Genomic DNA, 114,088 nt, shown 5'->3' with positions numbered 1-114,088 from the left:
CTTCCGCCACCGGAGCTGCCGCATGGGCGGAAGCCGGTGGCGCCGACGGTTGCAACGGGATCGACGCGGGCGCGGCCGGCTTCGGCGGCACGGCGCCGGCGACCTTCGCGTCCTTGCGCTCCCTCGCCTCGGCGACCGGCACCAGCGGCGCGGCCGGCCGGCCGGGCTGATCGGCGCCGATGTCGATCACATAGTTGGCGTCTTCGCGAAACGAATGAATGCTGACGTCGCCGAGGGTGGAGAACGACACCACCGCGCCGTCGCCCTCGGTGCGCTGCTCGATGCCGGCGATGTTCTGCGGCGCGACGAGCTTGGCATCGGCGAGATCGAAGGTCAGCGGCTGGGAAAACACCAGCGACAGCTTCTTGTCCTCGAGCGCCGACGACACGCCGACGCCCGGCGGCAGCTCGAACACGAAGCGCACAAAGGTCGGCTGCACCGAGGCGCGCACCCGCACCGCCGGACGCTTCCTGGCTTCCTGCGCGAGCCTCTGCTGCTTGAGTAGCCGTTCGGCGGCCCGCGCGCGCTCGGCGAGTTCGCGCACGACGTCCTGCGGCAGCGGCGGCGGCAAACCCTTCCAGCTGTCAGGCAGCAGGTCGATGAAGAAGCGCTCGCCCGCCGCCATGGCATTGACCGTGACCCGCCGCGACAGTGCGAGACGGATCGCCATGCCGTCGGGATCGCGCCGCGCCATGCCGACATAGTCGGGCACCGCGTCGGCGATGCCGTCCACGGCGATGTCGACCGGACGCTTGAAACGGATGACCAGCACCGAACCGGCGGTGATCACCTCGGGTTCGGCATCGTCGTCGAGCTTGAGGATCAGCCGCGCATAACCGCCGGCGGCCGCGAACGACGCCTCGCCCCGCACCGGCAGGACCGGCGCCTGGGCTTCGGTCAGGGCCGGCGGCGCGGCTGTCGCCCCGGCCGGAACCAGCAGCACGGACACGACGCCGAGGCCGCACAGCGCACGCTCCCATGCGCGCGCCCGCGGCCCGTTCCGTCCGGCCTTCGTGTCAGCCCTGCCCACGTCCTGCGGCTCACCTGCACGGCCGCCACTGGCGGCCCTGTTTCGACGGGACCGACTCTAGAGGCCGCCATTTAAGGAGCTGTTAAGCAAGCCCGGGTGGCCCATGCGCCACGCCGCCTCAGTTGGCATCGGGCGGCGGGCGGCCTTCGATCTTGGGCAGGTCGTTGGCGGCGGCGGTCTTGTCGCCGCCGGCGCGGCGGGCGAGTTCGACGGTGAGGCGCTCGGCCGCCTCGGGCTGCATCAGGCCGACGATATCGGACAGCTTGCGCGGCGCGATCTGCGAGGCGACCTCGATCAGCACCGACATGTCGAGCCGGTCGAAGATCTTGGCCGCGTCCTTGGGCTTCATCGCCTCATACATGGTGACGATGCCCTTGAAGCGGGCGGCGTCGGCCTCGGTCTTCTGCTCCCTGGCGGCGCCGATGCGCGCCTCGACAGCCTTCATTTCCTCGACCTTGCCCTCGATGCGCTTCTCCGCCGCCTTCAGCAGGTTCTCGCGGATATCGATCTCCCGCGCGCGCGCCTCGAGCTCCTGGCGGCGCTCCTGCAGCCGCTCGAGGATGGCGCGCTCCGACGGCGACACGGTGCGGCTGTCGGGGGTGACCACCACCGGCTGGGGCATCGGCGTCTCGGCCGGCCTGGCCGCTTCCTTCGTCCCCTCCTTGGCGGCGGCCTTGGGCGCCTCCTTCGGCGCCTCGGCCTTGTCCTCCTTCTTCGCCGACACCGATCCGGTGATGTCGACGGGATCGATCGCCGGGCGCGAGGCCCGCCCGGTCGGGAAGTTCAGCATCTCCTGCGCCCACGACGTCCGCGCCGGCGCCGGCACCTCGCGATCACTGAAGATGTAGCCGCCGTCCAGCACCAGTCCCAGCGTCTTCAGCACGACGAGGCCAATGATCGCCGCCAGAACGAGGGGAATGACGCGGAAGTTGCGGGCTGACTTCATGCAGCGAGGCCTGCGGAGCGCTTGCGTTCAGCGAAGGCCTGGGCGGCGGCGACGATCGCCTGCGGCGAAGTCGGCGGCGCCGACGGCGCAGCGGCGGGCGCGCTCTGCGGCTCGCGCGGCTTGCCGGCGGACACGATCCGCGACAGGCGGCGCAGCAGGTCGTCGCCCTCGAGCAGGCGCTTGTCGAGCTCGGAGACGAGGTCGGACGAGGCTTCGAGGCGGCTGCCGAGGTTCTCGTTGCACTCGCGCACCGTGATCTTGAGGCCACCGATCGCACGCTCGGCGATCTCGGTCGCCGTGATCAGCTCGGCAATGGTCGCCTTGAGCGACTGCTCGTCGGCCTTGAGGCGCTTGAGACGGCTGTTGAGCAGCATGCAGTAGCCAATCGTCGCCACCAGCAGCATCGCCACAAGTGTCTCGATGATCATTCCCATGGAATGGTTCATTGTGCCTCCATCATCTTGGTCTGCTCATCGGCCTTCTCGAACATCGCGAGCGTCATGTGCGGCTTGCGCAGCGGCCGTGTGACGCGAATCGCGACACGATCGCCGACGCGCCCCATGCGCCCCTCGGTCAGCGTGACGTTGCCACAGCGCACCGACACCGCGGCATCGGCGCGGATGTGGAGCGGCAGGGTATCGCCGACCTTGAGCTGCATGAGCTGACGCAATGGAATCTCCGATTCGTAGAGTACAGCATCGACGGCAATCTGCGCGCGCGAGATCTCGGTGGCGAGGTGGCCTTCCCAGATCGGGTCGCGACCGAACTTCTCGCCCATGAACATCTGCAACAGAACGTCGCGGATCGGTTCGATGGTAGCGTAGGGCAGCAGCAGTTCTACGTTGCCGCCGCGGTCTTCCATGTCGACGCGCAGGCGCACCAGGATGGCGGCGTTGGCCGGCCGGCTGATGGCGGCGAAGCGCGGATTGGTCTCGAGACGATCGATGGTCAGCGTCACCGGCGACAGCGGCCGGAACGCCTGCTCGGCGTCCGCCAGCACCACCTCGACGAGGCGCTTGACGAGGTTGGTCTCGATCGTGGTGTAGGGCCGCCCCTCGATGCGCAGCGACGCGGTGCCGCGCCGGCCGCCCAGCAGGACGTCGATCATCGAGTAGATCAGGCTCGAATCGACGGTGGCGAGCCCGAAGTTCTCCCACTCCTCGGCCTTGAACACCGACAGCACCGCCGGCAGCGGAATCGAGTTCATATAGTCGCCGAACCGCACCGAGGTGATGCGGTCGAGCGAGACTTCGACGTTGTCGGAGGTGAAGTTGCGCAGCGATGTCGTCATCAGCCGGACGAGCCGGTCGAACACGATTTCGAGCATCGGCAGACGCTCGTAGGACACCATCGCCGAATCGATGATCGAGCGGATGCCGGAATTGTCGTCGAGATTGACCTCCCCGACGCTGAAGCCGAGCAGGTTGTCGATCTCTTCCTGCGAGAGCACCCGCTCGCCGGCGTTGGCCGACAGCCCGCGGCTGCTCTCGTCGACCATGGCGGCCCACTGCTCCGCCATCGCCTCCGTGAGTTCGTTCGCAGCCGCTTCCGCGGCAGCGGCTTCCGGATCCTCCGAATCCAGCGCCGCGCCCCATTCGGCGGCTAGTGCATCCTGATCGACATCGCCCGGCGCCACGACTTCCTAGCTCCGCTCTGTCACTGCACGACGATTTCTTTGAACAGCACGGCGTTGACCTGCGCCGGCTGGACGGCGGCGTTGACCCGCCGCGTCAGCTCTTCCTTGAGGCGGAACATGCCCGCCGAGCCGCTGAGATCGCTCGCCCGCAGCTCGCGCATGTAGGTCTGGAAGATGTCCTGCACCCGCGGCATCGCCGGCGTGATCTGCGCCACCACCGGCTGGTCCTTAACCTCGAGGGCGATCTTGACCTTGAGATACTGCACGCGCTCGCCCGGCAGGCTGGACAGGTTGACCAGCACCTCGGGCACGTCGACGAACACCGGCGGCTTCGGCGCCGGCGCTTCGGCGTGCTTCTCTTCGGCCTTCGGCCGCATGAACAGGAAATAGGACGCAGCGCCGCCGCTCAGCACGACGAACACCCCGACAACGGCGACGATGAGCTTGAACTTGCTCTTCGGCGTGGCGGAGCCTTCGCCGGCGCCATCCTCTGGTTGATCATCTGCCATCGCTGCCCCGCTCCTGTCCCGGGAGTGAGCTCGATGCTGCCGAACAGGCTGGAAATACGCGAAACAAAGGCCGCCGGCGCCCCAAGCGCCCTGACGACAACACTAGGTTTACAATGGTTAACAGAACCTTTCTTTCGCCCCGCAGCTAGGAAAATTCTGCCGGCAATTATGGTCAACAAGACCTTTCTTGCCGCCCGCGCGCACCCCCTTGCCGCGCTCAAGTCATTGCAGGGAAATACATTTCAGCTCTGGCACGAGTCTCGCTTTGAAATGGAGCGAGCCAAAGGTTTGGGAGAACCCGACAGCTCAGCGGAGCGGCGACACGGCCTTGGGAGGGTCGGGCGACGGTCCATCAAGGGGAGAACCAGCCGATGGAGAATACCCTCCTCATCGGATTGTCACGTCAGATGACGCTCGAGCGTCAGATCGACGTGATTTCGAACAACGTCGCGAATATGAACACCACCGGCTTCAAGGCCGACAATTCGCGATTCCAGGAATACATGATGCCGGTCGCCCGCGCCGACAACTTCGTCGGGCGCGACCGCCAGCTGAGCTATGTCCAGGACACGGCGTCCTGGCGCGACTATTCGGGCGGTCCGAACGAGCGCACCGACAATCCGCTCAATGTCGCCATCGACGGCAACGGCTTCCTCGCGGTGCAGACGCCCGCCGGCGAGCGCTACACGCGCAACGGCGAGCTGCAGATCAACGCGCAGGGGCAGCTCGTCACTGCGGACGGCAACCTCGTGCTCGGCACCGGCGGTCCGATCACCTTCCAGCCGACCGATCATGACATCGTCATCTCGGACACCGGTATCGTCACCGTGGTCGAGGGCGCCAACTCCAAGACCGATTCGATTCGCGGCAAGCTGCGCCTCGTCAACTTCGCCCAGATGGACCAGCTGCAGAAGGAAGGCACCAACCTCTACTCGGCGCCGAACGGCACGCCGGCCCAGGCCGATCCGACGTCGCGGATCCGGCAGGGCTACCTCGAACGCTCGAACGTCAACGCGGTGCGCGAGATGAGCCGTCTCGTCGAAGTGACGCGAACCTACCAGAACGTGTCCGCCATCCTGCAGCAACAGGGCGACCTTCGCAAAAGCTCGCTCGACAAACTCGCCGACGTTCCGAGCTGAGGACCCTGATCCATGCGCGCTCTTTTCACCGCCGCGACCGGAATGGCTGCCCAGGAACTCAGCGTCCAGGTCATTTCGAACAACATCGCCAACATGAACACCACCGCCTACAAGAAACAGCGGGCGGCGTTCCAGGACCTGATGTACGAGCACGTGCGCCGCATCGGCGCCCAGGCATCCGAACAGGGCACCATTCTTCCAGTCGGTGTCGACGTCGGCGGCGGCGTCAAGATCGTCGGCACGCCGCGCTCGATGGGCCAGGGCACGACACTGCCGACCGGCAACGACCTCGACATCGCGATCAGCGGCGAGGGCTTCTTCAAGATCCAGATGCCGGACGGCACCTTCACGTACACCCGCGACGGCACCTTCCAGCAGGACCAGACCGGCCGCATCGTCAACGCCCAGGGCAACCCGGTGCAGCCGACGATCACCATTCCGCAGAACTCGACCGGCCTCACCATCAACACCCAGGGCCAGGTCTCGGTGACGCCTGCCGGCACCACGACATCGACCGTGATCGGCACGATCGGCATCACCCGCTTCATCAACAAGGAAGGCCTGCTGCCGATCGGCAACAACAGCTACACCGACACGCCGGCTTCCGGCCAGCCGCAGGACGGCACCGCCGGCAACGATGGTGCGGGCACCATGCAGCAGGGCCGCCTCGAGCAATCCAACGTCGACGTGGTGACCGAGGTCTCGACCCTGATCTCTGCGCAGCGCGCCTACGAAATGAACGCCAAGGTGGTCAGCGCCGCCGACCAGATGCTGCAGTCCACCTCCGGCATGTTCCGCTAAGCCATGAGATCGCCCATGATCCTGCGCGCCCTTCTCGTCAGTGTCGCCCTGCTCGGCCCGAGCGCCGCGGCGCTCGCCCAATCCACCACTGCTGCCGCCGTGACCGCCAACGCGGCCACCGACGCCGCGACGCTGCCGGACGCGATCAGCGAGGCCGCCAGTTTGGAACGCATCGGCACGCCGGTGCTGCGCGCCAGCGTCTCGGTATCGAGCGACGTGGTGCGGATCGGCGACCTCGTCGACAACGCCGGCAGCGCGGCGCAGATTGCGGTCTACCGCGCGCCGGATCTCGGCACGACCGGGGCGCTGTCGACCGCCCAGGTGCTGGCGACGCTGCGCAACTACCAGGTGACCGGCGTCGATACCGGCGACCTGCAGGAAATCTCGGTCACGCGCCTCGCGCGCACACTGACCAGCCGGGAAATCGAGAAGCAGGTCGGCCGCGCGCTGGAACGCCGCAACGGCCTTGGCAACGCTGCCGATCTCACCATCACCTTCGACCGCGACCTGCGGACGCTGCAGCTGGACCCCACCAACACCGGCAGCATGCAGCCGATCGCGACCCGCTACGACGCCCGCAACGGCCGCTTCGACGTGTTGTTCGAGATCGCCAACGGCAACCTCGCTTCCCCGACCCGCCTGCGCTTCACCGGCACCGCGATCGAGACGATCGAAGCCGTGGTGCTGACGCGCGGCCTCGATCGCGGCGAGACGGTGCGTGCCTCCGATGTCGCCATCGAGCGCCGCCCCAAGGTCGAGGTCGGCAAGGATGGCCTGCGGCGCGAACAGGTGATCGGCATGCAGACCCGCAAGCCGATCCATTCCGGCCAGGTGGTGCGGATGGCCGACATCGCCAAGCCCGACCTCGTGCAGCGCGACCAGCCGGTGACGCTGATCTACCAGACCGACAGCCTCTACCTGACGATGCGCGCCAAGGCCGTCGACAGCGGCAGCGAGGGCGACTCCGTCTCCGTGCTCAACCCGCAGTCCAAGCGTGTCGTTCAGGGCGTGGTGACGGGTCCGGCCCAGGTCACCATCTCCGTCGCAACGCCGCGCGCCATTACCCTCTCCGCCGCCCTTCCGTCGAATAGCCCTGCCGTCAACGCCGAGTAATGTTCATGGTCACGTTTCCGTTCAGTCGTGTCGTTCTCGCCTTCAGCCTCATCGGCCTGTCCGGCCTCGCCGGCGGCTGCTCGGCGGTGGACCGCCTGTCGATGATCGGCGAGAAGCCGCCGCTGTCGGCGATCGACAACCCGACGGCCAAGGCCGGCTACAAGCCGGTACAGATGCCAATGCCGACACCGCAGCCGGTGTCGTACAATCCCAACTCGCTGTGGCGCACTGGCTCGCGGGCGTTCTTCAAGGACCAGCGCGCCGCGCAGGTCGGCGACATCCTGACCGTGACGGTGAACATCAACGACACCGCCAACATCGCCAACGAGACCCAGCGCAGCCGCACCAACAAGGAAGACAGCGGCACCACCGCCTTCCTCGGCTCGCAGTGGCTGACCGGCACCGCAGCCAAGGCGCTTCCCGGCCGGACGCTGACCGCGGATTCGACGTCGTCGAGCGACGGCAAGGGCTCGGTGGTGCGCCAGGAAGCACTGACCACCAACGTCGCCGCCGTGGTGACGCAGATCCTGCCGAACGGCAATCTCGTGGTCGAGGGCAAGCAGGAAATCCGCGTCAACTTCGAGGTGCGCGAACTGGTGGTTGCCGGCATCGTCCGCCCGGAGGACATCCAGAGCGACAACACCATCGACTCCAGCAAGATCGCCGAGGCCCGAATCGCCTATGGCGGCCGCGGCCAGATCACCGACGTGCAGCAGCCGCGCTATGGCCAGCAGGTGCTCGACGTCCTGCTGCCGTTCTGATCCGGCGATCCCCTCCCCGCCGCGCCCCTCTCCCCGGCGCGGCGCTCCCAGAGCTCCCACACTTTGCCGCGAACCTAGGCGCGGCAAAGTGAACGACGCGGCCTCCGGCATCTCCCCTGCCGGGGGCCGCGGCTTTTTGGGCCGGCCGCCGGCGCGGCCCATGCCGTGCGCAGCGGCGCGGCCGCCAGCCGCGGCGCGCTCGACGGCCGGCGCGGCGATGTGGTACCGAGCCCGGCAGCAAACGCCTCTCCAGGGACCCCTCATGGCCGACGCCCCGTTCGGAACGCACGCCCCGAATTCGGTACAGACGATGCTGCTCCGCGTCATCCAGGGCTCCCGGCTCAAGCGCGGCGCGTTCCGCCCGCTGATGTCGCGCCTGATCGGCCCCGCCCCGGTCGACACCACCTACCAGGGCGCGCGCTTCCGCCTGCATCACCACGACAGTGGCACCGAGCGCGGCGCGCTGTTCAATCCCCGATACAACATCGAGGAGCTCGACTTCCTGCGCCAGCACCTGCCCGCGGGCGGCGTGTTCGTCGATGTCGGCGCCAATGTCGGCACCTTCGCGGTCGTGCTCGCGCTTCATGTCGGCGCGAGCGGCCGCGTCATCGCGATCGAGCCGCACCCGACCGCGCGGGCGCGGCTGCGCTTCAACATCGGCGAACTGCCGTTCCGCAACGTCACGCTGGTCGAGGCTGCGGCGGGCGACATCGACGGCGAAGTCACCATCGGCACGCCGTCGACCAATCTCGGCGCCTCGCGCGTCGGGCAGGGCGACTTCAAGGTGCCGTCGCGGCGGCTCGCGGGCCTCCTCGCCGACAACGGCATCGACCATGTCGACGCGCTCAAGATCGACGTCGAGGGCTATGAGGACAAGGCTCTGGTGCCGTTCTTCCGCGACGCCCCGGCGACGCTGTGGCCGACCGCCGTCGCCATCGAACACCTCGAGCGCAACCTGTGGGCGCAGGACTGCATCGACGACATGGTGGCGCGGGGCTATGCCATCACCGGCAGGACGCGCAGCAACACCTTCCTGGTGCGGGGCGCCTGAAGGCGCCCGCCCCCCCAACGATCCACTCGCAAGCAGCAGAATTTCGGCGCCAGGCGCCATCGAACGGCCCCTGAAAACAAAAACGCGGCAGGGCATGGCGGCCCGCCGCGATCAGGCAAGATCGATTCGTTGTTGACCGCGACGCCTATTCGTCGCGGTACACCTTCTCGCGCTTCTCGTGGCGCTCCTGCGCTTCGATCGAGAGCGTCGCGATGGGACGGGCCTCAAGCCGCTTCAGCGAGATCGGCTCGCCGGTCTCCTCGCAGTAGCCGTAGGAACCATCCTCGATTCGCGCGAGTGCGGCATCGATCTTGGAGATCAGCTTGCGCTGCCGGTCGCGGGCCCGAAGTTCGATGGCACGATCGGTCTCGGAGGATGCGCGATCGGTGAGATCGGGATGGTTGACGTTCTCGTCCTGCAGCTGCTGCAGCGTCGTCTTGGCTTCCTTTAAAATTTCCTCCTTCCACGCGAGCAGCTTGGCGCGGAAGTATTCGCGCTGGCGCTCGTTCATGAAAGGCTCCTTCTCCGAGGGCTTGTAATTTTTCACTTTGTCCAACACCGATTGTCCTAATCCGTGCAAGGCCCCCCGGAAAAACCCGGCGGGCGGGCAGCTTATATAGCGGCGCGGTGTGACAGACAATATCGCCCCAAGGGGGTTATCCCCTTGAGGCTGTTGGTAGACCCGGAACTTGCGGAAAACAGGACCTGCCTCAGTAGCCGACCGTGAAGCGCTGGCGCTGATGGGCCGGCTTTTCGAGCTCGTCGGCCAGGGCAACCGCATAATCCTCGAACGAAATCCAGCTTTTGCCGTCCGCATCGGCCAGCAGCTGATCGGTGCCGAGGCGGAATTTGCCTGTCCGCTCGCCCGCCACGAACAGGGCGGAGGGCGAAATGAAGGTCCAGTTCAGGTCCTTTTCCTGGCGCAGCAGGTCGAGGAAATCGCCGCCCCGGGTGGCTTCGGCCTTGTAGGCGTCCGGAAAGCCGGGGGTGGTGACCAGACGGACGCCCGGGGCGACCTCGAGGCTGCCGGCGCCGCCGACCACGATATAGCGGGCGACCTTGGAGGCCTTGGCGGCGGCGATCAGCTTGTGGAGATCGCTCTGGGTGAAATGCACCGCGCTGATGGCCACGTCATGCCCGGCCAGCAGCGCCGTCAGGCCGGCCTCGTCCAACACATCGCCCTTCTTCGCGGTCAGGTTGGCGGCGGCCGGCACCTTCTCCGGGTTGCGCACGATGGCGGTGACCTGGTGCCCGCGGCGCAGCAGTTCTGCGGTGATGCGGGAACCGGCCTGGCCGGTGGCGCCGACGACAGCAATCTTCATGGAGGCGATCCTTTTGCTCAGAGGGTACTGGGGTTTGCAGCCACCGATTCCGGTGTTGGCCCGGAAATCGGTTTCTGATAGTGACCAGATAGCCAATGGAGCGTTGCTGGAAAAGAACGCACTTTGTTGGCACCAGATTACACAGGGGTAACCCGATGAAGGCCGGAAATGTCTACGCCGCCGAATGCCCGACCCGCCAGATCCTGGATCGGGTCGGCGACAAATGGGCGGTGCTGCTGCTCGGGCTGCTGATCGAAGGGCCGCGGCGGTTCAACGAACTGCGGCGGGCGGTCGGCGGCATCTCGCAGAAGATGCTGTCGCAGACGCTCAAGAGCCTGGAGCGCGATGGCCTGGTGCGCCGCCGCGCCATCGCCACGGTTCCAGTGACGGTGGAGTATTCGGTGACCCCGCTCGGCGCGACGCTGGCGGACGCGGTCGACCCGCTGCGCCATTGGGCTGAGAACAATCTCAAGGACGTCCAGGCTGCCCAGCGGCGCTACGATTCGCAGCTCAAGAGCGTGTCCCCCTGAAAGGATTGGGCTGCCCGCCTCAGACGGCGACCTGCCCCGCCTTGGCAAGCTCGACCTCGACCCGCAACTCGATTTCAGCCAGCACCGCATCGAGGCCGGGATCGCCGGAACTGTCCTTGAGGTCGGCCGCCGCCGTGCGCAGGCGCTGCACAGTGTGGGTGTCGAAGGTGCCCGAGAGCAGCGACATCTTCAGGTCGTCGAGCACGTCCAGCGCCGCGCGGCCGCGCTTCACCGAACGACGGCGGCGCTCGGTCGGGTCTTCCACCCCCTGCAACGCCAGCAGCGCGTCGATGCCGCCGACCGCCTTGGGCGCGCTGGCAGACCGCGTCTCGGTGGATTCGGAGGATTCCGGCAGCGAAAAGCCGCCCGCGCTGGTGCGCCGGGTGTTCGACGCCGGGGTGCCGAAGGTGGTCGCGCTGGGTCCGTAGATTCGCATCGTGCTGTCTCGCCGCTTGCTGCACCACGCAGCGCCCTGGTCGGTCGCGAACGGAATCTCGACAGCAGTGTCGCATCCCGACCTTAAGGGGATCCTGCCGGCAACCGTCGCCTTTTATGGTTAACGAAACGTAAACCGCCCGGCAAAAACTGCCGGTGACGGCAAGTTCGCCGCGGCTGCAGCGCCCGGCTGGCCGGTCGCGCCATACTTTTTCAAAACCAGATCAATGCCTTAGAAGATCAGCGCCGGTGGCACGGTTTTCGCTCCCATTGGATGTGGGCCGGACGTCATGGGAGTGGCGCCCGGGTCCAGGACGACCTCAGCGGGGAGCAGAGGATGACACGGGGTTTCCGGGTGGCCGGCGCGATGATTCTCGCGTGGCTGCTCATCAGTGCAGGGCCGGCCGGCGCGACGTCGCGGATCAAGGATCTCGCGAACATCGAGGGCGTGCGCCAGAACCAGCTCATCGGCTACGGCCTCGTGGTCGGCCTCAACGGCACCGGCGACACGCTGAACAACATCCCCTTCACCAAGCAGTCGCTGCAAGCGATGCTGGAACGTATGGGCGTCAACATCCGCGGCCAGACCATCCGCACCGGCAACGTCGCCGCCGTGATGGTGACCGCCAACCTGCCGCCGTTCGCGACCCAAGGCACCCGCATCGACGTCACCGTCTCCGCGCTCGGCGACGCCAAGAGCCTGCAGGGCGGCACCCTGCTCGTCACCCCGCTGCTCGGCGCCGACGGCAACGTCTATGCCGTCGGCCAGGGCTCGCTCGCCATCGGCGGCTTCCAGGCCGAAGGCGCCGCCGCCAGCATCACCCGTGGCGTGCCGACCGTCGGCCGCATCGCCAACGGCGCCATCATCGAGCGCGAGATCGAGTTCGCGCTCAATCGCATGCCGAACGTGCGCCTGGCGCTGCGCAACGCCGATTTCACCACCGCCAAGCGCATCGCCGCCGCGGTCAACGACTTCCTCGGCACCAAGACCGCCCAGCCGATCGATCCTTCGACCGTCGAGCTGTCGATCCCTTCCGAGTTCAAGGGCAATGTCGTGGCTCTGCTGACCGAGATCGAGCAGCTCCAGGTCGACCCCGACCTGCCGGCCAAGATCGTCATCGACGAGCGCTCCGGCATCATCGTGATGGGCCGCGACGTGCGCGTCGCCACCGTCGCCGTGGCGCAGGGCAACCTCACCGTGACGATCTCCGAGAGCCCGCAGGTCAGCCAGCCCAATCCGCTGTCGCGCGGCCGCACCGTAGTGACGCCCAACACCCGCGTCGGCGTCCAGGAAGACGGCAAGAAGCTCGCGCTGGTAAAGGACGGCGTGTCGCTGCAGCAGCTCGTCGACGGCCTCAACGGCCTCGGCATCGGCCCGCGCGACCTCATCAGCATCCTGCAGGCCATCAAGGCGGCCGGCGCCATCCAGGCCGATATCGAGGTGATGTGATGACCGGCATCGCGCGCAACAATCCCGCCGCCGACAGCGCCTTCGCCGAGGCGCTGAAGAAGGTGTCGCCGCAGGCCCAGGCCAAGGCGAAGAAGACCTCGCAGGACTTCGAGTCGGTGTTCCTCAACACGATGTTTTCGCAGATGACGTCGAGCGTCAAAGGCGAAGGCCCGTTCGGCGACACCGTCGGCACCGGCGCCTGGCGCTCGATGCTCACCGACCAGTACGCGCGCTCGTTCGTCAAGGCCGGCGGCATCGGCCTGTCGAACGACGTCTACCGCTCACTCATCTTGAAGCAGGCCGCCACCAGCGGCGCCACCGGAGCCTGACCCCATGCGCCAGCCCTCACCCGCCGCGCCCGCAGCCTCGACAGCCGCGCCGACCATCGCCACCCTCGCCGATGCCCGCAAGCTGTCCGACGGACTGATGGCGGCGATGACCAGCCTGCTCGACCTGATCGAGAAGGAAACGACACTGGTCCGCGCCGGCAAGATCCGCGAGGCGATGGCGCTGGAGATGCAGAAGAACGAGATGTCGCGGCATTATCTCGCGACGCTCGGCCACCTCAAGGGCGCGCAGGATTTCTTCGTCAAGTCCGCGCCCGACCTGCTGCAGGCCCTGCACCGCCACCACGACACCTTCCGCGCCATGCTGCAGGTCAATCTCACCGTACTCGCCACCGCGCACGCGGTGTCCGAAGGCATCATCCGCGGCGTCAACGGCGAAATGCAGAAGAAGTCGATGCCCCAGACCTACACCGCCGCCGGCGTGCGCACCGCGCCACACCCGCGCCACGCCGCGCCGCTCTCGGTCAGCCGCACGCTGTAGCAGACCGTGCCCGTTTAAAATCGCAGACTGCAGGCGACGCAGCGGTCGCACGATAAATTTCAGATAAAATTCGGCCCCAACTGCCGGCAGCCGCAGCGCGCCATGGAGTTCGCCAATGAACCGTCATGAACGCCGAGCAGCCGCCCGAAAATCCAAGATGACTTCGAGCGGAGCCAGCGTAGGCGCCTTGGCCACGCTCTACGAAACCGCTCTTCAACACGTGAAAGAAAGCCGGTACGGCCATGCTCAAATCTGCTGCAAGCAGATTCTTGAGCGAGACGCTGGACATGCGGGCTCCCTGCAGCTCATGGGCCTTATAGCCCTGCAGGCCAAACAGTACGATGCTGCCATCGAGTGGATCGGCAGTGCTAATCGGCAAGATCCCAAGTCAGAGTATCTCCTGACCCTCGGCATCGCTCTCGAACAGCAGGGGCTCCATGAGGAGGCGCTGAAGGCCCTTGTCAATGCAACGCGGCAACAACCGGACGTTCCCGAGTTATGGACGCGATTAGCCGACCTTCTCGTACGACTGCAAAGGCCAGATCAGGCGATACAAAGCTTCGAGCAGGCACTCAAACTGAACCCACAGTATTGGTATGCAGCACACAATTACGCATTGCTTTTGCTCAGGTTGGAGCGTTTTGAAGAAGCCCTGGTCAAATTGAACTTGTGTAATGAATTGCAACCCGATCACGCGCCGACCCTGCAGTCGCTAGCCAGCGCGCTGCACAGTCTCAACCAGTTCGAGGAAGCTCTGGGCGCCTCGAGGCGCGCTCAGGCACTGGACCCGACGAACGCCGATATAGCCAATAATGTCGGCATGACGTTGCTGCAGCTTGCGCGCTGCGAAGAGGCTCTCGACCAATTCAACTACGCACTCGCCGTGCGACCGAATTTCGTGAGCTCCATCCTCAACAAAGCTTCAGCACTGACCGAGCTTCAGCGCTTCGATGAAGCACTCAACGCATATCGTCTGGTCAAGGAAATTGATCCAGACAACGCGGAAGCCGACTGGAGCACAGCATTGATCCAGCTGCTGCATGGCAATCTGGCAGCCGGTTACGCAGGACGAGAAGCACGCTGGAAGCTTCCATCTATTCCAGCAACGGCGCGGTATCCCAGGTTTTCACAACCGATGTGGCGCGGAGACCGGAACATCGCAGGCAAAACTGTTCTGGTTTGCGCAGATGAAGGACTAGGAGATACAATCCAGTTCGTTCGCTACGTGCCCATGCTGGCAGCCTTGGGCGCTCGCGTCATTCTTCTGCCGCAGGAGCCGTTATTTCCACTGCTCGCCGAGTTGCCCGGCGTCTGGCAGTGCATCCCGAACCTCAAAGGGGGACTACCTGACTTCGATCTCCATTGCCCTATCATGAGTCTGCCTCTGGCCTTCGGGACCACTCTCGACACTATTCCGGCGTCCGCCTCATACCTGCCCCTCCCCAGCGATGCCCGCAGGCAGTTTTTTGAAAATCGAATCGGCCCTCGCGAACGGTTGCGGATCGGCTTGGTATGGTCGGGCAATTCCCAGCATAGAAACGATCATCAGCGGTCAATCCCGCTCCGCGCGCTCTCGCGCATCACCGTCGATGGCGCGACCTTCGTCAGCCTGCAGAAAGACTTGCGTGCTGACGACCGGGAGGCCCTGCGCGATCGAAGCGATATTGTCGACCTGACCGAGCATCTCCGCGATTTCAGCGACACCGCAGCATTGGCCGGTTGTCTCGACCTGGTGATCGCCGTCGACACCAGCGTCGCCCATCTTGCCGCAGCCATAGGGCGCCCCACCTGGATATTGTTGCCGGCCGTTCCAGACTGGCGCTGGCTGCTCGATCGAGATGACAGCCCCTGGTATCCGACAGTACGCCTGTTCCGGCAGGGCGCGACACGCGACTATGGAGATGTTCTCGATCACGTACGGAGCGAGCTGCAGATGCTAATCTGCACTGCTCCCGCAAGCTGAATGGGCGGCGAGTTCTGCCGCGCTCGAGCACGGCAATCGATCCCCCACCCATTCGACCACGCGCGGGCATGCAATGTCGTCGATGTCGGCACGTATCGAGCGACGCGATCGCGGCCGATCGTCAAAAGGGCATGACCATGTTCGCATCAATTTGAGAAAGATTTTGTTCGTTCGCAGGCATGATAAATTTACAGAGTACCGTTAGGTTGAAGTCTCGAGACCGCGCTCGAGGGCAGACGACAGCATCCATTTCAATTTGAATCGAAATGCCGCGCGCATCTGCACGCGGCATTGATGCTGTTTTCTAACGTCCTGTTGAGACGGCCTTCGTATGGTTGTCATCGGGACGGGTTGGGATTTGATACCGGGGAAGCCAGGAGGCTGCCATGGTCACAGATTTCAGCATCAAGCCGGTCGGGGCGCCGGTCGCATCGCCAGTCGTCAAGCCGCAACCGGACGCGGCGAAGCAGGCCGTGCCGACCGACCTGCCGCCGCCGAAGAGCACGACGGCTGCCGATGGCGCCAATGCCGCGCGCAACAACACCCAGCAGCCGGACACCAGCCATCTCTCGAGCCAGGTGATGATCGACCGTGCCGCCGGCGAGATCGTCTACCGCGTGGTCGACAACCGCACGAGCCTCGTGGTGCGTCAGTATCCGGAGGAAGCACGGCTGCGCGCCCGCGCCTATCTGCGCGCCGAGGACGAGGCCAAGCGCACCCATACGCGGGTGAGGCTCGATCAGACGGCGTAAGCCGTGCAAAGGAGATGCGAGGAATACTTCAGGTCTTGTCGGCGTAGGCGGTGTTGAGCACCGACGCGCCGGTGGCGGCGTTGGTGACCACCGACTTGATCTGGGCGTGGCCGGCGCGTGTCAGCATAAACTTGGTGTCGCCGACCCGGAAGCCGTTGTCCTTGATCAGGACGTCCTGGTACTTCACCTCGGCGCCGGCCTGGTACTTCACCTTGGCGCGATAGCCCTGCACATCCGAGATGTGGAACGAGAACTGCTCGCCGGTCGAGTATTTGCCCTTCCAGGAGCCTTCGTACAACGTCGCGTCGACGTTGACGTACTTGCCGCGCGACGGCGTCTGCACGTTGGCGTAGCTGCTGCGGAGGATGCTGAGAACGTCGGCCATGGCACGTATTCCTGCGCGCTCGCGGCCCCTCCTGGACCACGGCGCGGCACATTCAGGCGCGGCCGCTGAGGCCCGCGGCGATATTGCGATTGATGTCGATGAGCGACTGGAACTGATCGAGCTGCGGCGCGACCTGCAGCGCGGCCGAGTGGGTCATCACGAACACGCCGATATTGGCGATCTTCTGGCGCACGTCGAGCGGCTGCGGATTCTCGTCGCGCAGCGCCTCGCTGAGAAAGATCGACCAGAGCTTGCGGTTGAAGATCAGCGCGTCCATCACGCTGGCATCGGTGGGATCGGCGGACGCGACCGCGGCCTGCAGCTTGTTGGCGGCCTTGAGCAGAGCCTGGGCTTCGATGTCGCGGGGAGACGCAGTGGTATTGGCAACACGTGCATAAGCTTGAGCGCCATAGCTAGACATGCGTCACCTCAGCAACTCCTCTTCCCGCCTGATAAGCTTGCGGATTTCCTTTAGCGAACTGTAAAGAGAACCGCTTAAGATTAAATTACTCGCGTTTTCGATGACCGGCCTGTAGCTCGGCACCGCTTCAAGAAGATCTTTCACGAAGCTCATGTAGAGATCCTGATACTTCGGAATGTTCTTTTCCAGATACATCATCTGCACGCAGAGATAGAGGCGCTTCACCGGCGTGTTCGCCGTCTCTGCGGTGAGGATGTCCTTCTCGCGAAGAATTGGCGCCTCGCCCTCGATCAGGAATGTCGTCCGCGTCTCCGAATTAGTAATGACGCTTTCACCGATGATGATCCGCTCGAACGGCTTCAATTCCACTTTCAGCGCCATTGCTGTTCACCTCTCAGCGCACCGGCTGCACGCCGCGCCATATCCCTCGAATCGCCGCTCCGACGGCTCCGCGATCCGAGTGTAGAACTGCATCAAAATAAAGGCTTGATGCAAAAAACGGCAGCACTGCCGCGCCGCCCCATCAAACGAAAACGGCGAGGCCGAGCCTCGCCGTTTCGCAATCGCATCGCGCGACGAAACTAGCCGCTGCGCAGCAGCTGCAGCACGCTCTGCTGCGACTGGTTGGCCAGCGACAGCGCCGACACCGCGATCGACTGCCGCGTCGACAGCGCCTGGCTGTTGGCCGCTTCCGCGTTGGTGTCCGCAATGGTCAGGTTGGTCGAACCGGTCTGCAGCACGTTGATCAGGTTCTTGGAGAAGTCCTGGCGGATCTGCACGATCGACAGGTTCGAACCGAGCGCGGCCGCCTGGGTGCGCAGCGTGCTGCCGGCGTTGTTGAGCGCCGTCAGCACCTTGTTGGTGGCGTTGTTGTCGATGAAGTCGGTGCCCTGGGTCAACGCCGACAGTCCGAGGCCCGTCGGGGTGAAGTTGACGCCGGCAATGCTCAGCGTCGACTTGCCGGTCTCGTTGAACACCAGCTTGAGGGTGTCGCCACCGAGCAGGTTGACGCCGTTGTAGGACGCATCCGCCGACGTGGTGGTGATCTGGTTGATGATGTTGTTGTACTGCGCGATCAGCTGCGCGCGCGTGCCCTGCACGGTCGGATCGGCGACGGCGGCGGGTGCCACGAGGCCGGTGAACGGCTGAGCGCCGGTGGCGGCGCTCCCGCTGATCGCGCCGATGGTCGACGACGCCGCGTCGCTGGTGGTGGTGATGCCGATCTTGCCGGTCGAATCGATCGAGGCCTGCAGGTTGTTGGCCGCGAGCGCCGCATTGAGCTGGTTCAGCGTCGAGATCTGCCCCGCGCCGGTGCCGAAGGTGATATTGGTGGTGGTGCCGCCACCGGTCGGCTGAATGGTCAGTTGCTGGCCGGCGAGCGTCGAGGTGCGCTGGGTGGTTCCGGCGACGAGACCGAGCTTGCCCAGGGTGCTGGCGTTGCCGCCGATGGTCAGGTCGGACGCCGCGCCGGTGTTCAGCGTGAGCGCTCCGGCGGCCAGCGTCGATGCCGTGCCACTGGTTGTGATGGCGTCGACGGCGGCCAGCAAGTCGGCGACCGTAGCCGTGCTCAGGTCGAGGTTTGCCCCCGCCGGGCCCGACGTGTTGCCGGTCGTGGACGAAAACGAGATCGTCTTGCCGTTGATGGTGAGGCTGTCGCCTGTCGTAATCGCGGTGGTCAGCGCGCTCAGCTTGGTGGTGCCGGCGGCGGCGCCGGGAATCGCGGAGCCGGTCACGGCGGTGTTCAGCGTCCCCTGGCCGAGCAGGTTGGTCGCGGTCGCGCCGTTGATCGCCGCCGAGGTCACCGACGACTTCGGCGAGTAGCCGACCGCGGTCTGCAACGCCTGGTTGGCGACCGACTTGGCGCTGTCGATCAGCTTCTGCAGTGAGGTGATGCCGGTGTTGGCGGCCTGCAGGATCTGCACGCCGTTGCTGATGCCGTCGAGCAGGTTGTTGATGTCGCTGGCGCGGGCGTCGAGCGAGGACGCTGTGAAGTAGTTGGTCGGATTGTCCAGCGCGCTGTTGACCTTCTTGCCGGTCGACAGGCGGTTCTGGGTGCTGGCCAGCAAGTCGGCGGTCGACTGCAGGGACAGGAGATTCTGGCGGACTGCCGCGGTGAGGACGATATCGGACATTGGACTTCTGCCTTCCTGAACTAGGCCGGTCTTCGCTGAAGGCAGTTATGAACAGAAGCTTTTAAAATGTGGTTAACGTCCGCTTAACCGGCATGGTTAACAACCTTCTGATACGGCCAGCCCTCCCCGATCAGGCGCACCAGCGCCAAAAAAAGAACGGGGCCCCGAAGGACCCCGTTCCCGGTCAGTTTCGAAATCGCAGCGTGCGATCAGCGCAGGAGCTGGAGAACGCCCTGCTGCGACTGGTTGGCGAGCGACAGCGCGGACACCGCGATCGACTGGCGGGTCGACAGCGCCTGGCTGTTGGCCGCTTCCTCGTTGGTGTCGGCCAGCGTCAGGTTCGACGAACCGGTCTGCAGCACGTTGATCAGGCTCTTGGAGAAGTCCTGACGGATCTGCACGATCGAGAGGTTCGAACCGAAGGCGGAGGCCTGCGACCGCAGCGTGGTCGAGGCGTTGTTGAGCGACGTCAGCACCTTGTTGGTCGACTGGTTGTCGATGAAGTCGGTGTTGGCGGTCAGCGTCGACAGGCCGAGGCCGGTCGGGTTGAAGTTGACGCCCGAGATGCTCAGGGTCGACTTGCCGGTTTCGTTGAACACCAGCTTCAGAGTGTCACCATTGAGCAGGTTGACGCCGTTGAACGACGCGTCCGACGCAGTGGTGGTGATCTGGTTGACGATGTTGTTGTACTGGTTGACCAGGCTGGCGCGGGTGGCCTGCGCGGTCGGATCCGCCACCGGGGCAGCCGCGGTGAGGCTGGCGAACGGCGTACCCGTGGCAGTAATCGCACCGATCGTCGACGACGCAGCATCGTTGGTGGTGGTGATCGACAGGTTGCCCGACGAGTCGAGCGAGGCCTGCAGGTTGTTGCTGGCCAGCGCGGTGTTGAGCTGGTTCAGTGTCGAGACCTGGCCATTGCCAGTGCCAAACGTGATGTTGGTGGCAGTGCCGCCGCCCGTGGAGGCGATCTGCAGAGTCTTGCCGGAGAGCGGCGTCGTCAGGGGCGTCGTGGCGGCCGTCAGGCCGAGCTTGGCGAGACCACTACCGCCGAGGGCCAGCGGAGCCGCAGTGCCGGTGTGAACGGTGAGCTTGCCACCAGACACAGCCGAGCCGGAGCCGCCCGTGATCGAGTCGATCGTGCTGAGCACGTTGCCAACCGTCGCCGTGGCCAGGTCGAGATAGGTGGTGTTGGCAGCCGAACCAGCCGAACCGCTCGCGGCGGAATTGTAGAACGCGATCGTCTTGCCATTGACAGTGATCGTATCGGTGACGGCGATGTTGCTGGCAAGGTTGTCCGACGAGGCGCCGGCCGTGCCCGCGAGCTTAGTCGCGCCGGTGATGGCCGCGGCCGTACCGGTGTTGTCGTTGTTGATCGCGGTGCCGGTCACGGTGGTGTCAGTGCCGGTGCCGAGCAGGTTGGCAGCGGTCGCACCAGCGATCGTCGCAGACACCGTCGACTTCTGCGAATAGCCGACCTGGGTCTGCAGGGCCTGGTTGGCAACCGACTTGGCGCTGTCGACCAGCTTCTGCAGCGAGGTGATGCCGGTGTTGGCAGCCTGCAGGATCTGCACGCCGTTGCCGATGCCGTCGAGCAGGTTGTTGATGTCGCTGGAGCGGGCGTCGAGCGAGGACGCGGTGAAGAAGTTGGTCGGGTTGTCGAGGGCGCTGTTGACCTTCTTGCCGGTGGCAAGGCGGTTCTGGGTGGTCGACAGCAGGTCGGCGGTCGACTGGAGCGAGAGCAGGTTCTGGCGAACCGATGCGGAGAGAGTGATACCGGACATAACAATACCTTTCTGGTGTTACGCAACGACCGGCCTTCGTGGCCGGCAGACTGGACCCTCGGGCCTAATCCTTAAAAAAAGGATGAATGGACCCGGCAAGACCGCTGTCTCGGGTATCTTCGGCGACTGTGATGAAAAAAGGCTGAAGGTTTTGCCGCGACTTTGTGCCGAAATCCCGCGCCATGCGCGACGGGCGGCTTAAGCAATCGTAAACGACGGCGCGCGGCCCACGCGACAGCGCCGCGCGGCGAAAGCCACGCGGCGCATCGGCAGCGCTCAGGATGACGTCGCAGGCCGCGATCAGGCCGGCAGGTATTTCAGCAGGCTCGTCTGATACAGCATCGCCGTCGTCTGGTACGAGGCGCTGAGCGAGGTCTGCAGCGCCAGGATCTTGGTCGCGACCTCGTTGGCCGAAATGCCCTCGATCGAGTCGAGCATGGTCTGCGCCGTCGACTTGGTCTGGGTCTGGCGGTCGGAGGCCGACTTCATCGCCGTCTGCGCCCCGGCGAGATCCGCCTGGATGTCCTGGATGGTCTGCTGACCGGTCTGCGACGACAGGTTCTGGGCGATGCGCTGGTTGAGCGCCGTGACCTGGGCATTGGCGTTGGGATCGGTGGTCGAGGTCGTCACCGCGGCGAAAGCGGCGATGTTCTGCAACTGCCAGGTGATCGCCTGCTCGTTGGCGCGCATGCCGTACTGCACCGAAATGGAATCGTCGATGCGCGCCGACGACGTGCCGCGGGCCGAATCCGTTCCGGTCTCGCCGGTGTACCACGACAGCGTGTTGGCCGCGGTGCCAGGCACCTGCGCCGTCGCCGAGGCGAACGGCGGCCCGGAGACGCGCGGCGGCGGCGCGCCGTTGAAGAACTCGCTGGACGCCTTCAGCGCCGAAGCAGCGACCAGCGCGCCATTGGCCAGCGCGCCGACCGCGGTGCCGAGCGCGCTCTTGACGTTGGCGGCGGTCGCGGTCGAATCAGCCCCGATCAGGAACTGGCCGGCCTGGGGCGGCGCGGTCGTCGTCGCCGTGAGCTGGATGTTCTCGGAGCTGCCGTCCGGCAGCTTGAAGGCGAACGTGAAGCTGTCGCCGTTGCTGGGATTGGTGGCGCCGAGGTCGAGCGACTCGCTCGCCGGCGAGCCCGTCGGTGCGGTAACGCTGACCGCGGCGTTGCTCGCCGCCACCGAACTGAGCTTCAGCCCGAACGGCCCCGCATCCTCGGTCAGCGAGATCGACGTCGGCGACGGCGCCGCGAGGGTGAGCCGGCCGGTGCCGCTGCCGACATCGGCCTGCTTGCGCTCGGAGATCAGCTGCTTGAGGCCGGCCTGCGAGCCGACGCCGTTGAGGATGTCGCTCATCGAGGCGGTCGCCGGGGTGTTGGTCGCACGGCCCGAGAACAGGTAGCGGTCGCCGGACTGCACGTTGAGCAGCTGCAGCATCTCGGCCATCGAGTTCTGCGCCGTGGTCTGGCTGGTGGTCTGGCCGTTGTTGTTGAGCTGGATGGTCGAGGTCGTCGCCGCGCCGCGCACCTCGGTGCCGATCGAGGCGATGCGCGTCAGCGCCGCATTCGCCACGTTGATGCGCGTGGTGACGTTGGTGATGGTGTCGGCATAGCTGTCGATGTTGGAGACCTGCGCGCGCAGGCCGACGGCGAAGCCGCGGTTGACGCCCATGCCGGCATAGGAGGTCGACTTCTTGCCGGTGGAGAGCTGGGTCTGCAGGTCGTCGAGCTGGCTCTGCAGATTGAGGATCTGGCTGGTGAGATGAGACGTCCGATACCCTACGCCGCTGACTGTCATCACACCCTCACATCACCTGGAGCAGGGAATCGAACATTCCCTTGATCGTGGACATCACCCGCGCGTTCGCCGAGTAGGCGTTCTGCAACGACATCAGGTGCGCCATCTCGTCGTCGATGTTGACGCCGGACTGGCCGTTGAACTTCTGCTGCAGCGTGCTCAGCACCACGTCCTGGCCGTCGGAGACCTGCTGGGCATTGGCCGCGGCCTGGCCCTGCGAGCTCGCGATCTGCTGCGAGAAGCTCAGCAGCGACGCCTTGTAGGGCGAGGTCGACGTGCCGAAGCCGGTCGACGACGGATACAGCGTCGTGCCCTTGGTGAGCTGCTGGTAGATGAAATCGGGCCGCGTGGTGTCGCCGGACGCGGTCGTCGCGCTGTACTTCACCAGCTTGGAGGGATCGCCGACGAGCTCGGTGTTGACACGGAGACGCGAGGCGAGACCGACCGACTGGTTGCCGGACGCGGTGATCGCGCCGGTATAGAGACCGCTGCCGTCGGTGAACAGCGGCAGCTGGGCGCCGCCGTTCGAAGCCGAGGACATCGTCGCGGTCACCGACGCCGCGTTGATCTTGGCCAGGCCAGTGCTATCGTCCATCGCCTGCAGCGTCGTGCCGGAAGCGCTGAACTGCAGGTGCGCGCCGCCCAGGATCGCATTGAGCTGGCTCGCCACCGAACTCATGCCGCCGGAGAAGTCGATCCCGATGACCTGGTCGGACGGATCCGGGGTGACGTTGTTGCCGAGCGGCAGCACCGACGGATCGTTGACGCGCACCAGCGACAGCTTGCGCTGGACGTTGTTGGCATCGGTGTAGGTGAGATTGATGGTGTTGCCGTTCTGCAAACCCGACAGGTCGAGATTGAAGCCGTTGGCGCTGCCGGCAGACACGGCCGTGCCGGCGGTGGTCTTGTCGGACAGCATGCTCGACATGCTGGCGGCGAACTGGTCCAGCTGGGTCTGCGCCTGCACCAGCGTGTTGTCGCGCATGTCGAGGTAGCCGGCGATCGTCCCCGACCTGATCGAATTGTTCTGGATCATGTCGAGCGAGCCGCCGCTCGGGAAATTGATGGTCAGCGTGCCGAGCGTGCTCTTCGACGGATCGCTGCTGTACTGGGTGTTCGGCGTCACCGTGCCCTGCTGGTTGAACGACAGCGTCGCCGCCTGCGCGCCGACGAGCTGCACGCCCGACTGGGTGAAGACCTGCACCTGGCTGTTGCCGGAATTGATGACGCGGATGTCCATCAGCTGCGACAGCTGGTTGATGTACTGATCGCGCTGGTCCATGAGCGCGGCGGCCGATGCGTCGTTGCTGGTGCTGGCCTGGAGCTGGCTGTTGATCTTCGCGATCTGCTGCAGCGCCGTGTTGGCGGTATTGACCGCCGTGTTGAGGCCCGACTCGGCCTGGTCGCGCAGCGACTGGATGCCTGCCGACATGCTGTTGAGCTGCTGCGCCAGCGTCTGGGCGGCGTTGACGACGCCGACCCGCGCCGACTGCGAATCCGACGACGTCGACAGCCCCTGCACCGCGGTGGTGAGCTGGTTGAAGGCATTCTCCAGCGTGCCGGTGTTGCCCGGCGTGCCGTAGATCGACTGCAGGCTGCTCAGCATCTGGGCGCGCAGGTCGGCGTAGGATGCGCCGGACTGCTCGGTGCGGATCTGTTGCTGCAGGTAGCTGTCGAGCTCGCGGTTGACGCCGGTGACGTTGACATTGGCGCCGATCGATCCGGAAACGGTCTGGACCTGGTTGATCGTCTTGCGGGTGTAGCCCGGCGTGTCGGCGTTGGCGACGTTGGACGAGACGAGGGACAGCGCCTGCTGATTGACGCGCAGGCCCGACATGGCGATCGAGAGGGCTTGACCGAGACTCATGACTATCGGCTCACACTGGTTGCGGACGGGAGCGGAGCATCCGCTCCCGCGCGTCGGTTCTCATCGCGCCCGGCAGCCGGGCGGCGGTCCATCAGCGCAGGACGTTCAGCAGGTCCTGCACCATCGTGTTCGAGGTGGTGATGACCTTGGTGTTGGCCGAATAGGCCTGCTGGGTGACGATCAGCTTGGTGAACTCGTCGGCGATGTCGGTGTTGGAGCTCTCCAGCGACGATCCCTGGATGGTGCCGCCGCTGCCGAACAGCGCCTGGCCCGACTGGTCGGTGGCCTGGAAGGCGCCGCCGTCGATGCGCTTGAGGAAGTTGGTGCCGTTGAAGGTCGCCACCGAAATCTGCGCCAGGTCGATGTTGCGGCCGTTGGAATAGTTGCCGATGACGCGGCCGTTGTCGCCGATCGACACCGTCTGCAGCGAGCCGGCCGGGAAGCCGTCCTGCTGGATCTGATTGACCTTGACGTTGCCGTTGGCGTCGGCGAACTGGGTGACGCCGCCGGAGCCGAAGTTCAGCGCGATCTTGCCGAGCGGCACGCCGCCGACGGTCGGATTGTTCAGCGTGATGCCGGCGACCGACGGGCTCATCTGGCCGTTGGGCGAGAACTGGAAGTCGGTGTTGACGTTCTGCCAGGCGACGTCGGTGCCGGTGGCATTGGGATTGACCTGATAGAACAGGTTCCAGGTATCGGTGTGACCGGTGCCGAGCGAGGCGCTGTCGACCTTGGCCCAGCGCATCTGCAGGCTGACCGGCGAGCCGGAGACGTCGTAGGCGGTGACGGCGCCGCCGCTGATCGACTCGTTGATGAAAGCCTGCTGGTCGGTGGCCAGCACCTTGCCGGTGCCGGCGGTGCCGCCGCCGGTGCGCAGCGCGGTCGCGGTGGTGCCGAAGCCGAGGGCCGCGAACGCCGTGGCGTTGGAACTGGTAACGGTGAGGTCGGACGCCGTGCCGCTGTGCAGCGTGATGGCGCCGCCGCTGATCGTGGACGGCGCGGTGGTGCCGGTAATCGAGTCGATCTTGGCGAGCAGCGTGCCGACACTGTCGGTCACGTTGAGCTGGTTGCCGGTGGCGCCCGATGCCACGAAGGTGATGACCGTGCCGTTGACGGTGATGGTGTCGCCGGCGCCGAAATTGGTGCCGATCGAGTCGGTGTTCGCCGCGCCCGACAGCGTCGTGGCGGCGGTGATCGGCACTGGCGTCGCCGCCTTGTTGTTCTTCGCGCCGCCCGTGGTGGTGGCGTCGACGAACGGCGTCGCCGGGGTGCCGACGATGCGCGGGTTGCCGGCGGCGAAGTCTGCCGGCCGCAGCAGCTCCGACCCCGGAACCGACGTGTCGTGCTTGGTGGTGAGCGGATAGCTCGCGAGGTTGGCGCGGTAGTTGACGGTCGAGGTCGCGACCGCCGGCAGGAAGTCGTTGGCGAACTTCAGCACCTGCGGCACGCTACCGGTCTGGTTGCCGGTCGTCGGATCGATCGGCACGCCCTCGACATAGTAGCCGGCGCCGTTGACGAGATAGCCGTTCTTGTCGAGCGTGAAGTCGCCGCGACGGGTGTACATGTCGACACCGGAGAACACCGGCTGATTGTCGGTGAAGCTCGCAGGCTTCTGCACCACGAAGAAGCCGTCGCCGTTGATCGCCATGTAGGTGGAGACGGCCGCGCTCTGCACGTCGCCGCGCACGGTGTTGGTCTCGCGCGATTGCGTGGTCACGCTGCCGGCGAGCTGGTTGTTGGTGCCGGTGCCGGGCACCAGATCCATGAAGCTGGTGTCGATCCGCTTGAAGCCAGTGGTCTGGGAGTTGGCGATGTTGCCGGAGATGTTCTCCAGGGCATAGGACTGGGCGCGCAAGCCCGCGACGGAGGTGGTGAGAGCGCCGAAGATACCCATACATCGTCTCCAACTGCCCGGGTGGCCGGCCGGTGCTTACAGGGGGCCCGAACGGGGCATGGCCACAGGTCGGAAAACGACGACGCAATTTGCGTGCCACCGAGGAACACGCTGGATTTTCAATGATTTGAAGGTGCCGCGCGGGTGCTGCGGCCGGGGACTCTTTGCCTAGCGGGGCAAGTTCTACCGGGCGAGAACGGCGTATGGCGCAAGGTGCGCGCGTTCGCGGCGGCGGCCTGCCGACCTCCCCTTCTCCGCGTCAGAGCTTCGGGATCGCTCGGGATTCCGGTCTGGCCTTGGGGCCAGCCCCGGAATGGCGCGCTCGGAAACACCCCGGAAACTGCGGCGAACCCCGATCGGCCGATCGGACCGCAGGGGCCGCAGCGGGCCGGGACGTGCCTCAGGACGCCGACGTGTTCGCCGGCCTGAAACTCAGCGACAGCCCGTTCATGCAGTAGCGCAGGCCGGTCGGCTTGGGGCCGTCGTCGAACACATGGCCGAGATGGCCGCCGCAGCGACGACAGTGCACCTCGGTGCGCGTCATCATGAACGAGCGGTCTTCCGTGGTGCCGACCGCGTCGGGCAGCGGCTGGTAGAAGCTCGGCCAGCCGGTGCCGCTGTCGAACTTGGTCTCCGAGGCGAACAGCGGCAGGTCGCAACCGGCGCAGGTGAACGTGCCCTTGCGGTGCTCCTTGTTGAGCGGGCTGGTGTAGGGCCGCTCCGTGCCATGCTCGCGCAGGATGTTGTACTGCGCCGGCGTCAGCTGGCGGCGCCACTCCTCGGGCGTCCTGGTGACCTCGAAGGTCTCGGTCTTCTCCGCCGCGCGGGCATCGCCCGGGCGCAGCCAGCGCAGCGCGGCCAGCACGGACAGGCCGGCGGTCAGCGCGAGACGGCGATCGATCATGGCAGGGCTCCTGTGTCATGGCGGGCCCCGGTTGGCCCGGGGAACGGCCCGCTTGTCCGCTTCCGCTGCAATCTACGGATCGCGGGCGGGAAAGTTACGCGCGCTGCGGCCGCCGCGCTCACATTCTCGCGAGCCGCCCGCGGGCGCGCAAGGCGCGTCCGCCCAGCCTGCCGTGTTCAGGGCGTGCTGATGTCGGTGATCGAGCGCGGCACCGCGGGCTCGACCGCCTGTTCCGCCGCATCGCGGGGGCCCGGCGGACGCAGCGGTCGTCCGACCGCCGCCGCCATGCGGGCGGCGCGCGCGGCCTGCTTCGCCGCTTCCCGCTCGTCGCGGACCAGCGCCCGGGCCCGCGCGCCCTCGCGATAGCGTGCCAGCACGCCGGCCGCGGCCGCCTGGCCCCGCGACCACGAGATCAGCGCCTGCCCGGCGATCCGCCCCATGCGGCCGCCGGCCCACACCAGTTCGAATGGCAGGAACAGCTTCCAGCGATCGTCGCCCTCGACGATGCCGCGGGTGATGAGCTGGCCGGCCATCGCCGCGGTGTTGATCCCCTGGCGGCCGAAGCCGCTGGCGACCCAGACGCCGCGACGCAGCTCGCCGATCTGGGGCATGCCATGGACCGTCTGGCCGACCACGCCGCCAAACGCCTCGGCGATCTCGACCGGACCGAGCGCGGGATAGAGCGCGCGAATCTGGCGCGCGATCGCCCGCGCATGGCGGCGCGGCACCACCACGGGGTCGCCGATGCCGAGCGTGCGCTCCGGCCCCGACCACAACAGCCGGTCGCCGTCGACGATGCGATACTGGTTCAGCCCGGCGGCATCGCCGACCGCGCCGGCAAAGCCGATGACCTCGCCCAGCCGCTCGCCGAGCGGCGCGGTCAGCGCCGCGCAGCGCCACACCGGCAGCAGCGTGTCGGCAAGGCGCGGCTGCGGCACGCCGACATGGACGCTGCCGGCGAGCACCACCTGTCCTGCCCGCAGCCGCCCGCCCGCCGTCGCGATGCGCTTGCGCACGCCGGCGAGGTCGAGCTCGACCACCGCGGTGTCCTCGAAGATGCGCACGCCGGCCTGCTCGGCGAGCGCGGCCAGCCCGTGGACATAGCGGCGGCCGTCGATCTGGAACGCCTTCGGAAAATGAATCGCGTGGAAGTAGCGCGGCGTGCGCAGCACATCGCGGACGCGTTCGGCCTGCCAGCCTTCGACCTCGACGCCAAAATCCTCGCCGAGCGTCTGCAGGCGGCTGATCAGCTGTTCGCCGCTGTCGACGGTGGAGACCTCGAGCGCGCCCTCGGACGCCAGCTCCGCCGCGCCGTCGGCGACCGCGCCGCGCACATAGTCCGCGCCCTGCTGCGCAAGGCCCCACAGCTCGCGGGCATCCTCGAAGCCGACACGGGCGATGAGATCGGAAATCGGCGCGGTGTAGCCCGGCATCACGGCGCCGAGCATGTGGCCGGACGCATTCCAGCCGACGCGGCGCGCTTCCAGAACCGCGACGCTCATGCCCTGGCGGGCGAGTTCCCGCGCCGCGGTGAGGCCCGCGAGGCCGGCGCCAACGACGCAGACATCGACATCGAGGTCGAACGTCAGGCGCGGCCGCGCCGGCTCCGCCGGCGGCGCGTTATCCCCAACGTCGTTGTCTGCGGTCATCGTCACGGCCTGTTATTACGGCTAGCGTCAGCGCTTGTCACGCCGTCGCTGGCGGTCGCATCGGGAAACAGCCGTTCCGCCGCGACACGACACCGCGCGCCGTGCCGCTTTACGAAGAGCGTGCGCAGGACCATATCAACTCTTTCCCACGCCGGCGCGCCGGCCGAATCGGGACCGATGCATGCGCCGTCTGCTGCTGCTCCGCCACGCCAAGACCGAGAAGGACGGCCCGACCGGCAGGGACCGTGACCGCCGGCTCGACGAACGCGGCCATCGCGACGCGCAGGACATCGGCGCCTACATGGCGCAGGGCGGCCTCGTCCCCAACCATGCCTTCGTCTCGACCGCGGTGCGCACCCGGCAGACCTGGGACATCGTCGCCAAGGAATGGCCGGCGGCGGCCGTCGACCATCTCGACGAGCTCTATGGCGCCGAGCCGGGCGCCCTGCTCGGCATCGTCCGCGCCGCCGTCGGCGACGATCCACGCACCCTGCTGGTGATCGCCCACAATCCCGGCCTGCATGAATTCGCGCTGGCGCTCGCCGGCAGCGGCAATGCCGCCGCGCGCCAGGCGCTGCAGGACAACCTGCCGACCTCCGGCCTCGCCGTGATCGACTTCGCCACCGACGACTGGGGCGACGTCGCCTTCCGGCGCGGCCGGCTCGAGCGATTCGTCAGCCCGCGCCTGTTGAAGGAAGGGCAGGACGGCGCGTAAGCTGATCGGCGTCGAGGAACGAACCACGGTCCCACGAGCGGGCGGATGCCCGCAGCCAGGGAGACGCCGATGTTCAGGACCATTCTGGTGCCGATCGATCTCGCCGACACCGATCTCGCCAAGCCGGCGATCGCCACGGCGGCGACGCTGTCCAGCACCTTCAGCGGCAGCGTTCGCCTGCTCAACGTGCTGCCGATGACGCCGGTGATGCTCGCCGAATACGTCCCCGCCGACTTCGACACCCAGCAGCGCCAGTCGTCCGAGGAGGCGCTGGAGATCGTGGCGTCCGAATCCGGCATCGAAGCCGCGCGCATCTCCACCATCGTGCGCCAGGGCGGCATCTATCACGAGATCCTGGAAGAGGCCGCGGCGATCCATGCCGACCTCATCGTCATGACCTCCCACCGCCCGGCGATGCGCACCTACTTCCTCGGCTCCAACGCCGGCCATGTCGTGCGCTACGCCAAATGCTCGGTGCTGGTGGTGCGGCACTAGGACCGGCGCGCAAAGCACCGACACGGCATCGCATGAAGACAACCCGTCACCAAAGGCGCGCGCACTCGCGCGTACATCGAAGGGGGGTGAGATGGGCAAGCTCGAATGTCCACGACCGCAAGGACTGCAGCAAAGCCCAGCCTTCTCGCAGGTGGTCGTCGCGGCAGGGACGCACACGATCTACACCGCGGGACAGGTGTCCACCGACGAAAGCGGCGCGACGATCGGCATCGGCGATCTTGCGGCGCAGACGACCCAGGTGATGCGCAATGTCGGTCTCGCCCTTGCCGCCGCCGGCGCGAGCTACAGCGACATCGTCAAGATCACGACCTTTGTCGTGAACTATCGCCCCGAACATCGCGCCGTCATCGGCAAGGCGCGGGCGCCCTTCTTTGCGGATGGGACGCCACCTGCAAGTACGCTCGTTGGCGTCGGCGCGCTCGCGCATCCGGAGTGGCTCGTCGAGATCGAAGCGGTGGCTGTTCTCGGCTGAGGTGTGGCCAGTACTCCGGCGCAGCTCAAGCGACCGCTTGTGCGGCGAGATCGGCAGCGCCCGTGAAGATCGGCGCCGTGTGCAAGTCGCGGCGTCACGGCAGCAGGTCGCGCGGCACGGCGTCGAGGGTATAGCTGTGCGGCCGGTTGCGCCGCAGGAAGCCGCCGATCTGCCAGGCGAACAGCGCGGCGAAGCCGACCATGAACGCCATGCCCGCGAACGAGCCGATGAACGCCGCGCGGACGAACAGCGCGGCGAGCATCACGCCGACCAGCGCGCTGGCGCCGGCGGCCAGACCATAGAACGAGCGGCGCAGGCCGGTCATGAGCACCGGCCGGCCGCCCGCCGCGGCGATGCGGCGGTGCAGCTCGAGGATGAACTGCCGATAGGGCTGGTCCTGCGGGGCGACAAGCGCCGCGGTCTGCCAGCTCGCCGACACCAGTTGCAGCCGCCGCCCGCGATCGTTGTGGAGATCAGCGCGGAAGCGCCGTGCCTGCTGCGACACCGGCCGCCATGACAGCCGGATCGCCGCGATCGACGCATAGGGCCAGGTGCCGGAGGACATCCCGGCGCGATACGCGAGGCCTTCGTCGGTGAGCGTGAAGGTGCGCGCGGCGCCGACCAGCGAGGGCCGGTAGCTGTAGCTCGCACCTGTTCCGGGGGCCCGATCGGAGGCCGTCGTCGCCGCGGATATCGCCTTCATCGCCGTGTCACTGACCCTGCCGTCATACGCGCCATGGTGTCGCAGCCGCGGCCGAAGCGCAATTCATGCGGCCTCCGTCCGTTTGCTGCCGCTTCGTTGCCGCCAAGCCGCCGGAATGTCCACCACCAATGCCGCGGGGACACGCCGTCATCCAGCAAGAGGTCATTCCATGCGCATCACCACCTTCGCCCTGCTCGCCGCGGCGCCGCTCGCGGCCGGCGCGGCGCACGCCGCCGACATCGACGCCGCCTCGAAGATCGACGCCGTCACCGTGTTTCCCGACGGCGCCATGGTCAGCCGCCTCGCCGAGCTGTCGCTGCCCGAGGGCGCCTCGACGGTGTTGATCAGAGGGCTGCCGGCCGTGATCGATCCGGCCTCGGTGCGGGTCGAGGCCACCGCGGATGGCGAACTGGCGATCGGCGCGGTCGAGACGCGGCTGTCGCCCGGCGAGACGCGCCCGGCGCTCGATCCGGCGCTGGAGGCGAAGATCACCGCGCTGAAGGAGGAGCAGGACAAGGTCGCGGCGCGGCTCGACGCCCTCGAGGTCAAGCGCAAGAGCATCGTCCGCTTCAGCGAGCTCGATCCCACCAAAATCGGCAAGGACGAGCGGACGCTCGATCCCGCGAGCTGGAAGACCGCATGGGACACGGTCGGCGACGAGCTCGCGCGGGTCAACGAGGACAGCCGCGTGGTGCGCGCCCGCCGCACCGAGCTCGCCGAGCAGATCACCGCGCTGGAGCAGGCGCGGCAGACGCCGGCCAAGCCCGGCGCGCCGAAGCGCGATGTCACGATCGCAGTGTCGGCGAACGGTCCGCTCAAGGCCGGCCTCACCCTCACCTATCGCGTCTCCCATGCCGCCTGGACGCCGCGTTACGATGCCCGCCTCGACACCGGCGGCAAGGGCCGCCCCGCGACGCTCGACCTCGTGCGCCGCGCCGAAATCACCCAGCGCACTGGCGAGGACTGGGACCAGGCGACGCTGTCGGTCTCGACCGTGCGCACGGCCGGCGGTACGGCCGCCCCCGAGGTGACGCCGCTGATCGTGTCGTTCGACGATATCGTCGTGCCGTTCGGCGCCGGTGCGGCGGCCGAGCGTGCCGCACCGCGCGCGCCGATGTCGGCCGCAGCACCGCCGCCGGCGCCGCTCGCCGACCAGAAGCAGCTCGCGGCCAGGCCCGTGCTGGCGACGCTGGAGGCCGGCGCCTTCCAGGCCAACTTCAAGGTGCCGGGACGGGTCAGCGTGCCGCGCGACGGCTCGCCGAAGAGCTTTACGCTGAGCACCGCGCATCTGACGCCCGAATTGATCGCCCGCACCTCGCCGGCGCTCGATCCGTCGGCCTTCCTCGACGTCGCCTTCGTGCAGAACGAGGAGGCGCCGCTGCTGCCCGGCGAGGTCAACATCCACCGCGATGGCGTCTACGTCGGCAAGGGCCGCTTCCCGTTGGTCGCGCCCGGCGACAAGGCGACGCTCGGCGCCGGCCGCGACGACCGCATCAAGGTGACGCGCGTGCCGCTGCGCCAGAAGGACAACGAGCCCGGCTGGATCAACAGCTCGCGCACCCAGGTGACCGAGTTCAAGACCACCGTGAAGAACCTGCACGACACCCCGATCCGCATCACCGTGACCGACCGCCTGCCGGTGTCCGACGTCAACCAGATCAGCGTCGAGCCGCTGTCGACCAACACGCCGGCCACCGACAAGTCGGTCGGCGACAAGCGCGGCGTGCTGGCATGGAGCTACGACCTCGCGGCCGGCGACGCCCGCGACATCCGCCTCGGCTGGCGGCTGCGCTGGCCCGGCGATCGCGACATCTTCATGCGCACCGAGCCGAAATGAGCTTGAAGCGGGCCCGTTCGCTGCTGCGGGGCGGACTTCGGCCTGACGCGGCGTCGCGATCGGCGCAGCGCTCGAGATTCCGGGTCTGGCCCTGTCTGCGGGCCAGCCCGCCACGACGAGTTCTGAAGCCGGAATGACGGGCCCGGAAACAAGCGTCGTCATTCCGGGGCACGCCGCAGGCGTGACCCCGGAATGTCTGCAGGTCCGGCGCCCCCGGGCAACCGCGGCACCGTTCGACGCCCCGGACCCGGGACACCGGCCGCCCCGTCATGCTATGAGGCGGCATGTCCGAGGCTGCTTCGTTTCCCCGACGTCTGATTCTGGCCGGCGCGATGACCACCGGCGTGCTCGTGGCGCTGGCCGTGCACATCATCGCCGAGCGCTTCGGCCTCGACCTCGGCACGCTGTGGCGCTCGGACACCGGCGATCTCATCCCGGCCAGCGCCGCGCTGGCGTGGTGGCTGGTGGCGCTGGCCGCCTTCGTCGGCGGCTATGTCACCGCCTCGCTGATGGGCCGTGCGGCGTCCGGCCATATCCCGCTGCGGCTGCGGCAATTCCTCATCGCCGTCGGCGTGCTGCTGCTCGCCGCGGCCGGCCAGGCCGCCTCCGCGCCCAGTGCCGCGCCGACCTCGGCCGGGGTCGTGGCCGGGCTGGCCGCCCTGGTGCAGGGCGCGGTGATGGCGTTTTGCGGCGCCTATTTCGCGCTCCGCCGAATCTGACACGTCGCCGGGCGGCGCCCGTATCCCCAGTCGACGGCACGCTGCGTCAGAACGCCGCTGGCGGTGACCAAAACATGGCGCGGGCAGTGCAACATCGCTGCACCTGCCCCTCCCGCCTTCGCGAAATCGACGTGAATCTGCCACAGCTCCCCCGAACCGCGACAGGAAACCACGCGCGGCGCGCCGCCGGCGCAACCGACCGAGATGCCAATGTGTCCGGATTGCGACACGCAACGGCGCGCGCCGCGTGGCAGTCCCCGATCCTGTGCTCTGGCCGGCGCGCAAGACTGCCCTATATCCTTGACAACGAGACACTAATGACGCCTTCCCTATGAACGTCCATCGTCCCGGGCGACCGGGATTTACCGTATTTCGCCTTTGGCGCATCTGGCCGCAGCCAGGAGGGCTCGTGTCCGGTTTTTCGCCACCGAGTTTTCACCTATGATCGCTCCCGCAGCCGTCTGCCGCCTCGCCCATTCGGCTTTCTCGAGTGTCGTTCCCTGCCGGGAGGATGAATGCATCGACTGCTGACCGCGCTCAAACGCGGCTTCACGGGACGGACCGGTTGGAAACGCATCGGCATCGCCGCGAGCGTTCTGATCATCGTGCTGGCCGTGACGACGCTCATCCGCACCCTGAAGGGCGTGGACTCCGGCGTGATCCTGATCGCGCTGACGGAGAAGTCGCCGGCCCACATCGCCCTGGCGGCGCTGTGCGTGGTCTGTGCGTTCTTCACACTGACATTCTACGACCTGTTCGCGCTGCGCACGATCGGCAAGGACCATGTGCCCTATCGCATCGCGGCGCTGTCGAGTTTCACCAGCTACACCATCGGCCACAACATCGGCGCCACCGTCTTCACCGGCGGCGCGATCCGCTTCCGCATCTATTCGGACTGGGGCCTGAACGCGATCGACGTCGCGAAAATCTGCTTCCTGTCAGGCCTGACCTTCTGGCTCGGCAACATGTTCGTGCTGGGCATCGGCATGGCCTGGCATCCGGCCGCCGCCAGCGCCATCGACCTGCTGCCACCCTCCATCAACCGCCTGATTGCGCTCGGCTGCATCGCCGGCATCGTCATCTATCTGGTGTGGCTGGCCAATGGCCGCCGCGAGCTCGGCCAGAACGGCTGGAAGGTGGTGCTGCCGTCGGCGCCGCTGACGCTGCTGCAGATCATGATCGGGGTGATCGACCTCGGCTTCTGCGCCCTGGCGATGTACATCCTGATGCCCGACGTGCCGCACGTCGACTTCGTCTCGGTCGCGGTGGTGTTCATTCTTGCCACCCTGATCGGCTTCGCCAGCCATGCCCCAGGCAGCCTCGGGGTGTTCGACGCGGCGATGCTGGTGGCCCTGCCACAGTTCGGCAAGGAGCAGCTGCTGGCCTCGCTGCTGGTGTTCCGCCTGCTCTATTTCGTGATCCCGTTCGCCATCTCCATTTCCATCATGGGCGTGCGCGAACTGTGGCTCAACGTGGTGAAGCCATGGAACGAGCGCCGCCGCACCGGCACGCTCAACGCCATGGCGGTGCCGCAGCGGGTGAAACGGCCCCATCCCGCCGAGTAAGGCCCTTTCCCCATACTTTTGCCCCAAGCCGGTCTTTCATAGCGCCATGACCGTCAGCCCCGTTTCCGACACCGGCGCCGCCCTCCGTTCGACGCCGACATCCCGGCCATGCGCCGGCCTGCGCCGCTTCCTGCTCGGCGCCCTCCTCGCCGCCGGCCTCGCCGGCGCGATGACCCCGCCGCCTGCCCGCGCCCAGGCCGACGGGCCGCTGCAGATCTCCTGGGAGGTGCGCAACCGCTTCCGCCTGTTCCGGGAGGAACGCGACTTCCAGATCCACACCGAGACGCTGCGAACCGGCAGCATCCTCGCCTCGGAGGATACGCTCGCGACCCGCAGCGACGGCCGCGGCTGGGCCCGCAACACCGTCGGCCGGCTGTGCATCGATCCCACCGGCAAGATCAGCGAGCCGTGCACCCGCGACGGCGTCAAGGAGAGCTACCTCACGCCGACCGAGCATCCGGTGACCGTGCGCCTGACCGGCGCCATCCCGGTGGGTGCGACCTGCGCCTGGACCTTCGACGACGGCGACGGCCCGCGCCAGTCCACCGTGGACTGCGCCGAACCGATCAACTTCCGCGCCCGCTACGGCCGCGCCACCACCGCCACCGTCGACGTCTCCAGCGCCGACGCGCCGCAGCGCATCACCGCCCAGATCGAGGTGCGCGACATCTTCATCGCCGGGCTCGGCGATTCCATCGCCTCGGGCGAAGGCAATCCCGACAAGCCGGTGGCGCTGTCCGACGACGGCTTCTGCTTCCAGTCGTATCTCGGCGGCCCCGCCAACCAGTATTTCCGGCCCGGCCGCGCCAACTTCAAGGGCGCGCGCGCCTGCGAGGGCGGCGACACCTCGGGCAGCGGCCTGCGCGCCTGGCAACTGCTCGGCGCGCAGTGGTTCAATCCGGCGTGCCACCGCTCGCTCTACAGCTACCAGACGCGGGCCGCGATCGCGCTCGCCGCGCAGTATCCGCATGTCGCGGTGACCTACCTGCCGCTCGCCTGCACCGGCGCCACCATCAATGACGGCCTGTTCGGTTCGCAGCGCGCCCGCGAGTGCCTGTTCACCCGCAACGCCGTGACCTGCGCCGGCACGGTCGACGCCCAGCTCGGCCAGTTGCGCGACGCCCTCGCCGCCGCCAGGCGCCGTCAGCCGTCGCGCCAGCTCGACCTCGTGCTGCTGTCGGTCGGCGCCAACGACATCGACTTCTCCGGTCTCGTCGCCGACGTCATCGTCGACGCCCCGACCGAACGCGGCCTGTTCCGCCGCACCGGCGTGCTCGGCTCGCTGGACGATTCCCGCGCCACGCTGCAGCACGACCTGCCGCAGCGCTTCGCGCGGCTGCGCGAGGCGCTCAAGCCGATGGTCGGCGGCGATCTCGCCCATGTCGTCTACACTTCGTACGGCAACCCGGCACTGAGCGGCGGCGTGCCCTGCCCCGGCGGTCCCGCCGGCTTCGACATCCACCCCTCGTTCAACGCCGACCCGGCGCGGCTGCAGCGTGTCGCCGCCTATGTGCAGCGCGAATTCCTGCCGCGGCTGAAGGATCTCGCCCAGTGCAGCGGCGGCGTGCTGTGCCGCGATCCCGCCACCGACCGCATGACCTTCGTCGACCAGCACCAGCAGGCGTTCGCCAACCACGGCTTCTGCGCCCGCGGCAGCAGCGATCCCGAATTCGACCAGCAGTGCTTCTCCGCGACCGGCGAGAGCTTCACCGCCGACATCGTCGCGGCGTCGTCGAGCCCGCTGACCTGCGGCCGCGGCGCCAGCGAATTCCGCGCCTACTCGCCGCGCGCGCGCTGGATCCGCGACGCCAACGACAGCTATTTCGCGGCGATGACCTATCCGCAGGGCGTGTCGTCGTCGGCACTGCCCGCCGACATCCACGACGCCACCTGGGGCGTGCTGTCGGCGGTGTATGGCGGCGCCATCCACCCCACCGCCGAAGGCCACGCCGCGATGGCCGACGCCGCGCTGCCGGCGATGACCAGCGTGCTCGGCCTCAACGGCGCCGAGCCGCGCGCGATCGTCCAGGAGCCCCTGCCGCTGGCGCCGGCGCAGCAGTAGAGCCGCAGCGGCCGACACCGCTGCCATCGCCGCGCAGCGACAGCACAACACAGCAAAGCATCCCGGACGCGGCAGCCGGGATGGCGATCGGGATGGTGCTCCGGCCTTCGCGCCATCCCGAAATGACACGCTCTCAAACGCGTCCGTCAATTCAGGGCACGCCGCAGGCGTGATGGCCGACATCTCCGCCGAGCCGCGATCGAACGATCGCGCCGTGTCATCATCGTCCCAACGAGCGACGGACGTCCTCGCGCAGTTGCAAATGCGAACGCCCTCTCGCCGGGCGCGACTCACTTCAGTCTGGCAACAGCATCATTTTCGTTCATAATCCAGGCATTGTCCGATGAGATTTCATGACCAAGCTTTCCGTTTCACCAAGCCTCGCGCCGCGGCATCGCCCGGATGTCCTGGCCGACACCGCCGCCGCCATCAGAGCCCACCCGGAGTTTCGCCGCGCGGCGATGCACTATCTCGAAAACGTCCTGCGCTGGCGTGAGGGACCAAGGCTCCTCAACAAGGTCGTCGGCAGTTATGTCCGCAGCCAGGTCATCGGCAATCTGCTGTTTCTGCACTTCTCCGGAGATGTGACCGGCGACGGCGAAGGCCCGAGCTTCGTGAGACTGCTGGCGCTGTCGGAGGCGCGCAACCACTGCGGCTCGCGGGTGCTGAAGACGGTGCTGGCCCTGACCAAGCTGGCCGGCTTCGTCGCGGTCGAGCGCGGACGCAACGACGCGAGGCTGCGCGTCTATCGCCCCACCGAAAAACTGCTTGAGCACGTCCGCGCCTGGTACACCCAGACGCTCGGCTGCTTCGATATTCTCGCGCCGGGGGGCCACTATGCCGAGCGCGTGGCGCGCGAGGCGGACTTCATCGCGCGCTTTCTGTCGTCGATCGGGACGCCGTTCTTCGAACATGACATCGCGATCGGCGAATACTATCCGAAGATCTACGAGCTGCTGCAGCTGGACTGCGGCTTTCCGGTCATCGCGACACTCGTCCACGCCACGCTCCGTGGCGACGAGATGCCGTCGGCCCCCGAAATCTCCAAAAAATTCGGCTCGTCGGCGTCGCAGATTCGCAATGTCCAGAAGACCGCGGCCGCGCTCGGCCTGATCTCCATCTCCGACAACGGCCGCGCCGACGACTGCGCGCGTCTCGCGGCCATGTATCAGGACTTCATTGCCCGCGAACTCGCCCTCTATGCGCAGTACGGGCTGGATCTCGGCGGCTATTTTACCCGCGACAACGCCCACGAGATCTTGTCCCGTTAAGGCGTTCTCGAGCGAAGCGGGCACCGGTTCGCATGAAGAAAACGCGTCACAGCAAGAAGCTGGAGCGCGTCCACGGTTCCATCAAAAGCGAACGCGCTCCAGCATTCTCTCCGTCCCCTCCAGACACGCCCCCTCGCGCTGGTCCGCCCCGGCCGCAACGGAGAGGCGGCGCACACGCCGATCCAAAAACGGCTGGCGAAACCAAGGGCTTTCCTCGATCCGGTACACTTTTGCGCGTGCGTTTGGCAGCGACTTTCGGAATCTATTCCGCGGGGCGCGCGGCGTTCGGTTGGGATGCTCGACGCGAAAATTGATGTGGGCTCACTGTCCCGGCGAGCGGGGAAAAGAGCGTCAACGTGACAATTGATCATGATGTTTGGCGCGCGCCGCGGGCGCGCGTGCGGGCTGTTCGCGTCCTCCTGGCAAGCACGGCGCTGGTCGGCGCGGCCGTGACGTCGATGCTGGCGGCTCAGCCCGCCTTCGCTGACGGGGGCACGGGTGGAGCGCCAGGCTTCAACGGCTTCGGCGGCACTGCCGGCACCTCGGCAAGCCCGAACGGCGGCAATGGCAGCGTTTCCGGTGTCGGAGGCTTCGGCGGTGGCGGTGGTGGCGGTGGCGGTGTGAGTTATGTGACCGGACTTGGCGGCACACATGGCAATGGTGGCGCCGCCCTTGGCGGCAACGGGACCGGCGGCGATGGCGGCGACGGCGGCAATTTCGGTTTTGTCGGCGGGACCAGCGTCGTTGCCACCCCCACGCCGACGGCTGGTAGCAATGGCGCCGATTCACATGCGGCGTCCAATACCGGCGGCGGTGGCGGCGGCGGCGGCGCGGGCGGCGGCGGCGCACTGTTGACCGGCTCCGGGGCGGGGTCCACCGGTGTCGCGGTCGCCGGCGCCAATGGCGGCTCCGGCGGCTCTTCCGCCTCCGCCGATAACCCCAGTGGCTCCGGCGGTGGCGGAGGCGACGGCGGTGTAGGCATTGTGAGAACTGGAGTTGGCACCTTCACCATTGCCGGCAGCGGCAGCGCCACCGGCGGCAATGGTGGCATCGGCGGCAACAGCGGCGACAGCACCCACAACCGCAGTGGCAATGGCGGCAACGGCGGCGGCGGCGGCGCAGGCGTCGTGCTGACGAACGGCGGCAGCCTCACCGTGAGTACCGGTGGCCATGTCACCGGCGGAAATGGCGCGGCTGGTGGAAACACCGGCAACGCCCATACCCCTGCCGGCGTCGGCGGAAATGGCGGCACCGGTGGCACAGGCATCCTGCTGACGAGTGGCGGCGGGACCACCGTGGCGATCACTGTGAGCGGTACGATCACCGGCGGTAACGGTGGCAGTGCGGGCATCATCAGTGGCCCCGCCAATCAGGTCACCAATGGAACGGCGGGCGCCGGCGGTGCCGGCATTGCCGGCGCCAACGTCGGGATCGTCATAAGTGGCGGCACCGTCAGTGGCGGTTTCGCCAACAACGGAGCGGGGGTTCAGGCCAACGCGATCACCTTCACGGGCGGCGTCAACGTGCTGGAGCTGCAAGCCGGCTCGACCATCAGCGGCAATGTGGTCGCGTTCAGCAACGCCGACGCCTTCCGCCTCGGCGGCGCCGCCAATGCCAGCTTCGACGCCTCGCAGATCGGGGCATCGGCGCAGTATGACGGCTTCGGCCTTTTCCAGAAGAGCGGCAGCGGCACCTGGACATTGACAGGCACGAACAGCGCGGCGCTTCCCTGGTCGGTCGACGCCGGGACGCTGCTGGTGAATGGCACCCTCGCCAATGCGACCATGGTCGTGAAGGGTGGCGCGACGCTCGGGGGCACGGGCACGGTCGGCGCGACCACTGTCAGCGCCGGCGGCATTTTCGCGCCCGGCAGCGGCGCGCCGGGCACTGCGATGACGGTGAACGGCAGCCTCGCCTTCGCTTCGGGCGCGTTCTATGCGGTGGCGCTCAATCCGTCGACGGCATCGTCAGCCAATGTCGCCGGTGCGGCGACCCTCGGCGGCGCGACCGTGAACGCGACCTTCGCCGGCGGCAGTCACGTCTCCCGGCAGTATACGATCCTCACCGCCGGCAGCATCAGCGGCACCTTCGGCGCCTTCAGCAACAGCAACCTGCCCGCCAATTTCAGCAATACACTGAGCTATGACGCGACCCACGCCTACCTCAACCTGACGCTGAACTTCGCACCATCACCGCCGGCAACACCAGTGCAGAACTTCGGCAACGGCCTGAACCTCAATCAGAATGCCGTCGGCAACGCGCTGATCAACGTCTTCAACACGACCGGCGGCATTCCCATCGTCTATGGCACGTTGACGCCCGCGGGGCTGACGCAAGCCTCCGGCGAACTCGCCACCGGCGCGCAGCAGGCGACCTTCGGCGCGATGAACCAGTTCATGGGACTGTTGATCGATCCGTTCATCGCCGGACGCGGCGACCCGGTGACGGCCGCTGGCGGCGCGACCGGCTATGCCGACGAGCAAACCAGAGCACGCAATCAGAACGACGCGCTGGCCGCAATTGCTCGCAAGGCGCCGGCAGCCGATGTGTTCGCCCAGCGCTGGAGCGTATGGGCGGCGGGCTATGGCGGATCGCAGGCCACCAGCGGCAACGCGGTGATCGGCAGCAACACCGCCACCAGCAGCCTCTACGGCGCCGCCGCCGGCGCCGACTACCGCCTGTCGCCGGATACGCTCGCCGGATTCGCGCTGGCCGGCGGCGGCACCGCCTTCAGCGTCGCCAACGGGCTCGGCTCCGGCCGCTCCGACCTGTTCCAGGCCGGCGCATTCGTCCGCCACACCATCGGCGCGGCGTATGTGTCCGGCGCAATCGCCTATGGCTGGCAAGACATCACCACCAACCGAACGGTCACGGTTGCCGGCATCGATCAGTTGCGCGCGCAGTTCAATGCCAATGCGTGGTCGGGGCGCCTCGAAAGCGGCTACCGCGTCGTGTCGCAAGGCATCGGCCTGACGCCCTACGCCGCCGCACAGTTCACGACCTTCGACCTGCCGGCCTATGCCGAGCAGGCGTTGGCCGGCGCCAGCGCCTTCGCGCTGGCCTATGGTGCCAGGAGCGTGACGGCGACGCGCAGCGAACTTGGCCTTCGCACCGACAAGTCGTTCGCGCTGGACGACGGCATCCTCGCCCTGCGGGGCCGCGCCGCCTGGGCGCACGACTTCAATCCCGATCGCACCATCGGCGCCACCTTCCAGGCGCTGCCGGGCGCATCCTTCGTGGTCAACGGCGCACGACAGGCCAGCGACGCGGCGCTGGTCACGGCGTCCGTCGAAAAGAAGTGGCTGAATGGCTGGTCGGCCGCCACCACCTTCGAAGGCGAGTTCTCCAGCGTGACCACCAGCTACGCCGGCAAGGGCGCGGTGCGCTATTCGTGGTGAGGCGGACGGTACGGACCGCCGGCGCGACAGTGTGTCCGGCCGTGATCAGCCGCCGTCGCCGGGCGTTCCGGCTCAGGTATCGACCTCGGTCCAGGCCTTGATCCAGTTGTGACCTTAGGTCCTGGCCTTCGCCTTGCGACGGCTGTCCTTCGTAAATGGCCGCGAGCGTGGACACACCTCGGCCAGGAAATGCACCAGCGTGCCCGCGAGCGCATCCTCCTTCAGCCCGTAGTGCACGTTCTGGCCGCGCTTCTCGCGCCAGATCAGGCCGGCATTCTCCAGCACCGACAGGTGCTTGGAGACGGCCGGCGCCGACATCATGGCGCTGAACCGCTCGGCGATCTCGCCGGCGGTCATGTCGGTCTTCGACAGGAAGGCCAGGATCCGCCGCCGCGGCGGCGACGACAGCGCCTCGAAGATCTTGTCTACCGTCATGTCGTGATCGCTCTCGCCGCGCAATGCGCTGCGGCAAACCGTCCCAGCCGCAGCGCGTTGATTCACCTGTTAACTCATGAGTTATTGAACGAACTGGAAATGCGCAAGCGTTTCGTGCCGCCGTGAGGGAGTTGCCACGATGATGCCCGCGACCCGCGCACTGCCCGGCTTGCCGCCGTCGACCGCCCTGCCCTGTCCGGCCTCGTTTCCGCAAGGCGACGCCGCCGCCATCGCCATGGAACGATCGCCGCGCATGACCGAACGCGCTGCGACCGACGCCACCGCCGGCCATGTCGTGTGGTCGCCGACCAAATCGCTTTGGCTCACCGCGATGGCGCTCGGCGCCGGGATCGGCGGCCCGCTGTTCGTCACGCCGGGAGCCGTGGCGCTGTTCGTCGTCACCACGGCGCTCACGATCTGCCTCGGGCATTCGCTGGGCATGCACCGCCGCCTGATCCATCACGCTTATGCCTGCCCGCTGTGGCTGGAGCACCTGTTCGTCTACCTCGGCACGCTGGTCGGCATGGCCGGCCCATCGGGCATGATCCGCCAGCACGACATCCGCGACTGGGCACAGCGCAAGACGGCCTGCCATCCGTTTCTCGCCCATCGCAATCCGATCTGGCGCGATGCGTGGTGGCAGCTGCATTGCGAGCTGCGGCTCGACCACCCGCCGGCGCTCGTCATCGAGCCGCGCGTCAGGGACGACCGCTTCTATCGCCTGCTCGACCGCACCGTCATGCTGCAGCAGGCGCCGTGGGCGCTGCTATTCTTCGCGCTCGGCGGCCTGCCGTGGGTGATCTGGGGCATCTGCGTGCGGGTCGCGCTGTCGCTCACCGGACACTGGCTGGTCGGCTACTTCGCCCACAACCGCGGCCCGCGCAGCTGGCACATCGAGGGCGCCGGCGTGCAGGGCTATAATGTCGGCCATGTCAGCCTGCTGACCATGGGCGAGAGCCTGCACAACAACCACCACGCCTTTCCGGGATCGGCGCGGCTCGCCCACGAGGATGGCGAGATCGATCCCGGCTGGTGGGTGCTGGCGGCGCTGGCGCGGATCGGCCTCGTCTGGGACGTGCGCCTGCCCGCGAACCTGCCGCCGCGCGCGGGGCTGCGGCGACTGTAAGCGCCCTAGGACCTGACGCTATTCTTGATCCGGTCGTAGATCGGGCCTCCAGGCGCGAACCATCCGGCCTTTTTGCGAACCGTTGAACTTGTGTCATTCTCATGGGCAGCAGAAATCGATGCAGCTGCAAGAGCGTTGGTATGAGCGAACTGGCCGATCACTTCAATCGCCATTGCGCGGACATGCGCATCAGGGTCGCTCGCGAGTAGCTGCATTGCTTTCGGAAGCACTTGTCGTTCTTCTGGCCGACAGGTTCCTTCCTTACACCGGTCGCACGCCAGCGTGTGTAAGGCAGAGCACTTCACACGCTTGTCGTCGTCGTTGAGCATATCTATCAGGTCGATGAGCGTTTCCGGTGTCAGGTACCGATCCAGAAACCTGCAGCAATGGAGCCGGACATCAGGATTTTCACTCCGCAATCCAGCTCGAACAGACGGAAGCGCTTCTGTTCCAAGATCGAGCAAGGCCCGGTAAGCGTTAGACGCTCGATACGGGGCCGCCAATGCTTCGACGAGGGCGCAATGCTCGGCCAGCATGTTCAAGACCTATCGCAGTGTCCAGCAGTAAGCTCTCGTAGCTTGTTCTCGCGCCTTGTTCGAGGTCGATCACGGCCACCGGACACGCCATTCGCATCCGGCGCCGCGCTGAACGTGCGTTATCCCACCCCGAGCTTCTTCTGCAGGCTCGACGACGACGTCGTGTACTGGAACACGAGGCGCTTGTCGGGATAGACGTAGCGATGCGCTTTCTGCGCCATCAGCGCGCCTTCGTGGAAGCCGGACAGGATCAGCTTGAGCTTGCCGGGATAAGTGTTGATGTCGCCGATGGCGAAGATGCCGGGGATGTTGGTCTCGAACGCCTCGGTGTCGACCGGGATGAGGTTGTTCTCGAGCTTGACGCCCCAGTTGGCGACCGGACCGAGCTTCATGGTCAGGCCGAAGAACGGCAGGATGGTGTCGCATTCGACCCTGACCGTCTCGTTGTCGTTGCCCTTGACCACCGCGCCGGAGAGCCGGCCGCCCTCGCCCTCGAGCGCGGTGACCTGGCCGAGCTTGAGATCCATCTTGCCGTCGCGCACCAGCGCGCGCATCTGTTCGACGCTGTGGGGCGCGGCGCGAAACTCGTCGCGGCGATGCAGCAGGGTGACGCGTTTGGCGATCGGGTGGAGATTGAGCGTCCAGTCGAGCGCGGAATCGCCGCCGCCGACGATGAGCAGCGACTTGTCGCGGAACTGCTCCATCTTGCGCACGGCATAGAACACCGAGGTGCCTTCATAGGCCTCGATGCCCGGCACCGGCGGCCGCTTTGGCTGGAACGAGCCGCCGCCCGCGGCAATCACCAGCACCTTGGTCTCGAACACCTTGCCGGCGTCGGTGGTGACGCGAAACAACGGATCGCCGATCTTCTCGACGCTCTCGATCATCTCGTTGATGTGGAAGGTCGGATTGAACGGCTTGATCTGTTCCATCAGCGCGTCGGTCAGCCCCTGGCCGGTGACCATGGGGATGCCGGGAATGTCGTAGATCGGCTTCTCCGGATAGAGCTCGGCGCACTGGCCGCCGATCTTGTCCAGGATGTCGACGAGATGCACCTTCATGTCGAGAAGGCCGAGTTCGAACACGGCGAACAGGCCGCACGGGCCCGCCCCGATGATCAGCACGTCAGTCTTGATCGGCTCGCTCATTGCTCAATCTTCTTCCTTCGGGAAAATGCAGTCGGGCAAGAACTCGTTCGCGGCATCTTCGACGAGAGCGCCGCCCGTGTCCAGCACGGCCGGGCGCCGCCCCCCTTGCGGGACGGCGCGGTCTCGGCCAAAACAGCCCCGTTCGACGCCCCGATGTCCCGGAGACCCTCGCGTGAGCCAGCCCGGCCCGTCCAAGCCCGTGATCCGCCTCGACGACTATCCCTACCGCCTGACGGACAATGTGCGCTTTGGCGACCAGGATCCCAATCAGCATGTCAACAATACGAGCTTCGCGGTCTATTTCGAGACCAGCCGGGTGTCGCTGATCCGCGCCCCGGCCTTCGGCCTGATGCCGGAGGGCCTGAGCTGGGTGCTGGCGCATCTCGCCATCGACTTCAAGGCGGAGGTGCATTGGCCGGGCACGGTGGAGCTCGGCCTTGCGGTGTCACGGCTCGGGCGCACCTCGGTGACCTACGACCAGGTGATCTTCCACAATGGCGCCTGTGCCGCCTCGGCGGTGGCGATCACCGTCCTGGTCGACCGTCACACCCGCAAGCCGGCGCCGCTTCCCGCCGACGTCATCGCCAAATTCCAGCCCTGGCTGCGGCGGGGCGAGAAGAGCTGAAGCGCCATGATCCAGTTCGACACCAGTGGTCTCCTGCCGCACGAGCGCTTCGACCATTGGTGCGAGGTGCGTGCCAGAAACCTGTTCGGCGTCACCATCGAGCTGGCGCGCGAGCGCCGTCCCGCATTCAGTGGACGCTTCTCCGCCCGGATGGTGGGACAGAGCACGCTTGCGGAGATGGAGGCGTCGTCCTATCGCGTCAGCCGCACCAAGCAGGACATCGCGCGCGTCACCGGCGACAGCCTGTGCATCGGCCTGCAGATCCGCGGGCCGGGCTGGCTCGACACCGGCCGCGACCGCGTCTCCTTCATCGATGAAGGCGCCCTGGCGCTGAGCTTTTCGGATCTGCCGATGGCAGGGACGCCGCAGCGTGCCGACGGCTTTCTGTTTCGCACCGTGAAGATCCCGCTCGCGGCGCTCGACAGTCCGGTCAAGGGCCTGCGCGACCTCGCCGCCGCGCCGCTGCCCGCCACGAGCAAATACACCCGGCTGGCTCTGGCCTCCTTCAACGCGCTGGCGCAGCGGCCGCCGGACGCCGTCGACGCCGATCTCGCGGTCAGCCATCTCGCCCAGCTCGCCCTGCTGGCGCGCGGCAGCGCGACACCGGGCATGCCCGAGAGCCGTGCGGCGCTGCACACCGGCTACCGCCATGCCGCGCACGAGTTGATCATGCGCAATCTGCACCGGCCGGACCTGACGCCGGCCATGGTCGCGGCATGGCTCGGCGTCTCGATCCGCCAACTGCATCTGGTGTTCGAACCGACGGGAAAAAGCGTGGCGCGCACAATGACGGCGCTGCGGCTGACCGAGGCGCGGCGTCGGCTCGCCGCCATGCCGGACCAGCAGGTCGCGGACATCGCACTGGCCTGCGGCTTCGACAGCATCGCCACGTTCTATCGCGTGTTCCGGTCGACGTTCGGAATGACGCCGACGGAATGCCGTCTCGCCGATCTGGGCGGTTGGTCGATCAGGGCGGGAACGCCGTAACGGCGTGCCCGCGCGCATGTCGTCGTCGGAAGGCGGCGCTGACCGCCGCTCAGGCCTGCCGCTCGGGCGTCGTGACGACGAGGCCGTCGAGCTCCGCGGTGACCTTGATCTGGCAGGACAGGCGCGAGTTCGGGCGCACGTCGTAGCCGAAATCGAGCATATCCTCTTCCATCGGCGTCGGCGCGCCGACCTTCTCGCGCCACGCCTCGTCAACATAGACATGGCAGGTCGCGCAGGCGCAGGCGCCGCCGCACTCGGCCTCGATCCCCGGGATGGCGTTGCGGATGGCGGCTTCCATGACGGTTGCCCCCGCATCGACGTCGACGGAGCGGGTCGCGCCCGCAGGATCGACAAAGTTGATTTTGACCATGACGACTCGTGTTGCCGGAAAAGGAAAGATGGCAGTCGTATAACGGGTCCGCTCGCCCCGCGCCAGCGTTGGGCGCACGGTTTTGTGACCCCTGCCCGTCCCGCGGACGTCAGGACCGCTTGAGCAGCCCGTCGATCACGCCGCGCGCCTCGGCGACGGCGCCGCGCAGCACCCGGATCGGCTCGGCGGTCGCCCATTCGGACCGGATCGCCAGCTCGAGGTCCGCCGCCGCGTCCGCCACGCGGAATGCCCCGATGGCCCGCGCCGACCCTTTTAATGTGTGGGCGAGGCGCTCGCCGTCGGCCGGCACGGTGGCGAGCCGCTCGGCCAGCTCGCTGGCCTGGGCTGCGAACATCGCCAGCACCTCGCGCTCGACCTCGGCATCGCCCATGGTCATCCGGCGCAGGTGCTCCAGATCGATGGGCGCGTCGTCGGGGACGAGCGGCGGCGAAGGCATCCAGGCGATCCGTTCGAAAGAGTGAGGCATCGGCAGTGTCCGTGGTTCCGCTCCCGCAACCGTGCCGAGAGCGCGAACGAGGCCAGCCAAACACGCGGGTGGTTAACGGATCGTTGCATGAAAATGACACGAATTTGCCACAGTTCACCCACCGGGAACCCGGAAATTCCCACAGCGATTTGGAATTTCGTTCAGTTAGAAGGCGTTACGCACAGCGCCGTTAACGATGATTAAAATGTTCTTAACGCCGGCCATTTCATTCGAGGCATCGAGCCAATAGGATGTTCGGAGAAGTAGGGGACAAGCTTGAGCGTGCGTTCCGCAAAAGTGGGTACCGGTTTTGCGACCAGGGCGTACGCAAACTGTGAACTGACGGGCGTTTCGGCGGCAGACCGGTAGCCACTTTGCCGCCCTGAGGGCGACCAACGACTTCGCTTTCACATTCCCCCCGGGGGACCCACGGACGATCCGGCTCCGCCGCCGTCCGCCGGTATCCCGACGCGTAAACCAAGGGCGTAGACTGACATGGCGAATACTCCGAAGAAGGTGAAAGACCCCACCGAAGTTGCTCTCTCGGCCATCCAGGAAGCGCTGAACATCAGCGACGTGGCCCCGAGCGAGCCGGAGGCGTCTTCACGCCGCGACAGCGGAGCCACGCCCGCCAGCGACCCGTTCCACGACAAGCCGATCGCGCCGGAGGACCGCCCGGTGTTCCCGGTGGCCGACGAGCTGCCGCCGCGCCGCGCCGCCAATGACGACCGCGAAACCATCGGCCAGCTGCTGCAGGCGATCCAGAAGGGCCGTCCCGGCCGCAACCTCTATACCCTTGCCGCCCTGTTCTCGGGCGTCTGGCTCACCGGCGCCGGCCTCCTGATCATCAGCTTCCTGCCTTCGCTGCAGGCCCTGCTCGGCCAGGGTCCCGGCGGTACGCTGGCGATGGTCGGCCTGATCGCGCTGCTGTTCGCGCCGATCCTGCTGTTCTTCTTCGTCGCCAACCTCGCCTGGCGCGGCCAGGAGCTGCGCATGATCGCACAGTCGATGGCGCAGGTGGCGATCCGCTTCTCAGAGCCCGAGGGCGCGACCAGCGACTCCATGGTCACCGTCGGCCAGGCCGTGCGCCGCGAGGTCGCGGCCATGGGCGACGGCATCGAGCGCGCGATCGCGCGTGCCGGCGAACTCGAAACCCTCGTCGCCAACGAGGTCGCGGCGCTCGAGCGCGCCTACAGCGACAACGAGGTGCGCATCCGCGCCCTGCTCCAGGACATCGCCCACCAGCGCGACAACCTCGTCGGCCAGGCCGAGCAGGTGCGCAGCGCCATTTCCGGCGTGCAGATCGACCTGCGTCAGGATATCGCGGTGATCAGCGACGCCATCGCCTCGCGCGTCGACGAGGTCGCCCGCACCATCACCACCGCGCTCGAGGAGCGCGGCCAGCACATCACCCAGGCGCTGAGCACCGCCGGCGACACCATGATCCTGGCGCTTGGCGAGCGCGGCGGCGACCTGCTCGACCGCCTCGAGGAAGCCTCCTCGCAGACCACCCGCGCCGTGCTCGACGCCAGCGAGCGCCTGACCGCCAGCCTCAACTTCAAGACCGGCGCCGTGCACGAGGAGTTCGTCGACCTCGCCGATCGCGTTCACGACATGCTCAACGAGCGCATCGACCGCGTCACCCGCGAGTTCGCCGACCAGTCCGCCAACATCGTCGACAGCATTTCCGAGCGCACCGAGCTCGTCCACGACTCGCTCAAGACCTCGAGCGAATCGCTGCTGCTCGAACTCGAGCTGCGCAGCGGCGATCTCGCCGCCAAGGTCGACGAAGCCGGCCAGCGCCTCGCCAGCCGCATCGCGGCGAGCGGCGACAAGGCGAGCGCTTCGCTCGACAACACCGTCAACACCCTTGTCGCCCGCGTCGTCAACCAGACCGAGACCGCGCACGACAGCCTCAGCGCGCAGATGAACGCGTTCGACGACCTGATGCGCGTCCAGGGCAGCGAGCTCGCCGAGCGTTTCGCGCGCGACAGCGGCACGCTGGGCGCACTGATCACCCGCCATATCTCCGAGTTCGACCGCACGGTGAAAACCTTCGGCGGCGAGATCGTTGATCGCATGGGCGAGCGCACGCAGCACATCGCCGACACGCTCAAGACCTATGTCGACACCTTCGACAACCGCGTCACCGCCCGCGCCGGCGACATCCACGGCGCGCTCGACCAGCGCCTCGCCTCGTTCGAAACCACGCTGGAATCGCGCGTTACCCATCTCGACCTGTCGCTCGACACCCGCATCAAGGCGTTCGACGACGCCATCGACAGCCGCCTCAAGACGCTGGAGACCTCGTTCGACAGCCGCGCCCAGTCGGTCACCGCGACCATCGACGACCGCCTGCACACCCTCACCGACACGCTGAACGGTGGCACCAGCCAGGCGCTCGCCGCCCTCAACGAGAAGGCGGCCGCGCTGTCGACCGTCGTCACCGACGGTACCGCGCAGGCGCTCGGCGCCCTCGACGGCCGCATCGCCGCGCTGTCGTCCTCGCTCACCGACGGCACCGCCCAGGCGGTCGAAGCCCTCGACAGCCGCATCAACACCCTCACCTCGACGCTCGCCCAGGGCACCCACTTCGCGATCACGACCATCGACCAGCGTGTCAGCGGTGTCACGGCGGCCCTCGACAGCCGCGTCGCCGCGGTCACCGAGACGCTGGACGGCCGCATCTCGACGGTCACCGAAGCCCTCGACAACCGTACCGCCGCGATGACCGAAACGCTCGACAGCCGCGTCAGCGCGGTCACCTCGGCGCTCGACACCCGCATCGCCACCCTGACCTCGACCCTCGCCCAGGGCACCCATCACACCATCGACGCGATCGACCAGCGCATCGCCAGCCTCACCGAGGCCGTCGATGGCCGCACCGCCAACCTCGCCGACAGCGTCACCGCCCGCTTCCAGGCCATCCATGACGGGCTGGAGAGCCGCGCCGGGGCCGTCGCCAGCGACATCGAGACGCGCGTCACGCAGTTCGAGAACCTGCTCGGCACCCGCATCGAGACGGTCGCCGGCCGCTTCGAGACCACCGGCCGCGAAGCCAGCGATGTACTGGTGGCCCGCACCGAGGAGCTCACCCAGGGCATCCGCGCCCGCGTCGACGATGCCGAGCGCTCGCTGCTGGCGCTGATGAGCAACACGGCGGACTCGATCCAGAACAACGCCCGCCTCGCCCACGAGTCGCTGCTCAACGTCTCGACCGACGTCGGCAGCCAGATCCGCAACGCCGCCGCCGAGGCCGAGCAGACGCTCAGCCTGTCGAGCGCAAGCGCCACGAACGCCCTGCTCGCGACCTCACGCGAGGCCCAGGCTGCGCTGATCGCCGGCTCCGACGAGGCGACGACCCGTGCCCGCACGCTGGCCGGCGAGATCGCCCATGCCCTCGCCACCGCCACCTCGGCGACCACCGAGGCCGTGCTGGCGAGCGTCCGCGAGGCGCAGAGCACGCTGATCAGCATGTCGTCCGACGCCAACGCCCAGGCGCGCAGCCTGTCGGCCGAGGTCGAACGCATGCTCGCGACCGCCGGCGTGGAAACCGTCGAGGCCGTGCTGTCGAAGGCCCGCGAGGCCCAGACCACGCTGCTGTCGGCGACCTCCGACACCGCCAACCAGGTCAGGAGCCTGACCGCCGATATCGAGCAGACGCTGTCGTCGGCCGGCAATGCCACCGCCGCATCGATCCTCAACAGCGCCCGCGAGGTGCAGAACACCCTGCTGCTGAGCTCGTCGGAAGCGGCCAACCACATCAAGGCGCTGAGCGGCGAGATCGAGCGTTCGGTCGCCTACGCCGGCAGCACGACCGCCGAGTCCATCGTCGCCAGTGTGCGCGACGCCCAGACCACGCTGGCAACCGCCTCGACCGACGCCGCCGGCCATCTCCGGACGGTCTCGGCCGATATCGAGCGCACCATCAGCTCGGTGGCGACCACCGCCAGCGAAGCGCTGCAGGCGAGCTCCCGCGAGGCCCACAACGCCATCGTCGCCGCCTCGCATCAGGCCTCGACGGCCCTGACCGCGACCTCGGGCGACGTCGGCGCCTCGCTGCTCGCCACCGCCAGCGCCGCGAAGGCATCGCTGATCGATGCCTCGAAGGATGCCAGCACCGCGCTGATCACCGCCTCCAACGACGCCAGCACCAAGATCAAGACCACCTCGGGCGAGATCGAGCGCTCGGTGATCACGGTGACCGGCCAGTTCGGCACGGTGCTGCTCGGCAAGACCGAGGAGATCGTGTCCGGCGTCAAGCAGCAGGCCGACCGCCTCGCGCAGATGGTCGACGCCTCGCGCGGCTCGCTGGTGCAGGCGCTCGGCGACCGCAGCAACCAGATCAACATCGACATCACCCGCGTCACCGACGACGCGCTCAAGGCGATCGAGAACAAGGGCACCCTGTTCTCGCAGGGGCTCGTCAAGAACAGCGCCGACCTCGCCCGCACCATCACCAACGCCAGCGAGATCGCCACCGGCGCGATCAACAAGTCGCTGCGCGACATCGAGCAGACCACCCGCGCGGCGATCGACCAGTCGCGCCAGGTGGCGAGCGCCGCCGTCACCGAGATGCAGGAAACCAGCAAGATCCTGCGCACCGACACCGTCGCGCTGTTCGAGCGGCTGCGCGAGGGCAACATCCTGCTGCAGGAGGTGCTGACCGGCGCCCACGACAACCTCAACTCGCTGGAACAGGCGCTGGTGACCCGCGTCGCCGACTTCGTCACCACCATGAACGACGTCACCTCGCGCAACGGCGTCGCCACCAGCACGCTGGAAGACCAGCTCAACGTCTTCACCACCAAGACCTCGAAGGCACTTGAAAACCTCGGCGCACTGTCGGGCCAGTTCGCCGCTCACGGCCAGATGCTGACCGAAGCCGCGGCGCTGGTGGAGAAGAGCAACAAGAGCACCCACCAGACCGTGTCGGAGCGCAAGGCAGACCTGGAATCGCTGGTGACCACCATCGACCTGCGCACCACCGACCTCGACCAGCGCCTGACGCGCTTCACCGGCCTGCTCGACGAGTCGCTCGCCGCCGCCGAATCCCGCGCCCGCGACATCGCCCGCGTGGTGGCGGAGACCGCCGGCGCCGGCGCCACCGCAATCTCGCGGCAGTTCGAGGCGGTGCGTACCGCCGCCGAGGACGAACGCCGCCTCACCTCGGAGGCGATGAGCGAGCTCTACGAGCAGAACGTCAAGCAGGCCGAAACGCTGTTCAAGCAATCGACCGAGCGCTTCGCGTCCGTCGTCCAGGGCATGAAGCAGATGGCGTCGGAGATGCAGCAGAAACTCGAGGCGACGCGCACCGAACTGCGCCGCGGCGTGCTCGAGATCCCGCAGGAGGCCGCCGAGAGCACCTCGCAGATGCGCAAGGTCATCGTCGACCAGATCGAGGCGCTCGCCGAGCTCAACCGCATCGTCGCCCGCCATGGCCGCGGCCTCGACGTCGCCACCACCAGCAGCGCCAGCAGCCGCGCCTACCAGGCGCCGCGCGAGGAAGAGCCCGCGATCCTCGCGATCGGCGGCCGCAGCGAACCCGCCGCGGCTCCCGCTCCGCGCCCGGCGCCCCGCCGCGACAGCACCGCGAACCTGCCGCCGCCGGACCTCGGCGTGCCAATGGCACCGCGCCGCACCGATGCGCCGCCGGTGAGCCCGAGCGCCGAGCAGAATGGCGACGGGTGGCTGTCGGGCCTGCTCAACCGCGCCGACGCCGAACCGCCGCGCCCGAGCCGTCCGGCACCGCAGCCGGCCGCCCGCCCGGCCAGCAGCGGCAATCCGCTGGACTCGCTGACGGTCGACATCGCCCGTCTCATGGACCGCGATCTCGCCGCCGAAATGTGGGACCGCTATCAGCGCGGCGAGCGCAAGGCGTTCAGCAAGCGCCTTTACACTCCCGCGGGCCAGAAGGCCTTCGACGAGGTCAGCCGCAAGTATCGCGCCGACCGCGGCTTCAAGCAGACGGTCGACCGCTACATCGACGAGTTCGAGCGGCTGCTCGACGACGTTGCGCGTGACGATCGCGGTGCCGCCAACCTGCGCGGCTACCTGACGTCCGACACCGGCCTCGTCTACACCCTGCTCGCCCACGCCGCCGGCCGCCTCGGCTGAGCCGGCAGCACCAACGACATCCGCAACGGCGGAGGCTGCAAAGCCTCCGCCGTTGTCGTTTGCGCCGCCGCGCTTCGCGTCGCGCAGCCCCGTGAATTGACACCCCGGGAGCCTCAGCCTAGGCTGATCGCGGTCGAGCAGGCGACCAACGGACCGCGTAAAGGGTTGAACCCACCTTCCAGCACGACGCTGATAGCCCCTTCTTTCTAGCCCGAGAGCCGCGGTCGCCGGGCGTCAAGGAAAGAAGGTGTTCCATGACCACTCCGCTTCCCGCCCATCCCGATCTTGACTGGCTGAAGAAGACCGCCAAACAGCGGCTAAAAGTGCTGCGCGCAGCCAGCCCCCCGGCCAGACTGAGCGAGGCCCAGCTGATGCTCGCCCGCGAGCACGGCTTTACCAGCTGGCGCGCGCTGAAGGCGTATATCGAGGATCTCGCCCCGTCCCGCACCGACAGGCGAGGCGTGTTCAAGGCCGCGCGTTCGGGTGATATCGACAGCGTCCGCCGCGCGCTCGCCGCAGGCTTCGATCCCTATCTGACCGATGACGACGGCCGCACCCTGCACCAGATCGCCAAGGAGCAGCGCCTCGACGACATCGAAATCCTGGTGCGCGACCTGCAGGCGCGCAAGCTTCATCCGCAGGAGACGACGGAGGCGATCGAGGCGATTTGCTCGGCCGCCTCGCAAGGCGACGTTGCAACGCTGCGCGCCCTCCTCGATGCCTATCCGGCGTTGATCGATGCGCTCGGCGGCGACTTCCACAAGTACACCGCGCTGCATCGCGCGACCTGCCGCAACCAGCACGACGCCCTGCGCCTGCTGATCGACCGTGGCGCCGACGTCACCAAGCGCGACTTCCCCGACAATGCCACGCCGCTGCACCTCGCCGCCGCGGTCGGCGATCTCGAAACGGCGCGGCTGCTGGTCGAGGCCGGCGCCGACGTCGATGGCTTCGGCGACGACTACGATGTCGGCGTGCTCGGGTGGGCGACATGCTTCCACGAGGTCCGCGCCGCGATGGCCGACTATCTGCTCGCGAACGGCGCCCGGCTCACTCTGTGGACGGCCATTGCCCTCGACCGCCCGGACGACCTGCGCGCACTCGTCGCGCGAGATCCGTCCCTGCCCGGCGCGCGCATGAGCCGAAACCTGCACCGGCGCGCGGCCCTGCATCACGCCGCAGCGAAGAACCGGCCGGCGATGGTGCGCCTGCTCATCGCGCTCGGCGCCGATCCGAACGCCAGCGACGCCACCGGGGCGACCGCGCTGACCACCGCGGCGCAGGAAAGCTCCGATCCGGTGATCGTCACCGATCTGCTCGCGGCCGGCGCGCGGCCCGACTTCCTGACGGCCCTGAACCTTCAGCGGTATGACGAGGCTGAGGCAATGTTGCGCGCAGAGCCCGCGCGCATCGGCCCGGAAGGACACGACACCATTGCGCTTCACCTCGCCGTCGCGAAGAAGAATCTCGCGGCGATCCGCTGGCTGATCGCGCGGGGGATCGATGTCGACGCCAAGCGGCCGATGTGGGATTGCAACCACACCGCGCTGCATATGTCGATCGAGAACGGCGTCATCGAGATCGCTCATCTGCTTCTCGACGCCGGCGCCGATCCGAACATTCGGGACGACAAGTATCAGGCCACGGCGCTCGGCTGGGCGCGCTTCTTCGATCGCGACGACTTCGCGGCCCTGATCAGCGCGCGGGGCGGCACCACCTAGACAGGCCGTGCGCCACGAGACGCTTGTCTCATTGCAATGGCTTGATAGATCACGCCCGTCGCGCGAACCGCGGCTCAAGATCGAGAACAAGGGCCGCCAGAACCGCTGGGTCAGGATCGGCCCGGTCGACGCAGCTCCGTCCGCCTGACGGGGCTGCCCCCGCTTTACCGCGCCCTCGCCCGCGCGTCCGCCGGCACACGCACCACCGAGCGCGGCTGCGCGTCGCTGCTGCTGGCGCCGAACAGCACGCGGGTCGGGTTGCGGTCGAAGTTGTTGACCGCACGGCTGATGTCGTCGAGCGTGCGGCGGCCGTCGACAACCAGCGCACCGAAGTCCTTGCCCGCGGTGACGGTCAGGCGGTTGACGTTGGCGGTGATCTCCGCGGTGCGCTTGTCGAGATTGTCGGCGAGATCCTTGAACGACTTGACCGCGGCGGTGAGCTGGCCGCCGTCCTTGCCGCCGACGAAGGCGTCGACGCCGCTCATGATGCTGTCGAAGCGCTCGGAGTTTTGCGCCAGCGTGGTGGCGAACGCCTCGATGCTGCGCAGCGAGGCGCGCACCGCCTCCTGGTTGTCGGCGACGAGGCGGTTGAGGTTCTGCACCGAGGAGCGCACCGACTCCATGATGTCCTGGGTGGCGCTGAGGTCGGCGGTCAGCGTCGGAATGCCGCCGGCGCCGGGTGGCACCTCCTGCGCGTCAGGCGAGCCGCCCTTGAGCGCGATGGCGGCGACGCCGGTGAGGCCCTGGAACTCGAGGCCGACCGCCGTGTCCTGGCGGATCGGCGCGCTCTTGTCGACGGACGCGATCGCGATCACTCGCTTGGGATCGTCGATGCGCACCGACGTCACCTCGCCGACGCGGATGCCGTTGAAGTTGACGCTGGCGCCGGTGCGCAGGCCCGAGGCCGAACCCTCGAACACGATGCGCAGCGGAAAGCGCGCCTTGGCGCCGTGAATGCTCTGGAACCACATCACGAAGCCGAATCCGCACGCCAGCACGGCCAGCGTGAACAGACCGATCAGGACGTAGTTCGCCCGCGTTTCCATCAAACCTACTCCTACACACCGGCGAGCGCGTGGGCGCGCGCGCCGTGAAAATAAGATCGCAGCCATGGATGGGTCGACGCCAGCATGTCGGCCATGGTTCCGATGGCGATCACCTTGCCCTCGCCCAGCACTGCGATGCGATCGCAGGCCGTGCGCAGGCTGTCGAGATCGTGGGTGACCATGAAAACGGTCAACCCGAGGGTTCGTTGCAGCGTGCGCACCAGCTCGTCGAACTCGCCGGCGCCGATCGGGTCGAGGCCCGAGGTCGGCTCGTCGAGGAACACGATATCGGGATCGAGCGCGAGCGCCCGCGCCAGCGCCACGCGCTTGATCATGCCACCCGACAGCTCCGACGGATAGCGATCGGCGACCTCCGGCTTCAGCCCGACCATGGCAAGCTTGGCAAGGGTGATCTCGTCGAGCAGGCGCTGCGACAGCTTGAGGTACTCGCGCACGGGGAACTGGATGTTCTGGCGCACGGTGAGCGAGGAGAACAGCGCGCCGTGCTGGAACAGCACGCCCCAGCGCCGTTCGACGCTGCGGCGCGCGGCGCCGCTGGCGGCGTCCATGTCGGTGCCCAGCACCGTGACGGTGCCGTGCTCCTTGGCGACGAGGCCGATGATCGTGCGCAGCAGCACCGACTTGCCGGCGCCGGACGCGCCGACGAAGCCGAGGATCTCGCCGCGGCGAACGTCGAGGTCGAGGCCGTCGAGCACGGCGCGCGCGCCGAAGCGCACGGTGATGTCGCGCACGGAAATGATCGCGTCCTGCACGTTCGCGGCGTCCGTCATCGTCATACCCCGATCGACGCGAAGAAGATGGCGAACATGCCGTCCATCACGATGACGAGAAAGATCGACTTCACCACCGAGGCGGTGGTGTGGCTGCCGAGCGATTCCGCGCTGCCTTCGACGAGGAGCCCCTCGACACTGGCGACGATGGCGATCACCAGCGCCATGATCGGCGCCTTGATCATGCCGACGGCGAAGTCCTGCAGCGAGATCGCATCGCGCAGGCGGAACAGGAAGGCGTCGGGATCGACACCGCCGTAGAACCAGGCGACGAGGCCGCCGCCATAGAGCGCTGCCATGGCGCCGATGAAGGTCAGCGCCGGCAGCGCCACCAGCAGCGCCAGCGTGCGCGGCAGGATCAGCACCTCGACGGGATCGAAGCCCATGGTGCGCAGCGCGTCGATCTCCTCGCGCATCTTCATCGAGCCGAGCTCGGCGGTGTAGGAGCTGCCGGAGCGGCCGGCCACCATGATGGCGACGATCAGCACGCCGATCTCGCGCAGCACCAGGATGCCGAGCATGTCGACGACGAAGATGTCGGCGCCGAAGCGGCGGAAATGGAAGATGCCCTGCTGGGCGATGATGGCGCCGATCAGGAAGGTGATCAGTGCGACGATCGGCACCGCGCGCCAGCCGACCTGCTCGATGTGATGCACCATCGACGTCAGGCGGATGCGCGTCGGGTGCAACAGCACCCGCGTGCTGGCCACGACCAGCGCGCCGGTCATCGCCACCAGTGCGACCAGCGTGGTGCCGATATGGGCGACGCCCTGGCCGATGCTTTCGAGGGCGGCGACGGGCGACAGCAGGGAGCGCGGCCGCGGCAGGCTGGTCGCGCCGACCCGGCGCACTTCGTCGACGAGGCTGGAATAGTCGGCTGACAGGCCGGCGATCTGCGGCACGTTCTCGCCGCTGGTGAGGCTGCGCCGCAGCCGCTCGATCAGCCAGGCGCCGAAGGTGTCGAGCCGCGCCACCTGCGAGACGTCGATCAGAACCGCGGCACCGGACGCGCCGGCGCGCTCGGCGGCCTCGATGAGGCGTTCGAGGACCTGGGCGTGCTGCGCCGTCCAGGTTCCCGACGCCTGCAGGGCGACCGCTCCGCCCGCTTGTGCGACGCGTTCCAAAGCCGGCTCAGCACCCACTTTAAATCCTTGTTTTCACGTACATTTCATGACCGCTTGGCGCCCTGCGCCGCAGCCGGGTGCATTTACAGCCACAGATTTAAAGCCATACTGGGGCAGAGGCACCTCGCCAACCAAAGAAATCTTTAGTTTTTTGAATGGCTTCCGACAACCTCCTGCAATTGAGCGCGCGAATCGAACGCTGGCCGATCGCCGGCGCCTTCACCATCAGCCGCGGCGCCAAGACCGAGGCGGTCGTGGTGGTGGCCGAGATCTCGGACGGTTCCCACACCGGGCGCGGTGAATGCACGCCCTATCCGCGCTACGGCGAGACGCCGGAGGCGACGCTGGCTGCCGTCGCGGCGATGGCGCCGCGCCTTGCCGCCGGCCTCGACCGCGCCGCCCTGCAGGCCGCGATGCCGCCGGGCGCGGCCCGCAACGCGCTCGACTGCGCCCTGCTCGACCTCGCCGCCAAGGCCGCCGGCCGGCGGGTGTGGGATCTGCTGGGCCGGCCGGCGCCGCAGCCGTGCACGACCGCCTACACCCTTTCCCTGGGCACCCCCGAGACCATGGCCGAAGCCGCGGCCCGGGCGGCGCACCGGCCGCTGCTGAAGGTCAAGCTCGGCGGTGACGGCGACGGCGCCCGCATCAGGGCGGTGCGCGCCGCCGCGCCCTCCTGCGAGCTGATCGTCGACGCCAACGAGGCGTGGACGCCCGACAACCTTGCCGCCAACCTCGCCGCCTGCGCCGACGCCGCTGTCACGCTGGTGGAGCAACCGCTGCCGGCCGGCCGCGACGACGCGCTCGGTAACATCCAGCGCCCGCTGCCGGTGTGCGCCGACGAGAGCGTGCACGACCGCTTATCGCTCGCGGCGCTGCGCGGCCGCTACGACGCCGTCAACATCAAGCTCGACAAGACCGGCGGCCTCACCGAGGCGCTGGCAATGGCGGACGACGCCCGCGCGCTCGGTTTCGACATCATGGTCGGCTGCATGGTCGCCACCTCCCTCGCCATGGCGCCGGCGATGCTGGTGGCGCGGCAGGCGCGCGTCGTCGATCTCGACGGCCCGCTGCTGCTCGCCCGCGACCGCGACGACGGCCTGCGCTACGACGGCAGCACGGTCTATCCGCCGGATGCGGCGCTGTGGGGCTGAAGGAAGCCCCCACCTCCATGAAAGAAGCACACAACCAAGACTCATGCTGAGGCACGAGCCAACGGGTCCGCGCGTAGCGCGGCCCGATGACAGGCTCCGCGAGCCTCGAAGGATGAACGGCCTCTGAGGAGCGGCACGGGCCGCCGCCTTTCGAGGGGCCCGCGATCCGGCGCCCCTCCGGGTGACGGATCGCGATATTCGAACTTCAAATCCTGGCGCAGCTAACGATCCGCCGCCGCATCCGTCGTCACCAGCCACTTCCGCGCCAGCACGATCAGCACACAGCCCCCAAGCGCCATCGCCGACATCGCGTAGTAGGCGCCCTCGCCATAACGGGCGTAGAGCAGCCCCGCGCCCATGGTGGCGCTGCTCATGACGAGGCCGGTGGCGGCGACGAGATAGCCCTGCGCCGACGCCAGCACATGGCCTGGCACGTTGCGGGTGAACAGCCCGACGATACCGACTTGCGTGAGACCGAACGACAGGCCGTGCAGCGTCTGCACCACCGCGAGCAGCGGCAGCGGCGGCTGCTGCGCGGTGATCGCCCAGCGCAGCGCCGCGATGGCGGCGGCGAACGCCACCATTGCCAGCGGCGACCATTTGAAACGCGGCGACACCGCGAACACGATGATCTCGGCGACGACGCCGATCGACCACAGCGCCGACACGGTGAGACCGCCGAGGCCGGCGTTCTGCCAGGCGATCGAGGCGAAGGCGTAGTAGACGGCGTGGCTGCCCTGCACCAGCGCCGAGGTGAAGATGATGGCGAGGAAGCCGGGCTGACGCAGCAGCGCGCTGGCGCGCGAGGCGCCGGCGATGGGGCGGGCGTCGCGATCGAGCCGCTGCAGCCCGAGGCTGGTCAGCGCCTCGATCAGCGCTATCGCCGCGATCACCCAGATCACGAACGACGCGGTGACGAAATCGATCATCACGCCGCAGGCGAGCGAGCCGACGATGAACGCCGCCGAGCCCCACAGCCGCACCGGCCCGTAATCGATGCCATGGCGCGCCACGCCCTTGAGCGCGTAGCCGTCGACCATCGGAATGATCGGCGTCCAGACACAGGCGGTCACGGCGAACACCGCGAGAATCAGCAGCGGCTCGCGCAGCTGGCCGATCGCCAGAAACCCCAGCGACGTCAGGAACGCCAGCAGCACGATGCCCTCGCGCAACGCGTTGCGCCGCTCGGCGAAGCCGGTGACGAACGGCAGCACGGTGAAGCGCGTCAGCGCCGGCACCGCGGTGATGATGCCGATCCAGCCGACATCGACGCCGACCGCTTTGAGCCAGACCGGGAAATACGGCAGGCTGATGCCGCCGAGGCCGAACACGGCGCCGTAGACCAGCGCCAGACGGCGGGCGAATCGCCTTGCCTCAGGCTGTTGCGTCGCGGGATTTTGTCGATCCGGGGGCATCAAAAGAATTGCGATTCGGCGCGGTTCGTGGTGTTCGTATGTAGCGCGGGTGGTTTTGCGTCGATACAGCGCAAACGACAATTTCGAGATCGAGCATCTCGGTGCGCGGTGGCGCGCCGGGGATCGCCCAGCAGGACCTCCATGGCCAACGACGCCTTCGCCTTGTCGCCCATTTCCGCCAGCAGCGCGCTGCCCTCGGAAGCGGATTACCATGCGATCAGCGAAGCCTTCATGGAGACGTCGCGCGGCCGCTGGTTCCTGAAGGAATACGCCCGCCGCAACCGCAACGCCGACACCGCCATGGTGCTGGAGGCGGTCGAGCGCATCGAAGGGGTGCTCGCCGCCCAGAAGCAGCCGCCGGCCGCGCCGGCCATTCCGGTCGCGGAGACCATCGCCACGGTGCGCGCCATTGTCGAGACCGCCCGCGGTGCCGCGGCGGAGGCGCTCGCCAGCCTCAACGCGGAGGACGCCCGCGCGCCTACCCGCAAGGGGCTGCGGATCATTCTCGAAATCGCCTGGCGGCTGCGCGAGATTGGTTACGACAACCGCATCTGCGACATCCTCGAGGTGCAGGCCAACACCATCGGCGCCAACCAGGACGCGCTCGCCACGCTGCAGGCCAATGACGCCGTGCTCGGCGCTTTCGACGCGATACTGCGGCAGATCGGCGATATCGCCGAGCCCCGGGCGGCACAGCCGTCCGCGCCGGAGACGCCCGCGCCGCATCCTGTCGCTGAGAACGTCGTCAGCCTGAAGACCGCGGCCCCCGCGGCCACGCCCATGGCACGCGCGACGCCGGCGCAGAGCGAGCCTTCGCCCGCGCCCCCGATGCCGACCGCCGAAGGCATCGCTGCGATCGAGATCGCCTCTGACCTCGAGGTCGCCGACGCACCGGTGGCAGGCGTCGCCGCCGACGCCGCGGAAATGGCCACCGCCGGATATGACGGGATCATCGTCGCGGACGAAGCCGCCGAACCAGGCGCGACCGCCGCTCCGGCTCCCGTCGTCGCCCCCGTCGCGATCGCCGGGCCGGCGATGGTCGCAGCCGATATCGAGGCCGTTTCGCCGCCGGCCGCACACACGGCCGCGCCCCCGCAGTCTGCGATGCCTGCCCTCGCGGTCGCAGCCATTGCATCCGCACCAGCCGTCGCCGCCGAGCCGCCCCCCGCCGCGGCATCGCCGTCGCTCGGCGACGCCCTCCTCGCCCGCGGCATGGTGACGGCCACGACCAGGCCCCAGCCGCTGGCGGCGATCCTGCGCATGAGCCAGGCCGAGAAGATCGCGTTTTTCAGCTGACGTCGAGCAGATGGCCCTGATGCGATGAGCGGCGCCGCGCGAGCTACGCCGCGCCGATCAGCTTCGCGAACATGTCGGCGTCAACATTGCCGCCGGACAGCACCACCACCAGCGTCTTGCCGCGGGCATCGATGCGACCGGCGAGCAGCGCGGCGAGCGCGACGGCCCCGCCGGGCTCGACCACCAGCTTGAACTCACGGAATGCAAACGCCACGGCCGCGCCGACTTCGGTATCACTGGCCGTGACGCCGTGGGACACCAGCCGCTGGTTGATCGCAAACGTGATCTCGCCGGGAATGGTCGCCATCAGCGCGTCGCAGATGGTCGTGCCCTCCGCGCGGTGCGGTTCGCGATGGCCGCTGGCGAACGAGCGGGCATGGTCGTCAAAGCCGTCGGGCTCCGCGGTCATGATGGTCGCCTTGGGAAAGCGCGCGCGGGTGGCGATGGCCGTGCCGGCGATCAGGCCGCCGCCGGACGCCGGCGCGGCGACGATGTCCGGTGCCAGCCCGAGGCCGGCGAGATCCTCGCACGCCTCGCGCGCCGCGGTGCCTTGCCCGGCGATGATCCTGACGTCGTCATAAGGCGGCACCAGCGTCGCGCCGCGTTCGGTGGCGATGCCCCGCGCGATGGCTTCGCGGTCCTCGCGCAGGCGGTCGTAGAGCACGACCTCGGCGCCATAGCCCGCGGTGCGCTCGCGCTTCGACAGCGGCGCATCCGCCGGCATGACGATGGTCGCGGGCATGCCGAGCAGCCCCGCTGCGGCGGCAACGCCCTGGGCGTGATTGCCCGACGAGAACGCCACCACGCCGGCCGCGCGCGCGGCCTGCGGAATCGATGCGATCTTGTTGAAGGCGCCGCGGAACTTGAACGAGCCGGTGCGCTGCAGCACCTCGGCCTTGAGGAACACGCGACCGCCGGTCAAGGCATCGAGCGCGGGGGATGTGATCAGCGGCGTGCGCACCGCATAGGGCGCCAGCACCTGCGCCGCCGCATCGATGTCGGCGGCTGTGACGGGGAGCGAGTCGGTCATGGCATCATGTTATCGCCGCGCCGGCTCCGGCGGCAAGGCGCGGCGCCGCAACGCCGGTCAGGCGGCGAGATGCGGATCCGACGACACCAGCGGCGCCTTGGCGCTGTCGTGCTCGCTGCGCACGCGCAGCACGTTGTCGATGAAGGCCCGGGCACAGGCCTCCCAGGTCATCTTCAGCGCGAAGGCGCGGCATGACGATCGCGGGATCGACAGCGCCGACAGGCAGGCCTGGTGCAGGTCGTCGCTGAGCACGCCGACCGGCGCGTCGCCGATGACATCGCGCGGGCCGCACACCGGATAGGCGGCGACCGGCACGCCGGAGGCCAGCGCCTCCAGCAGCACGAGGCCGAAGGTGTCCGTCTTGCTCGGGAACACAAACACGTCCGCCGCGGCATAGGCCTCCGCCAGCGCCTCGCCATGGCGGGCGCCGAGGAACACGGCCTCCGGATACTGCTTTTCGAGCTGCGCGCGCGCCGGACCGTCGCCGACCACCACCTTGGTGCCCGGCAAATCAAGCGCCAGGAACGCCTCGAGGTTCTTCTCCACCGCGACGCGGCCGACCGACAGGAACACCGGACGCGTCAGGCCGAGATCGCTGTCGCGCGGCCGGAACAGATTGGCGTCGACGCCGCGCGGCCACAGCACGACATTGCGAAAGCCGCGCGAGCGCAGTTCGTCGGCGAGCGCCGGCGTCGCCGCCATCACCGCGCCGCTGCGCGCATGGAAGCGGCGCAGCGCCGCCCACACCCACGCTTCCGGGATCGGGAAGCGCGCCGAGACGTATTCGGGGAAACGGGTGTGGAAGCTGGTGGTAAAGGGGATGCCGTGCTTGCGGCAGTAGCGCCGCACCAGGAAGCCGATCGGCCCCTCGGTCGCGATATGGATGTTGTCGGGCCGCGCCGCCGCGATCAGGCGCGTGATCTGCGCCGGGTTGGGCAGCGCGAGGCGCAGGTCCGGATAGCTCGGCATCGCCACGGTGCGGAACGACTGCGGCGTCAGGAAGCTGACCTCGGCGCCGAGCTTGCGGGCGGCATCCGCCATCATCGTCAGCGTGCGCACGACGCCGTTGACTTGAGGATGCCAGGCGTCGGTTGCGATGAGGATACGCATCAGGCGGCTTGGGCCGGCATCGGCTGCACCACCGGCGCGGTGTGCGTCAGCGGCCCGGTCCAGCGCAGCACCTCGAAACGGCCGTCGTCGTGCTCGACGATCGCGGTGCAGCTCTCGACCCAGTCGCCGCAATTCATGTAGCGCACGCCGTGCTCGTCGCGGATGGTGGCGAAATGGATGTGGCCGCAGATCACGCCGTCGGCGTTGTGACGCCGCGCCTCGCCGGCCAGGGTCTTCTCGAATGCGCCGATGTAGTTGACGGCGTTCTTGACCTTGAGCTTGGCCCACTGCGACAGCGACCAGTACGGGAAGCCGAACAGGCGACGGAACATGTTGACCAGGCGATTCATCTGGATCGCGAAATCGTAGGCCTTGTCGCCGAGGTGGGCGAGCCAGCGCGCATTCTGCACGACGAGATCGAAGATGTCGCCGTGGATCACCAGATAGCGCTTGCCGTCGGCGCCCTCATGGATGATCTGCTCGACGACCTCGATGCCGCCGGCGTGGGTGCCGTAGTAGGAGCGCAGGAACTCGTCGTGGTTGCCCGGGACGTAGACGACGCGCGCGCCCTTGCGCGCCTTGCGCAGCATCTTCTGGACGAAATCGTTGTGCGACTGCGGCCAGTACCAGTTCGACTTCAGGGCCCAGCCGTCGATGATATCGCCGACGAGATAGATGGTATCGGCATCATGGTAACGCAGGAAATCGAGCAGGCGGTCGGTCTGCGAGCCGCGGGCTCCGAGGTGCACGTCTGAGATGAACAGCGTGCGGAAGCGTCGTTCCGGATGACTTTCGCTCATAACGTCACTTCCCATGCGCGAGCCGCTACCAGATTCGAGTGACAGGACGATGACGCCGCTGCCCGCCCGTCAGGCCGCGGCGAGTTGCGGCATCGTCCGTTCGAAGCACACCAGGGTGTAGATACCGAGCGCGACCTTGCGGCGCTCGACCAGCACCGTTTCGTTGTTGGCGCTCGCCCACGCCTGCAGGCGGGCGAACGGAAACTCCGGCCGCAGCCCGAGCGAGCGGGTCTTCTGCGCCGCCCAGCGTTCGACCGCCGCGGCGACGCCGCGCTCGGAATAGAGATGATTGACGAGGATGATGCGCCCGCCCGGCTTCACCACCCGGTGGCACTCCGACAGCACCTGCTCGGGATTGGCGACAAGGGTGATGACGAACTGCGCGACGACACAATCGAAGGTCTCGTCGGCGAACGCCATCTGGTGCGCATCCATCAGATGCACTGCCTTGACGTGGGGATAGCGCCCGCTTGCCATCTTGGCGCGGGCCTTGGCCAGCATCGGCTCGCACAGATCGATGCCGGTGATCTCGGTGCGCGCGTCGTAGTCGTCGAACGACAATCCGGTGCCGACACCGACCTCGAGGATCTTGCCGCCTACGCTGCGCGCGGCGGCCGCGGCAGCGCGGCGGCCCTGCAGCATGACGGGGCCGCAGACGGCGTCGTAGATCGGCGCCCAGCGGCTGTACGCGGTTTCAACGATGGTTGTGTTGAGGTCCGTGGAGGTCATGCCCTGCCCGCGCCCGCTGTTGGAATCGTGTCAGCAACCTGTGGAATCCGCATAGCAACGGACTGCGACAGTCACACGACAGTCAGCGCGCTGACATGTTCGTCAAGGCGGGGTTTGCGTGCGCTCGGGACGACACGCCCGGAAGCCGGCAGCCGGAGAGAGCCGCGCAGGTGCTTCAGCACACCCTGCTCAGGAAGGCGCGCGCGGCGCGCGGCCATCGACGTGCGCGAACGCGTGGAAGTGATGCACCGGCCCCGCGCCATGACCGACGGCGAGCTGATCCGCGGCGGCGATCGCCGCGGTGATGTAGTCCTTGGCGCGGCGCACTGCGGTGACGAGATCCTCGCCGCGCGCAAGACCTGCCGCGATCGCCGAGGACAGCGAGCAGCCGGTGCCGTGGGTGTTGCGCGTCACGATGCGCGGCGCGGCGAACCGCACGACGCCGTTCGCGTCGATAAGATAGTCGGCGCTCTCCGCGCCGGTGCCATGGCCGCCCTTGACGAGCACCGCGGGACAGCCGAGCGCGAGCAGCGCCCGCCCCTGCCGCTCGATCTCCGCATCGTCCTGCGCGACGGCACAGCCGAGCAGCGCCGCCGCTTCCGGCAGGTTCGGCGTGATGAGATGCGCCAGCGGAATGAGGCCCTCGCGCAGCCGCGCGATCGCATCTTCCTTCAGCAGGCGATCGCCCGATGTCGCGATCATCACCGGATCAAGAACGACAAGGCGCGGCGCCCAGCGCGCGAGCCCGGCGATGATCGCCTCGACGACATCGCGTTGCGCGACCATGCCGATCTTGACCGCGCCGACCGCGAGATCGCTGAACACCGCATCGATCTGCGCCGTGACTAAATCGGCCGGCACCGAATGGATCGCGGTGACGCCGCGGGTATTCTGGGCGGTGAGCGCGGTGATCACCGACGCGCCGAAAACGCCGCAGGCGGCGAAGCTCTTGAGATCGGCCTGGATGCCGGCGCCGCCGCTGGAGTCGGAGCCGGCGATGGTCAATGCGATGGGCGTGGTCATGGCGCAACAGGTGCCACAAAACCTCCGCTCGCGCGACCCTTACGCACGGCGGGAGACCGATCGGCCGCAGCCGCGCGGATGCGGCGATCGGCCCGCCGGAAACGCCCCGCATTCTGTTGTTTTTGCACGTTTTCCTGCCCCGAACCGGGTATCCCCACGGGCCGAAAACGCTATAGTGCGGCCAACATCGCCACCTGGAGACACCGGATGATCCCCTTTTTCGTTCAGATCAAGTGCAAGCTCGGCCAGTCCTACACGGTCGCCAACGCACTGGCCGAAGCCGAGATCGCATCGGAGATCTATTCGACCGCTGGCGACTACGACCTGCTGGTGAAGTTCTACGTCGACAAGGACATCGACATCGGCCACTTCGTCAACGAGAAGGTGCAGGTGCTGCCGGGCATCCAGGACACCTACACCATCATCACCTTCAAGGCGTTCTGACCCTCGGCGGATACGCGCCCTCGCCTCGACGGGCGCGGCCGCCCCAGGTGGAGGCCAAAGATCCGGCGAGGCGGTCGGGATCGCGCGGCTTCAGGAGCGTCCGTCACGCGCGGGAATTGCAACCGCGGCCATGGCCGGCGCGCCCCGCATCACGCGGACGAGCACATGGCCAGCGATGAGGCCGGCCGGCATCGACCATCAGGAACGATCGACCGCGCCCAGAACGGCCGCCGGGGCAGGCGCCACCGGCGAGCGCCGCATGCGGCGCTCAGCTCTCTTCCATGACACGGCGGCAGACCGTGTCGGTGCGCTTCTTGAGGTCTTCCATCTGGCGCTGCAACTGGCGCACCGCGGCGGCGTCGAGATCGCCGAAGATGAAGTCGTGAAATTCGCCCCAGCGGCTGAAGTAGGTCGAGATCTCGCGGCAGGCGCGGTCCGACAGCGACATCAGCACGACCCGGGCATCTTCGGCCGAGGTGGCCCGCTTGAGCAGGCCGCGCTGCTCCAGCAGCTTGGTCTGGGTGGTGACGAAGGTCGACACAGCCTGGATCTTGGCGGAGACCTCGCCGACCGAGACGCCACCGCCCTGGTCGAGGTCGTTGATCGCCATCATGATCATCCACTGCGGCCCGGTGACGCCGAACTTCTTGGCCCAGCGCCGGCGCATCTCCTCGAGATTGTTGTTGATCGCCACGATGTCCCAGACGATCTGGCGAAACACCTTGTACTCGCGGCTGACGATCAGCGGCACGCGTTCCTTGGGGAGTTTCGACGAGCCCGGCCGGGCCGCCTTTGACGGCCCCTTGGTCACTGCCGGCTTGCTCGCAGCAAAGAGGGGCCCCTCGTCCCGCTGTGCCTTTCTCCGAACCAACATGTCCTCCTCCGCCGAGCGTGGATCCTCCGATGGGCGACGATTTCCTCGACGTCCCTTTCTTTATTGGCGAGTCCCGCCGCATCCGGCCTCCGCCGGCCCTGCCCCGCCAGACGGACATGCCCGCCCCGACGGAAATGCAACGAATCTCACGTGATCGTGAAGAAGTGTATTTTAGAAACATAACCAACGCAAGCAGAAGACCGCGCCTACCTCGCTGAAATTCCTGACGTTTTTCAGGTTACCAAGATGTAACCCCGCCATTGTGGCCAGATTGCCACATTTTCTTGGAGAAAAATACATAACTAGGTTTGATATTTGAATTAGTTGTCTTGGGAACATAACAATCCTCCTGCGGCGGAGGGGGGCACCCTCAAGTCGTCCCGTCCAGGGCTCTCGCCCAAGTGCGTCGCGTTCTCCGCGAAACGCCCTGTCGGGTTTTGCAGGCACGGCGCGCCGGTCGACCATCGACACCGGCGCACCGGGCCTACCAGTCAACTTGGAGGTCTATTTTGACGAATACCATGAAGAGCTTCGTGCTCGGCACCGCGGCGGGTCTCGTCGCGCTGACCGGCGCCCAGGCGGCCGATCTGCCGGTCAAGGCGAAGGCTGTCGAGTATGTGAAGATCTGCTCGCTCTACGGCGCGGGCTTCTACTACATCCCCGGCACCGATACCTGCATCCGCATCGGCGGCGCGCTGCGTTTGGACACCACCTTCAACGGCGGTACCTATGACGCGCCGTTCTGGCAGGGCGGCACCGGCGGTGCGAACTCGTACAACCGCAACTACTTCAACACCCGCGAGCGTCTGAACCTGTTCCTCGACACGCGCACCGCCACCGAATACGGCGTTGTTCGTACCTACGCGAACATCCAGTTCGACTTCCTGCAGGGCCGCGAGAGCATCGCGGGCGGCTTTGTCGAGAACGACTTCCTGTTCATCCAGTTCGCCGGCTTCACCTTCGGTAAGGCCGTGTCGCAGTTCGATCCGCAGTGGGCGCTCGCCAAGCCGTGGATTTCTTCGGGCTTCCTCGGTGGCTCGAACAACACCACCGGCATCCCGCAGATCGCCTACACCGCCTCGTTCGGCAACGGCGTGTCGGCGACGATCTCGCTCGAAGACGCCCAGCCCTACCGTTCGGCTGGTGTCGTGAACGCGTCGGCCGGCTTCCTCGGCCCGTTCGGTTCCGCGACTCAGGCGTACGGCGTGTCGTCCAACACCTTCACGGGCAACGTCCAGACCGGCGATCACGTGCCGGATATCGTCGCCAACCTGCGCCTCGACCAGGCCTGGGGTTCGCTGCACTTCGGCGCCGCTGCGCATGAAGTTCACGGCACCTACTACACCTCGACCAACAGCGACACCGGTCATCCGTCGTCGGCCTGGGGCTATGCCTTCACCGGCGCCTTCGAGCTGAAGAACCTGCCGACCGGCGTGGGCGACAGCCTGAAGGTCGAAGCCAGCTATGCCAAGGGCGCGGCCAAGTACGTGTTCGGCGGCACCCAGGATACCTCGGGCGGCGGTCGTTACGCCAAGGTCGGCACCGGCGCCGGCACCGCGGGCAGCCTGGCGTTCGGCTATGCGCTCGACGGCGTCTACTCGGGCACCAACTCGGCCAATGGCTCGAGCATCGACCTGAGCTCGGCGTGGGAAGTGAGCGCGTACTACGAGCACTACTGGAACCCGGCCTGGCGCACCTCGGTGTTCGGTTCGTACACCGCGATCAACTACGGTTCGGCTGGCAACGCGGCTCTGCTTGCTGCTGCGAACGCCCTCACGGGCGGTCTGAGCACCGGCACCTTCGGCGGCACCAACACCGGCAACTTCAACTTCGCGGTTGCCCAGGTTGGTACGCGTACGGCCTGGACCCCGGTCCAGAACCTGACGCTGTCGGCTGAGTTCACCTACACCCGGCTGATCCAGAACCAGAACGGCGTCTTCACCGCCAACGCCAACACCATCCCGGGTGTGGCCGCCGGTACCTACGAGATGAAGAACCAGAACCTCTACAACGGCTCGGTTCAGATTCTCCGCAGCTTCTGATCGTCAAACAACGAAAAGGAGACATCTTCTCACGTAAACCTCCAGAAACCTCCGGCGATGCCCCGCCGGAGGTTTTTTCTTGCCTGCAAGCGACCATCCCGCGCACCACGAGCCGGTGCCCCGCGCGATGCCGGACACAGAAGCCAGCCTCCCGCCGCGATCAGCTCATATCCCGGCGCGGCGCTGCGGCGTCCATCGCGGGGCCACGCGCAGTGTCCGCGACTTCGGCGGCCACCATCCGCACGATCCACGGCAGCACCAGCGCCAAAGCCACGACATTCGCCAACAGCGTCAGCTCGGGCGCATCAAAGAGCCTCGGCAGCAGCGCGAGCACGACGAGCGGCAGGAGCACGGCGAACATGCCGCCGAGCGAGGGACGGCCGGCGGCCGCCGCAATCAGCTCTGTCGCGGGCTGGAAGCGCGCCGAACCGGCCGCCGCCCGCCAGACAAGGTCAGACGCCTGCATGGCGGCGAACGTCGCCGCCAGGTCTTCGTTGCCGGCGAGCTCGGCCGCGACCATCCCTGCGCGCTCGACCGACAATTCACCGTCGAGATAACCCGACAGCTCCTCGGGCGTGACCGGCGTCATGTCATGTCCTCCTCATGGAAGCGTTCGGCCAGCGCCTTGCGCGCCAGATGCAGCCGCGACATCACGGTGCCGGCCGGAATCTGCAGGGCTTCGGCCAGTTCACGGTAACTCATGTCGCCAAAGTACCTCAGCCGGAGAATCTCCTGATGGGGCGCAGCCAGCCGTCGAAGCGCCGCATCGAGCCGCTCCCACGCGGACTGATCCGTCCCGCTGCCGTCGGGAAGATCGATGCCGTCCATCGATCGCGTCAAGATCCTGCGTTTCTGGCGGAGCAGATCGATGCAGCAGTTGTGAAGAATGGCGAACCACCACGCCTTGAACGAGCGCGTTCGGTCGAATGTGTCGAACCGTTCGAGACCACGCAGCGCAGCCTGCTGCACGGCGTCTTCCGCATTGTGGCGGTCACGCAGCAGCGCGCGGGCATAGCCCGCGCCCCGGGCGAGCAGCGGATCGAGCCTCGACGCGTAGTCGCGCGCGGATGACACGGCCTCACCCCATACTCTGCAGCAGGCGCAGGAGCTGCGCGAAGCGATCGCGAAACAGCACGAGGATGACGATGACGAGCACGACATGGGCCACCCCGAAGCCCAGCGCGACCCAGCCGCGCCGCCGCATCTTCGGATCGGTGGGCCGAATGCCGCGCAGCACGAACAATGCGAGCACGATCGCAAGTCCCGACTTTTCGATGCCAAGCGCGTTGACGAAGGCGATGACACTCGCTGCGACCGCCGCGATGCTCAGCCCGGCGGCGCGCCCGGCCCGGTAAGCGTTCTGAATCTGATCGGAACTTGATGGATCGGACACCGCGTGCTCCCGCGAAGACATGACAACGTCATTCCCCATACGATCGCGGGCGCCATTTATTCATCGCAGCGGTCAGCGCGTGGCGATTTTTCCGGCCATGGCCGACCGCCCCGGGATATCGCCGGGCCGGCGGACGCCAACAGCGGTTCCAGGCCAGACGGCGCCGGCCAGAGCGCGTTTGCTTGTGATGGAATCGCAAACGCGCTCTAGTTTTTTGTTTTGACGCGTTTTCTTCCCGCGAACCGGTGCCCACTTCGCTCGAAAACGCTCTAGTTTTTGTTTTGACGCGTTTTCTTCACGCGAACCGGTGCCCACTTCGCTCGAAAACGCTCTAGTGCCCGCCGCTCCCCTTCTTCGGCCGCGGCGGGCCATCGACCGGCGGCAGCGACTTCAGATACACCGCCATCGCCATGCGGTCGGCATCGCCGAGTTCGGCCAGGTTGCGGATCACCCGTGTCATCGAGCCGCCGGCGGAGTCGCCATCGGGCGTATCGCCGCTCTGCAGGAAATAGGCGATCGCCTTCACCGACCAGTCGCCAAGCTCCTTCTGGGTGATGTTGGGCACCCAACCCTCGCCTTCCGGATTGGGCCCGCCGGCGAAGCGCTGCGCCGCGATGATGCCGCCCAGCGCGTTGCGCGGGCTATGGCACTCGGCGCAGTGGCCAAGACCATTGACGAGATAGGCGCCGCGATTCCACTCCGCCGATTGCGCCGGATCCGGCGCGAACGGCCGGCCGTCGAGATAGAGGAACTTCCAGCCGCCGACCAGCCGGCGGATGTTGAAGGGAAAGCGCAAGTCATGGTCGCGGATGCGGCCACGCACCGGCGCCAGCGTCTTCAGGTAGGCAAAGAGGTCGCGCACGTCCTCGACCTTCGCCCGCTGATAGGAGGCGTAAGGAAACGCCGGAAAGTAGTGCGTGCCCTCGGGCGAGGTGCCCTTCTGCACGGCGGTGACGAAATTGGCCTCGCTCCAGCGACCGATGCCGTCGTCGGGATCGGGCGAGATGTTGGGGGCGTAGAACGTGCCGAAAGGCGAGGGAATAGCAAGGCCGCCGCCAAGGCGCAGGCGGTCCTGCTGGTTCGGCGTCGCGTGGCATGACGCGCAGCCGCCGGCATTGAACACGGTCCGGCCATTGGCGAGATCCGGCGTGCGTGTCGGCAAAGTGCTGGCCGCGACGACCTCCGGGCTGGTGATCTGCCAGAACACCCCACACCCCACCACCATGGCGGCAACGACCAAGAGCAGCAATTTTCGCATCATGGAACCTGCCTGCAGGAATAAATCACGCCGTTGGTGGTTGAATCAGGGTTTGCGCCACGACACCATCCGCCGTCGCGCAGCCCGTCGCCTCGAGGACCCTCCGTCCTCAAGACCATCGGACGTCATCATCTATTCCGGGCGAGCGAACGCCTTCAAGACGACGACAGGGAGAACGCCATGATCCAGTCCGCAGGACCATCTTTCCGCCTCCTCAGCCTCGCCATCGGCGCACTCGCCGTGGCTACAGGCCCCGCATGCGCCGAGAAGCTCGCCATGAAGGCCCAGCTCAGCGGCGCCTCCGAGGTGCCAGCCACCACCAGCACCGCCAGCGGCCTCGCCGACGTCACCTTCGACACCGCGTCCAAGGCGCTGAGCTGGAAGCTCAGCTACACCGGCCTGTCCGGCCCGGCGACCATGGCGCACTTCCACGGCCCTGCCGAGCCTGGCAAGAACGCAGGTGTCGCCGTGCCGATCCCCAACACCGCGAGCGGCTCCGAAGGCACCGCGACGCTCACCGACGCCCAGGCCGCCGACCTGATGGCCGGCAAGTACTATGTCAACGTGCACACCGCCGCCAATCCGGCCGGCGAGATCCGCGGTCAGGTGACGAAATAGCGAAAGCGCGTGGATGAAGCGCAGCGATATCGAAGGCGAGGCCACCGGCCCCGCCTTCATGCGCGATCCCGCGCGATGCCTTACTTCTTGAGACGGTAGAGCTCGTGGCAGCCGCCGCAATTCTTGGTGACGCCAGAGAACGCGGTCTTGAAGCTGTCGAGATCGGTCACGCTGGCTTCCGCCGCCTTGGCATCGGCGCCGAGCTTGACGAATTTGGCATCGAAGTCGGCCTTGCTCTCCCAGATCTTCGGCAGCGCGGCGGTGTCCTCGCCGGCCTTGGCGCTGTCCGGGAACAATCCCGGCGCCTTGGTTGCCGTGTCCTGGAAGACCACGAAGATCGCCTTGGCCTTGGCAAGATCGAACGGGGCTTCGCCGCGCACCATTGCCGCACCGGCGCCGGCATTCTTGCCCGTATCCTTCATCAGAGCCTTGCGGGCCGCGATCGGATCCTGGGCCGCAACCGCCGAGATTCCCAACACCAGAGCTCCGGCCACAAAGAGTGCACGCTTCATCAATTCCTCTCCAATCCCTCTCCTGCGGGCGCGCCCGCACCTGTGGTGAAATCGTCGGACGACACCAATCGGTCCGAACACCGCCACGGAAGCATTATTCCGTGACGGCCGTTCGGTTCATGATGCCTTCTGCTGCCGGCGCTGGATCGCCATCCACACCCGCTCGGCGGTCGCTGGCATGTCGATATGATCGATGCCGTACTCGCGCCACAACGCGTCGATGATGGCGTTGACGATCGCCGGACACGAGCCGATCGCACCAGCCTCGCCCGCGCCCTTCACGCCCAGCGGATTGGTGGTGCATGGCACGTTGTGGGTCTCGAACAGAATCGACGGACCATCGGCCGCGCGCGGCAGCGCGTAGTCCATGAATGTGCCGGTGACGAGCTGACCGTCCCGCGGATCGTACACCGCCTGCTCCATCAGCGCCTGGCCGATGCCCTGCATGGTGCCGCCGTGGACCTGGCCGGCGAGCATCAGCGGGTTCAGCGTGACGCCAAAATCGTCGACGATGACATAGTTGACGATGCGAATGACGCCGGTCGCCGGATCGATCTCGACCTCCACCACATGGGTGCCATTGGGAAAGGTGCCGTCGGCGCTGCTGAACGCATCGCTCGCGCTCAGCTTGCCGGAATTTTCGCCCGCCCGCCTCGCGAGATCGGCGAACGACACCGCGCGATCGGTGCCGGCGATGCGAATGGTGCCGTCGATGATTTCGAGGTCGCCGGCACCCGTCTCCAGCGCTTCGGAGGCGATCTCCTTCAGGCTGAGGCCGAGCTTGCGGGTGGCGCGCTCGACACTGACGCCGCCGGACGGGATCGAGCTGGAGCCGCCGGTGCCGAGACCGGTCGCGATCTTGTCGGTGTCGCCCTGCAGCATGTGCACGCGTTCCGGCGGCAGGCCGAACTGCTCGGCAACGAGCTGGGCATAGGCCGTGGCATGGCCCTGCCCGCTCGACTGGGTGCCGATCAGGATGGTGATGTCGCCATCGGGATCGAGCCGCACCTGCGCGGTCTCCTCGCCCATGGTGCCGCAGACCTCGACATAGCTCGCAAGGCCGATGCCGCGCACCAGACCCTGTTTCTTCGCGGCGCGCGCCCGCTTCGGAAAATCCTTCCAGTCGGCGACGTCCATCGCGCGCTTGAGATGCGCGGCGAAATCGCCGGAGTCGTAGACCTTGCCGGTCGCCGTGGTGTACGGCATCGCGCGCGGCGGGATGAAATTCTTGCGGCGGATGGCGTCCGGCGCCAGCCCGAGCTTGCGAGCGGCGGCATCCACCAGGCGCTCGACCACATAAGCCGCCTCGGGACGGCCGGCGCCGCGATAGGCGTCCACCGGCACGGTGTTGGTGAACACGGTGCGCACGCGACAGTGGAAGGCCTCGATGTCGTAGAGACCGGGCAGCATGCCGGCGCCGCCATGCGGAATGTACGGCGCGAAGGTCGAGAGATAGGCGCCCATGTCGGCGACGAGATCGACGTCCATCGCCAGGAACTTGCCGTCGGCAGCGAGCGCCATGCGCGCGGTGGTGACGTTGTCGCGGCCCTGGGCATCGCCGATGAAATGATCGGCGCGCTCGGCGACCCACTTCACGCTCTTGCGCAGTCGCCGCGCGGCGACCGCCGCAAGCGCATACTCACGGTAGGGAAACAGCTTGGTGCCGAAACCGCCGCCGACGTCGGGGCAGATCACCCGCATCTTCTCGACGGGAATCTTCAGCACGTTCTGGCAGAGGATGTCGCGCACGCGATGGCTGCCCTGGCTGCCGACGGTGAGCGTGAGATGGTCGCGTTTCGCATCGTAGTCGCAGACGACCGCGCGCGGCTCCATGTAGTTGGTGACGATGCGCGGATTGACGATGGAGATCTCGGCGACCGCATGGGCCCTGGCGAACGCGGCGTCGACCGCCGCCTTGTCGCCGATGGCGGTATCGAACAGCAGGTTGCCGGCATGATCGGGCCACACCTGCGGCGCGCCCGGCTTGAGCGCGTCGACCGCACCGACCGCCGCCGGCAGCGGCTGCCAGTCGACGGCAATGGCCTCGAGCGCGTCGCGCGCCTGGTCAAGCGTCTCGGCCACAACGAACGCCACCGCGTCGCCGACATGGCGAACCGTGTCCCGGGCAAGGATCGGGTAAGGCGGAGCGGTAAAGGGGTCTTCCGGCAGATTGAACAGGCACGGCAGGCCGCCGAGATCGGCGGTATCCTCAGCGGTCAGGATCGCGGCGACGCCCGGCAGGGTCCGTGCATGGGCCGCATCCAGCTTGAAGCGGGCATGGGCATGCGGCGATCGCAGCACCAGCGCATGCAGGACGCTCGGGAGGGAATGATCCGCCGTGTAGTGCCCCCTGCCGCGAATAAACGCATCGTCTTCCTTGCGCCGGACGCTGTGACCGACGCCGAACTTGATGGGAGCCATGGGATCTCCGGGAGCAACCTGGAAGGAACAGTCTGGAACTTCGAACCATTCCATATTGCAGCGGATCGCCGGGCTGCGCAAACCCCTCGTTCAGCGGATGAGCGCCCTCATCCAGCGCATCCCGAACAGCAGCCAGACCGCTGCGCCATAGACGATGGCGCCGACCACGATCAGCAGGCCCAGCGTGATCTCATCACGCAGGGTTGATAGTCCGCCGAGCAAGACCGGCGCAGCGCGCGCCGTCACCCACAGCGCCGCGGCCAATACGGCGCCGGCGGCCACGAACCTGACCAGAGAGCGGCGGAAGGTCGCATCGAATTCGAGATAGCCGGCGCGCACGGCAAAGCCGATCACCAGCAGAAGGTTGACCCAGGCGCCGACCGCGGTGGCGAGCGCGAGACCGATCTGCGCCAGCGACCCGACCAGCGCGATCTTGAGCACGACATTGACCGCGACCCCGGTCAGCGCCGCCTTGACCGGCGTCGCCGTGTCCTTGCGGGCGTAGAAGGTCGCGACGGCGCTGCGGATCAGCACGAACGGCACGAGGCCGACCGCGTAGGCCGCAAGCGTCGCGGCGGCGGCGGCAGCATCGGCACTGGTGAACGCGCCGCGGGCGAACATCGCGCGCATGATGACGTCGGAGACCGTGAGAAAGGCGGCGACGAACGGCACCGAGAACAGCAGCGTGAATTCGAAGGCGCGGCGCTGGATCGCCATGGCGCCGGCATGATCGCTCGACGTCAGCCGCCGCGACATGTCCGGCAGCAGCACGGTGCCGATGGCGATGCCGATGACGCCGATCGGCAACTGGTTGAGGCGGTCGGCATAGTACAGCGCCGACAGCGCGCCCGCCGGCAGGAAGGTGGCAATGATGGTGTCGGCGAACAGCGCCACCTGGGTGCCCATCGAGCCGAGCGTTGCCGGCCCGAGCGCGCCGAAGAACGCGCGGACATCCTCATCGAGCCTGAGGCGGGTGAACTTCGGCAGGCCGCCATGGCGCGCGACGTCGCCGGCGAGCAGGAAATACTGCAGAAAGCCTGAGATCAGCACGCCCCAGGCCGCGGCGTGGCCGGCGCTCGGGAAGAACGCGGCGAGCGCCAGCGTCGCCATCATCGCGAGGTTGAGGAAGATCGGCGCGGCGGCGGCGCTGGCGAAGCGGTGCATGACGTTGAGCATGCCGCCATAGAGCGTGACCAGCGTGATCAGCAGCAGATAGGGAAAGGTGATGCGGGTGAGCTCGATGGCGAGCGCGCGCTGCGCCGGATCCTCGCTGAAGCCCGGCGCCAGCAGCGACATCGCCTGCGGCATGAACAGCCAGGCAACGACCAGAAGCACCACCTGCGACACGAACAGCAGGGTGAAGATGCGGTCGGCGAACAGCCGCGCCGCCGCCTCGCCCCGCCCGCCATGGACATGGGCGTAGGCCGGCACGAAAGCGGCATTGAAGGCGCCCTCGGCGAAGATGGCCCGGAAGTGATTGGGCAAGCGCAGCGCCACGAAGAACGCGTCGGCCACCGGTCCGGCACCGAGGATCGCCGCAAGCATGATGTCGCGCGCGAACCCGGTCAGCCGTGAAAGCAGCGTGTACCCGCCGACGGTGAAGATGCGCCCCAACATGCCTGCTTGTTCCCGCGCCCCTGACGCCCCGCGGACGATCCGCATCCGCCGCGGACGCTATCGCCGCCGGCGGACGAAGACAATGCAGGCGATGCGAATGTCAGAGCGCTTCGTGAACCGCGGCGATGATGCGGTCCTGGGTCGGTTCGTCGAGATAGGCATGCATCGGCAGGCTGATCACGTCCAGCGACAGCCTCTCGCTGACCGGCACGCCGCCGCTCGCCACCGGATAGTGCTTGTAGGCGGTCTGCTGGTGCAGCGACTTGGGATAGTAGATCGCCGTGGGCACGCCGCGCGCCTTGAGCTTTGCGGCGAAGCCGTCGCGATCCGTATTGCGCAGGCGAATCGTATACTGCGCCCACACGGAGACGCCATCGACGACGCGCGGCACGGCAACCACGTCCTGCAGCGCATCGGAGTAACGCCTGGCGATGCGGTTGCGGGCATCGATCTCGTCCTGGAAGATCTTCAGCTTCTCGATCAGGACCGCCGCCTGCACGGTGTCGAGGCGCGCGGTGAGACCGATGCGGACGTTGTCGTACTTGTCTGAACCGTGGCCGTGAACGCGGATGCTGCGCAGCGTCGCCGCGAGTTCCTCGTCGTCGGTGCAGATCGCACCGCCGTCGCCGTAGCAGCCGAGCGGTTTCGCCGGGAAGAAGCTGGTCGCGGTGGCGAGCCCAAAGGTGCCGAGGCGACGGCCCTTGTACGTGGCGCCAAAACCCTGCGCGGCGTCGTCGAGCACGAACAGACCTTCGGCTGCGGCGATGGCGCCGATCGTGTCATGGTCGGCGCTCTGGCCGAACAGGTCGACCGGGATCACCGCCCTGGGCTTGAGGCCCTGCTGGCGGGCGGTCGCGATGCCGCGGCTGAGCGAGGCCGGATCGATGTTGAAGGTGGTCTCGTCGACGTCGACGAACACCGGCGTCGCACCGAGCAGCGCCACCACCTCGCCGGTCGCGCAGAACGTGAAGGTCGGACACAGCACCGCATCGCCCGGGCCGATGCCGCGCGCCATCAGCACCATCAGCAACGCGTCCGTGCCGCTGGCACAGGCGACGACGTGTTTGGCGCCGCAGAACGCGGCGAGATCGGCCTCGAACTGCGTCACCTCCGGACCGTTGATGAACTGGCACGCGTCGAGGACCTTCGATACCCCGTCATCGATGGCGCGGCCGAGGCGGCGGCGTTGCGTCGCAACGTCGATGAAGGGAATGGCTTGCGGCGGCGTGTGCTGGTTCATGCGGACCTGCGCGTTTGATGAACGATGAAGAAATCAGCCGGCGATGCGGCGCGGCGTGCGGGCGGCGTCCGCCACCTGCTGCGACGGCGCCTCGAGGCACTGGATCGCGATCGCGAGGCTGGCGACGCCCTCCTCGCCGGTCACGGCCGGCGTCTTGCCGGTGCGCACCGCGTCGGCGAACGCCATCAGCTCGGCGCGCAGCGGCTCGTCGTGCCCGACCGAAAGATGACGCATGGAATAGGCGCCGTCCGGCTGGAAGCCGAAGCACTCGGTCACCTGGCGCGTCAGCAGGTCGCCGGTGAGATACTTGCCGCGGGTCGCCACCGTGACGCTGCGCGCCTTGAACGGCGTCAGCCAGTTGGTGTTGATATGGGCGAGCACGCCGGACTGGGTGCGGAACTGGAGCAGCGCAATGTCCTCGCGCTCGGCGACCGCGCTCGAGAGCTGCGGCTGCACCTCGGCGATGTCCGATTCGGTGAACCAGCGGATCAGATCGATGTCGTGCACGGCGAGATCGATGACGACGCCGACATTGGACATGCGCGGCGGGAACGGACCGACGCGGGTGATGGCGATGGAGAGAATGTCCTCGCCCTTGATCGCCTGCTTGATGGCCGCGACCGCCGGATTGAAGCGCTCGACATGGCCGACCATCAGCGTGACGCCGGCCTTGCGCGCGGCGGCGACGATCTCCTCGCCCTCCTGCACCGTGGAGGCGATCGGCTTCTCGACCAGCACATGAATGCCGCGCGCGATCAGCGCCAGCGACACTTCGTGGTGGAGATGGGTGGGGGCTGCGACCGTGACCGCATCGACGCCGGCGGCGATCAGTTCGTCCAGCGTCTCGAACACTGGACATCCGACGAGCCGCGTGGCGCGCTCGCGGTGGGCCGGCAGCGGATCGACGATGCCGACCATGGTGACGCCCGGCAGGCTCATCAGCACGCGCGCATGGTTGCTGCCCATCACGCCTGCGCCGACCACGCCCATGCGAAGGGGCGCCCCGTCTTTCAAACTCATCCCAATCCCCGAAAAATCGTTCGGCGCAAACCCCGGTCGCGCCGCGGCCACGGTCTAGCACGCCGGCCGGGCCGTTGCGAACCTTCCCGGCACAACATTAAACACGTTTTGATTCAAAGAATTACATAGAAATATCAGGGATCTAGCCAGCGCGCGCGACTGAACCGGTTCCAATCCGGCGGGACGCCTCCGGCTGCTGGCCGCGGCCGAATCGGCGCCAAGCGACACTTGCCGGCCGCGCCGGGCGCGCCTGACAGCCCTTGGCGGGCATGGGCAAGCCGCGCTATGGCCGGCGGCCCACTCCATCACACGATGCGTCCGGCGCGGGCAACGGGGCGATCCGACGTTCATGAAGTTTTCGAGCATCCAGTGCTTCCGCGGGCTCGCCGCCAACGCGGTCCTGATCAGCCACCTGCTGCTGATCGAGCCGAAATACGGTCAGGGTATCGCCCTGCTGCCCGACTGGACGCGCGTGCTCGGGCCCGCCGGTGTCGATTTCTTCTTCGTCATCTCCGGCTTTGTCATTGCCTATATCGCCGCGGATTCGCCCCCTCTGCGCTTCGCGCTGTCCCGGGTGATACGCATCTTCCCGGCCTACTGGTTCTATACCTCGATCGTGCTGGCGGCCTTCCTGATAGCGCCAGGCGTCGTGAACACGTCCTATGCGCATCCGCCGTCGATCCTGAAATCCTATCTGCTCTGGCCCCAGGATGTCGGTCCTCTGCTTGCAGTCGGCTGGACGCTGATCCACGAGATGTACTTCTATCTGGTATTCGCCGCGCTGCTGGGCCTGCGCGTGCCGATCCTGCCCGCGCTGCTCGTCTGGGCCCTTGTGATCGCCGCAGCGTCCGGCCTCGGCTATCCCGCCAGCCCCGCGCTCGGCATCGCATTCAATCCACTGACCTGTCTGTTCATCGCCGGTGCGCTGGTCGGCCTTGCGATCCGCGCCGGATTCGCCCGCTTCGCGTCCGGCAGCCTTCTCATCGGCGTGGCGCTTGTCCCCGCCGGCCTGATCGCGGCAGCGTCATCCGGCCTGTCCCAGAACGACCTGCAAATGACCGGCACGGGCATCGTGATGATCGGCGCGCCGTTCGTACCGCTGATCTACGGCGCGGCGGCGCTGGAGCTGACGCAGAAGCTGCCCTGGCCATCCCTGCTGCAGCGAATCGGCGATGCGTCGTACTCGACCTACCTGTGCCACGTCCTCGTGGTGTCGGCGCTCGGCCACGCCTTCGCGCGCCTGCCCTGGCACGACGTCGCGACGCAGATCGTTTTCCTGGCAGCATGTCTCGTCGCGGCGAACGTCGCCGGCCTCGTCAGCTACCGGCTGATCGAGCGGCCGGCCCTCGGCCTGCTGCGGCGGCAGCCGAAGCCATCGCCCGGTGATCCACCGGCGATGCCGGCACCTCACGAGCGCTTGTAGTCGTCCTCGATGCGGATGATGTCGTCCTCGCCGAGATAGCTGCCGGTCTGCACCTCGATCAGCTCCAGCGGGATCTTGCCGGGGTTTTCCATGCGATGGACCGCGCCGATGGGGATGTAGATCGACTCGTTCTCGTGCACCACCTTCTGGGTGTCGTTGACCGTGACCAGCGCAGCGCCGCGCACCACGATCCAGTGCTCGGAACGATGGTGATGCTTCTGCAGCGACAGGCGACCGCCGGCCTTGACGATGATGCGCTTGACCTGATGGCGCTCGCCGATATCGAGCGACTGGTACGAGCCCCACGGCCGGTGGACCTTGAGATGGTCTTCCGTCACCTGCGGCGCGACGGTGCGCAGCTTGCCGACCAGCCGCTTGAGGCCGCCGGCGTCCTTCTGCCGCGACACCAGCACGGCATCCTGCGTGGCGACGACGACGAGATCCTCGACGCCTTCCAGGGCCACCAGGGTTTTGTCGGTGGAGACGTTGCAGTTGCGCGCGCCCTCGAACACCGCCTGCCCCTGCGCGACATTGCCGTCACCGTCCTTGGGCGACAGCTCCCAGACCGCGCGCCATGACCCGACATCGGACCAGCCGCACGACACCGCGATCACCGCGGCACGGTCGGTCTTCTCCATCACGGCATAGTCGATCGAGATCGCGCGCGCGCTTTCGAACGCGGCCTTGTCGAGCGTGACGAAACCGAGATCGCGGCCGGCTTTCGCCACCGCCTCGGTCACGGCCGTGACGCTGTCGGCATCGAAGCGGGCGTATTCGGCGAGCAGCGTCTCGGCGCGGAACATGAAGTTGCCGCTGTTCCAGAGATAGCCGTCGGCGACATAGCGCGCCGCCGTCGCCGCATCCGGCTTCTCGACAAACGAAGCGACCGCGCGGATGTCGCCGGAAATGGCATCGCCGGGACGAATGTAGCCATACTCGGTCGACGGATGCTCGGGCGTGACGCCAAAGGTCACGATGCGTCCGCCGTTGGCGCCATCACGGCCGCGACGGCAGGCCTCGACGAACGCGGCGTTGTCGCTGACCACATGATCGGCGGCGAGCGCCAGCACGACCGCGTCGGCGTTGCGCGCGCGGGCAAAGGCGGCGCCGGCGGCGATCGCGGGACCGGAGTCGCGACGCGCCGGCTCCAGCAGCACATCGGCCTCGAGGCCGATTTCAGCGAGTTGCTCGGTGACCATGAAACGATAAGCGGCATTTGTGATCACGATCGGACGATCGAACAGCGTGGGATCGAACACCCGCCGCATGGTGTCCTGGAAGGTCGAGCGTTCGCCGAACAGCCGCAGGAACTGCTTCGGCCGCCCCTCGCGCGAGGCGGGCCAGAGGCGCGTCCCGGCGCCGCCGCACATGATTAACGGAATGATACGCTCGCCCATGAACCCGTCACACCCGATGATAATCGCGATACCATTGCACGAATTTCCTAACGCCCTGTTCGATCGAGGTCGACGGCCGGAAGCCGACGTCGCGCGTCAGGTCGTCGACATCGGCGAAGGTCGCCGGCACGTCACCAGGCTGCATCGGCAGCAGTTCCTTCAGTGCGTTACGTCCCAGCTCCTGCTCCAGCAGCGCGACCACATGCATCAGCTCTTCCGGACGATTGTTTCCGATGTTGTAGACCCGCCAGGGCGCCGAACTCGTGGCGGGGTTGGGGCGAGCGCCGTCCCATGCCGGATCGGGCTGCGGCACATGGTCGATCAGGCGGACGATCGCCTCGACGATGTCGTCGACATAGGTGAAGTCGCGCCGCATGTTGCCGTCGTTGAACAGCTTGATCGGTCGTCCCTCGACGATCGCCTTGGTAAACAGATACATCGCCATGTCAGGGCGCCCCCACGGGCCGTACACCGTGAAGAAGCGCAGGCCCGTCACCGGAATGCGGAACAGATGGCTATAGGCATGGGCCATCAGTTCGTTCGCCTTCTTGCTCGCGGCATAGAGGCTGATCGGATGGTCGACGCTGTCCTGCACCGAGAACGGCAGCCTGGTATTGCTGCCGTAGACCGATGACGACGATGCATACAGCAGATGGCCGCAGCCGTGATGGCGACAGCCTTCGAGCACATTGGCAAAGCCGGTGTAGTTCGAGGTCATGTAGGCGTGCGGATTCTGCAGCGAATAGCGCACGCCGGCCTGCGCGGCGAGATGCACCACGACGGGAAAGCGCTCGCGCGCGAACAGGGCCGTCATGCCGTCCTGATCGGCGAGATCGAGCCGGACGAACCGAAAGCGCGGATCGTTGCCGAGCACGTCGAGCCGCGCCTGCTTCAGCGCCGGATCGTAGTAATCATTGAGGTTGTCGAGACCGACCACGGCGCGTCCGGCCTGCAACAGTCGCTGGCTGACATGAAAGCCGATGAAGCCGGCCGCGCCCGTCACCAAGATTGCCGGATTGCTCATCGGTGTTGCTCCTGCAGGCGATGCCGAGGAACCGGCATCCGATCACACGCGGAGCCTGTCGGCCGCGCCCGTTCCCCGATCAAGGCGTTATCGTGTCGATCTGCCATGCGCGATCTCGAGCCCGAACCCGTGAGGCCGGTCGCCCGGCGCGCCTCTTTAGCTGTCCGCCGGCCAGCCCCGCAAGGGCGCGCGGGATCTCATGGTGAAGGCCTGTCTGGACGGCAGATGCGCGGCACGTCCAGGGCGGGCCTGCTCCGCCCCGCAGGCAGGCTTTCCTATTGCCTTACGGAGCCGAAAGCCATACCTAGCCCCTGCGCTGCCAGCCCGGAGGGACCACGTCGGGGCTGGTGGGACCACGACGCAACATGTTCGCAAAACAGCCAGATTTTTGGGCATTTGGCTGCTTTCCCCCGACCGAAGGCCCTTCCGGCCCGCCATGCGCAAGTTTCTCCTCGTTGCTCTCAAGATCCTCGTGTCCGGCGCCCTGCTTTACCTGGCGCTGCGCGGGGTCAACCTCAAGGCGATCCTGGCGCGCGTCAACCAGATCAGTTTCGGCTGGATCGCCTTCGCGATCGCCGTGACGCTGCTGCAGATCCTGCTCGGCGCGCTGCGCTGGCGCGAAATCACGGCGCTGTGCAACGCGCCGCTGTCAGCGGCGCAGTCGCTGCGCTTCAACCTCATCGGCTCGTTCTTCAACCAGACCCTGCCGTCGTCGATCGGTGGCGACGCGGTCCGCCTCTGGCTGGTCAGCCGTACCGGCGCAGGCTGGCGCGCGGCGACCTACTCGGTGCTGGTCGACCGCGCCATCGGCCTGATCGCGCTGGCCATCCTGATCGTCGGCAGCCTGCCGTGGAGCTATCAACTCATCAGCGATGCGCATGGCCGCGCCGCATTGTCGCTGATCGACTTCGCGGCCCTCGCCGGCGGCCTCGGCTTCCTCGCCTTCGGCCGGCTGCCCTGGACCTGGCTGACACAATGGCTGCCGACCAAGCATATCCATGCCTGCGCGGTGATCGCCAACAAGGTGCTGTTCAGCCGCCGCACCGGCCCGATCGTCGCGGTGCTGTCGATGATCATCCATGTGCTCACCGCGGTGATCGCCTGGGGTGTCGTGCGCTCGATCGCGGCGCCGGCGACATTTACCCAGGTGCTCCTGCTGATCCCGCCGATCATCCTCATCACCATGCTGCCGATCTCGATCGCCGGCTGGGGTGTGCGCGAGGCGACGATGATGGTGGCGTTCGGCTATGCCGGCCTGCCGCCGGAAGACGGCCTCGTGGTGTCGCTGCTGTACGGCGCGGTGTCGTTCGCAGTCGGCGCGTTCGGCGGCCTCGTCTGGATTCTCAGCGCCGAGAAGGCCGCCAAGGGCGGCGCGACGATGGAATTGCAGGAACAGTGACGCTGCGGCGAGCCGTGGACGCCGCCGCCTACTGCGCCTTGATCCGGAAGAACGCGAACACCACCATCTTCAGCAGCATCCAGCCATGGGTGAAGCGCGAGATCTGCGTCTCGCCATAGCTGCGTGCGGCATAGCGGATCGGCATGTCGATCGACTTGAGGTTGAGCTTCGACGCGCCGAAGATCAGGTCGAAGTCGCCAAACGGATCGAAATCACCGAAATAGTCCTTGCCCGCCTTGAGCCGCTGGTAGTCGGTCCGGCGCAGCACCTTGGTGCCGCACAGCGTGTCCGTGTAGCGCTGGTTGAGCAGCCACGAGAACAGATAGGAGAACGTGCGGTTGGCGATGAGGTTGAGAAACCGCATGGCGCCGTCGTCCATCGCATAGACGAGGCGCGACCCGTTGATGAACTCGCCCTTGCCCGAGGTCATCGCCTCCCAGAATTTCGGCAGTTGCTCCGGCGGCATGGTCAGATCGGCATCGAGGATCATCAAGACATCGCCCCGCGCGACGTCGAACGCGGTGAACACGGCGTCGGCCTTGCCCTTGCCCGGCTGCACCATGGTCTTGATGTCGAGATGCGGATAGGCCGCCTTGACCCGCTCCATCTCGGCAAGGGTGCCGTCCTTGCTGTGGCCCTCGATGAAAATGATCTCGAGATCGTCACAGAAGCGCGGAATGCGCTGCACGGCCGGCTCGATGTTGCCACGCTCGTTGCGCGCGGGCACCACCACCGTGGCCGAGCGGATGTCGGCGGCCGCGCGTGCCGCCGGCAGCGAACGGCAGACCGCATAGTGACGCAGCGCCAGCGCGCGAAAGCCCGGCAGAATGCTGACGAAGCGGTTGATGGCCCGCCCGAGCCCGAACAGGGCGACCGGCGACAGCACACGCCGCTCCGATTTCACCACATCGAAGTCGGCGAGCGCGGCGAACGCCCGCACGTCCGCCGGAGACAGGATGTTCTGCGCGGGCGTCGGCATCCGCCATCCGGCTCGCTCGGCGAAGCGCAGCAGCGGATGCCACAGGTGCGAGTAGTAGCCGATGACAAGGCGCGTCTCACGGCCGCACAGCGCCTGCAACTGCGCCAGAAACTGCTGGCAGTCGTCGATTGCGCCGATGGTGTCGAGGACGACGATGTAGTCGAACGGCCCCTCGAGCGCCGCGATGGTCGCCGGATCCTCGGCGTCGCCGACCACAAAGGTCAGGTCCGGATGACGGGCACGCGCCTGCGCCACCATCGCCGGGCTGAGGTCGACCCCCACGCCATGGGAGGGCTTGAGCGCCGCCAGGGTGTCACCGGTGCCGCAGCCGATTTCCAGCACCCGCGCGCCCGCCGGAATGAGGAAGCGCAGATAGGCCTCGTCCTCGCCATGGAAGAAGCCGGCCCGCTCCCGCCAGGCGGCGCGCGTGGCTGCAAACCGTTCGGAATGGGCAAGGATCGCCGTCTTGCGGCTGAAGGGAACCGTCATGCCGGAACGTGTGCTGGCGTGCGATGATGTCGTGATGGCGGGGCGTCCGTCCACCGAAGCCGATGGCCGGCAAGCACCCCATTACTTAATTACCTCAATTGAGTCGAGAGCCTGACAACGCCACGATCCAGAAATGTCGTCAGGAGGCGGGCGGCACGATCACCGCCGACACCTGCGCCGGCCGCCCCGCATAGCCCCACAGCTGCGGCCGGACGGAGAACGACAGGGTCTGGGCTCCGGTCACCGCCGAGGCAACCTGGCGCATCCAGGTCAGGCACTCCGGCTCGTCCTGGGAGCAGACCACGGCCCACCCTCTCTTCAGGACGGCGGGCGATGGAACGCGCCACACCGCGGTCTCATCATAGATGGGCGCGTAGAGGGGATGATCGCCGTCATAGAAGCTGACGCCCATCGCCAGGACGTCGCCGGTAATGGTCGGCAACGGCGCAGCGGCCCGCGCATGCCATTGCCGCTCGAACTCCTGGGCAGCGAGCTCGTAGTAGTTGCGCCCTTCCTTGAACGGCGTGGCATTGCGATAGACCGCATGCACGGGCGCGAAGATCAGCGCCAGCACGGTCGCGACCAGCGACAGCGCCGCCAGCCAGTCGACCGCCGCGCGGCTGACGGCGAAGGTACAGGCGCAGACCATCACCAGCAGGAACAGGAACAGGCCCTGCGCTGCCCAGGTTGCCGTGATGGTGCTGCCCAGCACGACGGTGACCAGCGGCGGGACGATCACGGTCGCGATCCCGACCACCAGCAGCAGCCTCAGCCCGCTGTCGAGACGCCGCAAACCATCGAGATATGCTCGCCGCTGCGGCCAGATCACGAGCGCGAAAATGGCCACCGGCAGCGCCAGCGTGCCGACGACGCCGAGCAGAAAGCCGATTGCCGAGATCGCGGCCCCCGCAACCGTCGCACCACCATGCGCCGCGAGCGCATAATCGAACGGGCCGATGCCCGACGTCGCCAGCCAGTAGGCATGAGGAAGCAGCGGCGCCACACCGACCGCGATGGACAGCCACGGCGCGGACGACCGGAAATAATCCCGCCGCCGCGGATGGCAGAGCGCCGCCACCAGGAACCCGACAATGAGGAAGGCGGAATAGTATTTGCCGAGCATCGCCAGCGCGCCGACAAACCCGGCCGCCGCCGCCCAACCCGCCGCCCGCGTCTCGAACGAGCGCAGGAAGCACAGCGTCGCCAGCGGCCACAGCGGCAGCAGCACCGCATTGGCGTTGAACCGTTGCGCGTGAAACTGATAGACCGGAAGCCATAACAACAGCAGCAACAGCAGCGCGCGGCGGTCCCCCCCGACATAACGCCGGGCGATCAGATCGACGGCCCACAACGCCAGCGCGGAGTTGACCATCGCCAGCAGTTGAAATGACCACTCGGTGAGCGGAAACACCGCCGACCAGCCGCGCGCGATCCAGCCCATGAGCGGCGGATGCTTGTTGCTGCCCCACGCCAGCGTCCGCCCCATCGACCAGGCCTCGATCGTGTCGGGGTGCAGATCACCGCTGAGATAGGCGACATGCAGGATCGCCACCCATAACGCGACAAACATGACGAGCGCGAGCGGGATGCCCCAGCCGCGCTCGATGCCGCCGATCCAGGCGTCGAAGGGGCGACGCCAGCGCGCAGCGGGCACCGCGGCCGGGATCGCGGAAGAAACCGTCATGGACGCCCCCGACATGCACGCCGAAATACGTCGCTCACGGCCATCATCGGTTCAAATATCCAAAACCCGCCGGCCCGGCCCCCACCATTGGGCGTTCACCGCAATCATCCGGCTGACATATGCGCGCTGCCCGGAACATTCCTGCCGTGGCGGCGCCTGATCAATCAACAATGGCAAAAGCCTATCTGGCCATCTGTCTCACGGTCAATCCCGTCACCGCCCGTTGATCGCCTGTGGGGAAAAATGCGCGCTTCACTTGTGTCCCGCACGGCACAGCCGTTAGCGTGGCGGCGAGTGAAATCGCGACGAGATTTGCGCGTGCCTGCGGTGCCCTTCCCTTCCAGCGTCCTGCGCCCGCGCGCCTTCGCCGTGCTGGTGTTCGCGCTGCTGTTGCCGGCGGCGCTGGCCTGGCTGGTGTTTCCGACGCCGCTCTACGACACGCGCGAGCTGATCGCCTGGGGACGGCACCTGTCGCTGGTGACGCCACTGCATCCGCCGATGATGGTCTGGATCGGTGGCGCGGTCGACTGGCTGTTCGGCCCTTCGTCGGCGATGACGATCCTGATCGGCCAGGCCCTGCTGGCGATCGGACTGGTCTATCTCTACGCCATCACGGCCCTTGTGACGACGCCGGGAAATGCCGCGCTGTTCGTGTTTCTGTTCGGCACCTCGGGCTATGTCAGCTTCGCGCCACTGTCGTTCGCGCTCAACGCCGACATCCTGCAACTGACGTCATGGCCGGCGATCGTGTTCCACTATCTGCGCGCGGCCCGCACCGACCGGCGTGCGCACTGGCTGGCGTTCGGGGCGTGGTCGGGCATCGCGGTGCTGACCAAGTACAATGCCGCCGTGCTGTTTCTCGGCATCGGCATCGCCGCTCTCGCGGTCGCGCCCTTCCGTGCGACGCTTCTGCGGCCCGGCTTCTATCTCGCCACCGCCGTCGGCCTTGTCATTGTCGCGCCGCACGCCGTCGCCGTGCTCGACCATCGCTCGGCGGTGGACTGGGGGCTGGCCCATTTCGAGCGGGCCGGCGTCGAACAGACGTTGAGCCGCCTCTACGAATATCTGCTCGGCTACCTCATCTGCTTCCTGCCCGGCGCCGTCATCATCGCCGCGGGCCTGATGAAACGGGTGCTGACGCCGTCGCCGCCGTCGACCGCGCCGGCGCCCGACGACGTCCGCTTCCTGGTGGCGATGAACCTCGCGATGCAGGCGATCCTGCTCGGCCTCGTGCTGTTCGCCGGGCTCGACTACCTGTTCCGGTTCGACGCGCCCTACGCCATGCTGGCGGTGCCGGCGCTGGCCCCGCTGGTGCGTTTCACCGACCGCACGGCGCGCTGGTTCGAGGTCGAGGTGACCGCAACCATCGCAGCCCTCTACCTGACGGCGGGCATCGTCCTCGTCGTGGTCTACACGTTCTTCGCCAGCCACACCGGCATGCAGGAGCCGACCGCGGCCGCGGCCGACGCCATCCTCGCCGACTGGCGCACCCACTATGCCTGCGGACCGGCCGATGTGTTCGGCGGGCGGCGCAGCGTCTACGGCATCGGCATCGCCATGCCCCGCGCCGTGACCGCCCTCGAGTATCGCACCATCGCCAACGCGCCATGGTTCGACCCGGCGGACCTGCGCGCCCGCGGCGCCGTGCTGCTCGACGACACGGCGGAGGCGGAAGCCTATCTGCCGGGCCTCGCGACCACGCCCGCCAGACAGATCACCCTGCCGCTGCGGCGCACGCATGCGCCGAGACACATCACCTACACCTACCGTTTCGCACCGCCGCAGGCCTGCCCGCCCGGCAGCCATGCCGCCGGACCGCAGGGGTGACCCGATGACATCGACCAGCCTTCCCGCCGCGCGCCGGCGCGCTCCGGCTTCCGCCGCGCCCGCCGACGCCTGGATCGCCGAGCGCCGTGAACGCCTCTCCAGCGGCCAGGACACCACACACCTGCGGCTGCTGCTGGCGGTCATTGCCACGCTCACCCTCGCCCGCCTCATCGGGCTGCGGCTGTCGGTGGTCGACCTGTTCTATGACGAGGCGCAGTACTGGACCTGGGCGCGCGATCTCGCCTTCGGCTACTACTCCAAGCCGCCGCTGCTCGCCTGGCTGCTGGCGGGCACCCGCCAGGTGTGCGGCGACGCCGAATGGTGCGTGCGCGCGCCGGCGCCGCTGCTCTATGCCGCGACCAGCCTTGCGGTCTACTTCACCGCGCGCCTGCTCTATGACGAGCGGACCGGCTTCTGGGCCGCCGTGCTGACCGCGCTGACCACCGGCGTGGTGTTCTCCGCCCGCATCATCTCCACCGACGTGCCGCTGCTGCTGTTCTGGACGCTGGGGCTGCTCGCCTACCTCCACCTGCTGATCGCGCCGTGCTGGCGCTGGGCCGTCGTGCTGGGGCTCGCGCTCGGGCTCGGACTGCTGTCGAAATACGCCATGATCTACCTGCTGCCCGGCATGCTGCTGGCGGCGATCGTCAGCCCGCGGGCGCGCGCGATCTTCCGCGAGCCGCATGTCTGGGCGGCCCTCGGCCTCGGCGCGCTGGTGGTGATGCCCAACATCCTGTGGAATGCGAGCCATTCGTTCATGACGTTCCGCCACACCGGCGACCTCGTGCTCGGCGAGCAGTTCCGCCCGAACATCGGCCGCGTGCTGGAATTCTTCGGCGCCCAGTTCGGCGTGTTCGGACCGGTGGTGTTCGCGGTGATGATTGCCGCGACCATCAAGCTGCGGACCACCGAGCTGATCGCCCAGGACCGCCTGATGGTGTGCTTCTTCGTGGTGCCGGTGGTGCTGATCACGCTGATCGCGGTCGGCGTCCACACCTACGCCAACTGGGCCTCGGTCTCCGCGATCGCCGGCCTGATCCTGACCGCGGGCCTGTTGCTGCGCACCGGCCGGCGCGGCTGGCTGGTCGCGAGCCTCGTCCTCGGCGTCGCGCTGCAGGCGCTGCTGCTGGTCACCGACACCGTGGCGACGCAGATCGCCCTGCCGCTGCTGAAGAAGCCCAACCCCTACAGCCGCACGCTGGGCTGGAAGGCCTACGCGGAGCGGGTCGGCCAACTTGCGGGCGAGATCGGCGCGCCGAGCATCGTCAGCGACGACCGTGGCGAGGTGGCGGCGCTGCGCTATTACCTGCGCCGGCGTCCCCTGCCGATCCTGTCATGGGGCACCACCGACAGCCCGCAGTTCGACATCGCCCATCCGCTCACGAAGGATGCGCCGCAGCCGCTGCTGTTCGTCACGTCCTGTCCGGACACGGACCGCGTCCAGCCGTTCTATGCCGGCGTGGACAATCTCGGTGGCTTTGCGACGCCGGCCAGCACCACCGGCCAGCGCGGCTTCCACGCCTGGCGGCTGACGCAGCCGCGCGGCGCGATCGGCATTCTGCAGGAGTGCAGCCAGTAACGCCGGCGGCGACCGCGACGGATCAGGCCTGCCCGCGCAGCCGTGCCGGCATCAGCCGTTCGGCGAGCCTGTTCAGGCTCTCGGTCAGGTTGGACGGCGCCTCGACGATGATGCCGCGCGCGATCGACCAGTAGCTGAGCCCGCTGACCACCACCAGCATGATGTATTGCAGCGCCACCGCGGCAGGCACCCGCACGGAAATGGTCGAAAGGGCGAAGCCGGCGATGCGCACCACCAGCACCGTCAGCAGCAGGCTGGAGACCGCGAAGTTGCGGCTCTGGCGCGTGGTGCGGGGCATGCCGAGAAAAGCGAACGCCAGCAGCGCGAACGCGATCGGGTACAGCGGCGCGAAGATGCGGTTGTGGAACTCGGCGCGGAACTCACCCGGTGCGCGAACATAGAACGGATCGTCCGCCGGCGGATTGAGCAGTTCGGGCGTCAGGCGCTCGGACACGTTGTAGGTGACGTTCTGCGGACCGCTGGAGAACTGCGACAGGTCGAAGGCGTAGCTCTTGAACGCCACCAGCGCCGGATCGCGCTTGCCGGTCTCGAACTGCTGCAGGTTGCCGTCCTCCAGGATCAGGAACGAGCCGCGCTCGTTCTTCACCACCGTGCCGCGGTCGGCGACGATGTTGACGCGCTGCGCCGGGTCGCGCTTGTCGTCGATGAACAGGCCGCTCAGCACGCCGCCGGGGCGCCGCTCCTGGATGCGGATAGTGAGCTTGTCGAGCTTGATGAACTGGCCGGGCTGAATGATGTTGGCGACGACGTCGGCGCCGAGCTGGGTGTTCCAGCGTCGCAGCGTTCGCAGCGCCTCCGGCGCGATGTACAGCGAAATGATCGCGACCAGCGCGCTGACCAGCACGGTCGCGATCATGAACGGCCGCAGGAAGCGCAGCGGCGGCATGCCGGCGGCGCTGACCACGATGATCTCGGAATCGGTGGCGAGGCGGTTCAGCGTATACATGGTGGCGACCAGCACCGCGACCGGCGAGATGATGGCGATCAGCAGCGGAATGGCGAGGCCGGAGATCCCCAGGAACACGATGATGGTCTGGCCCTGGCTGGTCATCAGATCGATGTTGCGCAGCGCCTGGGTGATCCAGATCACGCCGGTCAGCGAGATCAGAACGATCAGGAACGACGTCAACGTCGTCTTGATGACATAGCCGTCGATGGCACTGATCATTGTTCGCATCGTGACGCCGCCGTAAGGGGTTGCCGACGGCGCCAGGCACCCGCACCGTGACGCCCGTGGTGACGGGATACGGGGGCGCGGCGGACGCCGCCGCCTATTCGTTGTAGTTGAAGTACTTGAAACCGTGCTGTTTGACCAGCTCGTCGCGCTGCGCCGATTTGAGGTCTTCCTGCATCATTTCCGCCACAAGTTGGGCAAACGATGTCTGCGGCGACCAGCCGAGATTGCGCTTGGCCTTGGAGGGATCGCCCAGCAGGGTTTCGACCTCGGTCGGCCGGAAGTAGCGCGGGTCGACCTCGACGACGCAGGCGCCACTCGCCGCATCATAGCCTTTCTCGTCGACGCCCTCGCCCTGCCAGCGCAGCACGATGCCGGCCTCGCGCGCCGCGAGCTCGACGAACTCGCGCACCGAATGCTGCTCGCCGGTGGCGATGACGTAGTCCTCGGCGGTCTCCTGCTGCAGCATCAGCCACTGCATCTCGACATAGTCGCGGGCATGGCCCCAGTCGCGGCGGGCATTGAGGTTGCCGAGATAGAGGCGGTCCTGTAGGCCGAGCTTGATGCGCGCCAATGCCCGCGTGATCTTGCGGGTGACGAAGGTCTCGCCGCGCACCGGGGACTCGTGATTGAACAGGATGCCGTTGCAGGCATAGATGCCATAGGCCTCGCGATAGTTCACCGTGATCCAGTAGGCGTAGAGCTTGGCGACCGCGTAGGGCGAGCGCGGATAGAATGGCGTCGTCTCCTTCTGCGGCGTCTCCTGCACGAGGCCATAGAGCTCCGATGTCGAGGCCTGGTAGAAGCGCGTCTTGCTCTCGAGCCCGAGAATGCGGATCGCCTCCAGCAGGCGGAGCGTGCCGAGCGCGTCGGAATTGGCGGTGTATTCCGGCTCCTCGAACGACACGGCGACATGGCTCTGCGCCGCAAGATTGTAGATCTCGTCCGGCTGCACCTGCTGCACGATGCGGATCAGGCTGGTGGAGTCCGTGAGGTCGCCGTGATGCAGCCTGAAGTCGTGCCCTTCCTCATGCAGGTCGTGATAGAGGTGATCGATGCGGTCGGTGTTGAACAGCGAGGTCCGGCGCTTGATGCCGTGCACGCTGTACCCCTTCGACAGCAGCAACTCCGCGAGGTAGGCGCCATCCTGGCCGGTGACACCGGTGATCAGTGCGGTCTTCTTCGGCATGCGATCCTTCCAAGAGGCTGCGTTTCACGAAGTGGTCGTCAGCAAAAATATCGACGCATCGGCATCGACGACGTTGCTGCGGCGCGCGGTCCGTTAAAGCAGCTTTATCCGGCAGGATTGGCAATGACAATTGCGCGGGCTGTGAGCGCTCGTGGCAGGGTTACCATTCGTCCGGAAACACCCGCTGCACACAGGCAATATCATACGGATCTGGACGAGCCACGAGACGCCAACAAGATGGGCAATCGGACTCAACGCCCTTAACTCGGGAACGGATTATTCTCCCAACGGCAATTTCTTTAACATTTTCATAATGCTTAGACCTTCATTGCCGCGCAGTGGATTTTCACGTGAACCTCCTCTGCATGCTTTGACGCACTTTTTTATCCGCAGGAACTGACCACGACACCGATGCCTCGACAGGCGAGTGTAAACGCCGCACCGCTCGTATAATCGAATTATTCGGCTAGTGATTTCTGTCGCCCCGAACAAAGAAGACTTTGACGAAGCATCCGGCACCAACTTCTGATTAGCTGGCGCCCAACAAGACTTTTAGTACCCCCTGCGGCGAGTACTTATTTCTTTCGCGAGCGCAACGATCTTGTCGGATTCGATAGCGCGGTAGGGCTCACGAGGCTTTCCGTAGATGCGCGGATATCGATTCTTGAATACCGGCGCTCCGCTTAAAAACACGTCCGACAAAAAATTCTCGAAGAACTTGAAGCGCTGGGTAATAGCATCGATTGTCTCGTCGCTTACAGTCTCAATAACAGACCTATCGTCTCCGCCGTCATACCTTGCAGTGATCTCTTCAATTAGTGAAAGATCGTATGAGGTCGTATCCGCGGGACGCCCCAAGGCTTCCCAAGCAACGTATGAGACATCGCAAAATTTCCGAGACGCAGCTTCGTTAAGACGACCAACCTCCATGAATTCAGGATGCGCCCGAACAGCTTTCGCATCGACACCGATGCAGTGCAGAAAATCTGACAGAAGATCGTTGTCAACAAACGAATCCCGATCAAAAATTCGCACATCGACGTCGAGCTCACCGAAAGCTCCAGCAGCAAACGATATAAAGCGCCAAATCCCCTCCTCGTAGTGCCGGGACAAAACCTCAATCCCTTCCTCGATGGAAAGCGGCCCGCAAACATTAGGCAAACTCGGCACAACGGCATTATAGGGCTCTGCAAATTCAGCGACCCAAGATAAAATCAAATCCGCCGGTCGACGTACGTAGAGCACGAATTTCGTCGGCAAACCGTCGAGGGCAGGATGACGCAAGCTCCAAGGCCTAAAGAAAAGCCCCTCTTCAGAAATAACGACTTTCGGAAGCCGACGAAGTTTGCGCTTTGCTTCATCATTCCTAGAATGGTCCCACATAAAGTCCGCATTTGTATAGCGCGGCAGGTCGAGCGCCGGCGGAAACACATATGGGTAGGAAATGCCGAACTTCTCAAAAACGCGAGCATTCTCGTAGAACGTTTTTTGGATATAGGTCGAACCGGTCTTGACGGGGCCGATATGAATGTACGCGCGCGTTCTAGTGGCCATACGAGAAGCTCTGTACACTCTTGCTGCCTTGCTTGTTCATAAAACAGCTGCTGGATAATGCGGTCCCCTTGGGGTCATACTGGACAGAGCCTGCATGTCAACCGCGTGCGGCGTAGGACACGCTACTGTCGGTTACTGCTGTTGCACAGCACGTGGACAACACTCGACATTATATCTCTGAAGTAGATTTTGTAGAAATCACGCGCAATACGTTACGCTTCTGCCGAGAAACACAGAGGTCGATTTCGAGCGCTGTAAAAAGTTGCAGCGCTAGGCCGCCGCGCGCACGTAGAGACCACCTTCCAGATCACCGATCACATGAACCTCAACATCGGTGGGCGCGGGTCGAAGCACGGATCGAAGCAAATGGTCGTCCATTCGCCATCGGGTGTAGCGGATTTGAAATGCACTCAGCGCGTCATGTTGCATAAATGCAACACCTCGCGTATTGACAGCGCCCGCATATTCGGTTGAGACCACGTCACCAAAACCATGGCGGCATGCTTTTGCCGCCGGAATTGCGGGCAGACCGCCTCGATTGGTCAACAACTCAGCTGCGATCAAGATGGCCGGTTCCCCTTCCTCCTCCCCCTCCTCCAAATGCGTTGCGATCCTGCTCGGGACGTGGAACGGCGGCCCGTATCTGCTGCCGCAGCTGCAGTCGTTCGCCGCTCAGACCCACGCCAACTGGCGTCTCTACGTCTCCGACGACGGCTCCTCGGACGAAACCCTGGCGGTGATCGCGCGCTTTGCCGCGACCGTGCCCCAGCCCGTCGAGGTCATCGCCGGCCCGCGCCGTGGCTTTGCCGCCAATTTCCTTGGTCTCGCACGCAATCCCGCCATCCAGGGCGACTATTTCGCGTTCAGCGACCAGGACGACATCTGGCATCCCGACAAACTGGAACGCGCCGTGGCATGGATGGCGACGGCCCCGGATGACGAGCCGGCGCTGTACTTCTCGCGGACCGCGCTGATCGAGGCCAACGGCACGCCGATGGGCACCTCGGTGCTGTTCACGCGGCCCCCGAGCTTCCAGAACGCCCTGGTGCAGAACATCGGCGGCGCCAACACCATGCTGTTCAACCGCGCCACCAAGCGACTGCTGGAAGAGATCGACGGCGACATCGCGTCCCACGACTGGGCGGCCTACCAGCTCGTCACCGCCGTGGGCGGCCGCACCTGCTACGATCCCGCGCCGACCCTCGCCTACCGCCAGCACACTTCCAACACGCTGGGGTCGAACCGCCACCTGTCGGCCCACATGCGCCGGATCCGGATGCTGTTCGCCGGGCAGTTTGCCACATGGACCGAGACCAATATCGCCATGCTCGGCCAGTTCCGCGCCCGCATGACCGAAGACAGCCGCAAGAGCCTGGAATTTTTTGCGAAAGCCCGGGCCGGGGCGCTGCCATTTCGGATATACAACCTCAAACGATCCGGGGTTTACCGCCAGACGCTTCTCGGCAACCTCGGCCTTCTCACCGCGGCGATTTTCGGAAGGTTTTGAATGATGGCGATCGGGTCGGCAGATGCGTACAAGGCGCGCCCTGTCCTGGTGACGGGCGGCGCGGGCTTCATCGGCGCCAATTTCGTGCTCGACTGGTGCGCCGCCGAGGCCGCCCCCGTCGTGACGCTGGACAAGCTGACCTACGCCGGCAATCTCAACAACCTGGTCGGCCTGCAGGGCCATCCGCGGCATAGCTTCGTGCAGGGCGACATCGGCGACGCCGGCCTCGTCGCCTCGCTGCTCGCCCGCCACAAGCCGCGCGCGATCATCAACTTCGCCGCCGAATCCCATGTCGACCGTTCGATCCACGGCCCTGAGGATTTCATCACCACCAACATTGCAGGCACCTTCCGCCTGCTGGAGTGCGCCCGCACCTACTGGCTCGACCTGCCGGCCGGAGAGCGTGACGGCTTCCGCTTCCTGCATGTCTCGACCGACGAGGTCTACGGCTCGCTGACGCCGACCTGCGCGCCGTTCAGCGAGACCAACCGCTACATGCCGAACAGCCCGTATTCGGCGTCGAAGGCCGCGTCCGATCACCTGGTGCGCGCCTGGCACCACACCTACGGCCTGCCGACGCTGATCACCAACTGCTCGAACAACTATGGTCCCTACCAGTTTCCCGAGAAGCTGATTCCGCTGGTGATCGACCGCGCCCTCAACGGCCAGCCGCTGCCGATCTATGGCGATGGCCAGCAGGTGCGCGACTGGCTGTATGTCGGCGACCACTGCAGCGCCATTCGCCGCGTGCTCGCGGCGGGCGCGCCCGGCGAGACCTACAACATCGGCGGCAACAACGAGATGGCCAACCTCGACGTGGTCAAGACGATCTGCGCCCGCCTCGACGGCCTCAAGCCGCGCGCCGACGGCCGCCCCTATGCCGAGCAGATCACCTTCGTGAGGGATCGCCCCGGCCACGACCGCCGCTACGCCATCGACGCCGACAAGATCCGCCGCGACCTCGGCTGGTCGCCGAGCGAGACTTTCGAAAGCGGCATCGGCAAGACCGTCGACTGGTATCTCAACAATTCCGACTGGATCGCCAACGTGACGAGCGGCGCCTATCGCAATTGGATCGAGAAACAGTACGCATGAATGTCCTGATCTTCGGCCGCAACGGACAGGTCGGCACCGAGCTGCAGCGCGCGCTGCAGCCGCTCGGCGCGATCACCGCCGCCGGACGCAGCGATGTCGACTTCGCCGACCCCGCCGCGCTGCGCGCGTTCCTGGCGACCCGCGCGCCCGACGCCATCGTCAACGCCGCCGCCTACGCCCATGTCGACAAGGCCGAGGACGAGCCCGAACTCGCCCGCACCGTCAACGTCGACAGTGTCGGCGTGCTGGCGGAGTATGCCCGCGCCCGCGGCATCTGGCTGGTGCATTACTCGACCGACTACGTGTTCGACGGCGTCTCGACGCGGCCCTACACCGAGACCGACGCCACCAACCCGCTCGGCGTCTACGGCCGCACCAAGCGCGATGGCGAGCTTGCGATCGCCGCCTCGGGCTGCCACCACCTGATCTTCCGCACCAGTTGGCTGCATGCGCCGCATGGCGCGAACTTCATCGCCACCATCCTCAAGCTCGCCCGCACGCGCGACAAGCTGCGGGTGGTCGCCGACCAGCTCGGCGCGCCGACCGGCGCCGATCTCGTCGCCGACGTGACGGCACTGGCACTCAAGCAGGCGCTGGCGAAGGATACGCCCTCCGGGATCTATCACCTCACCTGCACCGGCGCGACGAGCTGGTACGGTTACGCGCGCTATCTCCTGCAGATCGCCGGCGCCAGCGGCGTCAGGCTCGCCTGCCCGCCCGACGCGGTCGATCCGGTGACGTCGGCCGAATACGCCGCGCGCGCCGTGCGCCCGCACAATTCGCAGATGGACACCACCCGGCTGGTCCGGCAGTTCGACGTGACGCTGCCCGACTGGCGCCCCGGCGTCGAGCGCACCGTGCGCGCATTGATCGAGAAGGCAACATGACACGCAAAGGCATCGTGCTCGCGGGCGGCTCCGGCACCCGCCTTCACCCGGCGACCCTGTCGATCTCCAAGCAGTTGCTGCCGGTCTACGACAAGCCGATGATCTACTATCCGCTGACCACCCTGATGCTGGGTGGCCTGCGCGACATCCTGATCATCTCGACGCCCGAGGACACGCCGCGCTTCCAGCGCCTGCTGGGCGATGGCCACCAGTGGGGCATCAACCTGTCCTATGCGGTGCAGCCGAGCCCCGACGGGCTCGCGCAGGCGTTCCTGATTGCCGAGGATTTCCTCGCCGGCAGCCCGAGCGCGATGGTGCTCGGCGACAACATCTTCTTCGGCCACAGCTTCGACCAGTTGCTGGCGCGCGCCGACGAGCGGACACACGGTGCAACGATTTTCGCCTACCACGTCCAGGATCCGCAGCGTTATGGTGTCGCCGAGTTCGATTCGGACGGCAAGGTCGTCAGCATCGAGGAGAAGCCGGAGCGGCCGCGCTCGTCCTACGCCGTCACCGGTCTTTATTTCTACGACGACACCGCCGTCGCGCGCGCGAAAGCCCTCAAGCCATCGCCGCGCGGCGAACTCGAGATCACCGATCTGAACCGCCTCTATCTCGACGACGGCCAGCTGCGGCTCGAGGTCATGCGCCGCGGCTACGCCTGGCTCGACACCGGCACGCACGACTCGCTGCTGGAAGCGGGCCAGTTCATCGCAACGCTGGAAAAGCGCCAGGGCTTCAAGGTCGCCTGCCCCGAGGAGATCGCCTGGCGCAAATCGTGGATCAACGACGAGCAACTGCTCGCGCTGGCCAAGCCGCTGGGAAAGAGCGGCTACGGCCGCTACCTTGAAAATCTGCCCCGGGAACAGCCCCTGAAATGAAAGCCACCCGCCTCGCCATCCCCGACGTCGTCCTGCTGGAGCCCACGGTTTTCGAAGACGAGCGTGGTTGTTTTTTCGAGAGTTTCAGCCAACGCGAGTTCGAGCGGCTGATCGGCACCGACGCCACATTCGTCCAGGACAATCACTCCGTCAGCCGGAAAGACGTGCTGCGCGGGCTGCACTACCAGGTCGCGCCGCATGCCCAGGGCAAGCTGGTTCGCGTCGTCCGCGGCGCCATTTTCGACGTTGCCGTCGACATCCGCGAGCATTCGCCGACGTTTCGGCGCTGGGTCGGCCATCGGCTGAGCGCGGAGAACCGGGAGCAGATCTGGATTCCGCCCGGCTTCGCCCACGGGTTCGTGGCACTCGAGGACGTATCCGAGGTCGTCTACAAGACCACCGACTATTACGATCGGGCCAGCGAGCGTGTCATTCCCTGGAGCGACCCGACGATTGGCGTCGCGTGGCCGGTCAGCACCCCGATCCTGTCCCCCAAAGACGCGGCCACGTGAGCGTCAGCTGCCTCCACGGAGCCCTTTCCCGTCCTGTTCGACGGGATGACGGGTCTTACGACTGAACAAGCTGGCCGTGCTCCATTCGGATCCGGCGATTGCAGAAGCGGTTGAGCAGCTCTTCCGCATGGCTAGCGATCAGCACGATCGAGGTCTTCTCGAACAGGCGCTCGATCCTCTGCTCGGCTTTCTTCTGGAACTCGGCATCGCCGGCGCCAATGCCTTCATCGACGAGAAGGATATCGCTCTCGCGGGCGGTCGAGATCGCGAAGGCGAGGCGCGCCGCCATGCCCGCTGAATAGGTCTTCATCGGCAGCGTCAGAAAATCTCCGAGCTCAGTGAATTCGGCGATGTCATCCAGCTTCGATTCGATCTCGCGCCTCGACATGCCCAGCAACTGGCCACGCAGATAGATATTCTCGTAACCGGTGGCCTCCAAATCCATGCCCGCCGACGGGTCGAGCAGGGTGCCGACCCGCCCCTCGATATCGATACGCCCCGCCGTCGGCTTGTAGATACCGGAGAGCACGCGCAGCAGGGTAGACTTGCCGGAGCCGTTGTGCCCGGTCAGGCCTATACGGTCTCCGTCCTTGATCTCCAAATTGAGAGCATCGATGGCGCGAACTACGACGATATCGTGCGCGCCCGCGGTCACCTTACCCCCAGTCGCCTGGGCAATGATGCTGTTCTTCAGCGAGCGCGAACTGGCTCCGAAGATGGCGAATTCGACCGTCAGGTCGGAGATCGTTATGTACGCCATGCCGATCTCACACCCAGTAAGCGACGCGCGGATAGGCGCGCCGATAAAGCAACATGGTCAAACCACAGCCCAGCACAGCACAGCCGAGAGCGACCGCCCAAGAATGCCAGGATGGCACGCCCCCAAGGAGCGGGGTCCGGACAATCTCGAGCAGGTGATAGATCGGATTCCAGAGAATGAACGACGGCCGCCGCGGCAGCGTCTGCGCCGACCAGAACACAGGCGTCACGAAGAAGATAACCTGAAGCACGCTCGCCGCCACCTGTGGAATGTCCCGATAGCGCGCAGAGAGAACCGCGAAGGCGATGGACGACCAGCCGACATTGACCAGCATGAGGATGAAGCCGGGGATCGCCAAGAGATAGTTCCAGTTCAGCGGGTGCGGAAAGACCACTAGAACGAGAACATAGATGGTCATATTGAAGCCGAGAATTATGACATTCCGCGCGATCATCCGGTAAACGTGAACGCTGAGCGGGATCGGAACGTTGCGGATGTAGTCCGCACTAATGATGAAAACGTTCGAGCCTTCATTCACACATGTACTGAAGAAGCCCCACAGGATAAGTCCTACCGAGATATAAGGCAGCGTCCCGGCGATGTCCTGCTGGAAAACTGTCGAAAACACCAGCCCCATGGCGCCCACCATGATGCCCATGCTGAGGGTGAGCCAGAAGGGGCCGATCAGCGATCGACGAAATCGCTGCCTGATATCGTGCAGCGCAAAGCGCCACCACATCTCGTAGTGACGCCCGCCTTCGAGAAGATCGTGGACTGCCTGAGCCGGAATCGCTGTCGCCGTGATCGTGTAAATCGGCTTCGCCTTGACAGTCTCTAACATCCACTCAACCGGTCAAAATTTTTGCCAACCAGCGGTGCCCCCTTGGGCCGCGCGAGGCCTCTTAGCACCCGCAAGACACAGAGTCATCTCGTTGCGTCGAACAATTCACCGTGCAGCAACGACAGTGCAGTGCCCACGCGAACACGGCAACTCCACTTCAACGCATTGGAATCATTAAATAATAAACTAAAGCGGCAAAAATCAACTCTGACACCGGGGCGGATTGCGGTTTCACCGCTCGTGGAGCTGGAGAGCAGCATCACGATGATGCCGCAATCCCCCTCTTCCAAACCGAACACACCCGCCCCACAGGTCGTCCAAGTCTTCCGAAAGGCAACAGTGCCTCTATTGCCCCCGTGCGTCGGCAAACAGGACCGTTTCGTCGCCATGCACCGAACTGTGCTGCAGAAAAAAGCGGTAGCCCAAGCCGAGCCCATCGAGCCATTCCGGAATCTCATAGAAGTCGAACAGCTTGTGATAGACGCAGATCGCAAGGGTCGGCTTGAACTTCTCCAGGGTCCGGCGGGCGCCGCGAAGCGCCTGCAGCTCAGCGCCCTCGATGTCCATCTTGATAAGGTCCACCCGCGGCAGCGCTACCGAGGTGGCATCGATCGTCGTCGACATCACCTGGAGCGTATCCTTCGTTTCAGGCGCTTCGTAAACCTGCGCCGCCGGCCCGGCATACTCGATCGACATCGGTACACCTTCCTTAATCCAGACCGGCGCCTGACGCAGAGTGACCCGAGACGAAAGCCGCGGGTTCTCGCTCATATTACGCTTGTACACCTCGATATTCCCGGGGAAGAACTCGAAGCTAACAACCTTGCCCTCAGGGCCGACGCGATCAGCAAAATACAGCGACGTGCCGCCAAAACACGCGCCACAATCTAGAACGACGTCGCCCTTGCCTGGCGCGAGCAGTGCGCGCCGTCCACGGTACTGATACTGGGTGTATAGAAACTCATTGAAAATACCGAACGCATCGGTCAGCACCGTCGCATCGTAGCCGAGCGTCGACAAATTCACTTTGGCGAGGCTTGGACCCTGGTCGAAACTGACGGGAGTTCCCTCCTTCTCGAGGCGGGAAAGCGTCTCCATGCACTCCCAGAACTCGGCAGAATCGAGCGGAAGCCTGACGTACCTCCAACCGATGGTCCGGTAGGCAAGAATATCCAATAGGATGGCCTTCGAATCCCAATCCGCGAGATGCTCGTACAGCCACTGCCACTTGACCGCGGCACCTGCCACAACGGATTCCGCGTAGGCAAGCAACTCAACCTTTGTCGGATTGTCGCCGAGCGCCCTCTCCGCATCAGCCAGATACGGCTCCAGCGACATGCGGAACTGAGCACGGCGGCTGACATCATTTTTGCAATTGTCGATGCACCAAGAGACGACCCCCAGGAAATCGACCATGAACTCCCCTGAACTCCTGGAGAGAGCTCGCTGCGCGAGCGGCATTGCCTCGTAAGCGCGGTGTGCATTCTTGGTCAGAAGCACCGGCGTCGCTTGAGAGGGAGCAGCCAACGAGACAATGTTTGCCTCGACAATCGGTCCGCCTGACTTGCGCGCTCCAAACAGCCTGCCAAGCAACGAACCTCTTTTGCCTGCGCCGACGTTTGTTCCTTCAAGCCCAATCACACCATTGTTGCTCATACTACACTACTTCCCCAAAACGCGAGCCAGCCCTAGCCGGCACAAGAGTCACCGATCGGACGCCAGCATGTGCTGCTGGGATCACTTTGACTTTCCTAGCATCCGCCGACCTCACCGGGCAGAGAACACATCACGGATCTCCGCAAGATCCTCATCCTCGACCTCACCATGGAACGGCAGACAGAGCACCTGCGATTTGATCCGCTCCACGTAAGGCAAATTCCGGGTCGAGTATATCGGATAGCCGCGGTAGCTCTCGAAATCCGTGCAGATGGGATGGAAATACTTGCGCGAGAAAATCTGGCGCTTCTGCAGCGCCGCATAGATATCATCGCGCGACCGGCCGAACGCGCCCTGATCGATGCTAACGCGGAAATACTGCTCCGACTGCGTCACGCCCGGCTGCGCAGGCGCCAGCTCGATACCGGGCAACTCGGTGAGGAATTCGGCATACTTCTGCCTCAACACCGAGCGACGTGCGCGCTCGTCATCGACCAGCGGCAGGACCAGCAGGCCCATGGCGGCCGAAAATTCGCTCAGCTTGCCGTTGATGCCGACATCGACGACCTCTTCCTCGTTCTTGATGCCGAAGTTGCGAATGAAATAGATGCTTTCCTTGTCCAACGCGCGATTGGTCGCGACGAGCCCGCCCTCGGCGGTGTTGAACAGCTTGGTGGCGTGGAAGGAGAATACCGACGCATCACCGAAACAGCCGATCGGCACACCGTTCACCGTCGTCCCGAACACATGCGCAGCATCATAGAGAAGGCGAAGACCGTGATCGTCGGCGACCTTCTGCAGGGCGTCCAGCTCGCAGACGGTGCCGTAGACATGAACGCCAAGGATGGCCGACGTCTTGGGCGTGATCGCCTTGCGCACAGCCTCCGGATCGAGGGTCAGGGTTCCCGGCAAGACATCGGCGAAGACAGGCTCCAGTCCGTTCCATTTGATGGCGTGGGCGGTCGCGGCAAAGGTCAGCGGGGTGGTGATGACCTCGCTGCCGGCAGGAAGCTTCAGCAGCTTCAGCGCCGCGAGCAGCGCGATCGTCCCGTTGTTGAACAGCATCGCCGTCGGCACGCCGAGATACTGTTCAAGCTCTCGTTCGAGCCTCTGGTGCAACGGCCCGCCGTTGGTGAGAATCTTCGAACGCCAGATATCCGCCAGCAGCGCCTGATAATCGCTGAGTTCCGGCAAAACCGGACGGGTTACATACAGTGGCCTAGTCATTTCTCTGTCCCATATCATAAACCCCTAGGACCACCCACAACTAGACTAGCCGGTATGCGTCGCGTGAAACGAAGGTTGCATAGATGGTTTCTAGCTCATCCGCAGTCGCAGCTTCACAGAACAGGATACCTGCACGCCCTCCCCCCTGCCTGATGGGCAGGGTCTGCCCGATAGGCTGGATCGGAAAGAGTGCGCGGACACTGACCGGAGCGTCGAACACCAGCCCGCCGAAGACGATCGGCTTCGCCGTGCCGAAGGTATGGCGAAGAACATGCGAACGTCTTGTCCGGCGGGCATCCAGAGGATTCCCGGAAAAATAGGATGCATATTTCGCGGCATATTGGAAACCGGAGCTGTACTCGATCAGCAGGGAATAAAGATCTCCGGGACATCGGCGACACACCTCGACAAGAAGCGGACCGACCGGCGTCAGTATGAACTGGGCATGAATCAATCCATCACGGAGCCGCAAGTCAGCACTGATCTTCTCTAGACTGCCTTCCACAGTACGGGTGGCAGCCTCCGGGAGATCGTAGACGACGTAGCTGGTATCCACGGCGAACGGATTGGCGGACGAACCTTCGATCACATAAAATGCGTCGACAATTTTATGATTTTCGACAAACGCGCTACAGCTGTGCAGTTGGCCCTCGGCAAATGTCTCGATCAAGAACGTCGATCTCGGGCTCGCTCCTTCTGCGGTTTCGCACGCCGACCTTAGTGCGTCGAGATCCTCTCCATCGAAAATGGAAATACCACGTCCGCTGAACGCATCGACCGGCTTGCAAATGAAACGTCCAGCCAACGGAAACTCCGCGCGATCTGCAACACGCGGCGCTGGAAGCGCCAAACGCCGACAGAGATCACGGAACGCCAGCTTATTGGACAGGACCTGATCCGCCTGCGGCGAATCCAGGAGATGCGAAAACATCTCAAGCTGCAGACAGGTGGCGATCGATACATCGGTGCAGCCGGGAACGACACGGTCAAAACCGAGACGCAGAACATGCGCTCTGACGGCATCGACATTGCTGTAGTCCTGCTCGATCCAGCGGTCGCCCGCGCGTTGAGCCAAGACGTCACCGGAACGACCGCCCATCACCCACACGTCGTGTCCGGCGCTCATCAGGTAGTCGTAGATCGGGACAGCGGCGAAAGCCGTATCGACGAGAAGGATTTTCATGAACAACGAGCCTCGATTCGGAAGGCTGCGCTGATGGATTGTCAGCGGCGAGAGGTTCCCAATGTTTCTCCCTGCCTTACCATTTGCGATAAGGCAGAAACGGCTACAGGATTCAAGACCAGTTGGCCGCCTCCAGAACAACAACGTCTAGCGTCCATGCAAGCGATGCCAAATTCGAACTACCCTTAAACTCCCCCATAGCCAAAAAGAAAAAGGTAGCATAAAGTGCTGATTATAAAAATGATTTCTACGATTCTGGCACCCTGGCGAAATTGACAACGCGAAAGCGACGTCAGGGCGACAATTTTATGACAGTCTCCGCTGATTATTTGCTTGCCTGCCTTCCCATAGTGCGGCTCTACGCTCTCGTGTAGCCTTGGTAACTTAGGGAAAATTGATAGCACCACGTTCGAGAGGATTAGATGGGGTCGTTTTCGGGTTCCTTCCGTTCAAAACTTTTCACAGCATGCCGGCAGATCGCAAGGTGGACGCTTCCTCAGCCCATGTACTATGCGCTCGCGGCTTCCTGGAGGAACCGGTCCCTCAAGGGCGCATTCACTCAGGGCGCCAACAATCTAGCCGATGAATCGGCGGTCTTCGAGCGCACGCAAAACATCACGTTCCCCCTCGACGTGGTCGACGCAGAGAAGATCATGGTCATCGTTGTGCCGCAGCATAACGCGATGAGCGGCGGCATCTACTCGATGATCAGCATCGCCAGGCACATGCGCCGACTGAAGTGGCTGCATGGCTTCGAGGTGCTCGTTGTAACGATACCGAATCCGTCCCGCTTGACCTATTTCAGGAACACGAATTTTCAGAACTCTGAGAACATCTATCGCTTCGAGCAAATCCTGCGCTGCACGAAAGCAAAAGAGATCTATCTTCACTTACCAGAATATGCCTCGTCGACTTTTGTCGATGATCTGTCGCGAGCGGAGCTCGACTATCTCTTGAATCGACATCTCCACGTTAACTTGCTCAATCAGAATATTAGGCTCATGCATGAAAAGGAGAAGTTTGCCTCTTTGCGCAAGATCGCGGATGGAATGAGCCAGTCAGCCGCGCACCATTCGTACGCGGGACAGGCGTTCGCCGATCGATACGACCTGCCGACCATCCTGCTGCCGGCCTATACTGACCTCAGCGACTATCCGCCGTCGGAATTCGAGCAGAAGGAAAAACTTATCATCTACTCGTTTGATGATGCGCCTCACAAAGATAAATGCCTGAAGGTTATTGCCAACAAGCTTCCTGATTATAAGCTGGTCGAGATCCGCGGCATCACGTTTGATCGATACATGGACTACGCTACCCGCTGCATGTTCTCTATCTCGTTCGGCGAAGGTTTTGATGGCTATGTCGCGCAACCAATCTATCAAGGCGGCATCGGATTTACCGTCTACAACGACGAGTTCTTCCCATCTGACCATTTCAAGACATATGAAAACTTCTTTGAGAGCGAAGACGAAATGGTGAACGAGATTTGTGACAAGATAGTCAGTCTTGCCGCAAACCGGGAGGCCTACGTCAAGCTGAACAAAGAACTCCTTGAAGAGTATCACAAACTCTACAAATTTGATGAATACATCGCGCAGCTCAAAAAGCTGTCCCTGAAGCAGTTCGAGGTGTTTCCAAAGGCACGCGCCGCCGTCGCCGCCTCAAATGCACAGCCGAAGCCGAGCTATGGAACGACGGCTGCGAGCTTCGAACCCGGAGCGGTTGGAAGGATGAGGGATGGAGAGACCTTATCGTCGACGTGAAGCCACCCTCACGCATCAACTCAAGGAATTACGGCACCGGCAAGTGGAACTAGCGAACAAAGTTCACGCGTTGACGGCGGCGAATCTTCTTCTCAAGCACGAGCAATTGGTCGAACGGCTTGCAGTGCTGAGAGTCGCGCACGACGAACTGGAAAAGCGTGTGGATCTCTTCGGCAGATCCCACGCGCTACAGGCCGAAGAATACCCAACACGAAACAGCTATTCAATCGAAGCTGAAGACCTGCTCATCGAAACGATCTTTCGAACGATCATCAGGCAATTCGTCCCCGGCACCTATCTCGACATTGGCGCGGCCCACCCGATCGATTCGTCGAACACCTATTATTTCTACAAGCGAGGCTGGCGTGGCTTCTGCGTGGAGCCCAATCCCGACCTATGTCGCCTTTTTGAACGAGCACGCCCTGAAGACGATGTCTTCAATTTTGGCATCGCCTCCGATTCCGGAATATTTCGCTATCATCGCTTCGAACACGCGCTCATCAACGGCTTCTACGATCAGGATTTGGTCGATTGGCATACCCGCAAGAATGGCCAAGTCTATCTCGGCTATTCGGATGTTCCCTGTCAACGCATCGATGAATTCCTCGCGAAGCATGTCAACCGCCCCATCGACCTTTTAAGCATCGATATCGAGACTATGGATGCTGAAATTCTTCGGGCCTGGCGCTGGGACCTCTGCCGCCCGACCGTGATTTGCGCCGAAATTCATGCATCTGACGCGAAAGACGCCCTGCAAAGCCCGATTGCCGCGATCCTAGAGCAGGCCGGCTATTCGATGGTTTGCAGAGGTTGGTTGAGCGCGATCTTCGTCCTCAACGAAAGGTTGAAAGATGCCATTGTAATCGGAAGATAAGTTATCGACGACGCACAACCCTGCCCAATGCAGAAGCTTCATAGATCACCTTTGAGGTTCGGGAGGCTGCGAGGCCAACACCGGCCTCTAATAAAAAGCCCTGCACAACGGCCGGGCTTTGTCGACGAGCAGGAGAACCTCGTCAGCTCACTTTGCCGCGGCCACCGGTGCGACGGGCAGCGGCGGCTTGAGCGCGGCGGTTGGCCGCGCGGCTCGACGCGGACCATGTCGCTTTCGTTTCCGCCGAGGGTAAAAAAGTAGTCGGGCGTCTCAACTCGAACCAAGCGGGCGCGACGGATCGCGCCGCCGAAGTGGCAGCGGTGGTCATGGATGGCTTCCTGAAATGCGGCTCATGCCACTGTTAGCAGTACCCTGGTAGGGTCGACACCAAAGCGCTACAGATTCTAGACTCGCGCTATTTTAAAGTCTGGATTTCATGATGTCCTCAATTTCCAATCCCGCCCCGAAGCGCGGGGAGTTCCTGCGTCGACCAGGCATGTGGATCTCGCTGGCGGTGGCTGCCGCCGCGATGCTTTACTGGTGCGGCGAGGCTTTGCTTGACAGCGTCAAGATTGTGCTCGCCCACGCGGAATTTCACTGATTGCCCGCGTTGTTGTTCGCCGGCCGCCAACCGCTACCATTTCCATAGGTCAAACTGATGGAGGAGCCGCCGACAGTCGTGCAGAGCGCGACGCATTGTGCATGTTCCAGACGCCAAACAGGCGCCGCACCGCCGCCGGCTATCGTCCAATCGCCCTGCTGGAATGTGTATCCGAGCAGCGAATCCATCAGCAGGAGCTTCGAAGATCCGACGAACTGCACTGCTCCCAAAAAATGCTGATCAATCTTCGTGCCCTTCGGCCAGGCCGATAATGCCGCAACGGGGGCGCCTGACCTTGAGGCCGGGCCGTTTTACTGATCATCGCAGCAAGCTTACAGCCTCCAAGGAATATGACGATAGCGCCACCGCATACGCCGCTAACGTCGCAAGCCATTGGCAAACTTAGGTAAATTCCTCTCACTCCGGTCGGCAAGGAACATTGAAGGAACCGGGGCATTCGGGTAGTGTTTAGCTATCTTCTGCAAATTCGCGCCCATCACGGGTCGTTCTCAGTGCCACCGCAGACCGATGGACCGTATGCAGCGTCAGCACTCCAAGTCCGATATCGACATGAGCCCCCGATTGGACCTAGAAGCGGGGTCTCTCGGCTTGTTTCGACGGGGCTATCGCGGATATTTGGCTCGCCATTTCATTTTCAGATTTCTCAAGGAAGCCGTGCTTTCGATCTATTGGCGTATCCGGGGGCTCAAGGGAGAGCTTCGCAGTTTCTATCGCGGCCATCTGTCGAAATACGCCGTGTTCCGTATCCTTCGGAATTGGGTTTTGGCGACCCACTTCCGCCTTCGCGGTGCCTGGATTCGTCTGTCATTGCGATACCGCGGGTCGAGCTTCCGCCTGGCTCAACTGGATACCTATGTTCAGGATCACGGCTTGCATACGCAGGTCGTGGAGGCCGAGCAGCGGATTGAAATACCCGCCCCGCGCTTCATCGGTTATACCCCCGACGAATATGCCGATCTTAAAACGGTCAGCGTGATCTCGCCAAAACTCGCAGTCAGCGACATACCCCAGGCAAGCGTCATCGGCGGCACCGACTTTGTCATCTCCGGCGACTGCGCGCTCCATTCCAGCTTCTATCGACCCGCGCGAGAGGTCTGCCCCGCTGAAACGTTCGGTGAAGCCGGCATCGATCCGGCCCATGAGTTGATGCGGACCAGGGTGCCGCGCAGTCGCCGAAGAGTCGGCGCCGCCGCGACCATCATCGGGCAATGCGCCGGCAACTATGCGCACTGGCTGACCGAAATTCTGCCGAAGCTCATGGTGCTCGACAGCAGCGAAGCCGATAAGAGTCTGCCCCTGCTGATCGATGGCTGGGTGCACCCCAACCTTCACGAGGCCCTCTCCGTCGTCAACCAGAACAGGCGGCCGCTCATCAAGGTCGAACGCTGGGAAATGGTGTCCGCCGAACACCTCGTCCATGTGTCGCCGGCGTCCTATATTCCGGCGGAGTACCGGGAATACGTCACCAGCGGTAATATCCTGAAGACAGGCCCCGAGGAGTTTCCGTTCTCACGGACTGCGCTTTGTGCGATGCGCGACGTCGCCCTGAAATCCGCAACTCCCACCGGAAAGATCGGACGCAAGCTGTATCTGCGTCGCGCCAACAATGGCAACACGCGGGCAGCCGTCAACGACGACCAGGCAGAGGCCATGGCGCGGCGCTACGGTTTCGAGACCATCGAGCCAGGCAGTCTTTCGTTTCGCGAACAACTGTCGATTTTCAGCGAAGCCGAACTCGTCGCGGGCCAGATCGGAGCCGCGCTCTCGAACGTGATCTTCGCCAGACAATCCTGCAAGATCATCGTGATGTCGCCGTACTACGAAGACGCGAACTACTACTTCTTCTCAAATCTCTTCGGCATACTCGGGCACGAGCTGCACTATGTCGTCGGCCCCCAGATCGGCGACGGACACCCATTCCATAAAAAATTCAAGATCGATCTGGACGGACTTGAAAAGGCGTTTCGACAATTCGCGTGACAGGTCCTCGTCAGTAGAATGAACCTGCTAAGCCGCTGCCCGATCTTGCGGCCACTCGCCGGGTGTTCAGCTAAAAGCTTGAGCTGAGCGCCGCCTTGAGGGATGCGATCGCAACCCGCACGCCATCCCAGCGGAAATCGAGCCAGCCAGCGACCGCGATACACAACAGCACAAAGCTGATCGGCTCGAGATAACGACGCCAGGTCCGGAACAGCGAGATCACGGCGCACAACACCGCCACCCAAAAGGCCTTGGCGATATTGCCGGTCATCAGATCAATCGAAATGAACATCATGACCGCAATCACGACCGCCTTGGCTGCGCCAAGACCGCCCTGGAGCAAAAAACGATCGAATTCACGTCCGAAGCGTTCTTCGTATTCGCCCATCGAAGCCGGTCCCCAGTTTGTCGCTCACGGCATCAGAAGCCAAGACGAAGCGGCCTCTATCTCGTAGCAAACGCAAGCCAGATCAACAAAACGTCGCAATCCGTGTCAGGTTCACCTGAAGTCAGCTGCGCGTGACCCTCGTCACGGCCGCCAGGCGGCGATCGCGCCGAGCACCTGATCGACCTGCTGCTCCGTCATGCCCGGGAACAGCGGCAGGCTGAGCACGCGATTCTGCAGCCGTTCGGCGATCGGGAACGTGCGTCCGCCATAGTCGAGCTCGGCATAAGCCGGCTGCAGGTGCGGTGCCACCGGATAGTGGATCATCGTTTCCACGCCATGGTCCTGCAAATGGGTGCGCAGGCGCTCGCGGTCTGCCGCGCTGACGACGAACAGATGCCAGGACGAGACGGTGTCCGGCAGCGGCTCGACCACCTCGATACCGCGATTGGCAAGCTCGGCAACATAGCGGGCCACGATGCCGCGCCGTGCCTCGTTGCCCTGCTCGAGCGACCGCAACTTGACCCGCAGCAAGGCCGCCTGCATTTCGTCGAGGCGCGAGTTACAGCCCTTGACCAGATGCTCGTACTTTTTCTTCGAGCCGTAGTTGCGGATCAGACGGATCTGGTCGGCGAGTTCGTCGTCATCCGTGGTCACCGCCCCGCCGTCGCCGAGCGCGCCGAGATTCTTGCCGGGATAGAAGCTAAAGCCGGCCGCATGGCCGAGCGAACCGGCCTTGCGGCCGCGGTAGAGCGCGCCATGCGCCTGGGCCGCATCCTCGATGACCTTGAGACCATGCCGCTGCGCCACCGCGTTGATCGGATCCATGTCCGCCGGGTGCCCGTAGAGATGCACCGGGATGATCACCTTGGTGCGCGCGGTGATCGCCTGCTCCAGCAGCGCCGGATCGAGATTGTGCGACGCCGGATCGGGTTCGACAGGCACGATGGTCGCGCCGACGCCGGTCACGGCGAGCCAGGTGGCGATGAACGTATTGCTGGGGACAATCACCTCGTCGCCCGGACCGACGTTCATCGCGCGCAGGGTGATCTGCAGCGCCTCGAGGCCGTTGCCGACGCCGATGCAGTGCTTGACGCCGCAGAACGCCGCGAACTCGCGCTCGAACGCCTGGACTTCGCCGCCGAGGATATACCAGCCGGAATCGATCACAGCCGTCGCCGCGGCGACGAGATCCTCACGGATGGCGCGGTGCTGAACGGAAAGATCGAGGAAGGGAACCTTGGTCATCGCTTCTTTTCGATTTCCTGGAGGAACTCGTCATAGGTGCGCATGTAGTCGGCCTCGTCATAGTATTCCGA

The 114,088-nt window shown here is 66.0% G+C and carries 103 protein-coding genes (2 of these 103 cut by a window edge); 43 read left to right on the top strand and 60 right to left on the bottom strand.

Annotated features, from left to right (window positions below):
* The 5 genes from JQ639_RS31720 to fliL form a co-directional block, all read right to left on the bottom strand.
* Positions 1-1,030, bottom strand: partial view of a tetratricopeptide repeat protein gene (locus JQ639_RS31720; RefSeq protein WP_211963899.1) — the 5' portion only. Its footprint begins 2,657 nt before the window's first position; only the first 1,030 of its 3,687 coding nucleotides appear in the window; it begins with the start codon at positions 1,028-1,030; its stop codon lies beyond the left edge, outside the window.
* Positions 1,031-1,148: 118 nt separating this feature from the next.
* Positions 1,149-1,976: a MotE family protein gene (locus JQ639_RS31715; protein WP_211963897.1), complete on the bottom strand. Its 828-nt coding sequence runs from the start codon at positions 1,974-1,976 to the stop codon at positions 1,149-1,151.
* Positions 1,973-2,422 carry a DUF6468 domain-containing protein gene (locus JQ639_RS31710; RefSeq protein ID WP_211963895.1) on the bottom strand — a complete coding sequence of 150 codons (450 nt, stop codon included), beginning with the start codon at positions 2,420-2,422 and terminating at the stop codon, positions 1,973-1,975. Before JQ639_RS31710 ends, JQ639_RS31715 begins: the two co-directional genes overlap by 4 nt.
* Entirely contained in the window at positions 2,419-3,612 is a 1,194-nt protein-coding gene (fliM, locus tag JQ639_RS31705) for a flagellar motor switch protein FliM (RefSeq protein ID WP_211963893.1), read from the bottom strand. The genes JQ639_RS31710 and fliM overlap by 4 nt, the downstream gene beginning before the upstream one ends.
* Positions 3,613-3,632: 20 nt before the next feature.
* Positions 3,633-4,121: a flagellar basal body-associated protein FliL gene (gene fliL, locus JQ639_RS31700; protein WP_211963891.1), complete on the bottom strand. Its 489-nt coding sequence runs from the start codon at positions 4,119-4,121 to the stop codon at positions 3,633-3,635.
* 371 nt (positions 4,122-4,492) lie between these two features.
* Here fliL and flgF point away from each other — a divergent pair, with 371 nt between their 5' ends.
* The 5 genes from flgF to JQ639_RS31675 all read left to right on the top strand — a co-directional run bounded on the left by flgF (position 4,493) and on the right by JQ639_RS31675 (position 8,986).
* Positions 4,493-5,260: a flagellar basal-body rod protein FlgF gene (gene flgF / locus JQ639_RS31695; protein WP_211963889.1), complete on the top strand. Its 768-nt coding sequence runs from the start codon at positions 4,493-4,495 to the stop codon at positions 5,258-5,260.
* Positions 5,261-5,272: 12 nt separating this feature from the next.
* Positions 5,273-6,061 (top strand): flagellar basal-body rod protein FlgG, encoded by a 789-nt coding sequence (gene flgG / locus JQ639_RS31690; protein WP_211963887.1) that lies wholly within the window; start codon positions 5,273-5,275, stop codon positions 6,059-6,061.
* A 15-nt stretch (positions 6,062-6,076) separates the two neighbouring features.
* Positions 6,077-7,174, top strand: a complete 1,098-nt coding sequence (gene flgA, locus JQ639_RS31685) for a flagellar basal body P-ring formation chaperone FlgA (RefSeq protein ID WP_211963885.1) — start codon at positions 6,077-6,079, stop codon at positions 7,172-7,174.
* 5 nt (positions 7,175-7,179) lie between these two features.
* Entirely contained in the window at positions 7,180-7,935 is a 756-nt protein-coding gene (gene flgH, locus JQ639_RS31680; protein ID WP_211963883.1) for a flagellar basal body L-ring protein FlgH, read from the top strand.
* Positions 7,936-8,197: 262 nt separating this feature from the next.
* Positions 8,198-8,986, top strand: coding sequence for an FkbM family methyltransferase (locus JQ639_RS31675; protein ID WP_211963881.1), 789 nt, complete (start codon positions 8,198-8,200; stop codon positions 8,984-8,986).
* Positions 8,987-9,131: 145 nt separating this feature from the next.
* On the opposite strand, the gene dksA is transcribed toward JQ639_RS31675, so the two are convergent.
* Together dksA and JQ639_RS31665 are read right to left on the bottom strand one after the other, a co-directional pair.
* Positions 9,132-9,497 (bottom strand): RNA polymerase-binding protein DksA, encoded by a 366-nt coding sequence (gene dksA, locus JQ639_RS31670; protein WP_249122871.1) that lies wholly within the window; start codon positions 9,495-9,497, stop codon positions 9,132-9,134.
* 199 nt (positions 9,498-9,696) lie between these two features.
* Positions 9,697-10,308, bottom strand: coding sequence for an NAD(P)-dependent oxidoreductase (locus JQ639_RS31665; RefSeq protein ID WP_211965052.1), 612 nt, complete (start codon positions 10,306-10,308; stop codon positions 9,697-9,699).
* A 155-nt stretch (positions 10,309-10,463) separates the two neighbouring features.
* On the opposite strand from JQ639_RS31665, the gene JQ639_RS31660 reads away from it, so the two are divergent.
* Positions 10,464-10,838 carry a winged helix-turn-helix transcriptional regulator gene (locus tag JQ639_RS31660; RefSeq protein ID WP_211963879.1) on the top strand — a complete coding sequence of 125 codons (375 nt, stop codon included), beginning with the start codon at positions 10,464-10,466 and terminating at the stop codon, positions 10,836-10,838.
* A 19-nt stretch (positions 10,839-10,857) separates the two neighbouring features.
* On the opposite strand, the gene JQ639_RS31655 is transcribed toward JQ639_RS31660, so the two are convergent.
* Complete coding sequence (locus JQ639_RS31655) at positions 10,858-11,274, bottom strand: flagellar assembly protein FliX (protein ID WP_211963878.1); 417 nt, start codon at positions 11,272-11,274, stop codon at positions 10,858-10,860.
* Positions 11,275-11,610: 336 nt separating this feature from the next.
* On the opposite strand from JQ639_RS31655, the gene JQ639_RS31650 reads away from it, so the two are divergent.
* The 5 genes from JQ639_RS31650 to JQ639_RS31630 all read left to right on the top strand — a co-directional run bounded on the left by JQ639_RS31650 (position 11,611) and on the right by JQ639_RS31630 (position 16,266).
* Positions 11,611-12,723, top strand: coding sequence for a flagellar basal body P-ring protein FlgI (locus JQ639_RS31650; protein WP_211963877.1), 1,113 nt, complete (start codon positions 11,611-11,613; stop codon positions 12,721-12,723).
* The gene (flgJ, locus tag JQ639_RS31645; protein ID WP_211963876.1) at positions 12,723-13,052 is read left to right on the top strand and encodes a flagellar assembly peptidoglycan hydrolase FlgJ; all 330 of its coding nucleotides are present in this window, start codon (positions 12,723-12,725) and stop codon (positions 13,050-13,052) included. Before JQ639_RS31650 ends, flgJ begins: the two co-directional genes overlap by 1 nt.
* A 4-nt stretch (positions 13,053-13,056) precedes the next feature.
* Positions 13,057-13,551 carry a hypothetical protein gene (locus tag JQ639_RS31640; RefSeq protein ID WP_211963875.1) on the top strand — a complete coding sequence of 165 codons (495 nt, stop codon included), beginning with the start codon at positions 13,057-13,059 and terminating at the stop codon, positions 13,549-13,551.
* 115 nt (positions 13,552-13,666) lie between these two features.
* Positions 13,667-15,514, top strand: a complete 1,848-nt coding sequence (locus JQ639_RS31635; protein WP_211963872.1) for a tetratricopeptide repeat protein — start codon at positions 13,667-13,669, stop codon at positions 15,512-15,514.
* A 386-nt stretch (positions 15,515-15,900) separates the two neighbouring features.
* Positions 15,901-16,266, top strand: coding sequence for a hypothetical protein (locus tag JQ639_RS31630; protein ID WP_211963871.1), 366 nt, complete (start codon positions 15,901-15,903; stop codon positions 16,264-16,266).
* A gap of 28 nt (positions 16,267-16,294) precedes the next feature.
* On the opposite strand, the gene JQ639_RS31625 is transcribed toward JQ639_RS31630, so the two are convergent.
* From JQ639_RS31625 to JQ639_RS31580, 10 genes are all read right to left on the bottom strand, one after another.
* A complete protein-coding gene (locus tag JQ639_RS31625) occupies positions 16,295-16,651 on the bottom strand; it encodes a hypothetical protein (protein ID WP_211963870.1) in 357 nt (118 codons plus the stop codon).
* A gap of 52 nt (positions 16,652-16,703) precedes the next feature.
* Positions 16,704-17,072, bottom strand: a complete 369-nt coding sequence (gene flaF / locus JQ639_RS31620) for a flagellar biosynthesis regulator FlaF (protein ID WP_211963868.1) — start codon at positions 17,070-17,072, stop codon at positions 16,704-16,706.
* A gap of 3 nt (positions 17,073-17,075) precedes the next feature.
* Complete coding sequence (gene flbT, locus JQ639_RS31615) at positions 17,076-17,453, bottom strand: flagellar biosynthesis repressor FlbT (RefSeq protein ID WP_211963866.1); 378 nt, start codon at positions 17,451-17,453, stop codon at positions 17,076-17,078.
* A 200-nt stretch (positions 17,454-17,653) separates the two neighbouring features.
* Positions 17,654-19,204, bottom strand: coding sequence for a flagellin N-terminal helical domain-containing protein (locus JQ639_RS31610; protein ID WP_211963864.1), 1,551 nt, complete (start codon positions 19,202-19,204; stop codon positions 17,654-17,656).
* Positions 19,205-19,413: 209 nt separating this feature from the next.
* A complete protein-coding gene (locus tag JQ639_RS31605) occupies positions 19,414-20,985 on the bottom strand; it encodes a flagellin N-terminal helical domain-containing protein (protein WP_211963863.1) in 1,572 nt (523 codons plus the stop codon).
* Positions 20,986-21,285: 300 nt separating this feature from the next.
* Entirely contained in the window at positions 21,286-22,779 is a 1,494-nt protein-coding gene (locus JQ639_RS31600; protein ID WP_211963862.1) for a flagellin N-terminal helical domain-containing protein, read from the bottom strand.
* 7 nt (positions 22,780-22,786) lie between these two features.
* Positions 22,787-24,646: a flagellar hook-associated protein FlgK gene (flgK, locus tag JQ639_RS31595; protein WP_211963861.1), complete on the bottom strand. Its 1,860-nt coding sequence runs from the start codon at positions 24,644-24,646 to the stop codon at positions 22,787-22,789.
* A gap of 91 nt (positions 24,647-24,737) precedes the next feature.
* Positions 24,738-26,540 carry a flagellar hook-basal body complex protein gene (locus JQ639_RS31590; protein WP_211963860.1) on the bottom strand — a complete coding sequence of 601 codons (1,803 nt, stop codon included), beginning with the start codon at positions 26,538-26,540 and terminating at the stop codon, positions 24,738-24,740.
* Positions 26,541-26,940: 400 nt separating this feature from the next.
* On the bottom strand, positions 26,941-27,444 hold the full coding sequence (msrB, locus tag JQ639_RS31585) for a peptide-methionine (R)-S-oxide reductase MsrB (protein WP_211963859.1): 504 nt from the start codon (positions 27,442-27,444) through the stop codon (positions 26,941-26,943).
* Between the two features lie 176 nt (positions 27,445-27,620).
* On the bottom strand, positions 27,621-29,093 hold the full coding sequence (locus JQ639_RS31580; RefSeq protein WP_211963858.1) for an NAD(P)/FAD-dependent oxidoreductase: 1,473 nt from the start codon (positions 29,091-29,093) through the stop codon (positions 27,621-27,623).
* Positions 29,094-29,274: 181 nt separating this feature from the next.
* On the opposite strand from JQ639_RS31580, the gene JQ639_RS31575 reads away from it, so the two are divergent.
* The 3 genes from JQ639_RS31575 (at position 29,275) to JQ639_RS31565 (ending at position 30,796) form a co-directional block, all read left to right on the top strand.
* Entirely contained in the window at positions 29,275-29,808 is a 534-nt protein-coding gene (locus JQ639_RS31575) for a SixA phosphatase family protein (RefSeq protein WP_211963856.1), read from the top strand.
* A gap of 69 nt (positions 29,809-29,877) precedes the next feature.
* Complete coding sequence (locus tag JQ639_RS31570; protein WP_211963854.1) at positions 29,878-30,303, top strand: universal stress protein; 426 nt, start codon at positions 29,878-29,880, stop codon at positions 30,301-30,303.
* Between the two features lie 91 nt (positions 30,304-30,394).
* Positions 30,395-30,796, top strand: a complete 402-nt coding sequence (locus tag JQ639_RS31565; RefSeq protein WP_211963853.1) for a RidA family protein — start codon at positions 30,395-30,397, stop codon at positions 30,794-30,796.
* Positions 30,797-30,890: 94 nt separating this feature from the next.
* On the opposite strand, the gene JQ639_RS31560 is transcribed toward JQ639_RS31565, so the two are convergent.
* The gene (locus JQ639_RS31560) at positions 30,891-31,499 is read right to left on the bottom strand and encodes a hypothetical protein (RefSeq protein WP_211963851.1); all 609 of its coding nucleotides are present in this window, start codon (positions 31,497-31,499) and stop codon (positions 30,891-30,893) included.
* Positions 31,500-31,668: 169 nt separating this feature from the next.
* Between JQ639_RS31560 and JQ639_RS31555 the strand changes: the two genes are divergently transcribed.
* From JQ639_RS31555 to JQ639_RS31530, 6 genes are all read left to right on the top strand, one after another.
* Complete coding sequence (locus tag JQ639_RS31555; protein WP_211963849.1) at positions 31,669-33,336, top strand: mucoidy inhibitor MuiA family protein; 1,668 nt, start codon at positions 31,669-31,671, stop codon at positions 33,334-33,336.
* A gap of 284 nt (positions 33,337-33,620) precedes the next feature.
* The gene (locus JQ639_RS31550; protein WP_211963847.1) at positions 33,621-34,055 is read left to right on the top strand and encodes a hypothetical protein; all 435 of its coding nucleotides are present in this window, start codon (positions 33,621-33,623) and stop codon (positions 34,053-34,055) included.
* 515 nt (positions 34,056-34,570) lie between these two features.
* Positions 34,571-35,620, top strand: a complete 1,050-nt coding sequence (locus JQ639_RS31545; protein ID WP_211963846.1) for a lysylphosphatidylglycerol synthase transmembrane domain-containing protein — start codon at positions 34,571-34,573, stop codon at positions 35,618-35,620.
* A 169-nt stretch (positions 35,621-35,789) separates the two neighbouring features.
* A complete protein-coding gene (locus JQ639_RS31540; protein WP_211965050.1) occupies positions 35,790-37,682 on the top strand; it encodes an SGNH/GDSL hydrolase family protein in 1,893 nt (630 codons plus the stop codon).
* 353 nt (positions 37,683-38,035) lie between these two features.
* Entirely contained in the window at positions 38,036-38,953 is a 918-nt protein-coding gene (locus tag JQ639_RS31535; RefSeq protein ID WP_211963844.1) for a hypothetical protein, read from the top strand.
* Between the two features lie 356 nt (positions 38,954-39,309).
* Positions 39,310-42,351, top strand: a complete 3,042-nt coding sequence (locus JQ639_RS31530) for an autotransporter outer membrane beta-barrel domain-containing protein (protein WP_349644660.1) — start codon at positions 39,310-39,312, stop codon at positions 42,349-42,351.
* 114 nt (positions 42,352-42,465) lie between these two features.
* Here the strand turns inward: JQ639_RS31530 and JQ639_RS31525 are convergent, their stop codons facing one another.
* The gene (locus JQ639_RS31525) at positions 42,466-42,786 is read right to left on the bottom strand and encodes a metalloregulator ArsR/SmtB family transcription factor (RefSeq protein WP_211963842.1); all 321 of its coding nucleotides are present in this window, start codon (positions 42,784-42,786) and stop codon (positions 42,466-42,468) included.
* 139 nt (positions 42,787-42,925) lie between these two features.
* On the opposite strand from JQ639_RS31525, the gene JQ639_RS31520 reads away from it, so the two are divergent.
* On the top strand, positions 42,926-43,912 hold the full coding sequence (locus JQ639_RS31520) for an acyl-CoA desaturase (protein WP_249122870.1): 987 nt from the start codon (positions 42,926-42,928) through the stop codon (positions 43,910-43,912).
* A gap of 5 nt (positions 43,913-43,917) precedes the next feature.
* Here JQ639_RS31520 and JQ639_RS31515 read toward each other — a convergent pair whose 3' ends face one another.
* Positions 43,918-44,448, bottom strand: coding sequence for a HEAT repeat domain-containing protein (locus JQ639_RS31515; RefSeq protein ID WP_249122959.1), 531 nt, complete (start codon positions 44,446-44,448; stop codon positions 43,918-43,920).
* Positions 44,449-44,567: 119 nt separating this feature from the next.
* Positions 44,568-45,596 carry an NAD(P)/FAD-dependent oxidoreductase gene (locus tag JQ639_RS31510; RefSeq protein ID WP_211963838.1) on the bottom strand — a complete coding sequence of 343 codons (1,029 nt, stop codon included), beginning with the start codon at positions 45,594-45,596 and terminating at the stop codon, positions 44,568-44,570.
* 172 nt (positions 45,597-45,768) lie between these two features.
* On the opposite strand from JQ639_RS31510, the gene JQ639_RS31505 reads away from it, so the two are divergent.
* Both JQ639_RS31505 and JQ639_RS31500 read left to right on the top strand, forming a co-directional pair.
* On the top strand, positions 45,769-46,221 hold the full coding sequence (locus tag JQ639_RS31505; RefSeq protein ID WP_349644659.1) for an acyl-CoA thioesterase: 453 nt from the start codon (positions 45,769-45,771) through the stop codon (positions 46,219-46,221).
* 6 nt (positions 46,222-46,227) lie between these two features.
* Positions 46,228-47,208: an AraC family transcriptional regulator gene (locus JQ639_RS31500; RefSeq protein ID WP_211963827.1), complete on the top strand. Its 981-nt coding sequence runs from the start codon at positions 46,228-46,230 to the stop codon at positions 47,206-47,208.
* Positions 47,209-47,257: 49 nt separating this feature from the next.
* On the opposite strand, the gene JQ639_RS31495 is transcribed toward JQ639_RS31500, so the two are convergent.
* Together JQ639_RS31495 and JQ639_RS31490 are read right to left on the bottom strand one after the other, a co-directional pair.
* Positions 47,258-47,578, bottom strand: coding sequence for a 2Fe-2S iron-sulfur cluster-binding protein (locus tag JQ639_RS31495; RefSeq protein WP_211963825.1), 321 nt, complete (start codon positions 47,576-47,578; stop codon positions 47,258-47,260).
* A gap of 109 nt (positions 47,579-47,687) precedes the next feature.
* Entirely contained in the window at positions 47,688-48,065 is a 378-nt protein-coding gene (locus tag JQ639_RS31490; protein ID WP_211963823.1) for an Hpt domain-containing protein, read from the bottom strand.
* A gap of 495 nt (positions 48,066-48,560) precedes the next feature.
* On the opposite strand from JQ639_RS31490, the gene JQ639_RS31485 reads away from it, so the two are divergent.
* Both JQ639_RS31485 and JQ639_RS31480 read left to right on the top strand, forming a co-directional pair.
* Positions 48,561-54,182 carry an apolipoprotein A-IV repeat region-like domain-containing protein gene (locus JQ639_RS31485; RefSeq protein WP_211963821.1) on the top strand — a complete coding sequence of 1,874 codons (5,622 nt, stop codon included), beginning with the start codon at positions 48,561-48,563 and terminating at the stop codon, positions 54,180-54,182.
* A 254-nt stretch (positions 54,183-54,436) separates the two neighbouring features.
* On the top strand, positions 54,437-55,903 hold the full coding sequence (locus tag JQ639_RS31480) for an ankyrin repeat domain-containing protein (RefSeq protein ID WP_211963819.1): 1,467 nt from the start codon (positions 54,437-54,439) through the stop codon (positions 55,901-55,903).
* Between the two features lie 164 nt (positions 55,904-56,067).
* On the opposite strand, the gene JQ639_RS31475 is transcribed toward JQ639_RS31480, so the two are convergent.
* The 3 genes from JQ639_RS31475 to JQ639_RS31465 are packed head-to-tail and all read right to left on the bottom strand — an operon-like array spanning position 56,068 to position 58,882.
* Entirely contained in the window at positions 56,068-56,949 is an 882-nt protein-coding gene (locus tag JQ639_RS31475; RefSeq protein WP_211963817.1) for an MlaD family protein, read from the bottom strand.
* A gap of 11 nt (positions 56,950-56,960) precedes the next feature.
* Positions 56,961-57,740, bottom strand: coding sequence for an ABC transporter ATP-binding protein (locus JQ639_RS31470; protein WP_211965044.1), 780 nt, complete (start codon positions 57,738-57,740; stop codon positions 56,961-56,963).
* A 2-nt stretch (positions 57,741-57,742) separates the two neighbouring features.
* The gene (locus tag JQ639_RS31465; protein ID WP_211963815.1) at positions 57,743-58,882 is read right to left on the bottom strand and encodes an ABC transporter permease; all 1,140 of its coding nucleotides are present in this window, start codon (positions 58,880-58,882) and stop codon (positions 57,743-57,745) included.
* A 137-nt stretch (positions 58,883-59,019) separates the two neighbouring features.
* Between JQ639_RS31465 and dgcA the strand changes: the two genes are divergently transcribed.
* Entirely contained in the window at positions 59,020-60,015 is a 996-nt protein-coding gene (gene dgcA / locus JQ639_RS31460) for an N-acetyl-D-Glu racemase DgcA (RefSeq protein WP_211963814.1), read from the top strand.
* Positions 60,016-60,236: 221 nt separating this feature from the next.
* Here the strand turns inward: dgcA and JQ639_RS31455 are convergent, their stop codons facing one another.
* Positions 60,237-61,430, bottom strand: a complete 1,194-nt coding sequence (locus JQ639_RS31455; RefSeq protein ID WP_211963813.1) for an MFS transporter — start codon at positions 61,428-61,430, stop codon at positions 60,237-60,239.
* Here JQ639_RS31455 and JQ639_RS31450 point away from each other — a divergent pair.
* Positions 61,413-62,726 (top strand): hypothetical protein, encoded by a 1,314-nt coding sequence (locus tag JQ639_RS31450; RefSeq protein WP_249122869.1) that lies wholly within the window; start codon positions 61,413-61,415, stop codon positions 62,724-62,726. The genes JQ639_RS31455 and JQ639_RS31450 overlap by 18 nt on opposite strands.
* 43 nt (positions 62,727-62,769) lie before the next feature.
* Here JQ639_RS31450 and JQ639_RS31445 read toward each other — a convergent pair whose 3' ends face one another.
* The 5 genes from JQ639_RS31445 to thiD all read right to left on the bottom strand — a co-directional run bounded on the left by JQ639_RS31445 (position 62,770) and on the right by thiD (position 67,418).
* Positions 62,770-63,756: a threonine ammonia-lyase gene (locus tag JQ639_RS31445; protein WP_211963811.1), complete on the bottom strand. Its 987-nt coding sequence runs from the start codon at positions 63,754-63,756 to the stop codon at positions 62,770-62,772.
* A gap of 57 nt (positions 63,757-63,813) precedes the next feature.
* Positions 63,814-64,866, bottom strand: coding sequence for a glycosyltransferase family 4 protein (locus tag JQ639_RS31440; protein WP_211963809.1), 1,053 nt, complete (start codon positions 64,864-64,866; stop codon positions 63,814-63,816).
* Positions 64,866-65,681 (bottom strand): UDP-2,3-diacylglucosamine diphosphatase, encoded by an 816-nt coding sequence (locus JQ639_RS31435; protein ID WP_211963807.1) that lies wholly within the window; start codon positions 65,679-65,681, stop codon positions 64,866-64,868. The genes JQ639_RS31440 and JQ639_RS31435 overlap by 1 nt, the downstream gene beginning before the upstream one ends.
* 54 nt (positions 65,682-65,735) lie before the next feature.
* Positions 65,736-66,395 carry a class I SAM-dependent methyltransferase gene (locus JQ639_RS31430; protein ID WP_211963805.1) on the bottom strand — a complete coding sequence of 220 codons (660 nt, stop codon included), beginning with the start codon at positions 66,393-66,395 and terminating at the stop codon, positions 65,736-65,738.
* A gap of 189 nt (positions 66,396-66,584) precedes the next feature.
* Complete coding sequence (gene thiD / locus JQ639_RS31425; protein ID WP_211963803.1) at positions 66,585-67,418, bottom strand: bifunctional hydroxymethylpyrimidine kinase/phosphomethylpyrimidine kinase; 834 nt, start codon at positions 67,416-67,418, stop codon at positions 66,585-66,587.
* Between the two features lie 207 nt (positions 67,419-67,625).
* Here thiD and JQ639_RS31420 point away from each other — a divergent pair, with 207 nt between their 5' ends.
* Entirely contained in the window at positions 67,626-67,862 is a 237-nt protein-coding gene (locus tag JQ639_RS31420; RefSeq protein WP_211963801.1) for an Lrp/AsnC ligand binding domain-containing protein, read from the top strand.
* A 268-nt stretch (positions 67,863-68,130) separates the two neighbouring features.
* Here JQ639_RS31420 and JQ639_RS31415 read toward each other — a convergent pair whose 3' ends face one another.
* Positions 68,131-68,736 carry a MarR family winged helix-turn-helix transcriptional regulator gene (locus JQ639_RS31415; RefSeq protein WP_211963799.1) on the bottom strand — a complete coding sequence of 202 codons (606 nt, stop codon included), beginning with the start codon at positions 68,734-68,736 and terminating at the stop codon, positions 68,131-68,133.
* A 509-nt stretch (positions 68,737-69,245) separates the two neighbouring features.
* On the opposite strand from JQ639_RS31415, the gene JQ639_RS31410 reads away from it, so the two are divergent.
* Positions 69,246-70,778 (top strand): porin, encoded by a 1,533-nt coding sequence (locus tag JQ639_RS31410; RefSeq protein WP_349644658.1) that lies wholly within the window; start codon positions 69,246-69,248, stop codon positions 70,776-70,778.
* Between the two features lie 160 nt (positions 70,779-70,938).
* Here JQ639_RS31410 and JQ639_RS31405 read toward each other — a convergent pair whose 3' ends face one another.
* The 4 genes from JQ639_RS31405 to JQ639_RS31390 all read right to left on the bottom strand — a co-directional run bounded on the left by JQ639_RS31405 (position 70,939) and on the right by JQ639_RS31390 (position 73,432).
* The gene (locus tag JQ639_RS31405; protein ID WP_211963798.1) at positions 70,939-71,367 is read right to left on the bottom strand and encodes an anti-sigma factor; all 429 of its coding nucleotides are present in this window, start codon (positions 71,365-71,367) and stop codon (positions 70,939-70,941) included.
* Complete coding sequence (locus tag JQ639_RS31400; RefSeq protein WP_249122868.1) at positions 71,364-71,939, bottom strand: RNA polymerase sigma factor; 576 nt, start codon at positions 71,937-71,939, stop codon at positions 71,364-71,366. The genes JQ639_RS31405 and JQ639_RS31400 overlap by 4 nt, the downstream gene beginning before the upstream one ends.
* Positions 71,857-72,171 (bottom strand): hypothetical protein, encoded by a 315-nt coding sequence (locus JQ639_RS31395; protein WP_211963795.1) that lies wholly within the window; start codon positions 72,169-72,171, stop codon positions 71,857-71,859. Before JQ639_RS31395 ends, JQ639_RS31400 begins: the two co-directional genes overlap by 83 nt.
* Before the next feature lie 331 nt (positions 72,172-72,502).
* On the bottom strand, positions 72,503-73,432 hold the full coding sequence (locus JQ639_RS31390) for a c-type cytochrome (protein WP_211963787.1): 930 nt from the start codon (positions 73,430-73,432) through the stop codon (positions 72,503-72,505).
* A 177-nt stretch (positions 73,433-73,609) separates the two neighbouring features.
* Between JQ639_RS31390 and JQ639_RS31385 the strand changes: the two genes are divergently transcribed.
* The gene (locus tag JQ639_RS31385; RefSeq protein ID WP_211963780.1) at positions 73,610-74,047 is read left to right on the top strand and encodes a CHRD domain-containing protein; all 438 of its coding nucleotides are present in this window, start codon (positions 73,610-73,612) and stop codon (positions 74,045-74,047) included.
* A gap of 80 nt (positions 74,048-74,127) precedes the next feature.
* Here the strand turns inward: JQ639_RS31385 and JQ639_RS31380 are convergent, their stop codons facing one another.
* The 5 genes from JQ639_RS31380 to JQ639_RS31360 all read right to left on the bottom strand — a co-directional run bounded on the left by JQ639_RS31380 (position 74,128) and on the right by JQ639_RS31360 (position 80,857).
* Positions 74,128-74,559, bottom strand: a complete 432-nt coding sequence (locus JQ639_RS31380; protein WP_211963778.1) for a c-type cytochrome — start codon at positions 74,557-74,559, stop codon at positions 74,128-74,130.
* Positions 74,560-74,676: 117 nt separating this feature from the next.
* Positions 74,677-76,980 carry a xanthine dehydrogenase family protein molybdopterin-binding subunit gene (locus tag JQ639_RS31375; RefSeq protein WP_211963774.1) on the bottom strand — a complete coding sequence of 768 codons (2,304 nt, stop codon included), beginning with the start codon at positions 76,978-76,980 and terminating at the stop codon, positions 74,677-74,679.
* Between the two features lie 90 nt (positions 76,981-77,070).
* Positions 77,071-78,597: a murein biosynthesis integral membrane protein MurJ gene (murJ, locus tag JQ639_RS31370; RefSeq protein WP_211963772.1), complete on the bottom strand. Its 1,527-nt coding sequence runs from the start codon at positions 78,595-78,597 to the stop codon at positions 77,071-77,073.
* 100 nt (positions 78,598-78,697) lie between these two features.
* On the bottom strand, positions 78,698-79,837 hold the full coding sequence (locus JQ639_RS31365) for a DegT/DnrJ/EryC1/StrS family aminotransferase (RefSeq protein ID WP_211963771.1): 1,140 nt from the start codon (positions 79,835-79,837) through the stop codon (positions 78,698-78,700).
* Between the two features lie 33 nt (positions 79,838-79,870).
* Positions 79,871-80,857, bottom strand: a complete 987-nt coding sequence (locus JQ639_RS31360) for a Gfo/Idh/MocA family protein (protein ID WP_211963769.1) — start codon at positions 80,855-80,857, stop codon at positions 79,871-79,873.
* 349 nt (positions 80,858-81,206) lie between these two features.
* On the opposite strand from JQ639_RS31360, the gene JQ639_RS31355 reads away from it, so the two are divergent.
* The gene (locus JQ639_RS31355; RefSeq protein WP_211963762.1) at positions 81,207-82,280 is read left to right on the top strand and encodes an acyltransferase family protein; all 1,074 of its coding nucleotides are present in this window, start codon (positions 81,207-81,209) and stop codon (positions 82,278-82,280) included.
* On the opposite strand, the gene JQ639_RS31350 is transcribed toward JQ639_RS31355, so the two are convergent.
* Together JQ639_RS31350 and JQ639_RS31345 are read right to left on the bottom strand one after the other, a co-directional pair.
* Positions 82,265-83,677 carry a mannose-1-phosphate guanylyltransferase/mannose-6-phosphate isomerase gene (locus tag JQ639_RS31350; RefSeq protein WP_211963760.1) on the bottom strand — a complete coding sequence of 471 codons (1,413 nt, stop codon included), beginning with the start codon at positions 83,675-83,677 and terminating at the stop codon, positions 82,265-82,267. The two genes, JQ639_RS31355 and JQ639_RS31350, sit on opposite strands and share 16 nt — an antisense overlap.
* A 7-nt stretch (positions 83,678-83,684) precedes the next feature.
* A complete protein-coding gene (locus JQ639_RS31345) occupies positions 83,685-84,701 on the bottom strand; it encodes an NAD-dependent epimerase (RefSeq protein WP_211963758.1) in 1,017 nt (338 codons plus the stop codon).
* Between the two features lie 436 nt (positions 84,702-85,137).
* Here JQ639_RS31345 and JQ639_RS31340 point away from each other — a divergent pair, with 436 nt between their 5' ends.
* Entirely contained in the window at positions 85,138-86,100 is a 963-nt protein-coding gene (locus tag JQ639_RS31340; protein ID WP_211963756.1) for a lysylphosphatidylglycerol synthase transmembrane domain-containing protein, read from the top strand.
* A gap of 28 nt (positions 86,101-86,128) precedes the next feature.
* On the opposite strand, the gene JQ639_RS31335 is transcribed toward JQ639_RS31340, so the two are convergent.
* Complete coding sequence (locus tag JQ639_RS31335; RefSeq protein WP_211963754.1) at positions 86,129-87,568, bottom strand: glycosyltransferase; 1,440 nt, start codon at positions 87,566-87,568, stop codon at positions 86,129-86,131.
* 139 nt (positions 87,569-87,707) lie between these two features.
* Complete coding sequence (locus JQ639_RS31330) at positions 87,708-89,252, bottom strand: glycosyltransferase family 39 protein (RefSeq protein WP_211963752.1); 1,545 nt, start codon at positions 89,250-89,252, stop codon at positions 87,708-87,710.
* Between the two features lie 318 nt (positions 89,253-89,570).
* On the opposite strand from JQ639_RS31330, the gene JQ639_RS31325 reads away from it, so the two are divergent.
* Complete coding sequence (locus JQ639_RS31325) at positions 89,571-91,079, top strand: glycosyltransferase family 39 protein (RefSeq protein ID WP_211963748.1); 1,509 nt, start codon at positions 89,571-89,573, stop codon at positions 91,077-91,079.
* Positions 91,080-91,083: 4 nt separating this feature from the next.
* Positions 91,084-92,658 (top strand): ArnT family glycosyltransferase, encoded by a 1,575-nt coding sequence (locus JQ639_RS31320; protein WP_211963747.1) that lies wholly within the window; start codon positions 91,084-91,086, stop codon positions 92,656-92,658.
* Between the two features lie 22 nt (positions 92,659-92,680).
* Here the strand turns inward: JQ639_RS31320 and lptF are convergent, their stop codons facing one another.
* From lptF to JQ639_RS31300, 4 genes are all read right to left on the bottom strand, one after another.
* On the bottom strand, positions 92,681-93,844 hold the full coding sequence (gene lptF, locus JQ639_RS31315) for an LPS export ABC transporter permease LptF (RefSeq protein WP_211965039.1): 1,164 nt from the start codon (positions 93,842-93,844) through the stop codon (positions 92,681-92,683).
* A 106-nt stretch (positions 93,845-93,950) separates the two neighbouring features.
* The gene (gene gmd, locus JQ639_RS31310; RefSeq protein WP_211963746.1) at positions 93,951-95,042 is read right to left on the bottom strand and encodes a GDP-mannose 4,6-dehydratase; all 1,092 of its coding nucleotides are present in this window, start codon (positions 95,040-95,042) and stop codon (positions 93,951-93,953) included.
* Between the two features lie 552 nt (positions 95,043-95,594).
* Complete coding sequence (locus tag JQ639_RS31305) at positions 95,595-96,596, bottom strand: hypothetical protein (protein WP_211963745.1); 1,002 nt, start codon at positions 96,594-96,596, stop codon at positions 95,595-95,597.
* 270 nt (positions 96,597-96,866) lie between these two features.
* On the bottom strand, positions 96,867-97,160 hold the full coding sequence (locus tag JQ639_RS31300; protein WP_211963743.1) for a hypothetical protein: 294 nt from the start codon (positions 97,158-97,160) through the stop codon (positions 96,867-96,869).
* A 1-nt stretch (position 97,161) separates the two neighbouring features.
* Here JQ639_RS31300 and JQ639_RS31295 point away from each other — a divergent pair, with 1 nt between their 5' ends.
* From JQ639_RS31295 to rfbC, 5 genes are read left to right on the top strand one after another with little or no spacing between them, the layout of a single operon-like run.
* A complete protein-coding gene (locus tag JQ639_RS31295; protein ID WP_211963741.1) occupies positions 97,162-98,103 on the top strand; it encodes a glycosyltransferase family 2 protein in 942 nt (313 codons plus the stop codon).
* The gene (rfbB, locus tag JQ639_RS31290) at positions 98,104-99,198 is read left to right on the top strand and encodes a dTDP-glucose 4,6-dehydratase (RefSeq protein ID WP_249122866.1); all 1,095 of its coding nucleotides are present in this window, start codon (positions 98,104-98,106) and stop codon (positions 99,196-99,198) included.
* A complete protein-coding gene (gene rfbD / locus JQ639_RS31285) occupies positions 99,195-100,085 on the top strand; it encodes a dTDP-4-dehydrorhamnose reductase (RefSeq protein ID WP_211963740.1) in 891 nt (296 codons plus the stop codon). The genes rfbB and rfbD overlap by 4 nt, the downstream gene beginning before the upstream one ends.
* A complete protein-coding gene (gene rfbA / locus JQ639_RS31280) occupies positions 100,082-100,966 on the top strand; it encodes a glucose-1-phosphate thymidylyltransferase RfbA (protein WP_211963737.1) in 885 nt (294 codons plus the stop codon). Before rfbD ends, rfbA begins: the two co-directional genes overlap by 4 nt.
* Positions 100,963-101,478 carry a dTDP-4-dehydrorhamnose 3,5-epimerase gene (rfbC, locus tag JQ639_RS31275; RefSeq protein WP_211963735.1) on the top strand — a complete coding sequence of 172 codons (516 nt, stop codon included), beginning with the start codon at positions 100,963-100,965 and terminating at the stop codon, positions 101,476-101,478. The genes rfbA and rfbC overlap by 4 nt, the downstream gene beginning before the upstream one ends.
* Before the next feature lie 55 nt (positions 101,479-101,533).
* On the opposite strand, the gene JQ639_RS31270 is transcribed toward rfbC, so the two are convergent.
* From JQ639_RS31270 to JQ639_RS31250, 5 genes are all read right to left on the bottom strand, one after another.
* Positions 101,534-102,238 (bottom strand): ABC transporter ATP-binding protein, encoded by a 705-nt coding sequence (locus JQ639_RS31270; RefSeq protein ID WP_211963733.1) that lies wholly within the window; start codon positions 102,236-102,238, stop codon positions 101,534-101,536.
* Between the two features lie 7 nt (positions 102,239-102,245).
* Positions 102,246-103,079 carry an ABC transporter permease gene (locus JQ639_RS31265; protein ID WP_211963731.1) on the bottom strand — a complete coding sequence of 278 codons (834 nt, stop codon included), beginning with the start codon at positions 103,077-103,079 and terminating at the stop codon, positions 102,246-102,248.
* A gap of 345 nt (positions 103,080-103,424) precedes the next feature.
* Positions 103,425-104,735 (bottom strand): FkbM family methyltransferase, encoded by a 1,311-nt coding sequence (locus tag JQ639_RS31260; RefSeq protein ID WP_211963729.1) that lies wholly within the window; start codon positions 104,733-104,735, stop codon positions 103,425-103,427.
* Between the two features lie 111 nt (positions 104,736-104,846).
* Complete coding sequence (locus JQ639_RS31255; RefSeq protein WP_211963726.1) at positions 104,847-105,962, bottom strand: DegT/DnrJ/EryC1/StrS family aminotransferase; 1,116 nt, start codon at positions 105,960-105,962, stop codon at positions 104,847-104,849.
* A 40-nt stretch (positions 105,963-106,002) separates the two neighbouring features.
* The gene (locus JQ639_RS31250; protein ID WP_211963725.1) at positions 106,003-107,145 is read right to left on the bottom strand and encodes an ATP-grasp domain-containing protein; all 1,143 of its coding nucleotides are present in this window, start codon (positions 107,143-107,145) and stop codon (positions 106,003-106,005) included.
* Positions 107,146-107,648: 503 nt separating this feature from the next.
* On the opposite strand from JQ639_RS31250, the gene JQ639_RS31245 reads away from it, so the two are divergent.
* The 3 genes from JQ639_RS31245 (at position 107,649) to JQ639_RS31235 (ending at position 110,383) form a co-directional block, all read left to right on the top strand.
* Positions 107,649-108,908, top strand: coding sequence for a hypothetical protein (locus JQ639_RS31245; RefSeq protein WP_211963723.1), 1,260 nt, complete (start codon positions 107,649-107,651; stop codon positions 108,906-108,908).
* Positions 108,883-109,782 carry an FkbM family methyltransferase gene (locus JQ639_RS31240; protein ID WP_211963721.1) on the top strand — a complete coding sequence of 300 codons (900 nt, stop codon included), beginning with the start codon at positions 108,883-108,885 and terminating at the stop codon, positions 109,780-109,782. Before JQ639_RS31245 ends, JQ639_RS31240 begins: the two co-directional genes overlap by 26 nt.
* Before the next feature lie 439 nt (positions 109,783-110,221).
* The gene (locus JQ639_RS31235) at positions 110,222-110,383 is read left to right on the top strand and encodes a hypothetical protein (protein WP_211963719.1); all 162 of its coding nucleotides are present in this window, start codon (positions 110,222-110,224) and stop codon (positions 110,381-110,383) included.
* On the opposite strand, the gene JQ639_RS31230 is transcribed toward JQ639_RS31235, so the two are convergent.
* Entirely contained in the window at positions 110,377-110,571 is a 195-nt protein-coding gene (locus tag JQ639_RS31230; RefSeq protein ID WP_211963717.1) for a hypothetical protein, read from the bottom strand. The two genes, JQ639_RS31235 and JQ639_RS31230, sit on opposite strands and share 7 nt — an antisense overlap.
* Positions 110,572-110,920: 349 nt before the next feature.
* Here JQ639_RS31230 and JQ639_RS31225 point away from each other — a divergent pair, with 349 nt between their 5' ends.
* Complete coding sequence (locus JQ639_RS31225) at positions 110,921-112,384, top strand: glycosyltransferase family 61 protein (protein ID WP_211963715.1); 1,464 nt, start codon at positions 110,921-110,923, stop codon at positions 112,382-112,384.
* A gap of 70 nt (positions 112,385-112,454) precedes the next feature.
* On the opposite strand, the gene JQ639_RS31220 is transcribed toward JQ639_RS31225, so the two are convergent.
* The 3 genes from JQ639_RS31220 to JQ639_RS31210 form a co-directional block, all read right to left on the bottom strand.
* Complete coding sequence (locus JQ639_RS31220) at positions 112,455-112,772, bottom strand: hypothetical protein (RefSeq protein WP_211963713.1); 318 nt, start codon at positions 112,770-112,772, stop codon at positions 112,455-112,457.
* Positions 112,773-112,913: 141 nt separating this feature from the next.
* Complete coding sequence (locus tag JQ639_RS31215; RefSeq protein WP_211963712.1) at positions 112,914-114,017, bottom strand: DegT/DnrJ/EryC1/StrS family aminotransferase; 1,104 nt, start codon at positions 114,015-114,017, stop codon at positions 112,914-112,916.
* Positions 114,014-114,088 carry the 3' end of a sugar 3,4-ketoisomerase gene (locus JQ639_RS31210; protein ID WP_211963711.1) on the bottom strand. It continues 339 nt past the right edge of the window, so 75 of the gene's 414 nt are visible here — the last part of the coding sequence; its start codon lies beyond the right edge, outside the window; it ends in the stop codon at positions 114,014-114,016. The genes JQ639_RS31215 and JQ639_RS31210 overlap by 4 nt, the downstream gene beginning before the upstream one ends.

The organism is Bradyrhizobium sp. U87765 SZCCT0048, assembly GCF_018131225.1.
Classification (GTDB): Bacteria; Pseudomonadota; Alphaproteobacteria; order Rhizobiales; family Xanthobacteraceae; genus Bradyrhizobium_A.
The sequence above is the reverse complement of the archived record's forward strand: the minus strand, read 5'-3'. Positions and strand labels throughout refer to the sequence as shown.

Bases quoted from the DNA above. Each gene is read 5' to 3' on its own strand.
- JQ639_RS31715 (WP_211963897.1), bottom strand. From the start codon at position 1,976: ATGAAGTCAGCCCGCAACTTCCGCGTCATTCCCCTCGTTCTGGCGGCG.
- JQ639_RS31710 (WP_211963895.1), bottom strand. From the start codon at position 2,422: ATGAACCATTCCATGGGAATGATCATCGAGACACTTGTGGCGATGCTG.
- fliL (WP_211963891.1), bottom strand. From the start codon at position 4,121: ATGGCAGATGATCAACCAGAGGATGGCGCCGGCGAAGGCTCCGCCACG.
- flgF (WP_211963889.1), top strand. From the start codon at position 4,493: ATGGAGAATACCCTCCTCATCGGATTGTCACGTCAGATGACGCTCGAG.
- flgG (WP_211963887.1), top strand. From the start codon at position 5,273: ATGCGCGCTCTTTTCACCGCCGCGACCGGAATGGCTGCCCAGGAACTC.
- flgA (WP_211963885.1), top strand. From the start codon at position 6,077: ATGATCCTGCGCGCCCTTCTCGTCAGTGTCGCCCTGCTCGGCCCGAGC.
- flgH (WP_211963883.1), top strand. From the start codon at position 7,180: ATGGTCACGTTTCCGTTCAGTCGTGTCGTTCTCGCCTTCAGCCTCATC.
- JQ639_RS31675 (WP_211963881.1), top strand. From the start codon at position 8,198: ATGGCCGACGCCCCGTTCGGAACGCACGCCCCGAATTCGGTACAGACG.
- dksA (WP_249122871.1), bottom strand. From the start codon at position 9,497: ATGAACGAGCGCCAGCGCGAATACTTCCGCGCCAAGCTGCTCGCGTGG.
- JQ639_RS31665 (WP_211965052.1), bottom strand. From the start codon at position 10,308: ATGAAGATTGCTGTCGTCGGCGCCACCGGCCAGGCCGGTTCCCGCATC.
- JQ639_RS31660 (WP_211963879.1), top strand. From the start codon at position 10,464: ATGAAGGCCGGAAATGTCTACGCCGCCGAATGCCCGACCCGCCAGATC.
- JQ639_RS31655 (WP_211963878.1), bottom strand. From the start codon at position 11,274: ATGCGAATCTACGGACCCAGCGCGACCACCTTCGGCACCCCGGCGTCG.
- JQ639_RS31650 (WP_211963877.1), top strand. From the start codon at position 11,611: ATGACACGGGGTTTCCGGGTGGCCGGCGCGATGATTCTCGCGTGGCTG.
- flgJ (WP_211963876.1), top strand. From the start codon at position 12,723: ATGACCGGCATCGCGCGCAACAATCCCGCCGCCGACAGCGCCTTCGCC.
- JQ639_RS31640 (WP_211963875.1), top strand. From the start codon at position 13,057: ATGCGCCAGCCCTCACCCGCCGCGCCCGCAGCCTCGACAGCCGCGCCG.
- JQ639_RS31635 (WP_211963872.1), top strand. From the start codon at position 13,667: ATGAACCGTCATGAACGCCGAGCAGCCGCCCGAAAATCCAAGATGACT.
- JQ639_RS31630 (WP_211963871.1), top strand. From the start codon at position 15,901: ATGGTCACAGATTTCAGCATCAAGCCGGTCGGGGCGCCGGTCGCATCG.
- JQ639_RS31625 (WP_211963870.1), bottom strand. From the start codon at position 16,651: ATGGCCGACGTTCTCAGCATCCTCCGCAGCAGCTACGCCAACGTGCAG.
- flaF (WP_211963868.1), bottom strand. From the start codon at position 17,072: ATGTCTAGCTATGGCGCTCAAGCTTATGCACGTGTTGCCAATACCACT.
- flbT (WP_211963866.1), bottom strand. From the start codon at position 17,453: ATGGCGCTGAAAGTGGAATTGAAGCCGTTCGAGCGGATCATCATCGGT.
- JQ639_RS31610 (WP_211963864.1), bottom strand. From the start codon at position 19,204: ATGTCCGATATCGTCCTCACCGCGGCAGTCCGCCAGAATCTCCTGTCC.
- JQ639_RS31605 (WP_211963863.1), bottom strand. From the start codon at position 20,985: ATGTCCGGTATCACTCTCTCCGCATCGGTTCGCCAGAACCTGCTCTCG.
- JQ639_RS31600 (WP_211963862.1), bottom strand. From the start codon at position 22,779: ATGACAGTCAGCGGCGTAGGGTATCGGACGTCTCATCTCACCAGCCAG.
- flgK (WP_211963861.1), bottom strand. From the start codon at position 24,646: ATGAGTCTCGGTCAAGCCCTCTCGATCGCCATGTCGGGCCTGCGCGTC.
- JQ639_RS31590 (WP_211963860.1), bottom strand. From the start codon at position 26,540: ATGGGTATCTTCGGCGCTCTCACCACCTCCGTCGCGGGCTTGCGCGCC.
- msrB (WP_211963859.1), bottom strand. From the start codon at position 27,444: ATGATCGATCGCCGTCTCGCGCTGACCGCCGGCCTGTCCGTGCTGGCC.
- JQ639_RS31580 (WP_211963858.1), bottom strand. From the start codon at position 29,093: ATGACCGCAGACAACGACGTTGGGGATAACGCGCCGCCGGCGGAGCCG.
- JQ639_RS31575 (WP_211963856.1), top strand. From the start codon at position 29,275: ATGCGCCGTCTGCTGCTGCTCCGCCACGCCAAGACCGAGAAGGACGGC.
- JQ639_RS31570 (WP_211963854.1), top strand. From the start codon at position 29,878: ATGTTCAGGACCATTCTGGTGCCGATCGATCTCGCCGACACCGATCTC.
- JQ639_RS31565 (WP_211963853.1), top strand. From the start codon at position 30,395: ATGGGCAAGCTCGAATGTCCACGACCGCAAGGACTGCAGCAAAGCCCA.
- JQ639_RS31560 (WP_211963851.1), bottom strand. From the start codon at position 31,499: ATGAAGGCGATATCCGCGGCGACGACGGCCTCCGATCGGGCCCCCGGA.
- JQ639_RS31555 (WP_211963849.1), top strand. From the start codon at position 31,669: ATGCGCATCACCACCTTCGCCCTGCTCGCCGCGGCGCCGCTCGCGGCC.
- JQ639_RS31550 (WP_211963847.1), top strand. From the start codon at position 33,621: ATGTCCGAGGCTGCTTCGTTTCCCCGACGTCTGATTCTGGCCGGCGCG.
- JQ639_RS31545 (WP_211963846.1), top strand. From the start codon at position 34,571: ATGCATCGACTGCTGACCGCGCTCAAACGCGGCTTCACGGGACGGACC.
- JQ639_RS31540 (WP_211965050.1), top strand. From the start codon at position 35,790: ATGACCCCGCCGCCTGCCCGCGCCCAGGCCGACGGGCCGCTGCAGATC.
- JQ639_RS31535 (WP_211963844.1), top strand. From the start codon at position 38,036: ATGACCAAGCTTTCCGTTTCACCAAGCCTCGCGCCGCGGCATCGCCCG.
- JQ639_RS31525 (WP_211963842.1), bottom strand. From the start codon at position 42,786: ATGACGGTAGACAAGATCTTCGAGGCGCTGTCGTCGCCGCCGCGGCGG.
- JQ639_RS31520 (WP_249122870.1), top strand. From the start codon at position 42,926: ATGATGCCCGCGACCCGCGCACTGCCCGGCTTGCCGCCGTCGACCGCC.
- JQ639_RS31515 (WP_249122959.1), bottom strand. From the start codon at position 44,448: ATGCTGGCCGAGCATTGCGCCCTCGTCGAAGCATTGGCGGCCCCGTAT.
- JQ639_RS31510 (WP_211963838.1), bottom strand. From the start codon at position 45,596: ATGAGCGAGCCGATCAAGACTGACGTGCTGATCATCGGGGCGGGCCCG.
- JQ639_RS31500 (WP_211963827.1), top strand. From the start codon at position 46,228: ATGATCCAGTTCGACACCAGTGGTCTCCTGCCGCACGAGCGCTTCGAC.
- JQ639_RS31495 (WP_211963825.1), bottom strand. From the start codon at position 47,578: ATGGTCAAAATCAACTTTGTCGATCCTGCGGGCGCGACCCGCTCCGTC.
- JQ639_RS31490 (WP_211963823.1), bottom strand. From the start codon at position 48,065: ATGCCTCACTCTTTCGAACGGATCGCCTGGATGCCTTCGCCGCCGCTC.
- JQ639_RS31485 (WP_211963821.1), top strand. From the start codon at position 48,561: ATGGCGAATACTCCGAAGAAGGTGAAAGACCCCACCGAAGTTGCTCTC.
- JQ639_RS31480 (WP_211963819.1), top strand. From the start codon at position 54,437: ATGACCACTCCGCTTCCCGCCCATCCCGATCTTGACTGGCTGAAGAAG.
- JQ639_RS31475 (WP_211963817.1), bottom strand. From the start codon at position 56,949: ATGGAAACGCGGGCGAACTACGTCCTGATCGGTCTGTTCACGCTGGCC.
- JQ639_RS31470 (WP_211965044.1), bottom strand. From the start codon at position 57,740: ATGACGGACGCCGCGAACGTGCAGGACGCGATCATTTCCGTGCGCGAC.
- dgcA (WP_211963814.1), top strand. From the start codon at position 59,020: ATGGCTTCCGACAACCTCCTGCAATTGAGCGCGCGAATCGAACGCTGG.
- JQ639_RS31455 (WP_211963813.1), bottom strand. From the start codon at position 61,430: ATGCCCCCGGATCGACAAAATCCCGCGACGCAACAGCCTGAGGCAAGG.
- JQ639_RS31445 (WP_211963811.1), bottom strand. From the start codon at position 63,756: ATGACCGACTCGCTCCCCGTCACAGCCGCCGACATCGATGCGGCGGCG.
- JQ639_RS31440 (WP_211963809.1), bottom strand. From the start codon at position 64,866: ATGCGTATCCTCATCGCAACCGACGCCTGGCATCCTCAAGTCAACGGC.
- JQ639_RS31435 (WP_211963807.1), bottom strand. From the start codon at position 65,681: ATGGGAAGTGACGTTATGAGCGAAAGTCATCCGGAACGACGCTTCCGC.
- JQ639_RS31430 (WP_211963805.1), bottom strand. From the start codon at position 66,395: ATGACCTCCACGGACCTCAACACAACCATCGTTGAAACCGCGTACAGC.
- thiD (WP_211963803.1), bottom strand. From the start codon at position 67,418: ATGACCACGCCCATCGCATTGACCATCGCCGGCTCCGACTCCAGCGGC.
- JQ639_RS31420 (WP_211963801.1), top strand. From the start codon at position 67,626: ATGATCCCCTTTTTCGTTCAGATCAAGTGCAAGCTCGGCCAGTCCTAC.
- JQ639_RS31415 (WP_211963799.1), bottom strand. From the start codon at position 68,736: ATGTTGGTTCGGAGAAAGGCACAGCGGGACGAGGGGCCCCTCTTTGCT.
- JQ639_RS31405 (WP_211963798.1), bottom strand. From the start codon at position 71,367: ATGACGCCGGTCACGCCCGAGGAGCTGTCGGGTTATCTCGACGGTGAA.
- JQ639_RS31400 (WP_249122868.1), bottom strand. From the start codon at position 71,939: ATGTCGTGCTCGTCATCGTCATCCTCGTGCTGTTTCGCGATCGCTTCG.
- JQ639_RS31390 (WP_211963787.1), bottom strand. From the start codon at position 73,432: ATGATGCGAAAATTGCTGCTCTTGGTCGTTGCCGCCATGGTGGTGGGG.
- JQ639_RS31385 (WP_211963780.1), top strand. From the start codon at position 73,610: ATGATCCAGTCCGCAGGACCATCTTTCCGCCTCCTCAGCCTCGCCATC.
- JQ639_RS31380 (WP_211963778.1), bottom strand. From the start codon at position 74,559: ATGAAGCGTGCACTCTTTGTGGCCGGAGCTCTGGTGTTGGGAATCTCG.
- JQ639_RS31375 (WP_211963774.1), bottom strand. From the start codon at position 76,980: ATGGCTCCCATCAAGTTCGGCGTCGGTCACAGCGTCCGGCGCAAGGAA.
- murJ (WP_211963772.1), bottom strand. From the start codon at position 78,597: ATGTTGGGGCGCATCTTCACCGTCGGCGGGTACACGCTGCTTTCACGG.
- JQ639_RS31365 (WP_211963771.1), bottom strand. From the start codon at position 79,837: ATGAACCAGCACACGCCGCCGCAAGCCATTCCCTTCATCGACGTTGCG.
- JQ639_RS31360 (WP_211963769.1), bottom strand. From the start codon at position 80,857: ATGAGTTTGAAAGACGGGGCGCCCCTTCGCATGGGCGTGGTCGGCGCA.
- JQ639_RS31355 (WP_211963762.1), top strand. From the start codon at position 81,207: ATGAAGTTTTCGAGCATCCAGTGCTTCCGCGGGCTCGCCGCCAACGCG.
- JQ639_RS31350 (WP_211963760.1), bottom strand. From the start codon at position 83,677: ATGGGCGAGCGTATCATTCCGTTAATCATGTGCGGCGGCGCCGGGACG.
- JQ639_RS31345 (WP_211963758.1), bottom strand. From the start codon at position 84,701: ATGAGCAATCCGGCAATCTTGGTGACGGGCGCGGCCGGCTTCATCGGC.
- JQ639_RS31340 (WP_211963756.1), top strand. From the start codon at position 85,138: ATGCGCAAGTTTCTCCTCGTTGCTCTCAAGATCCTCGTGTCCGGCGCC.
- JQ639_RS31335 (WP_211963754.1), bottom strand. From the start codon at position 87,568: ATGACGGTTCCCTTCAGCCGCAAGACGGCGATCCTTGCCCATTCCGAA.
- JQ639_RS31330 (WP_211963752.1), bottom strand. From the start codon at position 89,252: ATGACGGTTTCTTCCGCGATCCCGGCCGCGGTGCCCGCTGCGCGCTGG.
- JQ639_RS31320 (WP_211963747.1), top strand. From the start codon at position 91,084: ATGACATCGACCAGCCTTCCCGCCGCGCGCCGGCGCGCTCCGGCTTCC.
- gmd (WP_211963746.1), bottom strand. From the start codon at position 95,042: ATGCCGAAGAAGACCGCACTGATCACCGGTGTCACCGGCCAGGATGGC.
- JQ639_RS31305 (WP_211963745.1), bottom strand. From the start codon at position 96,596: ATGGCCACTAGAACGCGCGCGTACATTCATATCGGCCCCGTCAAGACC.
- JQ639_RS31295 (WP_211963741.1), top strand. From the start codon at position 97,162: ATGGCCGGTTCCCCTTCCTCCTCCCCCTCCTCCAAATGCGTTGCGATC.
- rfbB (WP_249122866.1), top strand. From the start codon at position 98,104: ATGATGGCGATCGGGTCGGCAGATGCGTACAAGGCGCGCCCTGTCCTG.
- rfbD (WP_211963740.1), top strand. From the start codon at position 99,195: ATGAATGTCCTGATCTTCGGCCGCAACGGACAGGTCGGCACCGAGCTG.
- rfbA (WP_211963737.1), top strand. From the start codon at position 100,082: ATGACACGCAAAGGCATCGTGCTCGCGGGCGGCTCCGGCACCCGCCTT.
- rfbC (WP_211963735.1), top strand. From the start codon at position 100,963: ATGAAAGCCACCCGCCTCGCCATCCCCGACGTCGTCCTGCTGGAGCCC.
- JQ639_RS31270 (WP_211963733.1), bottom strand. From the start codon at position 102,238: ATGGCGTACATAACGATCTCCGACCTGACGGTCGAATTCGCCATCTTC.
- JQ639_RS31265 (WP_211963731.1), bottom strand. From the start codon at position 103,079: ATGTTAGAGACTGTCAAGGCGAAGCCGATTTACACGATCACGGCGACA.
- JQ639_RS31260 (WP_211963729.1), bottom strand. From the start codon at position 104,735: ATGAGCAACAATGGTGTGATTGGGCTTGAAGGAACAAACGTCGGCGCA.
- JQ639_RS31255 (WP_211963726.1), bottom strand. From the start codon at position 105,962: ATGACTAGGCCACTGTATGTAACCCGTCCGGTTTTGCCGGAACTCAGC.
- JQ639_RS31250 (WP_211963725.1), bottom strand. From the start codon at position 107,145: ATGAAAATCCTTCTCGTCGATACGGCTTTCGCCGCTGTCCCGATCTAC.
- JQ639_RS31245 (WP_211963723.1), top strand. From the start codon at position 107,649: ATGTACTATGCGCTCGCGGCTTCCTGGAGGAACCGGTCCCTCAAGGGC.
- JQ639_RS31240 (WP_211963721.1), top strand. From the start codon at position 108,883: ATGGAGAGACCTTATCGTCGACGTGAAGCCACCCTCACGCATCAACTC.
- JQ639_RS31235 (WP_211963719.1), top strand. From the start codon at position 110,222: ATGTCCTCAATTTCCAATCCCGCCCCGAAGCGCGGGGAGTTCCTGCGT.
- JQ639_RS31230 (WP_211963717.1), bottom strand. From the start codon at position 110,571: ATGGATTCGCTGCTCGGATACACATTCCAGCAGGGCGATTGGACGATA.
- JQ639_RS31225 (WP_211963715.1), top strand. From the start codon at position 110,921: ATGCAGCGTCAGCACTCCAAGTCCGATATCGACATGAGCCCCCGATTG.
- JQ639_RS31220 (WP_211963713.1), bottom strand. From the start codon at position 112,772: ATGGGCGAATACGAAGAACGCTTCGGACGTGAATTCGATCGTTTTTTG.
- JQ639_RS31215 (WP_211963712.1), bottom strand. From the start codon at position 114,017: ATGACCAAGGTTCCCTTCCTCGATCTTTCCGTTCAGCACCGCGCCATC.